The following is a 115,343-nucleotide window of genomic DNA, read 5'->3' as shown; positions in this document are numbered from 1 at the left end:
CAGGTTTTACCCCGGCCCACGCCGCCCCACATGTATAGCCCTTGCACCGGTGCGGGTGTTGTTTCTTTTTGCCGAAACCAGCTACGCCATGTTGGCAGCAAGCCGGTGGGTGTTTCTGGTCGCGCCCACACATGTTCCACCAACGCCTGATGCAGCGTACTCAACCGCATTACCGTTTGATGTTGTACTTCATCTGGCTGGTAGGTTTGCGCCGCTAAAGCCTGCTGATAAAGCGCCAAGGGGGTTGTTCTCTGCATAGCACCAAAATCCCTGAGAAAAATTTCGTTGTATTTTATCGCGCGTTGGCGCAGGTTCAGCCCGCGATCGTGAGTGATACCGCTTTACACCGCTCTGCCCATCTGGTCATACCCGATACGAAGATTCCACTCTGGCGAGGTTAGCGGTTATAGTGGCTATTATTAAGTGAAAAAACCCTACGGGACAACGAAGTCAAAATAGGAGTCGTTTTATGACCTGGGAGTCTGCGCTGATTGGATTTGCTATCGGTATCATTATTGGGGCTGTCGCCATGCGGTTCGGCAACCGCAAACTACGCCAGCAACAGGCCTTGCAGAACGAACTGGAGAAGAAAAAAACCGAACTGGAAGAATACCGTCAGGAGTTGGTCAGCCACTTTGCCAGCAGTGCAGAGTTGCTGGATAAAATGGCTCGCGACTATCGTCAGCTCTATCAGCATATGGCGAAAAGCTCTAACAGCCTGCTGCCTGACGTCCCCATGCAGGATAATCCGTTCCGCTACCGTTTAACGGAAGCCGAATCGGATAACGATCAGGCACCGGTTGATATGCCGCCACGCGACTACTCCGATGGTGCTTCCGGCCTGCTGCGTGCGACAAGAACCACCAGTAAATAACCGCCATTGATATCTAGCCACCTTGCGGCGATACAACCGCCTGACCCGCAAGGTGGTGTCTGCCAGACAGACGCTGTTGCGGGCGGTTACAGTCTGCTGACGAAATATCAGTGAACTTTACACATTGCGCTCGGTCTGACTCTTCAACACAAGTTTGAGTTTATATATCATCGTTTTATTCTTAGGCAGGTCGTGAGAGAGTTAACAAGCAATGAAAAAAACATCGTTGTTATATAGCGCACTGGCACTCGGTATAGGATTGTCGTTGTCTTCGCTGCCCCGGCCAATGCCGCGTTGCCTGCTGTGGTAGAAGGGCAGGCACTGCCAAGCCTGGCACCGATGCTGGAGAAAGTGTTGCCTGCGGTAGTGAGCGTACACGTCGAAGGCACACAGGTGCAGCGCCAGCGCATTCCTGAAGAGTTCAAATTCTTTTTTGGCCCCAATACACCGTCAGAAAAGCAGAACAGCCGCCCGTTTGAAGGCTTAGGTTCGGGCGTCATTATCAATGCTGAAAAAGGCTATGTACTGACCAACAACCATGTGGTCAATAACGCCGATAAAATTCAGGTGCAATTGAATGACGGCCGCGAGTACGACGCCAAGCTGATTGGCCGAGACGAGCAGACTGACATCGCGTTGTTGCAACTGACTGATGCGAAAAACCTGACTGAAATCAAGATGGCGGACTCTGACCAGCTTCGCGTAGGTGACTTCGCGGTTGCCGTCGGCAACCCGTTCGGCCTTGGTCAGACCGCAACATCAGGGATTATTTCCGCACTCGGTCGCAGTGGTTTGAACCTGGAAGGGCTGGAAAACTTTATCCAGACCGATGCGTCTATCAACCGGGGGAACTCCGGCGGCGCACTGGTTAACTTGCGCGGTGAGCTTATCGGTATCAATACCGCGATCCTGGCACCTAGCGGGGGTAATGTCGGTATCGGTTTTGCCATTCCCAGCAACATGGCGCAAAACCTGACACAGCAACTGGTAGAGTTCGGTGAAGTGAAACGCGGCCTGTTAGGTATCAAAGGCAGCGAAATGACCTCTGAAATCGCCAAGGCATTCAAAGTTGATGCACAGCGTGGCGCGTTTGTCAGTGAAGTCATCCCTAAATCTGCCGCGGCAAAAGCCGGTATCAAAGCCGGTGATGTGCTGATTTCACTGGACGGTAAATCTATCAACAGTTTTGCCGAATTGCGCGCCAAGATAGGAACCACAGCTCCAGGTAAAACAGTGCGGATAGGCCTGTTGCGTGACGGTAAACAGCAGGAAGTCGCGGTGGTGCTGGACAACAGCAGTAATGTCACCACCAATGCAGATAGCCTGTCTCCGGCGTTGCAAGGTGCCACGCTCAATAACGGTCAGCTAAAAGACGGCAGCAAAGGTGTCGCAATTGATAATGTCACCAAAGACAGTGCTGCGGCCAAAATTGGTCTGCAAAAAGGTGACATCATTGTCGGAGTGAACCGCGAGCGCGTGGAAAACATCACCCAGTTGCGCAAACTCCTGGAAGCCAAACCCTCGGTATTAGCGCTCAATGTCGTCCGTGGTGACGAGAGCATCTATCTGTTATTACGTTAAGTCATTAAAAAGTGGACACCGCGCGATGCGGTGTCCACCCTTCTCTGATATTCTGCGATTCAACCTTCTTTGACCCCTAAAACGATCATGCTAACCAAACTGTTACGTTCGGCGCTGCTCGGTGTGCTGGTGGCCGGTATTCTGCTATTGATACTCCCTTCACTACGCTCCAGCCAGGGCTTATTCAAAGCCAGCAGTGACAGCAATCTGGAGACACCCGTCAGTTACTATCAGGGTGTACGCCGTGCAGCCCCTGCCGTGGTAAACGTGTACAACAAGGCTAACGCGAACGATCTGACAGACAAAAACGAGCTGAATATTCGCACCCTGGGTTCCGGTGTTATCATGAATCAGAAAGGCTATATTCTCACCAACAAGCACGTTATCAATAATGCTGCACAAATCGTGGTGACACTACAGGATGGCCGGATATTTGAAGCATTGCTGGTCGGCTCTGATACCCTGACAGACCTGGCCGTGCTCAAAATAGAAGGCCCTAATCTGCCGGAAATCCCCATTAACCCCAAGCGTGTGTTCCATGTCGGTGATGTGGTCATGGCTATCGGCAACCCCTATAACCTGGGGCAGACGGTCACGCAGGGGATTATCAGCGCCACCGGGCGTGTCGGGTTAAGCTCTTCGGGCCGCCAGAACTTTCTGCAAACGGATGCCTCCATCAACCGGGGCAACTCAGGGGGCGCGCTGGTCAACACCATTGGCGAGCTGGTGGGAATCAATACCCTGTCGTTTGATAAAAGTAACGATGGCGGCACACCGGAAGGCATCGGGTTTGCCATTCCTGTCGCACTGGCCACCAAGATCATGAATAAGCTGATTCAGGACGGCCGGGTTATTCGTGGTTATATCGGCATCAGAGGCGCACAGCGGGAAAAACTGGGGAATCAAATCTCCGGGCTGGAGCGCCTGCAAGGGATTTTGGTTAGCCACGTAGAGTCCGGCGGGCCAGCCGATAAAGCAGGGATTAAAGAAGGTGATTTGCTGCTGGACGTGAATAACAAACCGGCTCGTTCAGTGATTGAAACGATGGATCAGGTAGCTGAGATTCGCCCAGGCTCGGTGATACCGGTCGTGGTGTTTCGTGATAATCAGGAAATTCGCCTGAATATGACGATTCAGGAATACCCGAGCGATTAATCGGGAAAAGCCATTACTGTCTGATACCGGGTGGCGCAAGCCACCCGGCAATTATTGTCAGTCGTTTGCGCTCACGCGCTCAATGTTGGCTCCCAGCGCCCGCAATTTATCTTCAATACGCTCATAACCGCGATCGATGTGATAAATACGGTCAACCAGCGTTGTGCCTTCAGCGATACACCCGGCCAGTACCAGGCTGGCAGAAGCGCGTAAATCCGTCGCCATGACCTGCGCGCCAGATAAATGCCCGACGCCGTGACAGATAACCGTGTTGCTTTCGATTTCCGCCTGCGCCCCCATACGAATTAATTCAGGAATATGCATGAAGCGGTTTTCAAAGATGGTTTCGGTGATAACGCCTGTCCCTTCTGCCACCAGATTCAGCAAGCTGAATTGTGCCTGCATATCGGTTGGAAAACCCGGATGCGGTGCCGTTCTGACAGTCACCGCCTTCGGACGACGGCCATGCATATCCAGGCTTATCCAGTCTTCGCCAAGCTCGATGTCGGCTCCCGCTTCACGCAATTTAGCCAGCACCGCATCCAGCGTATCAGGCCGGGTATTGCGACACAGCACCTTGCCACCTGAAACAGCCGCGGCCACCAGAAAGGTGCCGGTTTCAATCCTGTCCGGCAATACGCGATAGACACCGCCTCCCAAACGCTCAACGCCGTCAATGACAATCTTGTCACTACCGGCACCGCTAATTTTAGCCCCCAGGGTATTGAGGAAATTCGCGGTATCGACAATCTCCGGCTCTCGGGCCGCGTTTTCGATAATGGTTCTGCCGGTAGCAAGCGTGGCGGCACTCATGATAGTGACCGTTGCACCAACGCTGACTTTATCCATCACGATGTGGGCACCTTTCAGGCGACCATCGACCGAAGCCTTGACGTATCCCTCTTCCAGCGTGATGTGAGCACCCAGTTGCTCAAGTCCATTGATGTGCAAATCCACCGGGCGCGCACCAATGGCACAACCGCCAGGTAATGAGACCTGTCCCTGGCCGAAGCGGGCCACCAGCGGCCCCAGCGCCCAAATAGACGCGCGCATGGTTTTCACCAGCTCATACGGCGCACAGAACACATTCACCGCACTGGCATCGATGTGTACAGAACCATTGCGCTCAACCCGAACCCCCAACTGACTCAGCAGTTTCATGGTGGTGTCGATATCACGCAATTTAGGGACATTCTGGATTTCTACCGGCTCTTCAGCCAGCAGGGCAGCGAACAGGATAGGCAGGGCGGCGTTTTTCGCGCCGGAAATAGTGACTTCACCAGCGAGCCGGGTTGGCCCCTGCACACGAAATTTATCCATAGTGACGATTTCTCAATATTCAGACTCAATAGCACGGCGGGAACGCCGCTGATTTAGAAACCGCTTAGTTTGCGGTCACGCTGCCACTCTTGCGGGGTGTAAGCCTTGATAGACAACGCATGAATGCGGTTATCCGCGATATACTCCATCAGCGGCGCATAAACCGCCTGCTGTTGCTTCACGCGGCTCATACCCTGGAACACGTCACCGACCACAATAACCTGAAAGTGGCTTCCGTCGCCGGAAACATGCACTTCCTCTAATGCTAACGATTGCATCAGCACCGCTTTAATTTCGTTGTTTTCCATGTTTTCGATTCTACGTCAGGGGATGATAAACAGGGTGGTATCTTAGATGAATCCGTCGCCATCTTAAACAAAAGAAATCCCCCGGTCACAACAGCGACAAGGGGAATTAAGATAGCAGACGCCACTTTTTACTCTGCCAATTGGATGGGGATGATTTCGCCCAGATTATACAATTGCACCAGCGTGCGCAGCCGGTCACTGACGCCGGTAATCGCCAATGTGGCTCCCTGCTGTGTCTGCTGATGGTAAACATGCACCAGCAGTGCCAGCCCGGCTGAGTCCACATGCTCAACACCGCTAACATCCAGTGAATGGCAATCCTTGAGCAAGGCCGTGCGCTGTTGCCACAATGGCAGCAGCGTATGCCTATCAAGCGTTCCCTCAAGACTCAGCGTATTATTCTGCTGCCGCCAGCGAAGTGCATCAGCCATTGGGCTGACCCAGCGAGATAGGCTGTTGCGCCGCGGCCTGTAACTGCTGAGTTAAACCATCAACGCCTTTCTGACGCAGTGTTGACGCCCACTCATTTTGTTTAGTGGTGATCATGCTCACCCCTTCGGCAATCATGTCGTAAGCTTGCCAGTAGCCGGTCTTGCTATTCTTACGCCACTGAAAATCCAGACGAATCGGCGGACGGCCACCGTTATCAATGATAGTCACACGAATGGAGACAATATCTGCATTACCCAGCGGCTGCTCAGGGGCAATCTCATAAGACTGGCCGTGATAAGACGCCAGTGCCTGACCGTAGGCTTGTTCCAGATAGGATTCAAAAGCCTTGAAATAGGTATCACGCTGGTCTGGCGTCGCGTCTTTATAATACTGCCCCAGCACCAATGCCCCGGCGTATCTTACCTGCACATAGGGCAATAACTCTTCACGCACAATAGCACGCAAGGTGTTAGGATCTTGCTTGATGCGTGCCTGCTCGTTCTTCAGGCGGTCAAATGTTTTCTGTGCTGCATCACGCATCAGGCTATAGGGGTTCGTCTGATCGGCGGCATTAACCAACGGCGCGATGACCAACAGCGCCACCATCAATAAACGTTTTAACATGCTGTGTCCTCTCAAGGCTGTTGCGTCACGGGTTTGCCACTGGAGTCGGGCCTGGCGACGGCATCGGTGTGCTGACTACCGTTGTTTTGACTACCATTGTTTTGACTACTGTTGTTTTGATTCGCGTTATTCTGACCGGCATTGTCAGTATTGTTGCCGCCGCTCTTATATAGGAATTGCCCGATAAGGTCCTCAAGCACCATGGCGGACTTGGTATCCTGAATAGACCCGCCATCTTGCAAAATGGAGGTTCCCATGTCGGCATCTTCAAAACCGATATTTAACGCCAGATACTGCTCACCCAATAAACCTGACGTTCGCACTGCCAGAGAGCTGGTATCGGGAATGTGGTTGTAGCGTTGGTCAATGTCCATTGCCACACGCGGTAAATAGGTTTTGGTATCGAGCGAAATCGCCGCCACCCGGCCAATCACTACCCCGCCAATTTTTACCGGTGAGCGCGCCTTGAGCCCGCCGATATTGTCGAATGTCGCGTACAAACGGTAAGTCTGCTGCTGCCCGAGCGATTTCAGGTCAGCGACTTTCAGACATAAAAAGACAATGGAGAACAGCGCTATCAGCATAAACACGCCAACCCATATTTCATGTTTCTTTGTTTGCATCGACTTATTTCCCAAACATCAGTGCTGTGAGCACAAAATCCAATCCCAGTACCGCCAGCGATGAATGCACCACAGTGCGGGTCGTCGCACGGCTAATGCCTTCTGACGTCGGAATGGCGTCATAACCGTTAAACAGCGCAATCCAGGTGACGGTTATCGCAAATACCAGGCTCTTGATAACGCAGTTAAGTAAATCTTTCTGCCACTCCACCGCGCTTTGCATAGCTGACCAGAAAAAACCGCTGTCAATGCCTTTCCAGTCCACGCCCACCAACGCCCCGCCCCAAATACCCACGGCAACAAAAATCACCGTCAGCAATGGCATAGAGATAACACCAGCCCAGAATCGCGGCGCAACCACGCGGCGCAGCGGGTCTACCGCCATCATTTCCATGCTGGATAGCTGCTCGGTTGCTTTCATCAGCCCGATTTCTGCCGTCAGTGCCGAACCTGCGCGCCCGGCAAACAATAACGCCGTCACAACCGGCCCCAGCTCACGCAACAGCGATAACGCCACCATCATGCCAAGGCTTGCTTCGGCACTGTAGGTCGTCAGCACCAGATACCCCTGCAACCCTAACACCATACCGATAAACACACCGGACACGATGATGATTAACAGCGATTGCACGCCAACGCTGTAAAGCTGCTTACGCAGCAGCGGCCATTGCCGGGCGGGCTCCGGTTTACCGAAAAGCGCATTAAACAGCATCAATCCGGCACGGCCAAAGGTGGCACAGACCTGAATGCCGCTACGCCCTAAAGACGCTAATGCCTGTACTAGCATGAGTCAGTTACTCCCCAGGCCTAACAGGCCATGTTGGTAATCATCTGCCGGGTAACGGAACGGCACTGGCCCATCCGCGATACCATCCAGAAACTGTCTGACGCGCGGGTCGCTATTGTGCTGAAGTTCAGCCGGTGAGGCTTGGGCGACAATCCGTTTATCCGCAATGATATAGGCGTAATCGGCAATACTCAGCACCTCGGGCACATCATGGGAAACCACCACACAGGTCACGCCCAGCGCATGGTTTAGCTCGGCTATCAGTTTTACCAACACCCCCATGGTGATGGGGTCCTGGCCGACGAATGGCTCATCAAACATGATCAGTTCTGGCTCAAGCGCAATGGCACGGGCCAGCGCCGCGCGCCGCGCCATACCGCCGGACAACTCCGAGGGCATTAGCTGTGCGGCACCACGCAACCCCACCGCTTCAAGCTTCATCATGACGGTACTGTACAGTAACGGCTCTGGCAGTTGCGTGTGCTCTCGCAGCGGCCAGGCCACATTGTCAAACACATTCAGGTCGGTAAACAGCGCACCGGACTGAAACAGCATGCTCATCTTTTTACGGACTTCATACAGCCGCGAGCGGGAGAGCGTGGGAATATTGTCGCCATCAAACCAAATCTCGCCGCTATCGGGTTGTAACTGGCCACCAATCAGCCGCAGCAGTGTGGTCTTACCGATACCCGAAGGCCCCATGATGGCGGTGATTTTCCGCTTAGGCACGGTGAGAGAAATATCCGAAAAAATTGCTCTGTCGCCCCGCTGAAAACTCAGGCCGCGAATTTCTATCAGATTTTCGTGGTTCATGGTCTTTTTCCTTCTACAACCGCCAGTGACGGCCGCCTGTTTTCATCGTTAGTCACCATTATGCGGACAAGCACCGTGATTAACCGGTGCTCACTGTTACAGAATCTGCGCTACCGGTCGTGACCAAAGTTGCCATTGGTTTTACTTTTTCGCCCTGCGCAGTCAGAATTAGCGCCAACGAGGGAAAATGGCGGTTTTTGCTTATTATTCGTCCAAAAGGCTGGTTTGTTCGCCAATAAACCGGTGATTATACCTGAATAAAGGACGCTGCATGCTTTTTGCAACAGTACTGTTAGTCATTGGTTTAGTGTTACTGGTTTATGGCGCTGACCGTCTGGTCTATGGCGCAGCGGTACTGGCCCGCTCGTTTGGTGTGCCACCGATGATAATCGGTATGACGATTGTCAGCATGGGGACATCGCTACCGGAATTGATGGTGTCGGCCACCGCCGCGCTGAACCATCAAACCGATATGGCCGTTGGCAACGTGCTGGGGTCAAATATCGCCAACATCTTGCTCATCCTCGGCAGTGCGGTATTGATTCGCCCCCTGACATTACACTCCACGCTGTTACGTCAGGAACTGCCGCCCATGTTACTGATTTTTGCGCTGTGCGGCATGGTGCTGCATGACCATTTTCTCAGTCGTCTTGATGGCATCCTGCTGTTGCTGGCTGCTACGGGCTGTATCCTGTTGATGCTGCGTATGGCACGTCTTGCCCAGCAACAAGGGGAAGACAGCCTCACGCGCGAACAAATGGCGGAACTGCCGCGGGAAAATCATCCGACGGTTGCACTGTTATGGTTGCTGCTCGGTTTGATTATTCTGCCTATGTCAGCACGTATTGTGATAGATAACGCAACCGTCATCGCGAATTACTTTAATATCAGCGAGCTGACTATCGGGCTAACCGTGCTGGCCGTCGGCACCAGCCTGCCAGAGCTGGCAACAGCGATTGTCGGTACGCTGAAAAAAGAAGACGATATCGCGCTGGGCAACCTGATTGGGTCGAATATTTTTAATATCGGGATTGTGCTGGGCGTGCCCGCACTGTTGTCTCCGGGTGCGGTGAACCCGCTGGCGTTTACGCGCGATTACTGGGTCATGCTGGGAGTGAGCGTGCTGCTGAGCGTTCTTTGTCTTCGCCAGAAACGGCGCATCGGTCAGGGCGCAGGCGCACTCCTCGTCTGTGCGTTTATTGCGTACCTTTCGGTGCTGTTCTTGTTCTCATAGCCAGAGCATCTGGCAACGCAGGATGTTTTACATGTCACACGTCAATCAACAACATAGTGTCAATCAACAACATCGTTTTGATTTTCAGGCCGCCGGCCGACAGGTGTTATCTATCGAGCGCGACAGCCTTGCTCAGTTGGATCAATACATTGATGACAACTTTTCCCGTGCCTGTGAGCAAATGTTCGCCTGCCGTGGCAAAGTAGTGGTGATGGGCATGGGCAAGTCAGGCCACATCGGTTGTAAAATGGCGGCCACCTTTGCCAGCACCGGCACACCGGCTTTTTTTGTGCATCCAGGCGAAGCCAGCCACGGCGATCTGGGTATGATAACCCGGCAAGACATCGTACTGGCCATTTCCAATTCGGGTGAGGCTCATGAGATTCTGGCATTAATTCCAGTGCTCAAGCGCTTACAGATATGTCTTATCTGTATGACCGGCAACCCGGAAAGCACTATGGCGAAAACCGCGGATATTCATCTGTGCATCAGTGTCCCGCAAGAGGCCTGTCCATTAGGGCTGGCCCCCACCTCCAGCACAACCGCCACGCTGGTGATGGGCGATGCCCTGGCCGTTGCGCTGTTGCAGGCGCGCGGCTTTACCGCTGAAGATTTCGCACTCTCGCACCCCGGTGGCGCACTTGGCCGCAAGCTGCTCCTGCGCGTCAACGATATTATGCACCGTGACGACGAGGTGCCTCGCGTCAGCAAAGACGCTTCGCTGCGCGACGCGCTGCTGGAAATCACCCGTAAAAATCTCGGCATGACGGTGATTTGCGGCCCGGACAGCGAAGGCCGTCATAACGACCATATTGAAGGTATTTTTACCGATGGGGACTTACGCCGGGTGTTTGATATGAATATCAATTTGAACAATGCCCGCATTGCTGATGTGATGACCCGCGGCGGCATTCGCGTAACGCCACAGATGCTGGCTGTCGATGCGCTCAACCTGATGCAATCGCGCCACATTACCTCATTGCTGGTGGCAGAAAATGATCGGCTGTTGGGAATTGTTCACATGCACGATATGCTGCGTGCTGGCGTGGTATGAATCGGCAAAAACAGGCTGCCACAGACTGAAAAATCAAGGATATGTGTAAATGAGTGAAATCCGTGCGCAAACCGAGACGTGCTACGGCCCTGTCGATACCGAGGTGATGCTCCGTGCCCGGGATATCCGCCTGCTAATTTGTGATGTTGACGGCGTTCTCTCCGATGGCCTGATTTATATGGGGAATCAGGGCGAAGAGCTGAAAGCATTCAACGTGCGTGACGGTTACGGCCTGCGTTGCCTGCTCACCTCGGATATCGAGGTCGCAATCATTACCGGCCGTTCATCACAGTTGTTAGTCGATCGCTGCCAGACTCTCGGGATTCAGCATCTTTATCAGGGGCAGTCGGATAAGCTTTTGGCCTTCCGCGAGCTGTTAGATACACTGTCCCTCACCGCCAATCAGGTTGCCTATATTGGTGATGACCTGATTGACTGGCCGGTGATGGCTGAAGTGGGGCTGAGTGTCGCCGTCGCCGACGCCCACCCGTTACTGCGCCCCCAGGCACACTATGTCACCCGGATTGCCGGTGGCCGCGGTGCGGTAAGAGAGATTTGCGATCTTATCCTGCTGGCGCAGGGTAAGCTGGCGTTCGCCAAAGGGCTGTCGATATGAGTAAAACAAAAGTCTGGCTGACACTGTTACTGGCCTTGATTGCGCTGGTGTTGCTCGGGTTAAGCCTGACCAATACACGCGAAGCGGGCAGCCAGGCCGTCGGGCAAAATAATGAACCGGCCTACACCATGCAGAAAAACATCACCGTGGTGTATGACCCAACGGGAAAGCTGAGTTACAAACTGATTGCCGACAAAGCGGATCACTACAGTGTCGAACAGGTGAGCTGGTTTACCCAACCGGTGGCCACCATGTTTAATGAACAGGCAGTAGCGACCTGGTCTGTCCGTGCCGATCGCGCCAAACTGACCAAAGATCGTATGCTTTATCTGTATGGTCATGTGGAAGTCAACAGCCTGACTAACGACTCGCAGCTAGAACGCATCAAAACGGACAACGCGCAGATAAATCTGATAACGCAGGATGTGGCCTCCGATGACGAAGTCACCCTGTACGGCATCAACTTTACCTCTAACGGGTTGAAAATGCGTGGGAACCTGCGCAGTAAAACCGCTGAGTTGATCGATAAGGTAAAATCCTATTATGAAATTCAACCTAAAAATTAATATGCTACGTAGCACGCTTCTCGCCAGCTCACTGTTTGCTGTCAGTATTCCGGCACTGGCATTAACCGGGGACACCGAACAACCGATTAACATTACCTCCGATCAGCAGGCGCTGGACATGCAGGGGAATGTGGTGACATTTACCGGCAACGTTATCGTGACGCAAGGCTCAATCAAAGCGCAGGCCGACAAAGTGGTTATCACGCGGCCCAATGGTCAGCAAGGCCATGAAATTATTGAAGGCTTCGGTAACCCGGCCACCTTCTATCAAATGCAGGACAACGGTAAACCGGTCAAAGGCCACTCACAGAAAATACGCTATGAGATGGACAAGCAACTGGTCATTCTGACCGGTGAGGCCTATCTGGAACAGCTGGACAGTAACGTCAAAGGCGATCGCATCACCTATCTGGTGCAACAGCAGCAGATGGAAGCCTTTAGTGATAAAGGCAAGCGTGTCACCACGGTACTGGTACCAAACCAGTTGCAGGACAAAGGCAACCAGAACGGTGCTAAACCCGCGGCGGGCAATACTGCCGCCAAGCCCACCAAACAACCGTCAGTAGCGCGCTAATTCATGGCAACATTAATCGCTGAAAACCTGGCCAAAGCGTATAAAGGCCGAAAAGTGGTGGAAAACGTCAGCCTGAATGTCAATTCGGGTGAGATCGTCGGTCTGCTGGGGCCAAATGGTGCAGGTAAAACCACCACGTTTTATATGGTTGTGGGTATCGTGCCGCGCGACGAAGGCCGGATCGTCATCGACGATGAAGACATTAGCCTGCTGCCGCTACACGAACGCGCCCGCCGTGGCATTGGCTACCTGCCGCAGGAGGCGTCCATTTTCCGCCGCCTTAGCGTTTACCATAACCTGATGTCGGTGCTGGAAATCAGAAAAGAGCTGACGCGCGAGCAGCAGCAAGATCGCGCCAACGAGCTGATGGAAGAGTTCCATATCAGCCATCTGCGTGACAGCCTTGGGCAATCGCTGTCCGGCGGTGAGCGACGCCGGGTGGAAATTGCCCGCGCGCTGGCCGCCAACCCCAAATTCATCCTGCTTGATGAACCCTTTGCCGGGGTTGACCCGATTTCGGTTATCGACATTAAAAAAATCATTGAGCATCTGCGTGACAGCGGGCTTGGGGTATTGATTACTGACCATAATGTCCGGGAAACGCTCGATGTTTGTGAACGCGCTTATATCGTCAGTCAGGGCCAGCTTATTGCCCACGGCGCGCCGATGGATATACTGGCAAATGAGCAGGTTAAACGCGTCTATCTGGGCGAAGACTTCCGACTCTGATAACGTCATGTGTTAGGTTGATGGTTCTATTAGATTGATCGTTCAAAAGGAAGTTAGCGCACGCTATGAAGCAAGGTTTGCAACTCAGGCTCAGCCAGCAACTGGCAATGACACCGCAGCTACAGCAGGCCATCAGGCTGCTGCAACTGTCCACGCTTGAACTCCAGCAGGAAATCCAACAGGCGCTGGAAAGCAATCCATTGCTGGAACAAGCTGACATCCATGACGAGGTGGAAACCCGCGAAAATACCGAAACCGAAGCCCTGGACACCCGTGAAGCGCTGGAACAGAAGGATATGCCAGAAGAGCTGCCGCTGGATGCGGCGTGGGATGAAATCTACACTGCTGGCACGCCGTCTGGCACCAGCACCGATTACCGCGATGATGAACTGCCGGTCTATCAGGGCGAAACCACCCAGACGCTACAAGACTACCTGATGTGGCAAGTGGAACTGACACCGTTTTCTGATACCGATGCGGCTATCGCCACCTCGATTGTCGATGCGGTGGATAACACCGGTTATCTGACGGTGTCGCTGGAAGATATCCGTGACAGCATCGGCGATGACGACGTGACGATGGAAGAAGTGGAAGCGGTACTCAAGCGTGTACAGCGTTTCGACCCGGTTGGCGTTGCCGCCCGAGATTTACGCGAATGTTTGCTGGTACAGCTGTCGCAATTTAACAGCGCCACACCACGCCTTGCCGAAGCTAAACTTATCGTCAGCGATTACCTCGATTTGCTGGCTAATCACGATTTCCGATCGCTCATCCGCTCCAGTCGGCTCAAAGAAGAGGTACTCAAAGAGGCGCTGGCACTGATTCAATCGCTTGACCCGCGCCCGGGGCAGTCTATCAATACCGGGGAGTCGGAATACGTGATTCCTGATGTGTTGGTGCGCAAAGCGCAGGGGCAATGGACGGTAGAGCTGAATACTGACAGCGTGCCACGGCTGCAAATCAATCAGCAGTACGCTGCGCTCGGTAATAGCGCCCGTAATGATAGCGACGGCCAGTTTATTCGCAGTCATTTGCAAGAAGCTCGCTGGCTCATCAAAAGCCTGGAGAGCCGTAACGATACCCTGCTTAAAGTCACCCGTTGCATTGTGGAACAGCAACAGGCGTTCTTCGAGCAGGGTGAAGAGTTCATGCGCCCTATGGTACTGGCGGATATCGCTCAGGCCGTTGACATGCATGAATCGACGATTTCCCGCGTGACGACCCAGAAATTTTTGCACAGCCCACGCGGTATTTTTGAGCTGAAGTATTTCTTTTCCAGTCATGTGAATACCGACAGTGGCGGTGAAGCCTCATCCACCGCCATTCGGGCACTGGTTAAGAAGCTGATTGCAGCGGAAAACCCCGTAAAACCGCTGAGCGACAGTAAGCTGACATCAATGCTTTCTGAACAAGGGATCATTGTTGCCCGCCGTACTGTTGCCAAGTATCGAGAGTCTTTATCTATCCCGCCGTCAAACCAACGTAAACAACTGGTTTGACCCCTACATGAGAAGGAAGACGATATGCAGCTTAACATTACCGGACACCACGTTGAGATAACCGATGCTCTGCGCGAGTTTGTCACCGCAAAGTTTGCCAAACTTGAGCAATACTTTGATCGTATCAATCAGGTGCATGTGGTACTAAAAGTGGAAAAGATCCTGCACATTGCGGATGCCACTTTACATGTCAATGGTGGAGAGCTGCATGCAACGTCGGAAGCGGATGATATGTATGCCGCTATCGATCTGTTGATCGATAAGCTGGCAAGACAGTTAAACAAACATAAGGATAAACTGAAACAGCACTAATGTTGCCTGTTTCAGGTGCAGGGAGCGCAGCCGGCCCGCCGCAATTGCGGGCCGGATACCCGAAGGCAACCGTGTCGTTAAGTGAACGTATCATGAACAACGAGTCCGTTATGCAACTCAGCGCCGTGCTCCGTAAAGAGTGCACACGTAGCGCCGTACACTGCCAAAGCAAAAAGCGCGCGCTGGAAATCATCAGCGAACTGGCTGCCAGACAGCTCAACCTGCCACCACAAATGGTGTTTGAAGCCATCCTGACCCGCGAGCGCATGGGCAGTACCGGTATCGGCAGCGGTATCGCGATACCTCATGGCAAACTGGAAGATGAGAATACCCTGGGAGCGGTCGGCGTTTTTATTCAGTTAGAGCAGCCTATCGCGTTTGACGCCATTGATAATCAGCCGGTTGATTTGCTTTTTGCCTTGCTGGTTCCTGCTGAACAATGTAAAACCCATTTGCATACCTTATCGCTGGTCGCCAAACGGCTGGCGGATAAAACCGTGTGTCGCCGTCTGCGCGCAGCGCAAAGCGACGAAGAGCTATATCAAATCATGACGGAGTCAGACTCGCAGGCGTCGTCCTGACAGTCGCTGGCAGCCATTGCGGTTGCCATTCATGACATGCACGAAAGACGCATGACACAGGTGTGCCTGAATGCACAGCCTGAAGGATGCCGGGATAACCGGGAAATAACGAAGTTAGCTAACGGCGGTGGTGATGCACTCTCACACCGCCTGGGGGAGTCGTCAGATGGTGCTGATGATTGTCAGTGGTCGTTCAGGTTCAGGAAAATCCGTCGCCCTGCGTGCACTGGAAGACATGGGGTTCTATTGTGTCGATAACCTGCCGGTGGTGCTGTTGCCAGAGCTGGCACATTCGCTGGCAGAGAGAAACATTTCTGCCGCCGTCAGTATTGATGTGCGCAACATGCCGGAAAGCCCGGATGTGCTGGAGCACGCGCTGACGCGCTTGCCGCAAAGTTTTTCGCCCCAATTGCTGTTCCTTGACGCCGATCGCAATACGTTAATCCGTCGCTACAGCGACACGCGTCGTCTGCACCCGCTTTCCAGCAAGAACCTGTCGCTGGAAAGCGCGATTGACGAAGAGAGCGATTTGCTCGAGCCGCTGCGCTCACGCGCCGACCTGATTATCGACACCTCAGAAATGTCGGTGCATGAGCTGGCCGAAATGCTGCGCACCCGGTTACTGGGCAAGCGCGAGCGCGAATTGACGATGGTGTTTGAATCATTCGGCTACAAACACGGCATCCCGATTGATGCCGACTACGTGTTTGACGTGCGCTTTTTGCCTAACCCGCACTGGGACCCGAAACTGCGCCCGATGACCGGGCTGGATAAACCGGTGGCGGCGTTTCTTGACCGGCACACCGAAGTCCACAATTTCATCTACCAGACGCGCAGCTATCTGGAGCTGTGGCTGCCGATGCTCGAAACCAACAACCGCAGCTATCTGACCGTTGCTATCGGTTGTACCGGTGGCAAACATCGCTCGGTGTACATTGCCGAACAGCTGGCAGACTACTTCCGCTCCCGTGGCAAAAACGTGCAGTCGCGCCACCGCACACTGGAAAAACGTAAATCATGACCGTCAGGCAAACCGTCGAAGTGAAAAATCGGCTGGGGATGCACGCCCGCCCGGCGATGAAACTGTTTGAGCTGGTACAAAGCTTTGATGCTGAAGTGTTGCTGCGCAACGACAGCGGCACGGAGGCGGATGCCAGCAGCGTTATTGCCATGCTGATGCTGGACTCAGCCAAAGGCAGGCATATCGAAATTGAAGTCACCGGCCCGGATGAAGAGCAGGCACTGGCAGCTATCATCACGCTGTTTGAGGCCGGTTTCGACGAAGATTAACCTCCCCTTTTCGCCCAAGGCCAGCAGCCCCTGCTCCATATATTGGGTATCATCACCTTTTTCTGTGGCAACGCTGCGTTATCCGTTTATTATTCTCTTTTTACCCTTCGGCGCGTTACACGCGCAGGCGGGTTATTTGCCTGTCATCATCCTCTGGAGAGAAATATGGATAAACCACCCCTGACTATCGGTGCGCTGGACGCAGAGCGTCTTGATACTTTGCTGGCACACCCTCAATTTGCTGATACAGAAGTCGCGCGGGCTCTCGGTGAAGAGCTGGATAGAGCGGAGATAGTCGAGCCCGTCGCTATTCCGGCCGATGTTGTTACCATGAACAGCCGGGTGCGCTTTCGTGACCTGCTGACAGGCGAAGAGCACATCCGTACGCTGGTGTATCCGGCAGGGCTCAGCGACAGTCGGGAGCAGATTTCCGTCATGGCTCCGCTGGGCGCGGCACTGCTGGGGATGCACCTTGGCAACAGCATTGCCTGGCCATTACCGAATGGTGAAAACACACGGATTGAAGTGCTGGAACTGCTTTATCAGCCTGAAGCGGCAGGTGAGTATCACCGCTAACCCTCTCGATAACGACACCGGTTTGCCCGCGCTATTCGGGCAAACCGGCAATATCAGGGCATGTCTATCAGGCAAGATATATCAAACACCGGCAATCTTCATCGAGGGCAGCAGCACGGAGCCGCACTGAATATTGCTGCGCGTTTCAATATCATCGCCGATGGTGACCATATCACGCAGCATGTCTTTCAGGTTTCCGGCAATGGTAATTTCACTCACCGGATACTGAATCACGCCGTTTTCTACCCAGAAACCAGACGCGCCGCGTGAATAATCCCCCGTCACCGCGCTAACGCCCTGGCCCATCAGGCTTGTCACCAGCAGGCCGGTGCCCATCTCTTTGAGCATCGCGTCGAAATCCAGCCCGCGACCGGCAATACGCCAGTTATGGATCCCACCGGCATGACCGGTACTTTTCATACCTAATTTCCGCGCCGAATAGCTGGTCATCAGCCAGGTTTGCAGCACGCCATCTTTGACGATATCGCGTGCTTCGGTGCGCACGCCTTCGCTGTCAAACGGCGTGGAAGCAAGCCCCTTGCGTAAATGCGGTAATTCCTGGATCGTCAGCCAGGATGGCAAAATCGGCTTACCCAGGCTGTCTAGCAGGAACGTGGATTTACGATAGACGCTGCCGCCGCTGATAGCGCCAACCAAATGGCCGAACAAGCCGGTGGCCACCTCGGCGGCAAACATCACCGGTGCTTGCATCGTCGCCAGTTTACGCGGCGATAAGCGCGCCAGCGTGCGCCGGGCGCACTCCTCACCCACCCACTCTGGCGCGTTTAACTCATCGAGCGAACGGCCAATGGTGTAAGCGTAATCGCGCTCCATCTCGCCGTTGTGCTCGGCAATCACGCTCACCGACATGGAGTGACGGCTGGAGCAATAGCTTTGCAACATGCCGTGGCTGTTGCCAAACACTTTGATGCCATAGTGACTATTAAAACTGCCGCCCTCGGTATTGGTGATACGCGGGTCAGCCTTGAGCGCCGCCTGTTCAGCCGCCGCCGCAAGCTCGATACCACGGTCAGCATCAAGCGGGGCGGGGTGAAATAAATCCAGATCCGGGGCATCAAAAGCCAGCAGGTCTTTATCCGCCGGGCCGGCATAGGGGTCAGGCGAAGTGTAGCGGGCGATATCCAGCGCTGCCTGCACGGTGCGGGCGATTGCCTGCGGACTGAGGTCAGTCGATGAGGCGCTGCCTTTACGCTGCTGATGGTACACCGTGATGCCCAGCGCACCGTCACTGTTAAATTCGACGTTTTCAACTTCACCATAACGGGAACTGACGCTGATGCCCGTTGTTTTGGTGACGGCCACTTCGGCTGCATCAGAACCGGCACGAGCCAGTTCCAGCGCCTGTGATACCGCCTGTTCCAGCGCTTTACGCTGTTCTGCAACTTGCGTGATGATTGTCATTGCTTTGCCATAATGAGTGAGAACACATTCAGACAGACGCTAACAGAGCGACACGAATGCCACGAGCGGTTATGCGACTCTCCGCCATGCACCTCAGACAGAGAAAACGAGGTAGCCTGTGATGAAGTCTAACAGGATCAGCGGACAATTTCGCACAAAGCCCATAACCTGATAGGATCAGCCTCTTTTATTGGGGAGCCACCATGAACAAACATCCCGAAGACTGGCAGGACGACATCCCTGACGCCAGCCAGAACGATGAAGACGAAGAGATAATTTGGGTCAGCAAAAGTGAAATCAAGCGCGACGCCGAAGCCTTGAAAGCACTCGGTGCCGAGCTGGTCGAGCTTGGCAAGAACGCCCTTGACCGCATTCCGCTTGACGAAGACCTGCGCGCCGCCATTGAACTGGCGCAGCGCATCACCAAAGAGGGCCGCCGCCGCCAGTTGCAGTTGATTGGCAAAATGCTGCGCGCCCGCGACCCGGAGCCGATTCAAACGGCGCTGGATAAGCTGCGCAACCGCCATAACCAGCAAGTCTCGCTGTTCCATAAGCTGGAAAAACTGCGTGACCGGCTGCTCGAAGAGGGCGATGGCGCTATTCCTGACGTGCTGGCGCTCTATCCGCACGCTGACCGTCAGCAATTGCGCTCACTGGTGCGTAATGCACAAAAAGAGCAAGCGGCGAACAAAGCGCCTAAATCGGCCCGGCAGATTTTCCAGTACCTGCGCGAGCTGGCGGAAACCGAGCAATGACCCACCCGCCGGGGGCACATCAGCCCCCGACCTGTTGGCGTAAACCGTCGGCGCAGGCCCGGCCAGTTGTGAGTCAGGCCTTATCTGTTGTGCTCGCCTGACGCCGTTTCCCCCCGAAAGGCCATGAAATACAGCAGCGGGATCACCAGTAACGTCAGCAACGTTGACACCAAAATGCCGAAAATCAGCGCGATCGCCAGCCCGTTGAAAATCGGGTCATCGAGAATGAAAAAAGCCCCGAGCATCGCCGCCAGCCCGGTCAGCACAATCGGCGCAGCGCGGGTCGCTACCGAATCCATCACTGCGGTTTCAAGACTCACCCCGGCGGCCACATTCAGGCGAATGAAATCGACCAGCAAAATGGAGTTACGCACGATAATGCCCGCCAGCGCAATCATGCCTATCATTGACGTGGCGGTGAACGGAGCCCCCAGCAGCGCATGACCCGGCAGAATGCCGATAAGGGTCAGCGGTATCGGTGCCATGATGATTAACGGCACGCGATAAGAGCCAAAATGCGCCACCACCAGCAGATAAATCAGCACCAGCCCAACCGCGTAAGCCGCGCCCATATCACGAAAGGTTTCATAGGTTATCTGCCACTCGCCGTCCCATTTGATGGCGTAATGGCGGTAGCTATCCTCGGGCTGGCGAATGAAATAGGTTTGCAGCGCGGCCTGATTGGGTGCCGTCAGGGCGGCAATTGCCGGTTGCATGGCGAACATGCCATACAGCGGGCTGTCATCACGCCCGGCCATATCTGCCACCACATAGTCCACCGGCAGCCCATCCTTACGGTAACGCACCCGCTCCTGTGGCCGGGAAACCACGCTGACCACTTCCGCCAGCGGCAGCAAGGAGCCCGACGCAGTACGAAGCGGCGTACTGAGCAGCGTCAGCAAGTCGCCTTTGGCGGCATCGGGCAGGCGTAACTGCACCGGCACCGGGTATTTGCTGTCATCACGCAGGTACGTGACGTTATTGCCATTCATTGCGGTCGCAAGCGCCTCTACTATGCTGGCCTGCGTAATGCCAAAACGCATCGCCTTCTCGTTATCCACCTGCAATAGCTGTTTTTCTGCCAGCGGCTGTACGCTGCTGTCGATATCCACCACATCCGGCGTGCGGCGGAAAATATCCGCAATCTGGTCGGCCAGCGCCGCACGCCCGGCCTGCGTCGGCCCGTAGATTTCTGCCACAATCGGGGCCATCACCGGTGGGCCGGGCGGCACCTCCACCACTTTGAGGCGGGCGTGATAACGCGCGGCCAGTTGCGCCAGCGGTTCACGGTAAGCCCGTGCAATCGCATGGCTTTCGCGCTGGCGCTCGCCTTTGGCGCGCAAGTTAACCATCACATCACCGATGTCATTACCGCGGCGCAGGTCATACTGCCGCACCAGCCCGTTAAAATTGATCGGTGCCGCCACGCCGACATAGGCCTGATAATTCAGCACCTCTGGCTGTTGCGCCAGCCAGTCAGTCATCTCATGCAATAGCGCAGCGGTGTCCTCCAGCGCGCTGCCGGAAGGCATATCCACCACCAGTTGCAACGCCGATTTATTATCAAACGGCAACATTTTGAGTATCACGCCTTTGGTCAGCGGCAACGCGACGCAAGCCATCAGCAGCGCCATCACGCCAAGCAACACGCCTGTGCGGTAGCCACGCCCCCGCCGGGCCGACAGCAGTGGCGCAAACACGCGCTGCACCAGCGGCGGCAACCGCGCATTCGGCTCGGGATCATGCCTCGGCGTGCGTTTTAGCCAGCGGTGTGCCAGCCAGGGCGTCACGGAAAAGGCAATTCCCAGTGAAATCAGCATGCCCATCGAGGCATTAATCGGGATAGGGCTCATGTACGGCCCCATCAACCCGCTGACAAACGCCATGGGCAGCAGTGCGGCAATCACCGTCAGGGTGGCTAATATCGTCGGCCCGCCCACTTCATCGACCGCACCGGCAATCAGGGAGGATAAAGGCGCATCCGGGCGTAACTGCTGATGGCGGTGGATATTTTCCACCACCACTATCGCGTCATCCACCAGGATACCAATCGAGAAAATCAGCGCAAATAACGACACCCGATTCAGGGTGAACCCCCATGCCCAGGAAGCAAACAGCGTGGCACACAGCGTCAGCACCACCACCAGCCCGACGATCACCGCCTCACGCCGCCCCAGCGAAAAAAACACCAGCACCACCACCGAGGCGGTGGCAAACACCAGTTTCTCAATCAGCTTCATCGCCTTCTCATGGGCACTGGCACCGTCATTGCGGGTCATCTCAACGCCCACCTGCGGCGGTATCAGCGTATTGGTGAGCGCGGCCATCCGCTGCTCAAGCCGGTTGGCGACGGTGGCGGCGTTTTCACCGGCTTTTTTGGTGATAGTCAGCGTCACGGCAGGAGTGCTCAGGCCCGGCTGGTCTGCCGCCCCGTACCAGACGTACTGGCTGGGCGCGGGCGCGCCATCGCTGATAACGGCAACATCGCGCAGGTACACCGGCCTGCCGTTATTGACGCCGATAACCAGTTGTTCAACATCCTGCTGCGAGCGTAAAAACGGGCCACTTTCCAGACGTACCACGCCCTGATTCACGATGTCACCGGCAGGCAACCCGGCATTCGCCGCCGCCAGCGACTGAGCCACCTGCGCCAGCGTCAGCCCGTTATTCGCCAGTCGCTGCGGGTGAAACTCCACCCCAATGGTGCGGCCAGGGCCGCCTACCGTTGTCACCTCCCGCGTGCCGGGCACCTGCTTGAGCTCGCCTTCCAGCGCGTGGGCGATACGCTCCAGTTCAGCACTGCCAAGCAAGGCGTCGCGGCTAAACAGGGTGTAGGTGACGATCGGCACATCCTCAATGCCTTTAGGCTTAATCAACGGCACGGTGTTGCCAAGGCTGGCGGGCAGCCAGTCGGCGTGGCTGTGTACCGTGTCGTAGAGGCGCACCAGCGCCTCAATACGCGGCACGCCGACCTTAAACTGCACCGTCATCACCGCCATGCCAGGGCGTGACAGCGCAGAAACGTGCTCCACACCGGCCATTTGCCCCAGCAACTGCTCGGCTGGCTGGGCTATCTGTGCTTCTACCGTCGCCACAGACGCACCAGGGTAAGCCACCAGCACATTCGCCATCGTGACATTGATTTGCGGCTCTTCTTCTTGCGGCGTCATCAGTATGGCAAACGCCCCCATCAGAAGCATCAGCACAGCCAGCAGCGGCGTGATATGGGCATGTTGAAAGAAAGCCGCCATGCGCCCGGCGACGCCGTAGCGCACCAGTGCCTGCTGATGGGCGGCATTATCGTTCATCACGGCCCCCTTCTGACTGGCTGGCGGCCGCCTCTGGGTCGCGCATCACGTTATCGCCGGGTTTCAACCCCGCCAGCACCTCTATCTGGTCGCCTAACGTCTGGCCAGTGCGGATATAGCGCAACTGCGGGCGGCCCTCACGGCCTGCCAGATAGACGGCCGAAAAGCCGGTGCGCTGCACTACGCTGGCTGCCGGAAGGGTCAGCCGACCCGGCGTGCGGGAGAAAAAGAGGACATCGGCACTGCTGCCCGGCGTCACGCGCACCTTGCTCTGCCCCTCACGCAGCATGATGCGCACCTTGCGGGTCTGGCTTTGTTCATCGGTGGTGGGAAACCACTCCTGTGCACTCACGTCAACAACCTGACCGGCAACGCTCACCTGCGCCAACGCATCCTGTTGCAGTTGCTCAACCAGCGACGCAGGCAACGTTACCTCAACGCGCAGCACGCTCGGGTCATAGAAGGCGATCAGCGGCTGGCCGGGCAGTGCCACCGCGCCCAGGTCGCCTTCCACGCGTGCCACCACGCCGGGGAAGGGTGCAGTCAGGCGGAACTGCATCGCCTGCGCGCTGGCTGACTCAGCGGCGGCTATCTGCGCGTTGGCTTGCGCGGCGGCAACACGGTATTGCGCCTGAGCGTTATCGAACGCCGAGGCGCTGATGTAGTGTTTATCCAGCATCGCTTTAGCGCGCGCCAGCTCACTCTTTGCCTGCATCAGGCTGGCGTTGGCCGCAGCAATTTGCGCCTGACTGGCCCGGGCCGACTGCTCTGCTGGTGTGCCGTCAATGCGCGCCAGCAGTTGCCCTTCGCTGACGGCCTGATTGACCACTACGGCAAGCATACTAATACGCCCGGAAACCGGCACGGAGAGCAGGGCAGAACGCACCGCCTGCACGATGCCGCTGGTGTGATAAAAACCGGTGTGATGCTCCACCGGCTGAACCGTCACCGGTTGCACCGGAGACTGGGAGGCGGCGCAGGCCATCTGAATGCTGCCAAGCAACCATAAAGCACAACCGGTATTGACCAGTAATGCAGGGACTCTGAAATACATATTCGGCCTCTCTTCACACGCACGCTGCACCCGCAAACAATATACTTAATTATATAATATAAGTATAGATAATATCCGTATCAGCCAGCGGCAGGAAAAACCGGGCGAGGCGGGCAGGGAGAGGAGAAACAGGAAGGGAAGAAATAAAAAGAGAATGGCGGCCCTGAACTCATGACGTTCAGGGCGCGCAGAGCCGGGATTTACTTACCGGAAGCGACCAGTGCGGAACCGGCAAAAATAAACAGCGAACCGGTGGCGCGATTAAACAGGCGCAACCGTTGCGGCCGGGCAAACAGCGACGACACCCGTTTGCCCATACAGGCATAGCTGAACATGATGCTGCAATCCAGCACCGCCCAGGTGATTGCCAGCAGAGCAAACTGCATCATCTGCGGTGATTGTGTATCGATAAAATTGGGAAACAGCGCGGCGAAAAACAGAATGTCTTTCGGGTTGCTGATGCCGACCATAAATCCGCGCCGATAAAGGCTGAACGCCCCCGGCATCGTCTGCCCGTCTTTCTCAACGGCGGGCATCATGGCGGTTTGCGGCGAGCGCCAGGCACAAATCCCCAGCCAGATAAGATAGAGCGCCCCGACCACTTTCAGCACCAAAAACGCGCTGGCGGATGCCGCCAGAATCGCGCCCAGCCCAAGCGCCGAGGCCGTCATTAACACCAGCGAGGCGCTGGCGCTGCCCAGTACGGTAGACAGCGCCCGGCGTTGCCCGTACCGCAGCCCATGTGTCATGCTAATTAATGCCGATGGGCCGGGAACGGCAATCAATACGATGATAACGCCAACATAAACCAGCCAAAGATGCCATGTCATTCTTCTGTTCCTGCCATCACAATAGAGTACGACTTACGATAATAAGTACGCATTACGATAATCAATACGGTGCACAATGGCGTGTCCGCGCGATAAAACAGCCTGCGCGACAGCCACAAAAACAGCGATCCCAGCGATTTGCCACGACAGGGTTGACCCGATGACCACACTGTTTATGTATTACATCGGCGGGCGCGTTCAGGGTGCGAATATCGAACTGCATGATATCCAGTTTGCCGCGCATACGCACCCGCAGGCGGCCTTTCCACAGCTCAAAGCCAACTGGTTTGGCGATAAAAACCGGGTTCATGTCGATAGCTACACCCCCTGCCGCTGGGCGGACGGCTATGATATCACGCTCCATACCGAGCCGTTTAGCGGGCCGGAAAAACTGTGGTTTATCAATATGGGCGGCTATCTGCCGGGCAACCCGGCAGAGGTGCACCAGTTTGGGCTGTTCGTCGCCCCCGATGCTGAAGCGGCCAAACAGCGCGCCCGGCAAGTGCTGTTAACCCGCGTCTTACAACCGCATCATGACGATCTGCGCGAGGTGGACGACTGCCTGCCGTTGAGCCTGCTGGAGCGCTGGTATGTTCATCTGCACCCCAACCCATCAGGCACGCTGGCGGCCCCGCTCTGGCAAGGCTACCAGCCGCTGTGATGCCTCAGCCCAGCAATGCATGCTGATGGCTGCGCAAAAGCTGCGTCAGGCGGCCAACGGCCACTATCGCCTCATCCGCCACCTGATGCTCGCGCAACAGTTGCGGGTAGTGTTCCATCTGTGTGAGTAGTTGGGAGAACGCCTCGCTGCGATAACGATCGCTTGAGGCATCAATGACGTGCGTCGCCGTCCGGCGCAGCTGGCGATGAAACGCCGCTAACCGCTCGCTGACCGGCAGTTCCAGCAGGCGCAGGCGCTGATGCATCATAATCAGCGACAGCGCCAGACGGTATTTCGCTATGTCACCGGCAAACAGGTTGAGCAGCAAGAACAGGTGTTGATACAACGCAGGCAGGTGATTTTCCCGTTTACGGCCAGAGCGGGTAGAAAGTGCGGCCACCGCGCCATAGACAAAGCGGTTAAGCAAGGTGCGCCCGGTGCGCTCGCGGGTATTATCGCGGATAAGCAGAATCACGCTCAATGCCAGCACACAGCCAATGACCTGGCCAATGGCGTTATCCAGAAACTGATTGAGGTTGAACTTCATCGGGTTACTGAGCACGATAATATTGATGGTGCTGGCAAGCGCCCCCAGTGAACCCAGACGCCGTTTTTGCACCTCAATGCCTATCACAAATGCCATGCCGCCAAGCGTCAGGCACAGCAACAGCAGGCTCTGCTGGGTAGCAGGCAACACCACCATAAACAGCAGCGAACCGAGCGGCAGCGCCACCAGAGAGCCTATCAAGAAATCTTTGGCCGCCATCAGCGGATTCGGCAGCCGCATCGCCAGCGATGTCACCACCGCAATAATCACCATGCAGGAACTGCCGGAAGTCCAGCCGGTCCATAACCAGAACAGGCAGCCAAGCCCGGTCGCCACCGCCGTGCGCAGGCCATTAATCATGGCATGATGGGTTTCTGCGGAACTGGCTTTGACGGCAACCTCGGCATCCAGCAGTTGCGCTTCACGCGCGCTGACACGCGAGTTTGTTTTGATGCCTCTTGCCAGCAACTGGTAGCGAGAAGCGGCGGTAAGCCAGCTGAGTAGCATCGGCGGCAGGCTGCGACTATGGCTGGCCGCCAGATAACGCAACTGGCGCAAGCGCCGCGCAACATCAGCGGCATTCTCTGCCGGATGCTCCAGCATCATGGCGATAGCCCCTTTCAGGGCTTGCGGCTGCTCTTGCAGCGTCAGGCGGAGTTCACAGGCTTGCGTTATCAATAACCATGACTGGGTGAGCAGCGTCGTGATGCGGCGGCTGGCTCCCTGCCAGCGCGATGACTCCAGCATCAGTATGCTGCGCATGCCGTTGAGCGCATGAGTCTGGCGCACCAGCCCGTGCCAGGCGGTATCGAGCTCATCGTCAGCAATGCCCGCGACACAGCGCTGCAATAACTGATACTGCCCGACCCAGAGCGCATCCAGCGCCCTATCGATATCCTGCTTGACCGAGCGGGGAGAAAACAGCAAATCGCCCAAAATGGCGCAAACAATCCCCAGCACGATTTCACTGCAACGCTCAACGGCAAACTGAGGGATGCGCACAGGCGCGCTCTGGCTGGTCACGATGATGATAAGCGTGGTGTAACCGGCCAACGCAAACACATAGGCGTTTTCGACTTTTACCAGCGAGGAGATCCACACGCACACTCCGGCCCACAGGCAGCAGAGCGTCAGCATCACAACCGGCGCTCGCACGGTCGCCATCACAATCACCAGCGCCCCGACGCAGCCGATAAAGGTTCCCGCGACCCGCAGCATCCCGCGATGGCGAATCGCCCCGGAGAACGGGTCGCCACCAGCGGCAAAGGCCGGGCCAGCGGCCACGATAGCCGCCGTCAATGCCGCCCAGCGCGGCGTTTCCAGTTGCAGATAAAACCCCAACACCAGCGAGAGAACAATCGCCGTACTGAGTTTGAACGCAAAACGCAGGCGCAAAAATGCGGGAGTATTCATCACGTCCACCGCTTAACCGAATTCACGCAGGCGGTGCAATAACTGCAACAGCGGCGACATTGGCCGGGTATTGCGGGTTTGCTCGCCGGTCACGACCACCGTTGCCGTCGTGCCCGCCGGGTATTGGTCGCCCCACTGCCGGGCCAGGCGAATTTTTACCGGCACTCGCTGCGCCAGACGCACCCATTCCAGGTTTGAATCCACCGTTGCCAGCCCTTTGCCATCCGCCGTACTGCTGCTATTGGTGACACCAGCGGCAATGCTATCCACCACGCCATATAAAATCTGGTTGCTGCCAAGCGGGGTTATCTCCACCTGATAACCCGGATGCACCGCAGATAACTTGGTTTCTTCCATGTACGCCAGCAAATAGAACGAATCTTTTTTCACCAGCGCCACGGCGCTAGCGCCCCGGGTAATAAATTCACCGGCGTGTACATGCAAATTGGTTATCCAGCCGTCAGCCGGGGCGCGCACCACGGTGCGGGCCAAATCCAGCCGGGCGATTTCCAGCTCCGCCTGCGCTTTCGCCAGTTGGTGTAACGTGGTTTGCAACGCATTGCCGGATTGTTCAATTTCTTCACGCGACATGGCTTGTATGCCAAGGTGCTGGCGGCGCGCCGACTCGCGTCTTTTCTCATCTGCCAGCGCCTGATAATAGGCAACATCGGCCTGCGCCTGCTCCAGCGCTTGCTGATAGCGCGGCGGGTCGATGACAAACAACACATCGCCTTGTTTTACCGGTTGATTATCTTGCACATTCACCTGCGTCAGCAGGCCGCTGACATCTGTGGCTATCGCCACCACATCGGCGCTAAAACGCGCATCGCGCGTCCAGGGCGATTCGGTATAAAACGACCAGACCCTGACAAGGGCAACGGCGGCGACCAGCACCAGTAGCAGCGTGATAGTGACGCGGCTCAGTTTTTTTATCATCACTCTTGCAACAGATGCTTTCACAACAACCTCAAAGACCGAAATGGAACAGCAGATAAAACAGGCAGACAAATAACGCGGTATTAAATAACGCCGGATGCCAGACCCAGTGGTAAATACCGGTGGGATGCAGCAGACGCAAACAGAGAAAAAACACCGCCAGTGTCACCAGCAAAACAAAAAACACCGGGGGAAACGACAGACCAAATAACACCATGACCGGGAGTGAGTTCATCCTCTTAACCTTCTTCGCCACAGCTGTCTCGCCACGCTATCGGCCATGCGCGGCCACTTTTCAGGCGCGAAAATGGCACAGATCCTCCGGTCAGCGACAGGCCGACGGCAGGTAAACACAGCATGAACTGAATAATCACGATGGCGGGTGCCGATTTAATGGCCGATGTGTAACGGATAATTACCATCGTGTTAAATCAGCGCAGTTAATCTTCTGAAACAGTCATCGCCGCGAAGACAGTGAGTTGACTGCGCGCCCTATGACCAGACAGGCTATAGTATGAGACGTTATTATTATGTTATCTACCTAATGTGATCTAAATCACTTTTAAGCCAGGGTTAATAATGGATCGATTAAAGAGCATGGCGGTGTTCGCCAAAGTGGTGGAATGCGGTTCCTTCACTGCGGCCGCACGGCAGTTAGCAATGAGCGTTTCTGCCGTCAGCCAGACGCTGTCCCGGCTCGAAGATGACATTCAGATAAAACTGCTCAACCGCAGCACCCGCAGTATTGGGTTAACCGAAGCCGGTAAGATTTATTACCACGGCTGCCGCCGGATGCTGCACGAAGCGCAAGAAGTGCATGAGCAGTTGTATGCCTTTAATAACACCCCGATTGGGACGCTGCGTATCGGCAGTTCTTCGACCATGGCGCAAAATGTGCTGGCGAATATGACAGCCGAGATGCTGCAAGAATATCCGGGGTTGTCGGTCAATCTGGTGTGCGGCATTCCCGCGCCTGATCTTATCGCCGATGGACTGGATATCGTTATTCGGGTCGGCGCACTGCAAGACTCCAGCTTGTACTGTAGCCGCATCGGTTCCATGCCGATGGTGGTGTGTGCGGCTAAAACCTATCTCGCCCAGCACGGCACACCGGAAAAACCCTCGGATATGGGTAATTTTTCCTGGCTGGAGTACAGCGTGCGCCCGGACAGCGAATTTGAATTGATCGCCCCCGAAGGCATGACAATCCGCATTCAGCCGCAGGGCCGGTTTGTCACCAATGACCCGCTGACATTAATTCGCTGGTTAAAACAGGGAGTGGGCATCGCCCATGTGCCGATGATGTGGGTTTTTGAGGAGATAAAACGCGGCGAGATAGAAATTCTGTTCCCGCGCTACCATTCCGACCCGCGCCCGGTATACGCGCTGTATACCCGGCCGGATAATCTGCCGCTCAAAGTCCAGGTCTGTATCAATTACCTGACGGACTATTTCAATAAAGTGGCGCTGATTTATCAGGGATATCGGCAGGAAAACCCGCACAACACAGAGGCAGGCACATAAAACAGGCCGCATCAGCGGCCTGAGGCTGTTGATAAACAGCAATATTGTAATGGTGAATGGTGAGGTTTGTTGGGGCAGTGAAGAATTTCGTGCGGGATAAACGGTGTTATTTCTTTGCAGCTTCATTGCACGCACGACAAGGAGAGGTGCAAGCGCCACCTCTCCTTGACCTCTGGCTGGTGGCTAAACTGCGGCGCTACGCGCGACCTTCGGCGTTCGCCTTCGCGGTTCGGGCCGCCCGTGACGCTCTCCCGGAGCGGCACGGGCTTTCACCGCATCCATGCGGCTCACCCGGCGAAGTCGCCCACCTCAGCGCAGTTTTTGACGCCAGAAAGAGGCTTCGTCCTGGACTTAACGCGTTTGTCAGCAGTCTGAGGCCGCATCAGCGGCCTGAGAGGTGGTGGAATGACCGTGGGATAAGCGGTTGGTCAATCCCGCGCTTAGGCGGTGCCGCCCACGGTAATGCTGTCGAGCTTCAGCGTCGGCTGCCCGACACCGACCGGCAGGCTCTGGCCCTCTTTGCCGCACACGCCCACACCTTTATCCAGCGCCAGATCGTTGCCGACCATCGAAATCTGCTGCATGGCTTCAATGCCGGAGCCAACCAGCGTAGCGCCTTTTACCGGCGTGGTCACACGCCCGTTTTCAATCAGATAGGCTTCAGAGGTGGAGAACACGAACTTACCGGAGGTGATATCCACCTGGCCGCCGCCAAAGTTCGGCGCATACAGGCCATATTCCACGCTTTCGATAATCTCTTGTGCGGTCGACTGACCGGCCAGCATGTAGGTGTTGGTCATACGCGGCATCGGCAAATGCGCATAGGACTCACGGCGGCCATTGCCCGTCGGAGCCACCCCCATCAGCCGCGCATTGAGCTTGTCTTGCATGTAACCTTTGAGGATACCGTTCTCAATCAGCACGTTGTAGCGCCCGGCCACCCCTTCGTCATCAATCGCCAGCGAACCACGACGCCCTTCAAGGGTGCCGTCATCCACCACGGTACACAGTGAGGACGCCACCTGCTGGCCTACCTGACCGCTGAACACCGAGGTGCCCCGGCGGTTGAAATCCCCTTCCAGACCATGGCCAACCGCTTCATGCAGCAATACGCCCGGCCAGCCTGCGCCGAGCACCACCGGCATTGAGCCTGCCGGAGCCGCCACCGCAGAGAGGTTCACCAGCGCCATACGCACCGCTTCTTTCGCCCAGTGCTCGGCACGGGCTTCACCCTCTTCCTGCTGCCAGAAATAGTCATAGCCGGTGCGCGCACCACCGCCGCTGGAGCCACGCTCGCGTCGGCCATTATCTTCCACCAGCACACTGACGGATAAACGCACCAGCGGGCGCACATCCGCCGCCAGCGTGCCATCGGTGGCGGCAACCAGCACCAGTTCATAGACCCCGGTCAGGCTGGCCGTCACTTCCTGCACACGCGCATCAGCGGCGCGGGCGGTGGCATCCACGCGCTGTAGCAGGGCAATCTTGTCTTCACGCGATAAGCTATCCAGCGGATTATTCTGGGTATACAGGCCGCGATGCGCCACCTCGCCCAGCGTTTTCACCCGGCCATCGCCCTGTTCACGCACAATGCTGCGCGCCGCCTGTGCACTTTGCTGCAATGCATTAAGGGTAATCTGGTCAGCGTAGGCAAAGCCGGTTTTTTCGCCGTGAATAGCGCGAATACCGACACCCTGATCGATATGGTAGGAGCCATCCTTGATGATGCGGTCTTCCAGCACCCAGGATTCATGATAGCTGGACTGAAAATACAAATCGGCGTAGTCGATACGCCGCTCACTCAATGTGCCCAGAATAGAATGCAGATCCTGATGGCTCAGGTTATTGGCCGTGAGTAATTGCTCACTGACAAATGTCAGACTCATAGAATGTCACTCTTATTGTCAATGTCGTCGGATAACCGAACCGTGATTATTGCCTTGCCGCAGCGGCGGCGTTGGGTTTTTGCGGTTCACGCACTACTTCCTGAATCTTTGGTTGATCCACACTACCGGAAATATGGTAGCGAATCAGAGAAATTTTACTCCACAACGGAGCCAGCACTTTACTGGCGGCAAACACCGCCGCGCCAATCACCGGGTTAACGGCAAACGCCGTTGCCACGCCGACCGTGGCCGAAATTTCCGGCGCGACCACCGCTTCCATCGACAGGTTGCGTTTGACCAAATCAACATCGCCTTTCATGGCAATATCCGCCTCCAGCCCATCAACCAGCAGGTTGTCGGTATGCAGCACCCCGTCTTTGATCCACGCCGTGCTGCGAATCGAGTCAAAATAGAAACCTTTACCGAAGGTATCGCTGAAATCAAACTGTAGCTTACGCAGCAGCGCATCGAAACTCACCAGACGCAACAACTGCCCCGCCTGACCGGTGCCGACATTCACGATTTCCCCCTTGCCGATATCGCTTTTCAGAATACCGCTCAGGCTTGGCACATCGGGGGACCAAGGCGAGCCGCGCCAGTACAGGTCATAGTCAACGCTGAATGCGCCCGCGCGCAGCGGCGTCACCAGCCCCAGCCAGTCCGCGTTATCGCTCAGGCTGTCACCGGATAAGCGCCCTTTTAGCGCGGTACGCATTCCGTCGCCATTCTCCTGCCAGCTCCCTTCCAGCGACAGTTTTGCCTTCCCGCTGTTCACCTGCCCGTTCGCCAGCACCAGCTTACCGGGCTCCGGCTGCAAGGTGCCGTTAAGCTGGCCGATATTCTGCCCCAAAAACCAGCACTCACGGCAGCTAAACTGCAACGCGGGCCAATCCTCAAACCGAATACTCGGGTCATTGAGCGGCGATTTTTTCTCCGCCAGTGCCGCCGGGTTGGTGGCGTCATCGCCCTGCCATTGCGGGTTGTAATAAAGATAGCGGATGTCCGTGCGCCACAGCCCGCTGGCCGGGATTAACAAACGGCCGTCGATTTCCCGCCCCGTGGCGGTAATTTCATTGCCTGTCGCCTGAGCCCGGCTGGTAAACATCAGGTCATGCCATTGCTGGCCAAGAATTTTCAGCTCCGGGGTGCGCAATGTCACCCGTTCCGGCCACTGAAAGCGGCTGCTACCCGCCTGCGCACTCACGGCACCGCGCACACCCGGCAATAGTGCCAGCCAGCGTTCGCCATCGAGTGCTGGCAGAGCCAGCGTCAGCGAGGAGTCATCCGGCAAGGCAGGCAGTGATGTGCCCTGCTGCCACGCCGCCCGCGTCAGCATGACTTTGTTGTCTTTGAGCAACCAGGCGCTGTTGAAAAACTGGCGTTTACCAAACTCACCGGTCAGCGCAAAACTGCGCACATCCCCTTTGGCATTCACCTGCAATTCCAGTGCGTCTCCGGGGTTTTTATTGAGCGGAGAAGGTAAGTGACTACTTACTTCCTTGAGATCAACCTGGCTCGTCACTTCGTAGCGCGCAGCCCCGCGCGACGGCAACGTCACCTGCACCGCGCTTTGCCACTGGGCATTGCCCGCAAGCGCAGCGGCGACCGGCTTAGGCAAACCCGGCAGCCGTGATACCGCCCAGTTTCCCTGTAAGCCGACGTTGACTAAAAACGCCTGTGCCTGTTCCTGCGTGCTAAAGTTGACCTTTAGCGGCTGGGCCAGCCAGTTGGCCTGCATCGGCTGGCTGACGAGGTTGCCGTTGTCATAGCGAAACTGGCCGCTGACCGCTTGCAGCGTCACATCCAGCGGCTTGATGAACAGGGTGTTATTACTCAACGACACCTCGCCGCTGGCCTTCACCTGCCCGGCATTGAGCGGAATATCCAAAGACAAGGTGCCTGCGACAGGGCCGCCGATTTGCACCTGCGTCAGCGCGCTGCCTAATGACGACTTCAGCGGGGTTTGCCCGAAGTAATCGCTCACTTGCTTACCTGTTCCGCGAATATCTCCGTTAATCAGCAGTTTTTCTTTGCTGTAATCCGGGATGTCGGCATGAATATTCAGCCCGCGCGCCTCACCCAGCCCAACGTCAGGTGCCAGCATCCACAGGCCGTTGTTCTCAAAATTCAGGCTAATGTTCAGGTTCTCAAGCGCAGGCCAGCCGGGTTGAAACTCAAAACGCGATTTTTCCAGCGGTACCCACACCTGAAACTGCCCATCGTGCGCAACAAACGGAAAGCGGGCCGGGTTGCCTGCGAAGATAAGGGTTGCGTTATCCACCTGGCCCGATTTCAGCGCGCCAGCAAGGTAATCCACCAGCGTTTTGCCCATGAATGGCTCGGGGTAGAAACGCCAGGCATCGCCCGCATCCTCAAGACGCAGGCCCGCCAGAATATCCAGACGCGGTTCCCCCTGCTGCGGGTGGCGGTAGTGGAAATCGCCGTTCGCCGACAGTGAATGAGAACGCACATCCAGCCCATGCCCCCAAAGCTCCCAGCCGTCACTGGCGCTGCGCCAGTTCAGGTTCAAGTCCGCCTGCCGGATATCCAGCGGTGCACGGAACATATTCGGGTACGGCAGTGTACTGTCAGCCAAACGCAACTGTGTCTGGCCACGCGACAGGCTGCCGGATGCCTCGCCAGAAAAGTGCGCCATCCCCGGCAAGTTCTGCCAGCTATTCCAGCCGACATCCTGCCAGTGCGCCTGAAAGCGCGTTAGCTCCGGCTGTTGCAGCGGAATATCCAGCGCCAGCGACGTCACCTGCCCCTGCGGTTGCAGCCCTTGCCAGTAGGTTTTCAGCGCAGGCGTGGTGGTATTGAGCAATGCCAGCAGCGGCTCGAAACGCCCCAGCGCCAGGTGGCTGGCGCGTATGCGCAATTCCGACAGCCGGGAAGGGCCGGGTAACTCGGTATTCTCAGGCAGCCACAGCGCCGCTAACTGCCCTTTCGGCCAGCCAACGCCGTCAGTTTCAAGCTGTAAAGCCGGTATCCCGACCTGCCAGCCATTTTGGTAGCGGCTGGCGTGTACCGTCATCGCACGGGTCGCCAGTCGATGACGCGTCTCGCCATCAAGCCAGCTTGCCGATCCCTCGCGCAACAGCAAGTCGCCGCCGTAAATATCGCCTTCACGCACCTGCAACCAGGCCGCCAGACTAAAATCGGCGCTCTCAAGCCCGGTGTTGCTGCGAATCCAGCGCCCCAGCCACGGCTTCATGTCAATGTTATCAGCCTGCAAATAAATCACGCCGTTATTCAGCCATCCCCGATCATCACGCAAGTCCATACGCACCTGCACTACGCCGTGCTGGCCATTAAAGCTCGACAGGCTAATCTGGCCTTCGGCACGGTGGCGATCGTTGCTATTGAGCCACGTCAGTTGCGGGATATGCAGCTCGGCCTGCGTTCCTGCGGGGGTCAGGAAACGAATCCGGCTATTGCGCAGGTCAAAGTGATCGAACTGGCGCAAAAACAGCGCACCCAGTTGGTCGGGCTGCCAGGCGCGGGTGCGCTGCCGTTCCGGGTCAACGGGCGTTTTGAGCTCCATTTGCAGGTTATAGAAGGTCAGATCGCGGAATTTCCACTTAAAATGGAGCAACGACTGCCAGACATCCAGCGCCAGAGACACGCGCTCGGACTGCCACTCCATATTGGGGTGATGAATACGCAGGTTGGTAATATCCAGCGTCGGGCCGAAGGTTTCCCAGCTCCCGCTCAGGCTCTCCACGTCGATTGGCAAACCGGTGGTGGATTGTAACCAGCCGACAAGCTGCGGGCGAACCTCGTTTAATGCGGGCAACGTCATTCTTAATGCGCTGATAAGCAACGCTATCAGCACAACAACGATCGCGCCCGTGGCGGCTAAGATTGCGGGTAAGCGCGTTATACCGGGCAGTCGCCTCACGCATATCTCCTCATGACTCATCACCAGCGACGAGCGAAAACCTGACAGCCCCACCTCGCGCCTGCACAAGAGGGAAAACGCATGATACTACATCATCACTACGTCAAACTGTTCCTGACTGTACAGCGGTTCAATCTGCACCTTAACCTGCTTACCAACGAAAATTTCCACTTCCGCCAGCGCGTGCGACTCGTCGCTCTTTAACGCCTCGCCCACGGCGGGTGATGCGTAAACCAGGAAGCGATCCGAATCATAGGCATGATGTACGCGCACCACTTCACGCATTATCTCATAACAGACGGTTTCCACCGTTTTCACCGTGCCGCGACCGCGACAGGTTGGACAATCGCTGCACAGCACATGCTCAATGCTCTCACGGGTGCGCTTGCGGGTCATTTCGACTAATCCCAATTGCGAGAAGCCGCTGATGCCGGTTTTCACCCTATCTTTACTGAGCGCCTGCTCCAGCGAATGCAGGACGCGGCGGCGGTGATCCTCATTACTCATATCGATAAAATCAATGATGATGATGCCGCCCAGATTGCGCAACCTGAGCTGACGGGCAATGGCTTGGGTGGCTTCGATATTGGTGTTGAAAATGGTTTCATCCAGATTACGATGCCCGACAAACGCCCCGGTATTAATATCAATCGTGGTCATCGCTTCGGTTTGATCGATAATCAGATACCCACCAGATTTCAGTTCTACCTTGCGATCCAGCGCACGCTGAATTTCATTCTCGACATCATACAGATCAAAAATCGGCTGTTTGCCGCTGTAATGCTCGAGCTTACCGGTCATCTCCGGCATATATTCTGCGGTAAACTCCAGCAGCGACTCGTAAGTCTGGCGGGAATCAACCCGAATGCGATCGAGCGAGGCACCAGCAAAATCGCGCAAAATGCGGTGCGCCAGCGCCAGTTCACCATACAGCTTGCACTTGGTCTGGTTGCGTTTTTTGCGCTCCATCACTTTGGTCCACAACCGTTTGAGAAACGCCGCATCCTGCGACAGTTCCTCTTCACCGACGCCTTCTGCGGCAGTGCGAATGATAAACCCGCCCTGCTCGTCACAGTAATCTGCCACGGTTTTTTTCAGCCGTTCACGCTCGGCTTCGCTCTCAATACGCTGGGAAACCCCGACATGCGAGGCTCCCGGCATAAACACCAGATAGCGTGACGGCAGCGTGATATCGGTGGTCAGGCGTGCACCTTTAGTGCCTAACGGGTCTTTCACCACCTGCACCATCAGGTCTTGCCCCTGACGTACCAGTTCGGCGATATCGCGCACATGGAAATTCTTCTGCTCATCACCGGCCACGCACTCGGTGTGCGGCATGATGTCAGAGGCGTGCAAGAACGCGGCTTTATCCAGCCCGATGTCAACAAACGCAGCCTGCATTCCCGGCAGTACGCGGCTGACACGCCCTTTATAAATATTGCCGACAATGCCGCGCCGGGACTCACGTTCAATGTGAATTTCCTGCAAGATGCCGCCATCAATGTAGGCGACCCGCGTTTCTGAAGGGGTAATATTTACCAACAATTCAGCGGTCATTAGAGTCCTCGTTCGTTACGCCGCGCAGCAAAATGTGACAGTAATTCAATCAATTCTACCAATGGCAACCCGACTACGGCATGGTAGCTGCCGAAAATCGCTTTCACGAAAGCGCCACCTTTTCCCTGAATGCCATAGGCACCGGCTTTATCCATTGGCTCGCCACTGGCGATATAGCGCCTGATTTCATCATCGGACAACGCGCGAAACTGCACCCCGGTTACGACCCGTTGCACCAGGCAATGCTGCCGGTCAGCAAGGGCCAGCGCCGTCATCACCTGATGTTGCTGGCCAGAAAGCGCGCGCAGGATGCGCACCGCATCATCGTCATCACGCGGTTTTTCCAGCACCTGACCATTGAGCACCACGATGGTATCCGCCCCGAGCACCGGCAGATCCTGCGGTGCCACGGCGACCCCCGCCTGGGCTTTCTCCTGTGCCAAGCGGCTGACGTACTGCTCCGGCGTCTCGCCAGGTTGACGCTGTTCAACAACCTCAGTACGCAAGATTTCAAACGATAAATCCAGCAACGCCAGCAATTCGCGCCGCCGCGGCGACGCCGATGCCAGATACAAATCCATCATGGTGTTCCTCTCTCATGCCCGTGGCGTTGTGATGCACAGGCCATGTTATTGCACAGCAAACTGGCGGCGAATTTTGCGCATCAGCAGGAACAGCCACGGCCACAGCACACCATCAACCACACTATTCCAGAAAATTTCCGGCCGGAAAGAGACATTGATCACCAGGAATTCAGCCCAGAACACCAGCAAATCCAGCACCAGTGACAGCAACATCACAATCAGCGCCTGTTGCCACAGTGCCATGTTGCGAAACAGCTGAAACTTGAACGCCACCAGATAGGCGACGATGGCAAGCCCCAGCGCCCGCACCCCAAGCGTAGACCCGAGGATCAGGTCAGTCACCATGCCCAGCAAAAAACCAGTACCCACATTGACGCGATGCGGCAACGCCATCACCCAATAAATCAGGATCAGCGTCAGCCACGAGGGGCGGTACATATAAAGGTCATCCGGCCAGGGCATCACTTGCAGCACCGTGGCTATCAGAAAGGAGAGCCAGATTATCCAATAACCATGTCGGCGATAGCGATTCATCGGCTGACTCCCGCCGCACCGCCGGGAGCGCTGGACGCAGGCGCAGGCCGCGCGGATGGCGACGTGCCGCCAGAAAGCATCCGGCTATTTGCTGGCGCAGCGTCTGGCGAAGCGGCACCGGATGATGCCGACGATGGTGCAGCCCCTGCCGGTGGTACACCATCACCCGCAGGCGGGTTAGCGCCATCGGCATTGCGGTTACTGCGCGATGCGCGATGCCGTGACGAGCTGGCTGCGGCGGGCTTGCTGGCGCTGTTATTGGCCGCCGCAGGTGGCGCGGGCGGGCCGACAAAATCCGCTGCCGGTTTCGCCGCTGACGGCGGCGCAGGCGGCCCCATTTCATCAGGAGAAGGCAAGACGTGCGGCATCATCTGCATCAGGCGCTCGTTCGCCACCCGGTGCACATCGTCTGATGGCAGGGCGGTACGTGAGTTACTGTCCACGCCCCACATCAGCAGCAGGTAGCGCAGGCGCTGGAGCTCAGCGGTCGGGTGGGCCTGAATCACGGTATAAGCACGCTGGGTATCGACTTTTACCGAAGAGACCACGGCAACCGGATAGCCTTCAGGAAAGCGTCCGCCTAACCCGGACGTCACCAGTACATCGCCCACACGGATATCGGTATTATTCGGCAGGTGCTCAAGTTGCAGGTCTTCGGTGCAACCGTTGCCGGCGGCAATCACGCGAATGTCATTACGCAGCACCTGAATAGGCAGCGCATGAGAGGCATCGCAAATCAGCAGTACCCGGCTGGTAAACTGCCCAACGGCAACCACCTGACCGACTACGCCTTTATCACTGATAACCGGCTGCCCTTCATACACGCCATTGACATTGCCTTTGTCGATAACCACCTGATCGCTATAGGGATCAGTACCAGACGAGAGCACCTGCGTGACCATCTTCTGCTCTTCCTGACGCAGCGGCGAGCCAAGCAATTCGCGCAGGCGGGCATTCTCCTGCCGGAATTGGCCAAGCAGCAGCAGGTCGCTGTTTTTCATCAGCAATTCCTGACGCAGAGCCACGTTTTCACGCGCCAGTTGTTCACGGGAAGTGAGGTTGACAGAGAGGTTATCCAGCAAGGCACGCGGGCCGTTGGCCAGAAAATAAAAAGGACTGACGGCGGTGTCCATGTACGTTCTGATTTTCACAAACGTACCGAGCCGACTGTCAGCAAAAATCACCACAATGGCGGTAATGACAGCCAGAAACAGGCGCAGTTGCAGGGAGGGGCCCCGGCTAAAAATCGGCTTCATAAAATTGCGTATTCCTCGACAATAAAAAGGGGGCGACCGCGTGGGATGAATGGAACAGGCCTTCATCCATACGGCGGTTTCCCCCTCTTTGTTCTGGCCGGATTATTCTTCGCTGAACAAATCGCCGCCATGCATGTCGATCATTTCCAACGCTTTACCACCACCGCGAGCCACACAGGTCAGCGGGTCTTCCGCGACAACCACCGGGATCCCCGTCTCTTCCATCAGCAGGCGATCGAGGTTACGCAACAGCGCGCCACCACCGGTCAGCACCATGCCGCGCTCCGAAATATCAGAAGCCAGCTCCGGCGGGCACTGCTCAAGCGCCACCATCACTGCGCTGACAATACCGGTCAGCGGCTCTTGCAACGCTTCCAGAATTTCATTGGAATTGAGGTTAAAGCCGCGCGGTACACCTTCAGCCAGGTTACGACCACGCACTTCAATTTCCAGCACTTCATCGCCCGGATACGCGGAACCGATTTCATGCTTAATACGTTCAGCCGTCGCTTCACCGATCAGTGAACCGTAGTTACGGCGCACATAGTTGATGATGGCTTCATCAAAGCGGTCACCGCCGATACGCACAGAAGAGGAGTAGACCACACCGTTTAGCGAAATAACCGCCACTTCAGTCGTCCCACCGCCGATATCCACCACCATCGACCCGGTCGCTTCGGAAACCGGCAGACCCGCGCCGATGGCCGCGGCCATTGGTTCTTCAATCAGGAACACCTCACGCGCACCCGCTCCCTGAGCGGACTCACGGATAGCACGGCGTTCTACCTGAGTGGCACCGACCGGCACACACACCAGCACGCGCGGACTCGGACGCATAAAGCTGTTGCTGTGCACTTGCTTAATGAAGTGCTGCAACATTTTTTCCGTCACGAAGAAGTCGGCAATCACCCCATCCTTCATGGGACGGATAGCCGCGATATTACCCGGTGTACGGCCCAGCATCTGCTTGGCCTCGTGACCGACAGCGGCCACACTTTTCGGGGAACCGGCACGATCCTGGCGAATAGCCACCACGGAAGGCTCATTCAGTACAATGCCTTGTCCTTTCACGTAAATCAGGGTATTGGCGGTACCCAGGTCGATGGACAAGTCGTTGGAAAACATGCCACGAAATTTCTTAAACATACTAAAGGATAATCCTGCAAGCTGGGGGCGGAAATGAAATCCGCTTACTTTACCAACCACACGCAGCAGCGACAAGGCGCGAACCGGCTCTGCTACGGTGAAAAAATGATGTTTACGCAAATCGCCATGATAATGAATGCATGCAGAACCGCATCCCTTGCGGCAGCAACGGGAATTCTCACACGTTGCCACTGAAAATTGCGCGAACTACCGACATAAAATCTAACATTTTCGTTCGGGCGCGCCGTTCCATTGTGCAAACCGGGCCAGCAACGCTATGCCGCCGACATTCTACGCTACTTTGTGCAGATATTGGCATCAAACATAAGCCCGTGGTGAATATTTTTTCAGCGTGTTACTTACCGGTTCAGACGCCGCGAACAAATCCCCCTGCCCCCCACAAACGCCCTTGTCCATCAACGTCTGCCACTCTTCTTTGGTGCGCACACCGGAGGCAAACACATGCGCATGGGTGCCTTTACAGGCTTCGGTCAGGCTACTGATAAACAATTGATTCTCTGGCCGCTTATCCAGACTACGCACCAGTCCGGGATGCAGTTTGATAACTTCCACCCGCAATGATTTGATATACGCGGTACTGACCAGCGTCAGCCCGGCCTGCGTGACCGCAAGGCGGCACCCAAGCCCGGTAATCATGGCAAGGATCGGTCGCAGGCGGCCAATATACTGACACACCTCTGACTCGGACAGCTCGAACAATAATCGCTCCCGCTGCTTTTTCGGACATTGCAGCAAGGTTTCACGCAACCAGCGTAAAAAAGGGCGTTGCAACAGGGAGTCTACCGTGATGGGAAACGCCAATACCGAATCCTGCCAGCTGACCGTCAGTGAGATGACCCGGTTAATCAACTGCCGATCATAGCCCGCCGTCAGCCCCAGTTGCTGCACCAGCGGCATGTATTCCGCTTCCAGCAGTTCCTGGGAGCCATCATAAATACGGCTAAACATTTCCCGATGGTGCACCTCACCACCGCAGGTAATCGCCGGTTTCTGATACAAACGCGGCCCGCCTCGCAGCAGTGTGTGCTCCAGCAGCGTGCGCCACTTCACACTCCCCCGGCCTTTCTCCGGCCCACGCCTATCATAGACACACCAGCCGTTGCCGCCTTGCAACACCGCATTTCGGGTTGCATCTTCCACGCTTTCCATCACCTGTTCGGTGCTTTGGCCACCGTGATAAGCGCATATGCCAATGTGGAGAATATCTTCGCGGTCAATCAAGGGCGTCGAAGGTAAAATATCAATCGCCTTCACCAGTTGGCTGGCGATGCTATCGGCTTCTTTCAAGGTGCGGTGGGGCAACAAGACGGTGAAATCACTGTGATAATAACGGGCCAGCAATGCAGACGGGTAACGTAACACAAAGGTCGACAGCAGGTTGATAAGCGTATTGCGATACTCCTCCACCACACCGCCGTAGCCGTGGGTTTCCTGTAGCGTGTCAAAATCGGGCAGCCTTATCATCATCACCACGCCATGTGTGCCCACTTCTTCCGGGTCTTCAAGTTGCGTGGCCAGTTGATTCTCAAAAAACAATCGATTGTTAAGCCCGGTTTGAGAATCCTGTGCGGCAAACGAGCGAATCAAGGTATCAACACGGCTGCGGGCTTCGCGGGCTTCCACCAAATCCAGCAACAGTTGATCCAGCGCACCGCTGGCCGCCGCGGGCCACTCGTGTACCGAACCGTACATCACCGTTTCGCGCTCACCGGCTAAAATGCGCCGGGCACGCTCTTCGAGTTGTACTTGCCCTGCCGTTTGACGCCGCAACCAGCGTACGGCATGGAACACGGCAATCGCAATTAACAGAATGGTCAGCACCACGGAGAGTGCCGGTTTCAGGTAACGCGGTGAGCCAAACAGCGGGTCGCCATAGGTCACGTTCACCTTCACATCGGTATGGTGCAACAGCGGCAGCTCTGCATGGCGATACACCAGTGCATTGTCGTTGTTATCGGATGAGATATCGGACTGGCGCAACAGATCGGGTTGACGTAATAAATAGAGGCGTTCGTGGCTGTCGCGGATCTCAAGCTCCACGATACCTGCGGCCTTCATGACGGCAGGCAGCCAAAACTGGATCGCGCCCGGCGGCTGTACCAATAAGGCCTGATCGATACCGGCCGCCACGGCCCTGAGTTGATGTTCCATCCGCTGTTGGCTATAACACACAAAACTAAAAATGCTGCTGGCCAGCATCAGCACTACCGCCAACGCCGTCAGCAACGTGATTAGTATTGATAGTCTGGCTGTTAACCCCATCCCTGCGTCCTAACTCCGTTAGTGGGTTAAAAAACCCGTTTATGAGAGACTTTATGTGTTCTTTGCGATTTATCAGTTCGCATACTACCTGTTACAAATATAGTCATTAAATGATTTACCTCTATTTTTGTCCCCGTTGAGGAGGATTTTTATGCGTGCGCTGTTTCTTGAGCAGCAAGACGGCCTGACTGTGGCCACTATCCAGGCACTTGAACCGTCGCAATTACCCGCCGGTGATGTCACGGTTGATATCGGCTGGTCGGGTATTAACTATAAAGATGCGCTGGCGATTACCGGTAAAGGGAAAATCGTCCGGCAATTCCCCATGGTGCCGGGCATTGATTTTGCTGGCAAGGTGCGCCACAGCCAGCACCCGGATTTTCAGGCAGGGCAAGCCGTGGTGCTGACGGGCTGGAGCGTTGGCGAACAACACTGGGGCGGGCTGGCGGAACAGGCGCGCGTCTCCGCTGACTGGCTGGTGCCACTGCCAGCGGCGCTCTCGGCCCGTCAGGCGATGATCATCGGCACCGCCGGTTTAACCGCCATGCTCTGCGTCATGGCGCTGGAAGAAGGCGGTGTCACGCCCGCCAGTGGCGAGATTGTCGTCAGCGGGGCCAGCGGTGGCGTGGGCAGCACGGCGATAGCGCTGTTGCACGCATTGGGTTATCAGGTCACTGCCATCAGCGGGCGGGAACACAATCATGACTATTTGTGCCAGTTGGGGGCTCATCAGGTCGTGGCTCGCAGCGAATTTACCTCAAGCTGCCGTGCGCTGGAAAAACAGCGCTGGGCGGGAGCGATTGATACCGCAGGCGACCAGGTGCTGGCTACCTTGCTGGCCCAGATGCACTATGGCGCAACGGTTGCCGCCTGTGGTCTGGCGGGCGGCGTGGCGCTGCCCACCACCGTGATGCCCTTTATTTTGCGTAATATTCGCTTGCAAGGGGTGGATTCCGTGATGACCCCGAAGGCACGGCGTTTACAAGCCTGGCAGCGACTGGCAACCCTGCTGCCAGAGCGCTTCTACCAACAGGTCGGCCAGGAAATCACGCTGGAGCAGGTTCCCGACGTCGCTTTAGCCCTGCTGGAAAACCGGGTTACAGGCCGCACACTGGTACGGCTTGGCGCAACTGGCGCATAACCGTAAACGACAGGCTGCAACAGCCTGTCTTTCCTTCGCGTCAGGCAGGTTTTATGCACGCTATTGCCGGGAAATCGCGTCACAATCGGTAAAAAAAGAACCATTCCCCCGTGCGTTATTTCACCGCATACTGAATATCGCTAACGTCAGGCACCGCACGCCTGAACCAGGATCGGAACCTAAAACACCACGCCAATCCGTCATCGATAAAACGCGGGAGCTCACCATGTCCAGACATCGCAAACTGACCGACGCCGACGTGACGCCGGAATCCCTTTTCTACCAGCGCCGCAAGGTGCTGAAGGCTCTGGGCCTGAGCGCTGCCGCCCTGAGCCTGCCCGCAGGCGCACGCGCCGATGTATTGAACTGGTTTAGCCGTAAACCGGCAAACACCGCCCCGCCCGGCAAGCCGCTGACCTTTAGCCAGGCGCCAGACTGGCACCCGGCGCTGACGCTCACACCTGAGGATAAAGTCACCGGTTACAATAACTTCTATGAGTTCGGGCTCGATAAAGCTGACCCGGCGGCCAAGGCCGGGGGCCTGAAAACCGAAGGCTGGCAGTTACGTATTGACGGCGAAGTGGCCAAACCGATGACGCTGGATATCGACGATATTCGCCGCCGTTTCCCGCTGGAAGAACGTATTTATCGCTTTCGCTGCGTTGAAGCCTGGTCGATGGTTATCCCGTGGGTCGGCGTTGAACTGGCGCAGTTGATCAAACTGGCCGAACCGACCGCAAATGCCCGCTATGTGGCCTTCCAGACGCTGCACGACCCACAGCAAATGCCCGGCCAGCAAGATACCTTTATCGGCGGCGGGCTGGATTACCCTTATGTTGAGGGGCTGCGTCTGGACGAAGCCATGCACCCGTTAACCTTACTGGCGGTAGGCGTCTACGGCAAAACCCTGCCACCGCAAAACGGTGCGCCGATACGGCTGGTCACACCGTGGAAATATGGCTTTAAAAACATCAAATCCATCGTGCATATTCGGTTAACGCAGCAACAACCCCCCTCAACCTGGAATTTAACTGCGCCCAACGAGTACGGGTTTTACGCTAACGTTAACCCCGGCGTCGATCACCCGCGCTGGTCACAAGCCAGTGAGCGGGTGATTGGCGCAGGCGGTCTGCTGGACGTGCAGCGCCAGCCAACGTTGCTGTTTAACGGCTATGCCGATCGGGTTGCCTCACTCTATCAGGGCATGAATTTGCGGGAATGGTTCTGATGATGCGCCTGTCTGCACGCCATATCACGGCACTCAAAGTCTTGCTGCATCTGGCGGCCCTGCTGCCGCTTTTCTGGCTGGTACTGGCAGGCAGTCAGGGAGCATTGAGCGCCGATCCAGCGAAAGATATCCAGCATTTTACCGGCGACATGGCGCTAAAGCTGCTGCTGGCAACGCTGACGGTGACGCCGCTGGCGCGCTACGGCAAACAACCGTTACTGATTCGTTGCCGCCGCCTGCTGGGGTTGTGGTGTTTTGCCTGGGCCAGCTTGCACCTGCTGAGCTATACCTTGCTGGAATTGGGTATCCATCATCTCGACTTGCTGGGAAAAGAGGTGATATCGCGGCCTTATTTAACATTGGGTATGGTGTGCTGGCTTATCCTGCTCATTCTGAGCGCTACCTCGACGCGTTCAGCGCAGCAACGGCTGGGAACACGCTGGCAAACATTACATAACTGGATTTATCTGGTCGCCATCTTCGCCCCGCTTCATTATCTTTGGTCGGTCAAGACGCTGTCGCCGTTACCCATTATCTATGCCTTAGTTGCCGTCATATTGCTGCTTTTTCGCTACAAAAAACTGCAACAGTGGCGACGATGGCCTTTATCGAACGGCAGAAAATCGCCCCGCTAACGGGGCGATTTGGTAAAATTTTGTCAATCCAGCGTGGTCAACTCCGCAGATAAGACCAGTATTTCGCTGCCAACTGCTACGATATGGCTATAATGTTCACACCCCGCACCCAGCGCGGGAGATTTTCGCCCGGCAAAGGGTGACAAACGAATAGCTTCGCGCTATGTTGTGCGCCACTGAGCCAATCGCGGGAGATAGCAGCACAATGGCAGATAAGTTCCACATTTTGCTCCTTAACGGCCCCAACCTGAATTTACTGGGCACCCGTGAGCCGGACAAATACGGTCATACAACATTACCTGTTCTGGTTAGCGAACTGGAACAGGCAGCCGCGGCGCTGAATGTGCGGTTATCTCATCGCCAGTCGAATGCGGAACATGAGCTGATTGATAGCATTCATCACGCCCGAGGCAACACCGATTTTATTCTGATAAACCCGGCGGCCTTTACGCACACCAGTGTCGCACTACGAGATGCGTTGCTGGCGGTGGCCATCCCGTTTATCGAGATCCATCTGACCAACGTGCACGCGCGTGAGCCCTTTCGCCACCACTCCTACTTGTCTGATGTAGCGGTGGGTGTCATCTGCGGACTGGGTACAGACGGATACCACTATGGTTTACAGGCGGCGGTCAAACGACTGTCAACGTCCCACTAACCATTTCCAATTAAACAAGAGTACGGAACCCCATTCATGGATATTCGTAAAATCAAAAAACTGATCGAACTGGTTGAAGAATCCGGCATCGCCGAACTGGAAATCTCCGAAGGTGAAGAGTCAGTACGTATCAGCCGCGCCCCGGCCGTTGCCAGCTACCCTGTTATGCAGCAAGCCTATGCGCCCATGCCGCAAATGGCCCCGGCTCCAGCCCCTGCCGCCGCTCCTGCCGCTGTTGCAGAAGCCCCGGCAGCCGTCAGCGGTCATGTGGTGCGCTCACCGATGGTGGGAACCTTCTATCGCACACCAAGCCCGGATGCCAAACCGTTTATCGAGATAGGCCAGCAGGTCAAAGTCGGCGACACCCTGTGCATCGTTGAAGCAATGAAAATGATGAACCAGATAGAAGCCGATAAAGCCGGCGTGGTGAAAGCCATTCTGGTTGAAAGCGGCCAGCCGGTTGAATTTGACGAGCCACTGGTTGTCATCGAATAACGAGGCTTACCATGCTAGATAAAATTGTCATCGCTAACCGAGGTGAGATTGCGCTGCGTATTTTGCGTGCCTGTAAAGAACTGGGCATCAAAACCGTTGCGGTGCATTCCACAGCGGATCGCGACCTGAAACACGTATTGCTGGCGGATGAAACCGTGTGTATCGGCCCGGCACAGTCTGCGAAAAGCTATCTGAATATTCCGGCGATTATCGCCGCCGCAGAGATTACCGGTGCCGTGGCTATCCACCCCGGTTACGGCTTCTTGTCGGAAAATGCGGATTTCGCCGAACAGGTTGAGCGCTCAGGTTTCATTTTCATTGGCCCGCGCGCCGACACCATTCGCCTGATGGGCGACAAAGTATCGGCCATCAGCGCCATGAAAAAAGCCGGTGTTCCCTGCGTACCGGGCTCTGACGGCCCGCTGGGCGACGACATGGACAAGAACCGTGCCATCGGCAAGCGCATCGGTTATCCGGTGATTATCAAAGCTTCAGGCGGCGGCGGCGGCCGCGGTATGCGCGTGGTGCGTAGCGAAAAAGAGCTGGAACAGTCTATCGCCATGACCCGTGCCGAAGCCAAGGCCGCGTTCAACAACGATATGGTCTACATGGAAAAATACCTGGAAAACCCACGTCATGTGGAGATTCAGGTACTGGCTGACGGCCAGGGCAATGCCATTTATCTGGCAGAGCGTGATTGTTCCATGCAGCGCCGCCACCAGAAAGTGGTGGAAGAAGCCCCCGCACCGGGTATCACATCCGATCTGCGCCGTTACATCGGTGAACGCTGTGCCAAGGCGTGTGTTGATATCAACTACCGTGGCGCAGGCACTTTCGAGTTCCTGTTTGAGAACGGCGAGTTCTATTTTATTGAAATGAACACCCGTATTCAGGTTGAGCACCCGGTCACCGAGATGATAACCGGCGTTGACCTGATTAAGGAACAGCTGCGTATCGCCGCCGGTCAGCCGCTGTCGATTAAGCAGGAAGAAGTGAAGGTACGCGGCCATGCGGTGGAATGCCGTATCAACGCCGAAGACCCGAACACCTTCATGCCGAGCCCTGGTAAAATCACCCGCTTCCATGCGCCAGGTGGTTTTGGCGTGCGCTGGGAATCGCACATTTATGCCGGTTACACCGTGCCGCCGCATTACGATTCCATGATAGGTAAGCTGATTACCTACGGTGAAAGCCGCGATATCGCCATTTCCCGCATGAAAAATGCGCTGGCAGAACTGATTATTGATGGCATCAAAACCAATGTGGAATTGCAGATGCGCATCATGACCGACGAAAACTTCCAGCATGGTGGCACCAACATCCACTATCTGGAGAAAAAGCTCGGCCTACAGTAATCTCTTTGCGTTACCAAACGGGCCGGCAGTTGCCGGCCCGTTTTCGTTTCCTGCCAGTTTTCCTTTCAGGGCTGCTTTTCTGAGCCGAAGCAGGGATTTTTCGCTGGGCAATTGGCCGACATGCCGTAAAATCCCCTGTTTTGTGTCATCCCTCTGCGTGCGCTGGGATGTCGTCAAGCCATGCGGCTTTTTCCACCCACAGAGAGAAACCGCTGCCGGATTAAAGGGGAAATCATGGATAACCGCTTTGCTCAGGCCCACCGCGAAGCCCGTTGGTCACTGATACTGACGCTGGCCTATCTGGTGGCCTGGATACTCTTTGCCTATCTGCCGGACAACCTTCCTGGCCCAACGGGCCTGCCTCACTGGTTCGAGCTGGCCTGTCTGGCACTGCCGATGTTGTTTATCGGCCTGTGCTGGCTGATGGTGCGTGTCATCTTCCGCGATATCGCACTGGAGAGCCACGATGCAAACTGATGTGATTCTGCCGCTGATAGCCTACCTGATATTGGTATTTGGCCTGTCGGTGTACGCCTGGCGCAAGCGTCAGCAGGGCAGCTTTCTCAATGAATATTTTCTTGGCAGCCGCTCAATGGGCGGGTTTGTGCTGGCCATGACGCTGATTGGCACCTATGTCAGCGCCAGTTCGTTTATCGGCGGCCCCGGTGCGGCCTACAAATACGGGCTGGGCTGGGTCTTGCTGGCGATGATTCAGGTGCCGACCATGCTGTTGTCACTGAGTATTCTCGGCAAAAAATTCGCCATTCTGGCCCGCCGCTATAACGCGATTACCCTCAATGACATGCTCTACGCCCGTTATGGCAGCCGCCTGCTGGTGTGGTTTGCCAGCCTGAGCCTGCTGGTGGCGTTTATCGGCGCGATGGCGGTGCAGTTCATCGGCGGCGCGCGGCTGCTGGAAACCGTCGCCCATGTCCCTTACAGCATCGGCCTGCTGATTTTTGGTATCACCATTGCGCTCTACACCGCCTTTGGCGGCTTTCGCGCCAGCGTACTGAACGATGCGCTGCAAGGCATCGTGATGCTGATTGGCACGGTACTGCTGCTGGCAGGCGTGATTTATGCCGCCGGGGGACTACCGGCCGCGGTGAGCAAACTGGCGCAGATCAACCCCGCGCTGGTCGATCCGCACGGCGCAAACCAGATCCTCTCTGCGCCATTCATGACTTCATTCTGGCTGCTGGTGTGCTTTGGCGTAATTGGCCTGCCGAATACCGCCGTGCGTTGCATTTCCTATCGTGACAGCAAAGCGCTGCATCGCGGCATCCTGATTGGCACCGTCGTCATCAGTGTGCTGATGCTGGGGATGCATCTGGCCGGGGCATTGGGTCGCGCCATCCTGCCCAATCTCACCATTGCCGATCAGGTGTTGCCGGAGCTGATGCTCACCGTACTGCCGCCGCTGGCGGCAGGGATTTTCCTGGCTGCACCAACCGCGGCGATTATGTCGAACATTAACGCCCATTTGTTGCAGGCGTCAGCCACCATCGTCAAAGATCTCTACCTGAGCGTGTATCCGCACAAGATGAACCATGAGCGCCATATTCGCCGTCTCTCCAGCATGACGACGCTACTGCTCGGCTTACTGGTGTTGCTGGCCTCCTGGCGGCCACCCGAGATGATAATCTGGCTGAACCTGCTGGCATTCGGCGGGCTGGAAGCGGTCTTTCTCTGGCCGCTGGTGCTGGGCCTGTACTGGGAGCGCGCCAACGCCACCGGCGCACTGTGCTCAATGTTCGGCGGCGCTATCAGCTACACCCTGCTTGCCAGCTTCAGCATTCAACTGGCCGGGTTTCACCCGATTGTGCCATCGCTGCTGTTAAGCCTGGTGGCGTTTATTGTCGGCAACCGGTTTGGGCACCAGAACGTGCCGGCGGTTGCCACCACTTCATCACATTAAAAAATTAAGACCAGAGGCCGCTATGCCGTGGATTCAACTGAAAATCAACACATCCGGCGCTCATGCCGAGCAACTGGGTGATGCGTTATCTGAAAGCGGTGCCGTCTCGGTGACGTTTCAGGATACACACGACACACCGGTGTTCGAGCCGCTGCCGGGCGAAACCCGCTTGTGGGGCGATACCGACGTTATCGGTTTGTATGATGCCGAAACCGACATGGCCGAGGTCATCGCCATGCTGGAGCAAGAGCCGCTGCTCGGCGCGGGTTTTCGCCACAGAATCGAGCAACTCGAAGACAAGGACTGGGAGCGGGAGTGGATGGAAAATTTCCACCCAATGCAGTTTGGCAAGCGGCTCTGGATTTGCCCGAGCTGGCGTGATGTGCCAGACCCGAGCGCGGTCAACGTGATGCTCGACCCCGGACTGGCGTTTGGTACCGGCACTCACCCAACGACGGCGCTATGCCTGCAATGGCTTGACGGGCTGGACCTGGCAGGCAAAACCATCATCGATTTCGGCTGTGGTTCCGGCATTCTCGCTATTGCGGCGCTGAAACTCGGTGCGGCCCGCGCTATCGGTATCGATATCGACCCGCAGGCCATTCAGGCCAGCCGCGATAACGCCCAGCGTAACGGTGTCTCTGAACGTCTGGAGCTGTATCTGCCAAAAGATCAGCCCACAGAGCTCTCGGCTGATGTAGTGGTCGCCAACATTCTCGCCGGCCCGCTGCGCGAACTGGCCCCACTGATTGGCGTGTTGCCCAGGGTCGGCGGCCACCTCGGCCTGTCGGGGATCCTGGCGTCACAGGCACAAAGCGTGGCACAAGCCTATGACGCGTTATTCCAGCTTGACCCTGTTGCAGAGAAAGAAGAGTGGTGCCGTATTACCGGAATACGCCGCTCCGTCTGACCCTTCAGCCGCCAGCCGGGACATCCGTTACCCGGCTGGCGGGCTTGAGATTCCGCTGTCTATTGCCGCTAATTCCCTCATCTATCACTGTTTTGCCCCCGAAAACGACATATTCAGGTGGATGTTTTGTTTCCCCGAAATGTTCATAAAAACGGCAACAAAAAATTAACTCATTGTAAATAAAGAAAAAATAAAATTCACTCAAAGACAAAGCAGCATTTCATTGATCTGTCACGCGCAATTGCTCAAAGTTTGGCCTTTCCTATCGCGTAAAAAATGCGTAATATACGCGCCCTTGCAGGCACAGTATGGTCACTCTTTGTCTATGTACATCGGACAATTTCAGCTTCCTAATCGTTTAATCGCCGCCCCGATGGCAGGCGTCAGCGATCGCCCGTTCAGGGCCCTCTGCTATGCGATGGGAGCGGGAATGACGGTTTCCGAGATGCTCTCTTCCAACCCGGAAGTGTGGCGTTCGGATAAGTCACGGCTGCGCATGGTACATAGCGATGAACCCGGTATTCGGGCGGTGCAGATTGCCGGTTGTGACCCGCAGGAGATGGCGGCTGCCGCCAGGATCAATGCGGAGAATGGCGCGCAGATAATCGACATCAACATGGGTTGCCCGGCTAAAAAGGTCAACCGTAAGATGGCGGGCTCGGCGCTGCTGCAATATCCGGCGTTAGTCAAAGAGATATTGACCACGGTGGTCAACGCGGTCGATGTACCGGTCACGCTGAAAATCCGTACCGGTTGGGCACCCGAACACCGTAATTGTGTTGAGATTGCCAAATTGGCTGAAGGCTGTGGCATTCAGGCGCTCACCATTCATGGACGCACGCGTGCGTGTCTGTTCAATGGTGAAGCGGAATACGACAGCATTCGGGCAGTTAAGCAGAGCGTTGCCATTCCGATTATTGCGAATGGCGACATTACTGACCCGCGCAAAGCCAGAGCGGTTCTTGATTACACCGGGGCTGATGCCCTGATGATAGGACGTGCCGCTCAGGGAAGACCCTGGATCTTTCGGGAAATCCAGCATTATCTGGACACAGGGGAGTTGCTGCCACCCCTGCCACTGGCAGAGGTCAAGCGCTTGTTGATAGGGCACATACGGGAACTGCACGACTTTTACGGTCAAGGCAAGGGATTTCGTATCGCACGTAAACACGTGTCCTGGTATCTCCAGGCGCACGCCCCAAACGACCAGTTTAGGCGCACATTCAACGCCATAGAGGACGCCAGCGCACAGCTGGAGGCGTTGGAGGCATATTTTGAAAATCTTGCGTAAACAGAAAAAGAGCTGACAGAACTATGTTCGAACAACGCGTGAATTCTGACGTACTGACCGTTTCCACTGTAAACTCTCAGGCTCAGGTAACCCAAAAACCCCTGCGCGACTCGGTTAAACAGGCACTGAAGAACTATTTCGCTCAACTGAATGGTCAGGACGTGAATGACCTCTATGAGCTGGTACTGGCTGAAGTAGAACAGCCGCTGTTGGACATGGTGATGCAGTACACCCGCGGTAACCAAACCCGCGCTGCCCTGATGATGGGTATCAACCGCGGTACGCTGCGTAAGAAACTGAAAAAATACGGCATGAACTGATAGTCGATTGCTGGTTCTTTGAAAAAAAGGCGCTCCCTTTAGGGGTAGCGCCTTTTTCTTCTTCAATTATTATAAACCCCTGACCATTTGATTATCCCATCCCTCATCATCTTGATTGAATGCGGCACGGGGCGATCACGGCTTTTTCCAACTGGCAAACCGTTCAGCGTCCATTAAGCTGGTTCAACTGACGGCAACGCTCACGTAATCCCTTAATCCCTTCGCGCCGCCACACAGCGAAAGCCGCACGCAAACAACGGAAAAATGATCCGTAATGCTTAACGCCATAGCAGCCAGCGCGCACGACATTTCGAGGTAACAATACGACATGCCGAATAGCGAGATAATGCTGTGACTCGGCAATAGCCTGCCAGTCCCCCCTGAGGAATCTGGCTAAAAAACGTAGCGGTTTTGTCAGTTGCCAGGAGTAAGAATTAACCACGAACTGAAATCGCCGCTCTTGTTCATGCAAAACGGTGCTCTGCCGCCGAATCTCGTCACTGAGCTCATTTACAGCCTGCTCACTGGATGACAACTGACTGGTTAACAAGGCGACATTCTCGCCCATCAACATAAATTGGTGCTCTTTCGCCGCCAATTGTTTTTTCAGGCTTGCTATCTCTTCTCCCATGACGTTCAGGGTGCACTCACGGGACGCAATATGTTGCTCTAATGATGATACAACCTGCTTATGCTGGCGTATTATCTCATCTTTAGAGCTCGCGAGCGCCTTCACATCGTTTATCAGTGACTCCAGTTGCACTTCTTTGGAGGCCAGTTGCTGCACCAGCGTATCACGGTGTGCTGCTGTCGAGGTCAGTTGCTGCACCAGCGTATCACGGTGTGCTTCTGTCGAGGTCAGTTGCTGCGCCAGCGTATCACGGTGTGCTGCTGTCGAGGTCAGTTGCTGCGCCAGCGTATCACGATGTGCTTCTGTCGAGGCCTGTTGCTGCGCCAGCGTATCACGGTGTGCTTCTGTCGAGGCCAGTTGCTGCGCCAGCGTATCACGGTGTGCTTCTGTCGAGGTCAGTTGCTGCACCAGCGTATCACGGTGTGCTTCTGTCGAGGCCAGTTGCTGCGCCAGCGTATCACGGTGTGCTTCTGTCGAGGCCAGTTGCTGCGCCAGCGTATCACGGTGTGCTTCTGTCGAGGTCAGTTGCTGCACCAGCGTATCACGGTGTGCTTCTGTCGAGGCCAGTTGCTGCGCCAGCGTATCACGGTGTGCTTCTGTCGAGGCCAGTTGCTGCGCCAGCGTATCACGGTGTGCTTCTGTCGAGGCCACGGTACCCTGCAAATTAGCGATAGTCTCAGCCTGAATATGCATCGCCTGTTTTACGCTATTGATCCCGGTTGGGTCATCAGGCAGGCAGCGTTCACCAAGTGCACTCTTTATGTCTGTCGTCCATTGCGCTTGCTGTTGCTCAAGCCCGATAAGCCGCTGTTCGTATACAAAAGATGTTCTTGACGCAGTGGCTGCTATGGCACCCACTAATTGCATGGAGTCTTCAATCGTAACAACGGAATAAATCTCTCTGACAGGCAAATCCATCGCACCAAGCTCATGAAAAGAATGGCTATCTAAGGCAACAAGTCTGGCGCTGCTTACACCCTGATCGTCAATATTGCGCGAGCGACTTAACCCTACGTAAATCACGCCATTTAGAATGCCAATGCCGCGAGGATATCCATCAAAACGGTACGAGCGAACCAGTTCACCCGATGGTGAGTACTCACGAATTTCCCTATCTTCAGAGCTGGCGACAAGGAGGTTATCGCCCATTTGCAGCAGACTATGCGGCTGAGACAATCCTTCAATAAGCCGCTCGCCGGTATAGAGATCCTGCACAAATCCGGCGCCAACGCTCTGGCCTTTATATTCTCGCGTGTGATGAAAATCGCCAAAAGCTGAAAATACGATCCGCTCTCCCCATGTGCCAAGGCAGTTCAAATGCATCGCATCATTTTCACCGGGGAAAACCCAGCGCTGCAACTCGGTACCGTCCGGCGAGAATTTAATCACTTCATTATTAGTCGTGCCGACCAGGTAATAATGCTGATGAATAGCCATCACATCATGGACGTCATCAAAAACTATTGATTTATCAACCTCAATAGCTTGTTGGCCACAGAAAGCCAACGAGGCGGGTTGTATCGCGCGTAATAACACGCCATTGGTGAAAAAAATACCGGTTGTATTGGTAGCATCCAATTTGTAATAGCTACCCTGATCTAGCAAAAACAGTCCTCCGCCATTAGGACAGGACACCAGAATATTAGAGAAAAGATTATTCATGGACTTTTACCTTTGCCACGTAGCCGAAATCAATCATCCCGGTTGCAAGATTGTTCTCTACGGGCATCACCCGAAATACCGCAGCGTCCACCAAACGATGCAGAACCGTCTCTTCCTCATCATGCATTCGTCCGAACACACCTGCATTCATGAAATAGGTGCCGGGGTTTAAGAGGCAATCAAAATCAAACGTCACGGTAATAGTTGTGCCTTGAACCACTACCGGGATCGTATCTGACTGTTGCGAAGACATTGCCCCTCCCAACGGTAAGCCTGAGATAGTGCGAATGACCATACCAAAGCGAACCTGAGCAACTGTGTGGGTAAAATGAACCTGATAAGTATATTGATAACGCCTGCGCCGTATCAGGTTGTTAACCCGCTCGCCGTCAAATGTGCGAATAACAGGTTCTTTAACATATGCCCCTCTTGAGGCGTACTCCATCGTCTGGTTAGACACCAGGTGAGGATCGAATGACTCTTGCATTGGTGAAGAACGCGACGCTAATTCAACATCCGTTTCACAATCATTGAGACTGTCTGAGGTATATTCTACTGGTGCAGTGACATCACTTACCGCCGCAGGGTCTTGTGTCACCGATATTGATTCAGCCGATCCGCCAGCATCAGCGGATGGCGGCATGTCCTGATACGACTGCACCATTTGCTTGATCTGCTCTCGAATCTGCGCTCGCTTGTCCGCTGGTGCATAGAGCAGCTTTTGGTAATTAATCACGGCGACCCGTGGTTTACCTTGCCATAATAATTCACCGGCATCCAGCAGCAATGCTCTGTCGCACAATTCCACCACTGCGCCAGCGGAATGGGAAACAAACAGGATCGTTGTTCCTTTCGCCTTAAGCTCTGCAATGCGTGAAAAACATTTGCGCTGAAACAACTCATCACCAACCGCCAAAGCTTCATCAACAACCAAAATTTGCGGCTCAACATTCACTGACACAGAGAATGCAAGGCGAACAACCATGCCGCTTGAATACGTTTTCACCGGTTGATCGATAAAATCGCCGATGTCGGCAAATGCCACTATGTCATCAAACCGTTGTTCAATTTCATCACGGCTTAGCCCTAGCAACGAACCGTTAAGATACACATTATCCCGACCGGTATATTCAGGGTTAAAACCAGACCCCAGTTCCAGCAACGCGGCAATGCGACCGTTCGTCATGATAGAACCTTGTGTTGGCGTCAGCGTGCCACAGATCATTTGCAGCAGGGTCGACTTACCTCCACCATTACGTCCAACGATCCCAATCGTCTCACCCTGCATTATTTCGAAAGAGACATTCTTCAACGCCCAAAACTCACTAAAATACTGCTTAGTGCTCCGATTCACCATTCTCCCTACGCGGGGAAAGAGGAACTGTTTAAGTCTATCTACAGGCTGTGAATAAACATTGTAACATTTACTGAGATTGTCGACCTTGATGGTAACATCGGAGGACATTGACGGACTCCTTGAACGCTATTTCTGAAACAACTGGGTGATGGCTATAGTTCAGAAACAAAAATTCAGCACGCATCTTTATCTCCATTAAGCCATGCACTGACAGTGGCACGCTATGATTGGAGTGCGAGCATAGCAAAACCCCCTACAGGGTGAAACGACAGTGTCATCTCTTGTTAGTCAAACCGCCAGCACTTCACTATATTCAACTCAGGTATAAGCCATATCTTTTACGTGCTTGGCAAACATCACGACATCACGTAAATTCGCAGCATTTCTGACTGATAAAAACCCTAACCACACTTGGCAGGAACGATGATGAAAGCATTCCGTTTAGCATTACTCACCAGCGCCTTACTGAGCACCAGCGTTCTGGCCTACGCACAGGATGATTTGAGCGCCATCAAAACCGCAGGCGTTATCAAATTCGGCACCGAAGGGACATATGCGCCTTACACCTATCATGATGCCTCCGGCAAGCTGGTGGGTTTTGATGTGGATGTCGGCCGCGCGGTGGCAGAAAAACTGGGCGTGAAAGCGGAGTTCATCGAAGGCCGCTGGGATGGGCTGATTGCCGGTGTGGATGCCAAGCGCTATGACGCTGTCATCAACCAGGTTGGAGTCACCAAAGAGCGCCAGGCAAAGTATGACTTCTCCAAACCGTATATCGACTCAAAATCGGTGCTGATTGTGCGGGGTGATAACACCAACATCAAATCCTTCGCCGATCTCAAAGGGCATAAATCCGCCCAGAGCCTGACCAGCAACTATTCAAAACTGGCCACCAGCTACGGCGCAGACATCGTGCCGACCGATGGCTTTAACCAGTCGCTGGAACTGGTGTTGAGCGGCCGCGCTGAGGCAACGCTGAACGATAACCTGTCATTCCTGGATTTCAAAAAGCATAAACCGGATGCCAACGTCAAAGTGGTCGCTACCGCTGAAAGCGGCGATCCCTCAGCGATTTTACTGCGCAAAAACCAGCCGCAACTGGTTGAGGCGCTGAACAAAGCGTTAGATCAAATCAAAGCTGACGGCACCTATCAGACCATTTCTGTGCGATACTTCGGACAAGACGTTTCCAAATAATGCATTGTCCTGCGCATGCATCGCTATCGGAGTGATCGTAGATGCCTTCATGGCTACAACTCATGGCAGACTCCTTTTGGAGTCTGCTTTCTGCTGGGCTAACCTTCACCGTTCCCCTCGCTATTCTTTCCTTCATTTTGGGTTTGATGCTCGGCGTCGTCGTGGCGTTGCTGCGCTTGTATGGCCCGAAACCGTTGAAAAAGCTGTGCGATTTTTATGTGTGGATCATTCGCGGCACACCGCTACTGGTACAGCTATTTCTGATTTTCTATGGCTTGCCTGGCGCAGGCATCACGCTCGATGCCTTTCCGGCGGCGCTGATAGGGTTTAGCCTGAATGTCGGTGCTTACAGTTCAGAAATCGTGCGTGGCGCGATTCTGTCTGTTGCCAAAGGTCAGTGGAATGCCGCTTACTCACTGGGCATGAGCGGTGCGCAGGCCATTCGTTGGGTGATTGTGCCGCAGTCGGTATTCGTGTCACTGCCGCCGCTGGCCAACACCTTTATCTCTCTGGTCAAGGATACCTCGCTGGCCGCCGTTATTACCGTGCCCGAGATGTTTCTGGCCGCACAGCGTATTGTGTCGGTTACTTATGAGCCATTGATCCTCTATGTTGAAGCTGCGCTCATCTACCTGATGTTCAGTACCATACTGAGCAAGCTGCAAACCCGGCTGGAAACCTATTACCAGCGCCATACCGTGCATTAATTACCGCCGGATACGGCATTTGTTTACGCAGACACATCAAAGGGCAGCCCGGTTGCGTCGGGTTGCCTTCCGTTTGCACCTCGCTCGCACCGGTTCTGCACTAAAAAAGACGCGCTGACCGAGTGTTACTGCTCTCGCTGAGGCAACACCCACCTGTTAATACCTCTCTTTTGCATTCATTGCACCAAATGAGTTCAAGGAAATAACAACCCCGCCATTTTGGTGCAATTCATGCCTTCGCTTTATCCCGCCATACCCTGCATTTATCACCAACAGGGACTGATACGATTTAGTTTTCTCTTTCGGCGGGCATAATCACAAATTGGCATTACTTTTGCTTAATCTCAGAGACGGGATGTTGTGTCTAGCACAACACCGACAGACAGAGCAGGCGTAGCATGACTGCGCCAAACACAACAGCACATTACAATTATTAGGCACATACGATGATTATGAAAAAAGTGATTATGTCTACGCTGGTTGCCAGCGCTTCACTGTTTGCCTTCATCAATCAGGCACACGCAGGCGCAACCCTGGATGCCATTCAGAAGAAAGGGTTTGTACAGTGTGGTATCAGCGATGGGCTCCCTGGTTTCTCGTATGCTGATGCCAACGGCAAATATTCCGGTATTGACGTTGACGTCTGCCGTGGCGTCGCGGCTGCCGTATTTGGCGATGCCAGCAAAGTGAAATACACCCCGCTGACGGCAAAAGAGCGTTTTACCGCACTGCAATCCGGCGAAGTGGATATTCTTTCCCGTAACACGACCTGGACGTCCTCCCGTGATGGCGGTATGGGCCTCGCCTTTACCGGCGTGACTTACTATGACGGCATCGGCTTCCTGACGCATAACAAAGCCGGGCTGAAAAGTGCGACCGAGCTCGACGGCGCAACCGTTTGTATCCAGGCCGGTACCGATACCGAGCTGAACGTGGCTGACTACTTTAAAACCCACAACATGAAGTACACCCCGGTGACATTTGACCGTTCTGATGAAAGCGCCAAAGCACTGGATTCCGGCCGCTGTGACACGCTGGCTTCCGACCAGTCCCAGCTGTATGCCCTGCGTATCAAACTGGGTAAACCGGCTGATTTTGTGGTGCTGCCGGAAGTGATTTCCAAAGAACCGCTGGGGCCGGTCGTGCGCCGTGGCGATGAAGACTGGTTCGCCATCGTGCGCTGGACGCTGTTCGCCATGCTGAACGCAGAAGAAATGGGTGTGACCTCTCAGAACGTTGACCAGATGGCCGCTAAACCGACCACCCCGGATATGGCGCACCTGCTGGGCAAAGAGGGCAACTTCGGTAAAGACCTGAAAGTACCGGCTGACTGGGCGTATAAAATCGTTAAACAGGTCGGTAACTACGGCGAAGTGTTCGAGCGTAACGTAGGTCAGGGCAGCGAGCTGAAAATCAAACGCGGCCTGAACGAACTGTGGAACAAAGGCGGCATTCAGTACGCCCCTGCCGTTCGTTAATTCCTGATGCAAAACCGGGCACGTACTGGCAACCAGACGTGCCCTTGCTTTATCCGTTACTGAGGCTCCGACATGCTGCAACGCCCAACCGTGAAAGGTGATTTATCACTGACTAATCCAGCGGTGCGCGCCTGGTTGTATCAAATTCTTGCTGTCGTCATCGTGGTGGTGGCCGCTGCGTATCTGCTGCACAATACCGTCACCAATCTTTCGCAGCGCGGAATTACATCAGGTTTTGCCTTTTTAAATAACAGCGCCGGTTTTGGTATCGTCCAGCACCTGATTAATTATGATCAGGGCGATACCTATGCCCGGGTTTTTGTCATCGGCCTGCTCAATACGCTGCTGGTTTCGGTGATTTGTATTATCTGTGCATCACTGCTGGGGTTTATCGTCGGGCTGGCCCGTCTGTCTGATAACTGGCTGCTGCGTAAACTATCCACCATTTATATCGAAACGTTTCGTAATATCCCGCCGTTATTGCAAATCTTCTTTTGGTATTTCGCGGTATTACGTAACCTGCCTGGCCCGCGTCAGGCCGTGAACGCCTTCGATACCTTTTTTCTCAGTAACCGTGGCCTGTACATTCCGGCGGCTGAGTTCGGCCCAGGCGTGCTGCCGTCTTTCCTCGTGCTGATAGCTTCTCTTGGCTGTGCTGCCGCGTTGTATCGTCGCAACAAACGCTACCATGAGCTTACCGGGCAGCAACGGCGTTACTGGCCCATTCCGCTGGCAATGCTGGTGGTTCTGCTGGGGCTGTCTCACCTGATTTTTGGTCAGGCCTTGCACTGGGACTTTCCGGTACTGAAAGGGTTTAACTTTAATGGCGGTTTGGTACTCATCCCTGAGCTGGCCGCGCTGGCGTTGGCCTTATCGGTGTATACCTCGTCGTTTATCGCCGAAATCATTCGCTCAGGGATCCAATCCGTATCCCATGGGCAACATGAAGCCGCTTTATCGCTGGGGCTGCCAAAGCCGGTGACATTACGCAAAGTAATTTTGCCACAGGCGCTGCGGGTGATTATTCCACCGCTGACCAGCCAGTACCTGAACGTGGTGAAAAACTCATCGCTGGCCGCCGCTATCGGTTATCCCGATATGGTGTCACTGTTTGCCGGTACGGTGCTCAACCAGACCGGTCAGGCCATTGAAACCATTGCGATTACCATGTCGGTTTATTTGATTATCAGCCTGCTTATCTCGTTACTGATGAACATCTATAACCGGAAAATCGCGTTAATTGAGCGCTAAGGAACAGGATGACCATGATGACACATACACCATCCCATCCGGCACGCATCAGCAGCGCCATCGCCTGGGCGAGGAAAAACCTGTTTTCCAGCATCACCAACAGCCTGCTGACACTGGCCTGTTTGTGGCTGCTGTGGACACTCATCCCGCCGTTGCTCAACTGGGCCATCCTTAAAGCCAGTTGGGTCGGCAACAGCCGGGCCGACTGCACCAGCGATGGCGCGTGCTGGGTGTTTATTCATGCCCGTTTTGATCAGTTCATGTACGGGTTGTACCCGCGCGAAGAACTCTGGCGCATCAATTTTGCGCTGGTACTGGCACTGCTCAGTATCCTACCGATGTTCTGGCGCAACATGCCGCACCGGGGTCGCTATATTGCCGTCTGGTGCGTGGTCTACCCGCTGGTCGCCTGGTGGTTGCTGTTCGGCGGATTTGGCGGGCTGACGCGGGTGGAAACGCGTCAGTGGGGCGGCCTGACGCTCACCATCATCATCGCCGCCATCGGTATTGCCGGAGCGCTGCCGCTGGGCATTCTGCTGGCGCTGGGACGCCGCTCCAACATGCCGGTGCTGCGTGCACTGTGCGTGATTTTTATCGAGTTCTGGCGCGGCGTGCCGCTGATTACCGTGCTGTTCATGTCCTCCGTGATGCTGCCGCTGTTCCTGACCGAAGGCACCAATATCGACAAACTGCTGCGGGCGCTGGTTGGGGTGATTCTGTTCCAGTCAGCCTATGTGGCGGAAGTGGTGCGCGGCGGCTTGCAGGCACTGCCCAAAGGGCAATATGAAGCGGCGCAATCACTGGCATTGGGGTACTGGCGCATGCAGGGGCTGGTAATTCTGCCGCAGGCGCTGAAGATGGTGATCCCCGGTCTGGTCAACACCATCATTGCGCTGTTCAAAGACACCAGTCTGGTCATCATCATCGGCCTGTTCGACCTGTTTAGCAGTATCCAGCAGGCGACTGTTGACCCGGCCTGGCTTGGCATGTCCACCGAAGGTTATGTGTTTGCCGCCATGCTCTACTGGATCTTCTGCTTTAGCATGTCGCGCTATAGCCAGCATTTAGAAAAACGTTTTGATACTGGACATAAGTCCCATTGAGGTTATCCATGAACCAGGACACATTAACATCGCCTTCCGACTACATGATCACGCTGGAAAATGTGAATAAGTGGTATGGGCAGTTCCATGTACTGAAAGACATCAACCTGCAAGTCAAACAGGGGGAGCGCATCGTGTTGTGCGGGCCGTCCGGCTCGGGTAAATCGACCACCATCCGTTGCATCAACCACCTGGAAGAGCATCAACAAGGCCGTATTACCGTTGATGGCATCGAGCTTAACCACGATAGCCGCAACATCGAAAAAATCAGAACCGAAGTGGGCATGGTATTCCAGCATTTCAACCTGTTCCCGCACCTGACCGTGCTGCAAAACTGCACGCTCGCTCCGTGCTGGGTACGCAGTATGCCGAAAAAAGAGGCCGAAGCGCTGGCGATGCACTATCTCGAGCGTGTGCGCATCGCCGCCCATGCCCATAAATACCCCGGTCAGCTTTCCGGTGGCCAACAGCAGCGTGTCGCCATCGCCCGTTCCCTGTGCATGAAGCCGAAGATCATGCTGTTTGATGAACCCACCTCCGCGCTTGACCCGGAAATGGTCAAAGAAGTGCTCGATACCATGCTGGGGCTGGCGGAAGATGGCATGACCATGCTGTGCGTCACGCACGAAATGGGCTTTGCCCGCACGGTCGCCAACCGGGTTATCTTTATGGATCAAGGAGAGATAGTCGAACAGGCTCCACCGGATATCTTCTTCACCACACCGCGCTCAGAACGTACGCAAACGTTTCTGGCGCAGATTCTGCATTAATTCCGCTGCGTGAATCTGCTCTATGTTTACGCCCGCCATCAGGCGGGCTTTTCTTATCGTCTGACTGCACCACCTATCGCCTGGCTGAACCACCATACGGGCGGCCCAGGCACCGTCACGCAGATCTATTAACGCAAAATTTGTGACGAGGCTTTATTTCTATCCTTACACGCTGCATCCGTGCAATCCCAGGAGCGGAAGGGGGAGAGCGTAACCTGCTGATTCAATGCCTGACTACCATCGACATTCAGCACCAGGCCGCTAAAGCGATTAACCAGACGGTAGCTACCATCGCGGCTCTCACTGCCGTCATCACGCGTCGTCAGCGTCTCTACTTTTACCCATTGTGAACTCAGGCAAGCCGTGGCCGTCGCATCCGGCTTACAGGGGTCGGGCAATAACCCCACCTCTGCGCCCCATTTTCTCATCGCATGAATATCGGCTGATGCCATCACACCCAGAAAGCGTTTTTGCTCACGCTGGCCTGTCGGATAGGCGGCGATGCGCAGATAACCGTCCTGCTTATCTATCCATTCCCAGCGTAAATTCGCCGGATGCTGATTGCGGTCATGAATAACCGTGAGATTGAAGTTAGCGTCTGCCGACAAGCGCTCCCCATTTTTATTTTGCAACGTTGCTGCCGCTAGCGCCGCAGCCTGCCGCGCAGGGGTGCCGGTCAGCGTCACATCAATATATTCGCCACCATATTTCTGGCACTCAATATAACAAAACGTCCTGAAGGTTTTTCCAACGATAAAATTAGACAGCGTCTGCACCTGTGGGTCTAACATAAAGCGATACCAGGAACGGGTCACATAGTTATTTAGCGTCAGTAATTTCTCCCATTTCTGGCTTGAGAGACTGTCTGTGGCATAAATGTCCAGCGCACTTTTCCCTTCATTTTTCGGGCCGGATGACGGTTCAGGCGTGCCAATGTATTTCTTTAAATAACTGTTCCATGAAACATTAATAACCCGCAGTGGAGAATTAATGAGTTTCCCTTGCGCAGCTAATTCAGATGCCGTACCACTCATTGTTTTGGGGTTATATTCAGGGGAAAAATATCCCTTTTTGGATATCTCAACAGGTACGATATTACTGGCGGGCCCAGCGTTACCTAATGCATAGTCATCAGAAATAAATTCTTCCCACACCCCATTATGGTATTTTCGCCAGCTACGCGGTGCCATTTTATCTGCAATCGGAGCCCGCATCACATGCGCCTGCATAAAAGAGCTAAACCCGCTCCAGCCGGAAAGGTTCATGGTTCGGCTGGTATAAAACAGATAGAAGTAACCCGAAGCATAATCCACAAATAACCTGGGGTCACCGCCGCCGTAATTATAGGTCTGCCCAAGTGCACTCTCTCGTGAATCCTTCATGCCGTACTGAGAAGTTTGAATAACGTCGGTGACCGCCCAGTTCTGTCCTTTATCGGTCGATTTAACCAGTTCAATCGCATCATAGCGTGGGTTTACGCCGAAAATTTCATCGTGCAGCAAGCCGTACCAGTCACCGCTATCCGGGTCAACCCAGACATCCATTAAGCCACAGTAATTGATGTAATCATAATCCGTGCCGCGCGGTTTAATGCGTTTCATTAGCGGCGTATTCACACACAATGGTACGGTATTTTGCACAGTCGCCTGATCATAAATCGCTTTCACCTTATTATAGTCATCTAATTTATCTTTTATTTTATTACTGGCATCCTGGTAATTATCCGCGCTGAAAAACCGCCATGCATGATCGGCATTATTAGGGTTATATTTATTATACTGAGACAGTGTATCATGATAGAAATATTTACCCGTTTCATCGATAAAAGAAAACCCGGGTGAATCATTCGTTAAAAAAACAGCAGCAGGTGATGTATGTGTGGCAGTAACCGCCGCTTGTAAATATTGAAAAGGCATACAGCTAAAATAAACCACACCACAACCAATTAATCTTATGCTTATTTTCATTACTGTCTCCTCGCGTGACAAGAAATGGATATTGCCCGATATCACCAGGCAATATCATCAGTTCGCTACATACAGGTCACTCTGTTTTTATATTTATTTAAACTCTCTTTATTAAATTCCATCGCCTGTTTCGCATTAACCGAGCGCCACAATAGCGGTTGTTTATCGAGCATGCTGATATGTTTAACACATTCACATACCAGGCTATTGAGTATGGTAAAGCCAATAACCGAGGAGATTGAGCCGGTTGAAAAGTCATGGTGAGGAACAGGAATAATCGCATCACCAGGCATTCCGCCCATATCAAGCACATAATCACAAACATCTTCGAGTTTTTTACCACTCTGATGCCGGGATGTGACAGATCGGGTAAATGCCAGTGACGTTAGGCCAATGACAATCAAGCCACGTTTTTTCCCTTCTATTGCAAATTCAACCGGAACAGGGTTACGGCCTGATGTTGACACGACAATAAGAATATCGCCTGGTCGTAATTGTTTTTCGGCATCAAGCGCTATTGCGGCCAACCCGTGTTGACGTTCAGCAAACGTGCTCATCGGCGCATAGGGCGATAGGGCTAAAACGGGTGGTAAAATAGCATTTACCTGTACCAAACCACCGGCACGAAAATACATTTCATGAGCAAACATCTGTGAATGACCACAGCCAGTCACATGAATCATCCCATCATTGATGATGGCATTAGCCATTGCCTGTGCACAGATGACCATGCGCTCTTGCTGCGATTTTACCGCATCAATATGTTGCAGCAACTCTGTCAAATATTTTTTGTACATGTCCCCTCCCCAATTACAGGCAACTGACGCGGCCTTTCATCGATGAAATATGTGTCTTGTTTATTGCATCACCTTTATCCAGATTTGAACTGACCCAAACTGGCGGAGTTAAACCTGCCTCAGCCAAATTGCACACCGTCTGTGTGACCAGCGCCTGAATAATAGAAAAACCAATCACAGATGAAACCGGGCAACATTTTTCAGATAATCCATCCAGCTCAATAATGGCATCGCCATAGGGAATATGCAGATCCACCGTGACGTCAGCCACGTCATTCAGAAAAAATCCCGACGAGTGCTTAGGGGTTGTGCATTTACTGAATGCCATTGACTGCAATGCAATAATGGGAATACCTCGCTTTTTAGCGGCCAGTGCAATATCAATTGTCGGTATGGTACGTCCTGCTATGGATGCCAAAATAATACAGTCATTCGCTGAAGTCTGTTGATCTTCAAAGACCGTAGTACCTATTCCCTCGACCTCATAAATATGGTCAGAATACGCCTGCGTTCTCGGTGCCGTCGCAAACAGATGCGGCAACAAGGGATTTATTGGTACTAAACCACCGGCCCGATAGAACGTCTCCATCGCATAGATATGACAATGTCCGCCAGAAACATGAATCACACCATCCCGCTCAATGGTGCGGGTCATCAGCTTTGCTGCGTGCTCAATATTATGCCCTTCACTTGCCATCACGTTTTCAATGATGCGTTTGCACTCATCAATATATTTAATCACACGTCCCCCTCATTGATTTCTTAAAGAATACCGAAATAATGAAAAAACACAGAACCAATAATCATTCCGAGCATTGTTTTCACTGGTGACAACCCACGCATAATTAATTTGTAGCAACCAATAACAATAATGAGGGGAAGAATATTTGGCATAATCTTGTCTAAAATCCCATCTTGAATATTGATCAATGTATCGCCAAGATGAATTTCAGCACCCAGCCTGACTCTGACAAATGATGCCGTCAACGCGCCGACAACCGTCAATCCAAGTATGGTAGCACCGCGGCTAAACGCTTCGCTTTGCTGCTTTAACGTACCAAGTGCATTTAACCCTAACTTATACCCATAATTAAAAAGAGGAATATAAATTGAAAATCTGATCAAATTAAACAGCAATAAGAAAATAATGGGCGCGATATAGACATTATCCAGCGCTAACGCTGCGGCAATTGAGGCGGTAATCGGCAATATGGTCAATTGACACATCGCATCACCAATCCCGCCGAGTGGCCCCATTGCCGCCACTTTGAAAGAGCGAATGGTTTCTATCGGCTGCTTGCCTTTTTCCATTGCCAGAATAACGCCTTGCATGAAAGAAACCAGCCACGGCGATGTATTAAAAAATTCATTATGTAACTTTAAGGATAAAGAAAGATCCCGCTTATTCTTATGAATGCGCTGTAATGCAGGCAACATAGCATAAAGAAAACCGGATGACTGCATACGCTGATAATTAAACGATGCCTGAACCCATAGCATACGTAGCCAGGACTGCCTCATGATCTTTTTATCCAGTTCGGCACCGGCATCCTTATCAAGATACTCGTCATCATTAATAATTTCGGAAGTATGTTGTGACATATCAGATGCCCTCATCCATTTGTTTATCATCAGACGGCGTGATACTACTTTTACGTTCGGTATGATTGAAATAATCAATAATCGCCACCGAGGTTCCAAGCAGTGCAATAGCAATAATTGGCAGTTTTAAGAACGTGGCACAGACAAAACCTATAATGAAAAAAGGAATATATTTTTTCTCTTTCAACATCATTTTTAATAGCATGGCAAAGCCGAGCGCAGGCATCATGGCACCGGCTATACTTAACCCGTCGATAATAACTTTTGGCACCTGTTCTACAATCGCCTTTGCAACAACATCGCCAAACCATGCAGGAATAAATGCGCAGATAAAAAAGGTGAAAAAATAGGCCGACATCCCCAGATAATTAACGCGCTCAATGCCTTTTACATCACATGCACCCGCCATTTTATCGACCTTCGACATTAATGTGGCAAAGGCGGTAAATTGAATAACGGTTAACTGCTGCATCAAGATAGCAAATGGAATAGCGACCCCAACAACCGCGCTGGGAGATAAGCCTGACTGAATACCAAAAACCACCCCTAACGCGGCACCAATGGTGACATTCGGTGGCTGGGCACCTGCTAATGGCATGAGACCAAGCCAGGCCAATTCTAATGTTGCACCAATTTCCAGGCCTGACTTGATATCTCCCATGATTAAACCGACGACGGTTCCTGTCACGATAGGCCTGCCTATCATGAATCCAGAGCCATAATAATCCAGCCCGGCAAGACCGACCCATAAAGCAATAAATAACACCGTCAAAATATCCATACCTATGCCTTATAAGTATTGTTCAATATTTATTGGTATATCTGATGGGTTACGCTGAATCGTGCAGGACACCCCCAGACTAACCAATTCCCTGAATGCATTTTTGTCACGTTCATCTAACGAAACCGTCGCATGAATTTGCTCTTTTCCTTCCTTGTAGTGCATGTTCCCAATATTTATTTTTTTAATCGGCACACCGCCTTTCACCAGCGTTAATGCGTCTTGTGGGGTGCGAACCAGGATAAATATTTTCTGGTGGTCGGCTGCTTTATGAATAATATCTATCGTTTTTTGCAGGCTAAAAAAGCGCGTATCAAATTCACCGGCTGACATTTTTGCTAATGCCTGCTGTGCCGGGTCTTGTGCAACAGCGTCATTAGCAAAAAGAATCAGATTACATCCAGAGTGCGGCCCATGGCCTACGGCAACCTGACCATGTAATCCTCGCTCATCAATTCGGGTATAGACAATATTCGGCATCGTTAAATTCCTTGCTTTATATTTTTGATATTTTTATTCATGAATATTTTTATAATTTGTTATCACTCATACACATACGAATTTTCGCCTCCACCACGTCTTCCATTGCCGTCATTGCCGGTACCAGATATTGGCGTGGATCGCTGGCATCAGGGTGGCGGCTGAGAAAGGCTTTCATGGCATCGGCAAAGGCTATTTTCAGTTCGGTTGCCACATTGACTTTGCAAACCCCAAGGCCGATACAACGCCGCACGTCAGCCTCAGCCACGCCGGACGCGCCATGCAGCACCAGAGGAATATCCACCTGCGTGCGAATCTCAGCCAGACGCGCAAAATCAAGACGCGGTTGCGCTTTATACAACCCATGCGCCGTACCAATCGCCACAGCCAGCGAATCAATGCCGGTACGGCGCACAAACTCGGCCGCCTTGAGCGGATCGGTAAAGTTTGCCTGGGCGGCATCCACCATCAGATCGTCTTCCTGGCCGCCAAGCTGGCCGAGTTCCGCTTCAACACTGGCTCCCATACGGTGGCAAAAGCTAACAACGCGCTGCACTTTCTCGATGTTCTCTTCAAAGGGAAAGTGGGAAGCATCAATCATGGCGGAATGAATGCCCGCTTCGATTTTGTGGCGAATATCCTGCTCGTCCTCGTGGTGATCCAGATGCAGTACCAGCGGAATACGGTGTTCCTGCGCCGCCGCCTGACAAATCGAGATGAGGTATTCGACGCCCGCATGACGATAGGTGCCTGGTGTACCGGCGAGAATAACCGGTGAACACAGACGCGCCGCAGTGCGCGCGACTACCTGTACGGTTTCCAGATTATGAATATTGAAGGCAGGAATAGCGTAACCACGACGCCTGGCATCTTTGAGCATTTCATGGGAAGAGATCAGATACATAGTGACTCCTGTGCGCCATTGTCGCTGTTGACGCAAGCTCTGGAAAAAACAGCAGAAAAGCAGGCAGGGTCGATAGCCTGCCCCGCAACCCAAATATGTTGCTGATGCAGATCGACACTCAGCGCGAGCACGTTAGCCTGCTTGCCAACCGCCAGCGATCCCAGCCGGTCGGCAATACCGAGCATACGAGCCGGTGCCAGCGAGGCCATATGAATGGCATCGGCAAGCGTCACACCCGCCAGATGAACCATGTTGCGCACCGCACCGAGCAGGTTAAGGGTACTGCCCGCCAGCCCACCGGCCTCGGTACGTACAACCCCTTCTTTCATCTCCACGCGGTAATTGCCCAGCAGATAGTGCCCATCCGGCATACCGGCGGCACGCATCGCATCGGTGATGAGCAACAGGCGATCGTGGGCACAACAGTGGCAGAGCCGAAGAACACTGGGATGCACATGATGACCATCGGCAATCAGCTCCAGCCAGGCAAATGGATGCATCAGGCCGGCCCCCACCATGCCCGGCTCACGATGGTGTAGGCCACGCATACCATTAAAACAGTGCACCAGGCCTGTCGCGCCCGCTGACAATGCCTCCCTGGTCGTGTCATGATCGGCGGCGGAATGCCCCAACATGACCCGAACGCCAGTGGCGCTCAGATGACGAATCGCCTCAAGGGCATGTGGTTTTTCCGGGGCCAGCGCAACGACTCTCAGAGTGCCCCGTGCGCACCGTTGTAACCTGTCCAGCTCGGCAATATTCAGTTCACGAAACAGTGCAGGATCATGAGCCCCTTTATTTTCCGGCGTGAAGTAGGGGCCTTCCAGATAACTGCCAAGCAGTTGCGCCCCCGGCATACCGGCTTGCACCCCATCCGCAACTCTGCTGAGGGTGTGTTCTATCTGATCTAAAGGAGCGGTAACCGTTGTCGCCAGAAATGCGCCGACACCTTCAGCCGCTTTAGCCAGCGATAACGTCCTGAGCGCATCACGCGTGTTATCCATCACATCGACACCGACCGCGCCATGCACATGCCCATCGATCAGCGCAGGCACCAGCAAATCAACATCTCGCGCCGGGCTGCCATCCCTGATGGGATCAATCGCGGTGATAATCCCATCGACAAAGGTAAGCTGTTGGTGCTCCAGCCATCCTTGCTCAGTCAGCAGGCGGCGGGCACGGATTTGAGCAACCATCAAATCCCCTCCTCCGCCAGACACGCCTGTGACTGGCTTTCTTTGCGTATTTCATCCGCCAGAGAGGTCAATCCACGGTGTCCGCATGCCAGCGCCTGGACGCGAAACTCACTGGCACTCAACGCATCACGTTCTAACAGCATCTCCAGTAATAGCTGAAGATTGATCCCGGTTATCACTTCACGTTTGGGTGCCGCCATCGCTAACAGCGAAGCCACACGAAAGGGGGTTCCGCCCAGTAAATCCGTGAGGAATACCACACCGTCCCCTTGCTCCAGCGCAGCAAGCGCTGCTTCAAATTGCAGCGTTAACGTGCTGGTGGTCGATGATTCAGGAAAATCAATCACCGCGACATTGGGCTGCTCACCCAAAACCTGCTCCACCGCTTTTGCCATTCCACTGGCAAACGCGCCATGACCACTGATGATGATGCCCAGCATGTAATGCACTCCTTTTCTAAAGGACTCAACACAACTCCACAGGGTTAACAACAGGCTACCTGGAGAAAACCCAACCCATTGAGAGGGTAAATACTCAATACATTCAAATTGATAGCAATTTCCCTTCGGCCTGCTTCCTGCGCATTGCCTCATCATTGTGGCGTTCATGCGGGTAAATTTTCACCCCTTGCACCACCCGGTTAACGTGCCCGCCAGGGCACGGATTATCAGGGCCAATTCCCAGGCTTAAGGCGGTGTGGAAGGCATAGAACTGGGCGTACAGCAGGTAACAAAATGCCAGTTGGGCATCGTCCCCTTGCAGGGTTTCGGGCAGGTAGAGGTGCTCACCTTCCTCGATGCGGCTATCGTGCCTGTCGGCTATCGCCACTACGCGAGCAGCCTGTGCGTCAGTGCGTAACTCGCGCAGCAAATCCAGGTCATATTGACGGGTGTAGGGATCATTGGAGATAAACAACACAATCAGCGTCTGTTCGTTCACCACAGACTTGGGGCCGTGGCGAAACCCGGTTGGCGAATCAAACATCGCCACCACGCGCCCTGCGGTCAGCTCCAGCAGTTTTAAGGCCGCTTCCTGTGCAATGCCTTGCAGACTACCGCTGCCAAGATAGATAACCCGCTGGGCCATTGGGCCATTCCAGCGCGGTACGCACTGAACCGCTTGTTGCAAGATAGCCTCACCAGCTACCGCCAATTGTGCACAACGTTGCTGGCTAAACCGCTGCGGCAGAAAGACCGCCAGACAACTCAGCATCATGCTGGTCAGGCTACTGGTCATGGCAAAACTGCGGTCATGGGTTTGGGCTGGCATCAACAGCGCCAGCGAATGCGGCTCTTGCAGGCAACGCTGATAGAGCTTGCCCTCGCCGTTGCAGGTCAGCACAAGATGGTAGCAGTGGCTAAGCAGTTGGCTGGCAAGCTCAACGGCAGCCACACTTTCCGGGCTATTGCCGGAACGGGCGAACGAGATGAGCAACGTAGGGCAGTCCTGAGCCAGATACTCTGCCGGGTCGGTGACAATATCGGTAGTCGCTATCGCCTCAACACGCGCATTCAGGGCGGCGGCCAGATAGGGAGCCAGCGCCCGCCCGGCAAAAGCCGATGTCCCCGCACCGGTCAGGATCACGCGCAGATTGCCATAAGACAGCAACGGCGCAAGGAAGCGATCCAGCGTCTTGCGATGCTCCGCCACCATCGTCAGCGTTTCGCACCAGGCAGCCGGTTGCTGGTAAATTTCACGGGCTGTCGCAAGGCCATTGGCAGTACGTAATGCCTCGACTGAATAACCAAGGATCATGTCTACAGCTCCTTACACTACAGGGTCAAGTTGCGGCGAACAGGCACAGGCATAGTGCCGTAACACTTCCTGTACCTGATCGAGAATGAGGTCATGAGAGGTAGCCGATAGCCTGCCCTGGCGCACCTTGTGATACTGCAAGGGCAAGTGCTGGCTAAGCAGCGGCAAAGGGATAGGTGCCGCGGCCAAATTGTTTAGCAGCCTGGCATAGCACGCCTCTGCCCGAGCGTCAGGCCAGTAGTAGCGAATGCGGTCTGAATAGCTATAGCCGCGCGCCAGGCGGCATGAATTGGCGCTGCCCTGATAATGGCTACGCCAAAATTCGGGGCGATCTAGCATGGCCTCTTCCATGACCTGACGCAGGCCTGAACACGACCTGGCGACCACCAACTCCTCTTCAATCGCCGCAAGCGCGAATAACGCTTCACGCAGTGCAAATGTCAGCGCCGGGCCAACCTTGAGAATGGCGAAATGGTCGCAAACCAGCTGACGATAGGCTTGTGGCGTTTGATAATCGGTAGAATGCGCCTCGAATACCATGTGCGGATACTCATCAAGCGCAGCGCTCAGCCGGGCTGCTTTCTCGGGCTGATAATCAACGACATGAGTGTGATCAAACTCGACGCCCGGTTGTACCACCAAAGCAATCACCCGTGGCCAGATAGCGTCTAGCCCGGCGTGAATGAACGCCTGCCGGTGGGCTTCAAGAGTGTGGTGTGCCGCCTGTGGTGTCGTCACAGCCACCTCTGCCAGCGCTTCATGCGCCCCACCAGGTACGGGCACTTCTGTGCCAATCACATACAGCAGATCGCAACATCCAAACTCAGCCTGACAGGTCTGTTCGGCAACGCGCGCCAGGCGTGCGGCACGCTCTGCAACCCACTCATCTGTCAGAGGTAACGGATCACCCTGGCAAGACATGCTGCAATCAAGATGAATCTTTTTGAACCCGGCACGAACATAACTGGCGATTAACTCTTCGGCATGAGCCATAGCCAATTCAGCCGGCTCTCCCTGCCAGCGGTTGGGACCGAGGTGATCGCCACCCAAAATAAGACGATGAACAGGGAAGTGACACTCCGCAGCGAGTTGATAAAGACGGTCACGAAAATCAGCCGGAGTCATGCCGGTATAACCACCGAATTGGTCTACCTGATTAGACGTCGCCTCGACCAGCAACAGCTCATTCCTTTGTGCGGCAAGTCGGAAAGCGGCTTCCAGCACCAAGGGATGAGCAGAACAGACAGCGTATATCCCTATGGATTCGCCCTGTTTATGCCTTTCGATTAATGACTTCATTAATTTCATTTCGCTTCCTTTGTGTCTTTTATTCATCGAAATGGTTTCGATTCCTTTCAAAACCATATACGCTTCCCCTCTGAAGGGAAACACGGCAGTGTTCACATCATGAACACGATCACAAAAAGAAAGGAAATGAAAGAATAATGGCGACGTTTAACAAAAAATGGCCCCATTATTTAACTGAGTGAAAGCTTGATTTGAGGTAACCGGTGGGTATTAATATGAAAGAGAAAATAATGAAAGTAGTCTATTTATCACAGCATGTTGGCAGAAGGGATTATGCAAATAACTGAAAAAAATGTGCTCGGCACCAGCGAGCGGCGGGAGAAAATCATGCAGCAACTGCGCACGAATGGCAGTGTGCAGGTCAATGAGTTAGCCAGTCATTATCAGGTGTCTACCGTTACCATTCGTAATGATCTGGCGTTTCTGGAAAAACAGGGCGTGGCGGTACGTGCTTATGGCGGTGCGCTGTTGTGCGAACCCAGCCAAACCGTACCCGAGCGCACCATTGCTGATAAAAGTGTGCTCAACACACCGGTCAAACAGCGAATAGGGGCGCTGGCAGCAACACTTATTTACCCAGGGTGCCGCGTCATTCTTGATTCAGGGACAACAACACTCGAGGTGGCACGGCATCTACAGGCTCATCAGGATATTTTGGTGATGACCAACGGCATGAATGTCGCCAATGCATTGTTGGACGCTGAAGGAGTCGAATTACTGATGACAGGTGGGCACCTGCGCCGTAAATCGCTCTCGTTTTATGGCGCACAAGCGGAACAAGCCCTGCAAAACTACCATTTTGACATGCTATTTCTCGGTGTGGATGGTATTGACCTTGAGCGGGGGATCAGCACCCACCATGAGGATGAAGCGCGACTTAATCGTTGCATGTGTCAGGTTGCAGAAAAAATCGTGGTCGTTACCGACTCCAGTAAATTCTGCCGACTCAGTCTGCACAGAATCGTTGAAACTCCACGCATTCACACCCTGATAACCGATGATGCTTTACCGACAGATATTCTGAATGGTTTGAGACATGCGGGTATTGAGGTTTTATTGGTTCCAGCTGACGCTGAATAAGGCAATTGGCATTCAGCCCGACGCAAACACACCAGCAAAAGCAATGCCGGGTAGCCTGCATGACGAATTAACCACGTCTCTGATAGGGTAGTTCCAAAGCCGGTCTGAAGCAAAACACCAAAACCGGCTTTAGCAAAACACATGGCGGTTCAGGCCCAGATGCGGGGCAAGAGCCGTTCTGGCCAGCAAGGCCAACCCTGTTTACCCCAAAAAAACCACACAAAAAACAAAAGGCCCGGTCTTTCGACCGGGCCCTTCGCTCTGTTTGATGCCTGGCAGTTCCCTACTCTCGCATGGGGAGACCCCACACTACCATCGGCGCTACGGCGTTTCACTTCTGAGTTCGGCATGGGGTCAGGTGGGACCACCGCGCTGTCGCCGCCAGGCAAATTCGTTTCATTCCGGCCGTCATGCTCCGCTTTCGCTTACACACAACCACCCGAACCAATCTCTGAACAAGCTGAATCTCTTCTTTCCGTCTCTCTAAAACACCTTCGGTGTTGTAAGGTTAAGCCTCTCGGGTCATTAGTACTGGTTAGCTCAACGCATCGCTGCGCTTACACACCCAGCCTATCAACGTCTTCGTCTTAAACGTCCCTTCAGGGGCCTCAAGGGCCCAGGGAAGACTCATCTCGGGGCAAGTTTCCCGCTTAGATGCTTTCAGCGGTTATCTCTTCCGCACGTAGCTACCGGGCAATGCCATTGGCATGACAACCCGAACACCAGTGGTGCGTTCACTCCGGTCCTCTCGTACTAGGAGCAACCCCCCTCAATCTTCCAACGCCCACGGCAGATAGGGACCGAACTGTCTCACGACGTTCTAAACCCAGCTCGCGTACCACTTTAAATGGCGAACAGCCATACCCTTGGGACCTACTTCAGCCCCAGGATGTGATGAGCCGACATCGAGGTGCCAAACACCGCCGTCGATATGAACTCTTGGGCGGTATCAGCCTGTTATCCCCGGAGTACCTTTTATCCGTTGAGCGATGGCCCTTCCATTCAGAACCACCGGATCACTAAGACCTGCTTTCGCACCTGCTCGAGCCGTCACTCTCGCAGTCAAGCTAGCTTATGCCTTTGCACTAACCTCCTGATGTCCGACCAGGATTAGCTAACCTTCGTGCTCCTCCGTTACTCTTTGGGAGGAGACCGCCCCAGTCAAACTACCCACCAGACACTGTCCGCAACCCCGATTAGGGGCCCACGTTAGAACATCAAACATTAAAGGGTGGTATTTCAAGGTTGGCTCCATGCAGACTGGCGTCCACACTTCAAAGCCTCCCACCTATCCTACACATCAAGGCTCAAGGTTCAGTGTCAAGCTATAGTAAAGGTTCACGGGGTCTTTCCGTCTTGCCGCGGGTACACTGCATCTTCACAGCGAGTTCAATTTCACTGAGTCTCGGGTGGAGACAGCCTGGCCATCATTACGCCATTCGTGCAGGTCGGAACTTACCCGACAAGGAATTTCGCTACCTTAGGACCGTTATAGTTACGGCCGCCGTTTACCGGGGCTTCGATCAAGAGCTTCGCCTTGCGGCTGACCCCATCAATTAACCTTCCGGCACCGGGCAGGCGTCACACCGTATACGTCCACTTTCGTGTTTGCACAGTGCTGTGTTTTTATTAAACAGTTGCAGCCAGCTGGTATCTGCGACTCCCGTCAGCTCCGTCCGCGAGGGACTTCACCCACAGGAGCGTGCCTTCTCCCGAAGTTACGGCACCATTTTGCCTAGTTCCTTCACCCGAGTTCTCTCAAGCGCCTGAGTATTCTCTACCTGACCACCTGTGTCGGTTTGGGGTACGATTTAATGTTACCTGATGCTTAGAGGCTTTTCCTGGAAGCAGGGCATCTGTCACTTCAGCACCGTAGTGCCTCGTCATCACGCCTCAGTGTTGACAGCAGACCGGATTTGCCTGGTCCACCCACCTTCACGCTTAAACCGGGACAACCGTCGCCCGGATGACATAGCCTTCTCCGTCCCCCCTTCGCAGTAACACCAAGTACAGGAATATTAACCTGTTTCCCATCGACTACGCTTTTCAGCCTCGCCTTAGGGGTCGACTCACCCTGCCCCGATTAACGTTGGACAGGAACCCTTGGTCTTCCGGCGTGCGGGTTTTTCACCCGCATTATCGTTACTTATGTCAGCATTCGCACTTCTGATACCTCCAGCAGCCCTCACAGGCCACCTTCACAGGCTTACAGAACGCTCCCCTACCCAACAACACATAGTGTCGCTGCCGCAGCTTCGGTGCATGGTTTTAGCCCCGTTACATCTTCCGCGCAGGCCGACTCGACCAGTGAGCTATTACGCTTTCTTTAAATGATGGCTGCTTCTAAGCCAACATCCTGGCTGTCTGGGCCTTCCCACATCGTTTCCCACTTAACCATGACTTTGGGACCTTAGCTGGCGGTCTGGGTTGTTTCCCTCTTCACGACGGACGTTAGCACCCGCCGTGTGTCTCCCGTGATAACATTCTTCGGTATTCGCAGTTTGCATCGGGTTGGTAAGCCGGGATGGCCCCCTAGCCGAAACAGTGCTCTACCCCCGAAGATGAATTCACGAGGCGCTACCTAAATAGCTTTCGGGGAGAACCAGCTATCTCCCGGTTTGATTGGCCTTTCACCCCCAGCCACAAGTCATCCGCTAATTTTTCAACATTAGTCGGTTCGGTCCTCCAGTTAGTGTTACCCAACCTTCAACCTGCCCATGGCTAGATCACCGGGTTTCGGGTCTATACCCTGCAACTTAACGCCCAGTTAAGACTCGGTTTCCCTGCGGCTCCCCTATTCGGTTAACCTTGCTACAGAATATAAGTCGCTGACCCATTATACAAAAGGTACGCAGTCACCCTGATAAATCAAGGCTCCCACTGCTTGTACGTACACGGTTTCAGGTTCTATTTCACTCCCCTCGCCGGGGTTCTTTTCGCCTTTCCCTCACGGTACTGGTTCACTATCGGTCAGTCAGGAGTATTTAGCCTTGGAGGATGGTCCCCCCATGTTCAGACAGGATACCACGTGTCCCGCCCTACTCGTCGAACTCACGGCCTGTGCATCTTCGTGTACGGGACTGTCACCCTGTACCGTGCGCCTTTCCAGACGCTTCCACTGACACACACGCCGATGATGGTTCTGGGCTCCTCCCCGTTCGCTCGCCGCTACTGGGGGAATCTCGGTTGATTTCTTTTCCTCGGGGTACTGAGATGTTTCAGTTCCCCCGGTTCGCCTCACACACCTATGAATTCAGTGTGTGATAGTGTGTCGAAACACACTGGGTTTCCCCATTCGGGTATCGTCGGGTATAACGGCTCATATCGCCTTGCCGACGCTTATCGCAGATTAGCACGCCCTTCATCGCCTCTGACTGCCTAGGCATCCACCGTGTACGCTTAGTCGCTTAACCTCACAACCCGAAGGTGTTTCGGGATGCAAGTTTTTGAGAGACTCGAACAACACATGCATTCTCATACACATGCTGTCGTTTCAATTTTTCAGCTTGTTCCAGATTGTTAAAGAGCAGAATACTTCGCAGCATACTGTTGCCAGTACACTCTGAAGTCATTCGTTAATGGTGGAGCTATGCGGGATCGAACCGCAGACCTCCTGCGTGCAAAGCAGGCGCTCTCCCAGCTGAGCTATAGCCCCATTGTGTGAGTTCAACCTTTTTCAGCCCCGCGCCGTGCTCCCGCACCCTCGCGAAACTGGTAGGCCTGAGTGGACTTGAACCACCGACCTCACCCTTATCAGGGGTGCGCTCTAACCACCTGAGCTACAAGCCTATAAGGTTTTACTGCTCATCTTCTTCATCAGACAATCTGTGTGGACACCACGCAGGCTCTTCACTCGGTAAGGAGGTGATCCAACCGCAGGTTCCCCTACGGTTACCTTGTTACGACTTCACCCCAGTCATGAATCACAAAGTGGTAAGCGCCCTCCCGAAGGTTAAGCTACCTACTTCTTTTGCAACCCACTCCCATGGTGTGACGGGCGGTGTGTACAAGGCCCGGGAACGTATTCACCGTAGCATTCTGATCTACGATTACTAGCGATTCCGACTTCATGGAGTCGAGTTGCAGACTCCAATCCGGACTACGACGTACTTTATGAGGTCCGCTTGCTCTCGCGAGGTCGCTTCTCTTTGTATACGCCATTGTAGCACGTGTGTAGCCCTACTCGTAAGGGCCATGATGACTTGACGTCATCCCCACCTTCCTCCGGTTTATCACCGGCAGTCTCCCCTGAGTTCCCACCCGAAGTGCTGGCAACAGAGGATAAGGGTTGCGCTCGTTGCGGGACTTAACCCAACATTTCACAACACGAGCTGACGACAGCCATGCAGCACCTGTCTCAGCGTTCCCGAAGGCACCCTCGTATCTCTACAAGGTTCGCTGGATGTCAAGAGTAGGTAAGGTTCTTCGCGTTGCATCGAATTAAACCACATGCTCCACCGCTTGTGCGGGCCCCCGTCAATTCATTTGAGTTTTAACCTTGCGGCCGTACTCCCCAGGCGGTCGATTTAACGCGTTAGCTCCGGAAGCCACGCCTCAAGGGCACAACCTCCAAATCGACATCGTTTACAGCGTGGACTACCAGGGTATCTAATCCTGTTTGCTCCCCACGCTTTCGCACCTGAGCGTCAGTCTTCGTCCAGGGGGCCGCCTTCGCCACCGGTATTCCTCCAGATCTCTACGCATTTCACCGCTACACCTGGAATTCTACCCCCCTCTACGAGACTCTAGCCTGTCAGTTTTGAATGCAGTTCCCAGGTTAAGCCCGGGGATTTCACATCCAACTTAACAGACCGCCTGCGTGCGCTTTACGCCCAGTCATTCCGATTAACGCTTGCACCCTCCGTATTACCGCGGCTGCTGGCACGGAGTTAGCCGGTGCTTCTTCTGCGGGTAACGTCAATGAACAGACGTATTAAGCCTGTTCCCTTCCTCCCCGCTGAAAGTGCTTTACAACCCGAAGGCCTTCTTCACACACGCGGCATGGCTGCATCAGGCTTGCGCCCATTGTGCAATATTCCCCACTGCTGCCTCCCGTAGGAGTCTGGACCGTGTCTCAGTTCCAGTGTGGCTGGTCATCCTCTCAGACCAGCTAGGGATCGTCGCCTAGGTGAGCCTTTACCCCACCTACTAGCTAATCCCATCTGGGCACATCCGATGGCAAGAGGCCCGAAGGTCCCCCTCTTTGGTCCGAAGACGTTATGCGGTATTAGCTACCGTTTCCAGTAGTTATCCCCCTCCATCAGGCAGTTTCCCAGACATTACTCACCCGTCCGCCGCTCGTCACCCAGGGAGCAAGCTCCCTTGTGCTACCGCCCGACTTGCATGTGTTAGGCCTGCCGCCAGCGTTCAATCTGAGCCATGATCAAACTCTTCAATTTAAGTTTGATTGTGTTTTCCGAAGAAAACGGTGCTCAAAGAATTTACTGTTATTTCGTAATGAATTAACTGTTGTCACTCTTCAAGACTTTCACAAAAGTTTTTGCGAAGTGTCCTGCGAGTGCCCACACAGATTGTCTGATTAATTGTTAAAGAGCAGTGCGACCGGCCTGAGCCTGCTGTCGCGAGGTGGCGTATACTACGCTTTCCTCATGAAGAGTCAACGCTTTTTTTCGTTTCTTCTTCGCTGACACCGCGTTGCGTTGCCGCTGTTGCCGTGTCAGTGGGGTCGCATTATAGGGACTTCTTATCAGGCCGCAACCGGTATTTTGCGATAAATCGTGCGTTCGCTGCATTCCACAGCAAAAGTGCCGTTTATACCTTATTTTGCACAGAGTTATCCACAGAGGTGGCATTTCTTGAAATTTGGCGAGCATCACGCAAACGTTTTCGCTACAATTCGCACGCGGATTACTCTACATATATTAGTACGCATTTATGAGTGTGTTAGCTGAATACCGGCCTGATACTGCCCTTGTCTTTACCGATAACCGCAGCGATAGCCTTAATATTCACCTAACGCTCTTTAAAGTAAGAACCTAAGTCAGGGGAATCAAACCATCATGCAACAACGTCGTCCTATCCGTCGTGCTTTACTCAGCGTGTCTGACAAAGCCGGTATCGTTGAATTTGCCCAGGCGCTGTCGCAGCGTGGCGTCGAGCTGCTGTCTACCGGTGGTACGGCTCGTCTGCTGGCTGATGCGGGTTTGCCAGTAACCGAAGTATCCGATTACACCGGCTTTCCTGAAATGATGGACGGACGCGTGAAAACACTGCATCCCAAAGTGCATGGCGGCATTCTGGGCCGCCGTGGTCAGGATGATGCCATCATGACCCAACACAACATCCAGCCCATCGACATGGTGGTCGTCAATCTTTACCCGTTTGCCCAGACTGTCGCTAAAGCCGATTGCACCTTAGAAGACGCGGTAGAAAACATTGATATCGGCGGGCCGACCATGGTGCGCTCCGCTGCCAAGAACCATAATGATGTGGCTATCGTCGTCAAGAGCGGCGACTACAGCGCTATCATCGCGGAGATGGATGCCAACGAGCACTCCCTGACTTACAAAACCCGGTTTGATCTGGCTATCAAAGCCTTCGAGCACACGGCGGCGTATGACAGTATGATAGCCAACTACTTTGGCAGCAACGTTCCGGCCTATCACGGCGACACCACAGAGCCTTCTGGTCGTTTCCCTCGCACGCTAAACCTGAACTTCATCAAAAAGCAGGACATGCGTTACGGCGAGAACAGCCACCAGCAGGCCGCCTTCTATATAGAAGAGCACATTGCAGAAGCCTCTGTGGCAACCGCGCAGCAGTTGCAGGGCAAAGCGCTCTCTTACAACAACATCGCCGATACCGATGCGGCCCTTGAGTGCGTTAAAGAGTTTGCTGAACCGGCCTGTGTGATTGTGAAGCACGCGAACCCTTGCGGCGTGGCCGTTGGCGATTCGATTCTGGACGCCTATGAGCGCGCCTATAAAACCGACCCGACCTCAGCCTTCGGCGGCATTATCGCCTTTAACCGCGAACTGGATGAAGCCACGGCGCAGGCCATCATCAGCCGCCAGTTTGTGGAAGTGATCATCGCACCGTCTGCCAGCGAAGCAGCCCTGAAAGTCACCGCGGCCAAACAGAATGTGCGCGTGCTGACCTGTGGCACATGGCAACAGCGTGTGCCGGGGCTGGATTTCAAACGCGTTAATGGTGGATTGCTGGTACAAGACCGGGATTTGGGCATGGTGGAAAGCGCACAGCTGCGTGTTGTCACCGAGCGCCAGCCAACCGAAGCCGAGCTGCGCGATGCGTTGTTCTGCTGGAAAGTGGCAAAGTTTGTGAAATCCAACGCGATTGTGTATGCCCGAGACAAGATGACTATCGGCATTGGTGCCGGTCAGATGAGCCGGGTGTATTCGGCGAAAATTGCGGGCATTAAAGCCGGTGATGAAGGGCTTGAGGTGAAAGGCTCGGTCATGGCATCCGATGCGTTTTTCCCGTTCCGTGACGGTATCGATGCCGCCGCCGCCGTTGGTATCACATGTGTGATTCAACCTGGCGGTTCCATTCGTGATGACGAAGTCATCGCGGCGGCCAACGAGCACGGCATCGCCATGCTGTTTACCGACATGCGCCACTTCCGCCACTAATCCGGGGTTACAACAATGAATATCTTAATTATTGGTAATGGTGGCCGCGAGCACGCACTGGCCTGGAAAGCCGCCCAGTCTCCGTTGGCTGATAAAGTCTATGTTGCGCCGGGTAATGCGGGCACCGCGCTCGAGCCAACGCTTGAGAACGTGAATATCGCCGCAACGGACATCCCGGCGCTGCTGGCATTTGCCCGCCAGCAGGATATCGGCCTGACCATTGTCGGCCCGGAAGCACCGCTGGTCATCGGTGTGGTGGATGCGTTTCGCGCCGCCGGTCTGAACATTTTTGGCCCGACACAGGCAGCGGCACAGTTGGAAGGCTCCAAAGCCTTTACCAAAGACTTTTTAGCGCGCCAGCATATTCCCACTGCGGAATACCAGAACTTCACCGAGGTAGAACCCGCGCTGGCCTACGTTCGGCGCATCGGTGCACCGATTGTTATCAAAGCCGATGGTCTGGCCGCCGGTAAAGGCGTCATTGTCGCCATGACACTGGCAGAGGCGGAAAACGCCGTCACGGATATGCTGGCTGGCAATGCCTTTGGCGATGCCGGTCATCGCATTGTGGTGGAAGAGTTCCTTGACGGCGAAGAAGCCAGCTTCATTGTGATGGTAGACGGCGAGCATGTACTGCCGATGGCCACCAGTCAGGATCACAAACGCGTGGGCGACAAAGATACCGGCCCGAACACCGGCGGTATGGGTGCTTACTCACCGGCACCGGTGGTGACGGATACCGTTCACCAGCGGGTCATGGAGCAGATTATTTGGCCAACCGTGCGCGGCATGGCGGCGGAGGGCAACGTCTACACGGGTTTCCTGTACGCCGGTCTGATGATTTCGCCTGACGGCCAGCCCAAGGTTATCGAGTTCAACTGCCGCTTTGGCGACCCGGAAACCCAGCCGATTATGCTGCGCATGAAATCCGACCTGGTTGCGCTGTGCCTTGCGGCTTGTGAAGGCTCGCTTGATAAGCAGCATTCTGAATGGGATGAGCGCCCGTCACTGGGCGTGGTGCTGGCAGCAGGCGGTTACCCGGCCGATTACCGTACCGGTGATGTGATTTCCGGTCTGCCTGAACAGGATGCCGCTGACGGTAAAGTGTTCCATGCCGGAACGACGATGAAAGGTCACGATGTTGTGACCAACGGCGGGCGTGTATTGTGCGTAACCGCGTTAGGTGAAAGTGTTGCCGCTGCCCAGCAGCGCGCCTATGCACTGGCGAGCACCATTCACTGGGAAGGCAGTTTCTGCCGCAGTGACATTGGCTATCGCGCCATCGCCCGTGAGCAACAAGGCTAACTCTCGATAAAGCGATAACGGCAGGAGCCAGACATCGGCTTCTGCCCTATCAACATCTGCTTTGCCGTGCGGCATTCACAATCTGCAACGCCAATACCTGAAAAGCTACTCGCCTTCCTTGAACGGCTCAAAACGACAGAAATCCTCTTCGGCCATCTGCAACAATTGCGTGCCTTGCGGCGACGACAGCCAGGCGATGCCAAGAGCGCCTTTCGCCTGCGCTGCCTGTTGATTTATCCAACGCTGGGCGCTGCCATCCCAGTCTGGTCGCACCGATTGCCCTTCACAGGTTGTCACCTGCCCGGCCTGCCAGTGCCCTTGTCGCAACAAGACATGACCGGCACGCAGAGAGTCACTTAATGCCAGCCGCTGGCGGGCATCAAACTGATACAAGGCGATATCATCTTCCGACAGTGACTCTCGACGCTGAGGAAGCTGACGCTGCATATAGCTGACAGTTCCGGCCTGGTCAAAACGGAGTCTGACCTCTTCGCGGGGCGACGTCGTGCGTTTTTCCGCTACCTCTCGCAGCACACCTTGCTGGAAGTGATAACGGGTAATGCGAATCTCATCACCCTCAAGGGGGGTAAAAACCGTGACCAGCGTGGTTAACTGTTGCTGTGGCTCGTCCTGACGCCACAAGCGAACCACCCCGCGATCGGCCAGATAGCCGCTGGCAAACACAGCAGGCAGGGGCGAATGACTACTGCATGCGACCTGCATACCGGTTAGCGCCAGCAGCCCGAGACAGCGGCAGCGGCGGTAGAAAAGCAAAAGGGGCGAAATCGCCCCCTGCTTAAACCTGCTGTCAGCATGCGCTTATTTTACAGCGTCTTTCAGTGCCTTACCGGACACAAAGGCGGGCACGTTAGCGGCGGCAATTTTGATCTCTTTACCCGTCTGCGGGTTGCGGCCAGTGCGCTCGTTACGATGATTGACTTTGAAAGTACCAAAACCAACTAATTGTACTGCATCACCTTCTTTCAGAGACTCAGTAATCGCCGCCAGAGTCGCTTCCAGTGCAGCTTTAGCCTGGGTCTTGGAAAGGTCAGCTTTGTCAGCAATTACATCAATCAGTTGAGTCTTATTCATAAGTTATCCTTACAGTGTGTTTATCGCTTGCTAAGCATCGAGTGCGACGGAAATGCCATGATAGCACTCTCCTGCATACACGCACCGACAGCCACTTTTATTACGCCCCCAAATGTAGACCAGACAGGGTGCGGATGTGAAGCCTTTAGACAGGCCATTTCAGGCCTTAAATCACGTTTTATCGCGTTATTGGTACAAATTTATGCCAATGTTGCTGACTCCCGCTTCACGCAGGTCGGCACGCAGGCCTTTTATCAGTTCAATATCCCGCTCTTCGCAGGCAGCCAGCAGGCGGAAAATCTCCCACTGGATATCCCATTCCTCTTCCACCGCAGGCAGTAGCCTGAGTTCATCATCGGTCATTTCCCGGCCAGCCTGGGTCATCTCCAGCATCGCTACGGTGCGAATCGAGGCTTCGCTCACCGCAATGGCATGTTCCAGCGTTTCGCCACTCAGGCGAGAGTGCAGCAGTTCACTTAATGCCACACAGGCGTCGATAGCCGGGTAGATACCGTAAATGTCATCGTCTTCAGCCACCGGGATGGCGTCTTCGAGCTTTTCCAGTTGGCTGTCAAAGTTGACTTTGGCGTCTTTGACAACCAGCGTTTCCCATACCAGATCCAGAATACGCCGATAGAGGGAGGCATCCCCAAATTCGGTCTGCTGGCAAAACGCGTGATAATTAGGGTACATACGCTCACAGAGGCAGGCCATAAAGGTGACATGCTGCCAGCTTTCCAGCTTTTCCAGACGTAAATGAATGGGGTTACGTAACATTGCTTATCTCGATTAATAATGGGCGGCAGTGTAACGAAAATTACCCGGCCGCCCTATTCCTGAATTCCTAAAATAGGCACGAATTCCTAAAGTTTCCCGTCGGGCATTATCCTACACCCCGGCCTTCGGTTGCCAGCGCTGAAATGCCGGACGGTTAGAGGCAACCGCATCCGCCCAGCGCGTCGGCTCCGGCAGGCGATAGCCGTTCATGCAACGCATCACCCATTCCAGTGCGCTATCGCTACTGATGCGATGCCCGGTAGCGATGAATAACGGATTGCAACGGGCTTTGCTGCGCCACACCCAGCCTATCTGCTCGTCCTTGTCCAGCAACGGCTGGCGGCTACCTGCGGCGTCAGCCAGCGGTGAAAAACTGCCGCACAACCGTTTTTTTGCCACACCGATTGTCGGCACGTTGACCTGCAAGCCAAAATGGCTGGCCACCCCCAGACGGCGGGGATGAGAAATGCCATGTCCGTCAACGAACAGCAAATCCGGGCGATGTTGCAACAGCGCCCACGCCGCCAACAGCGCCGGACACTCCCGAAATGATAACAGGCCGGGAAGATAAGGCATCAGCGTAGGAATACGCGCAATCTGGTACTCCACCGGTTGCAGCGAGGGGTAACTCAGCACAACCAGGGCCGCGCGGGTAACGGCTCCCGCCTGTTCAAATCCGACATCCGCCCCGGCAATCAGCGTCGGCTGTGCAAACGGCAAATCATCGTGACGTATCACCTGTGCGGCCTTGTCGCGCTGGGCTGCCCGCAGCGCATTGAGATCCATCACGCGTTATCCTGATGATAGGGCGCAGACAACCGGTGCACCGCCTCAACAAACACCCCGGCGTGCTCAGGCGGCACATCCTGATGGATACCATGCCCGAGGTTAAACACATGGCCATTGCCTGCGCCAAAACCGGCCAGAATGCTCGCCACCTCCTGTTCAATACGCGCCGCAGGAGCATAGAGCATGGAAGGGTCCATGTTACCCTGTAAGGCCACCCGGTGGCCCACGCGACGACGGGCATCGGCAATGTCGGTCGTCCAGTCAAGCCCAAGCGCATCACAGCCGGTATCGGCCATCGCTTCCAGCCACTGGCCGCCGCCTTTGGTAAACAGCGTCACTGGCACCCGCCGCCCTTCGTGCTCACGCTGCAAGCCATCGACAATTTTGTGCATGTAATGCAGCGAAAACTCGCGGTAAGCCGCCCCGCTCAATGCACCACCCCAGGTGTCAAAAATCATCACGGCCTGTGCGCCCGCACGAATTTGCGCATTCAGGTAGAGCGTGACGCTATCAGCCAGTTTATCGAGTAACAGATGCAGGGTTTGCGGTTCGGCAAACATCATTTTCTTGATAACGGTGAACGCTTTGCTGCTGCCGCCTTCAACCATATAGGTCGCCAGCGTCCACGGGCTGCCGGAAAAACCGATCAGCGGTACCGCACCGGCCAGATTACGGCGAATGGTACGCACCGCATTCATCACGTAACCCAGTTCCTGCTCCGGGTCCGGCACCGGCAGTTTTTCCACATCGGCCCGACAGGTGACGGGGGAAGTAAAACGCGGGCCTTCTCCGGCTTCAAAGTAAAGTCCCAGGCCCATTGCATCCGGCACCGTGAGAATGTCGGAAAACAGAATGGCGGCATCAAGCGCATAGCGCCGCAGCGGCTGGAGCGTCACTTCACAGGCCAGTTCCGCGTTTTTACACAGAGACATAAAATCCCCGGCCTGTGTGCGCGTTGCCCGATACTCCGGCAGATAACGCCCGGCCTGGCGCATCATCCATACGGGGGTGACATCCACCGGCTGGCGTAATAATGCTCGCAGATAGCGATCATTTTTCAGATCAGTCATGATTTTTTCCTTGATTACGCCTTTCTCAGGCATGATTGCCGCAGGCCCTTGCTCACTGCGCCGTGTCACGGCACAGCACGACGGTGTCCTCAATCAAACGGCGGGCAACCGTACCCGGTGGCGGCAGTTCCGGCAAGCTATCGTAGCGGAACCAGCCCGCCGCACGCAGTTCAGAAGGGTCATGTTTCAGCTCACCGCCGTCATAATCCGCCATAAATGCGGTCATCAGCGAATGGGGAAACGGCCAGGGCTGCGAGCAAACATAGCGCAGGTTCTTGATGCGAATCTGGCTCTCTTCCATCACCTCGCGCATCGCTGCCTGCTCCAGCGTTTCGCCGACTTCAACAAACCCAGCCAGCACCGTATACATATTGCCCTTATGACGCAAATGCTGCGCCAGCAAGATTTTATCGTGATGACGGATGGCAACAATCACGCAAGGCGCAATCTGTGGGTAGTAGCGCTCTTTACACTGCGGACATAAGCAGGCCAGCTCCGTGGTACTGGTAGTCATCGTCTGGCCGCAGTAGCCACAAAAACGGTGTGAGCGATAAAACTCGGCCAGTTGTACCGCGCGCCCCGCCAGTTGAAACAGCCCGGCATCCTGGCTGAGCAATTGGCGCACCGACCCCATCTCCCGCGCCCGATCTTGCAGTACCAGCCACACCGGCTCACCTTGCCACTCGCCAACCTGACACGCCGAACACTGCTGTAATTGCCACTGCGCTGCCGTGCCCTGCGGCAACTCGCCTTGCGGCAGCCATATCTGATGCTGGTGATAGACCACCCACCAGCCCTGCTCATCACCTTTCAGCGTCACGTCCATCTTTTTTTATCACTCCCGCTGGTGACCCGGCTTCACATTTGATCCGGTTTCGCTCTCAATGCGTTTTACTCTCAACCGGTTTTATTATCAAAACAACCGGGCCGACTTGTCGTGTGCCGCCATTATCCGGCGTGGCAAAAACCTTGGCAATGTGCTTGCACACCGGTATCCGGCGGTTTCACCATTGACGCCACCCTGCGACACGCATACAGTGTCACTGTTTTCTATGGCCCCACCCGGGGCAAATCTTGTCGGAGTGCCTAGCGCGCCTTATGGCGAGCAGGCTGAGACCGTTAATTCGGGATCCGCGGAACCTGATCAGGTTAAGACCTGCGAAGGGAACAAGAGTAAGCACATTGCCAGCCCCAGGCGCAACCTCAGGTTGTCGCCGCACCCGCAAGGCGTTACGTCACATTGCGGGTGCCAGCGGGTCGGCATCCAGCCATTACTCCCTGCGAGCTCCAGACAAGCAATTTTTCCTTTAACCAACAGGAATTTGCTATGTCTACAGAACCAACCTCGTCTACAGAAGCGCGTGTTTTCGCACAAACGGCGGCGGCCGGTCGTCGTGAACAACGCGCGGCGGCCCAGCAGTTTATCGACACACTGCGCGGCACAAACTTTCCCAATTCACAGCGTATTTATCTGACCGGATCTCGCCCGGACATTCGCGTACCGATGCGGGAAATCCAGCTAAGCCCGACGCTGACAGGCGGCAGCCGCGACAACCCGCACCATGAGCCCAACGAAGCCGTGCCGGTGTATGACACCGCCGGGCCCTATGGCGACCCGGCCACCGGAATTGATGTCCATCGCGGCCTGCACCGCCTGCGGGCCGGCTGGATTGCCGAACGCGGCGACACCGAAACATTAGCGCAAGCCAGCTCCGGCTTTACCCAGCAACGGCTGGCCGACATCGGCATTGAACATCTGCGTTTTGAACACCTGCCGCAACCGCTGCGCGCCAAAACCGGTTGCCGCGTCACCCAACTGCACTACGCGCGGCGCGGTATTATCACGCCGGAAATGGAGTTTATCGCCATCCGTGAAAATATGGGGCGCGAACGTATTCGCAGCGCCGTGCTGCGCCAGCAGCATCCCGGCCACCACTTTGGCGCTCGCTTGCCAGAGAACATCACGCCAGCGTTCGTGCGCGAGGAAGTGGCGGCCGGCGGCGCGATTATTCCGGCTAACATCAATCACCCGGAATCGGAGCCGATGATTATCGGCCGCAATTTTCTGGTCAAAGTGAACGCCAATATCGGTAACTCTTCGGTCAGTTCCTCGATTGAGGAAGAAGTGGAAAAACTGGTCTGGGCGACACGCTGGGGCGCAGACACGGTGATGGATCTCTCGACCGGGCGTTATATCCACGAAACCCGCGAATGGATCTTGCGCAACAGCCCGGTGCCTATCGGCACGGTGCCGATTTATCAGGCACTGGAAAAGGTCAACGGCATCGCGGAAAACCTGAGCTGGGAACTGTTCCGCGACACCCTGCTGGAGCAGGCCGAACAAGGGGTAGACTACTTCACCATTCACGCCGGTGTGTTGCTGCGTTACGTACCGATGACCGCCAAACGCCTGACCGGCATTGTCTCGCGCGGCGGCTCCATCATGGCGAAATGGTGCCTGTCGCACCATCAGGAGAACTTCCTCTACCAGCATTTCCGTGAAATTTGCGAAATCTGTGCCGCCTATGACGTCGCGCTGTCGCTGGGTGATGGCCTGCGCCCCGGCTCGATTCAGGATGCCAACGACGACGCACAGTTTGCCGAGCTGCACACGCTGGGTGAACTGACCAAAATCGCCTGGGAATACGATGTGCAGGTGATGATAGAAGGCCCCGGCCATGTGCCGATGCAGATGATCCAGCGCAACATGACCGAGGAGCTGGAGCACTGCCACGAAGCGCCGTTTTACACCCTCGGCCCGCTTACCACGGATATCGCGCCCGGTTATGACCATTTCACCTCCGGCATTGGCGCGGCGATGATAGGCTGGTTTGGCTGCGCCATGCTGTGTTATGTCACGCCGAAAGAGCATCTGGGGCTGCCAAACAAAAACGACGTCAAACAAGGGCTTATCACCTACAAGATTGCCGCCCATGCCGCTGATTTAGCCAAAGGCCACCCCGGTGCGCAAATCCGCGATAACGCCATGTCCAAGGCGCGCTTTGAATTCCGCTGGGAAGACCAGTTTAATCTGGCGCTCGACCCGGAAACCGCCCGTGCCTACCACGATGAAACCCTGCCGCAGGAATCCGGCAAGGTGGCGCATTTCTGCTCGATGTGCGGGCCGAAATTCTGCTCCATGAAAATAACGCAGGAAGTGCGCGACTACGCCGCCCGTCAGGAAGCGCAACCGATAGACGCCGGCATGGCAAACATGTCCGCCGAATTCCGCGCCCGCGGTAGCGAGCTGTACCACACCGCTACCAGCCTGCCGCAGGAGGAGCGCTGATGAGCCGCGCGTTTCCCGCCACCGATGCCCGACTGGGGCTTTATCCGGTGGTCGATAGCGTAGCGTGGATTGAACGCCTGCTGGATGCGGGCGTTCGCACTCTCCAGTTGCGTATCAAAGACCAGCCGGCAGAGCAGGCCGAGCCTGACATTATCCGGGCGATTGCCCTTGGCCGCCGGTATCAGGCCCGGCTGTTTATCAATGATTACTGGCAACTGGCCGTCAGGCATCAGGCATACGGCGTACACCTGGGTCAGGAGGATCTTGATACCGCCGATCTGGAGGCGATTCACGCCGCCGGGCTACGTCTGGGCGTATCAACCCATGACGATACTGAGCTGGCGCGTGCTATCGCCATCCAGCCCTCGTACATCGCGCTCGGCCACATCTTTCCCACCCAAACCAAAGCGATGCCATCAGCACCACAAGGGCTGGCTGCGCTGGCGCGGCAGGTACAGCAACTGGCGGGGCGTATTCCCTGCGTCGCTATCGGCGGCATCAGCCTTGCGCGAGTGCCCGAGGTGCTGGCAAGCGGTGTGGGCAGCATCGCCGTGGTCAGCGCCATCACACAGGCCGCGGACTGGCGTGCCGCCACCGCGACATTGCTTCACCTGATTGAAGGCAAGGGGGCAGACTATGCTCGATGACAAGGCCTTTATGCGCTATAGCCGCCATCTGTTACTGGAAGATATCGGTCAGGACGGGCAGCAGAAGCTGGCGGCTGCCCGTGTGCTGTTGGTCGGGCTGGGCGGGCTGGGTTCACCAGCCGCGCTCTATCTGGCCGCCGCTGGCGTTGGCACGCTCACGCTTGCCGACCACGACACGCTGCACCTCTCTAATCTGCAACGCCAAATTCTCTATCGCAGCGCTGACGTGGATAGCCCCAAAGCGCTGCTGGCCCATCATGCGCTGCAAGCCCTTAATCCGTTGGTGACAACCCTCGCGCTGACCACCCGGCTTGAAGGCGAATCGCTGGCCACCGCGGTGGCGCAAGTCGATTTGGTGCTGGATTGCTGCGACAACATGGCCACCCGCCATGCGGTTAACGCCGCCTGTGTCGCCGCGCAAAAACCGCTCATCAGCGCCAGCGCCGTAGGGTTTAGCGGCCAGTTGCTGGTGTTGACGCCGCCGTTTCGGCACGGCTGCTACGCCTGCCTCTACCCGCAGGCCGACGAACCGCAGCGCAACTGCCGCACCGCGGGCGTGCTCGGCCCGGTCGTCGGCGTGATGGGCACGCTACAGGCGCTGGAGGCCATCAAGTTACTGTGCGGCCTCCCCTCGCCGCTGGACGGCAAACTGCGGCTGTTCGAGGCACGTCAGCAGCAGTGGCACACGCTGCAATTAACGCGCACCCCGGCGTGCCCGGTCTGCGGAGGCGCACATGCACATTCGGCTTAATGACGATGCCATGACGTTGCCAGACGGCCTTACCGTGCAACAGTTGCTTGAGCGGCTTAACCGGCTACAGCCGGGCACCGCACTGGCTATCCATCACACCATTATTCCCCGTGCTGACTGGGTTCATCACCCGGTGCAGGACGGCGATGACATTTTGCTGTTCCAGGCGATTGCAGGAGGCTGACATGCTACAGATTGCCGATACCCCATTTACCTCACGGCTGTTTACCGGCACCGGAAAATTCGCCAATGCATCGCTGATGCAAGAAGCTCTGCGCGCCAGCGGCACGCAACTGGTGACGATGGCGATGAAACGGGTGGATTTAACAGGCGGCCGCGATGCCATTCTGGCCCCGCTGCGTGAGCTCGGCGTGCGCTTACTGCCAAATACCTCAGGGGCGAAAACCGCTGATGAAGCGCTCTTCGCCGCCCGGCTGGCGCGCGAGGCGCTCGGCACGTCGTGGATAAAACTGGAAATCCACCCGGACATGAAATACCTGCTGCCCGATGCCGTCGAAACCCTGAAAGCGGCGGAACAACTGGTGAAAGAGGGCTTCGTGGTGCTGCCCTATTGCAGCGCCGATCCGGTGCTGTGCAAGCGGCTTGAAGAAGCAGGCTGCGCCGCCGTGATGCCGCTGGGTGCGCCGATTGGCTCGAATCAGGGGCTGCAAACGCGGGATTTTCTGCGCATTATTATCGAGCAGGCGCGGGTGCCGGTGGTGGTGGATGCCGGTATCGGCGCGCCCAGCCACGCGGCGCACGCGCTGGAGCTGGGGGCGGATGCGGTACTGGTCAACACCGCTATCGCCGTGGCGCGCGACCCGGTGCAGATGGCGCACGCCTTCCGGCTGGCGGTGGAGGCCGGTGCGCTGGCACAACACGCGGGGCTGGGCCAACGCCAGCGCATCGCCAGCGCCACCAGCCCGCTGACCGGCTTTCTGCATCGCACGGAGGCCGTCAACTGATGAGCATTCACTCTCAGCCATCGTTTGAACAGCACTGGCAACAGCTGGAATGGCACGACCTGACGCTACGCATCAACAGCAAAACCGACGCCGACGTAGAGCGGGCATTATGTGCGGATCGACTCACGCGTGAAGATATGATGGCGCTGCTGTCACCCGCTGCCGGTCGCTGGCTGGAACCGCTGGCGCAGCGGGCGCAGCAACTGACGCGCCAGCGCTTTGGCAACACCGTCAGCTTCTATGTGCCGCTGTATCTTTCCAACCTGTGCGCCAACGATTGCACTTACTGTGGCTTCTCGATGAGCAACCACCTTAAGCGCAAAACGCTCAACCAACAGGAGGTGTTACGCGAGTGCGAGGCCATCAAAGCCCTGGGGTTTGACAGCCTGTTGCTGGTGACCGGCGAACACCAGCGCAAAGTCGGCATGGACTATTTCCGCCAGATGCTGCCGCTGATCCGCCCGCACTTCAGTGCGCTGATGATGGAGGTGCAACCGCTGTCACAGGCCGATTACGCCGAGCTGAAAACCCTGGGGCTTGATGGCGTGATGGTGTATCAGGAAACCTATCACTCACCCACTTACGCCCGCCACCACCTGCGCGGCCATAAACAGGATTTCGCCTGGCGGCTGGCAACACCGGACAGACTGGGGCAGGCAGGTATCGACAAAATCGGGCTGGGGGCGCTTATCGGCTTATCGGATAGCTGGCGCACCGACTGTTATATGCTGGCCGAGCACCTGCTCTACTTACAGCAAACCTACTGGCAGAGCCGTTATTCGGTGTCGTTTCCGCGCCTGCGCCCGTGTGCTGGCGGCATCGAACCCGCCTCGCTGATGGATGAAGCGCAACTGATGCAGGTCATCTGCGCCTTTCGGCTGCTGGCACCAGACGTCGAGCTGTCGCTCTCTACCCGTGAATCCCCCCATTTCCGCGACCACATGATCCCGATTGCCATCAACAATGTCAGCGCCTTTTCCAAAACTCAGCCGGGCGGTTACGCTGACGCCCGCCCGGAGCTGGAGCAATTCACCCCGCACGATGAACGCACCCCGCACGCGGTGGCGCAGGCGCTCAGTCAGTCCGGGCTGCAACCGGTGTGGAAAGACTGGGATACCTATCTGGGCAGAACAGCGACCTGAAAGGCTGACCGCCACGTTCGTTGACCCCAAACACCAGGCAGCATGAATGCGCGCCTGGTGTGCGCTCAGCGCTTAACCTCCCCGCCAGCAGGTTCAATGTGTTCCACGTTTGCCGAGATTTGCCGTTCAACCGCTGCGCCAATGGCCGCCACCGCTTGTTCAATGGCCGGTGTCATGGGCATGGAATAACTCAGGCGTAAACAGTGGCGATACTTGCCGGAGGCACAAAACAGCGACCCTTCCGCCACATAGATATTATGTGCTTTCATCTGCTGGCAAAGGGCAACGGCGTCAAAAGCAGGCGGCATTTCCACCCATAACACAAAGCCGCCCTGCGGCCGGCTGACGCAAATCGTTTCGGGAAAGTAGCGCCGTACCCAGTCTGAAAGCAGCGCCAGATTGCGCTGATACAACATACGCATACGACGCACATGCGGCGGGTAGTAACCCTGTGCAATGAATTCTGCCACCGCAAGCTGGGTGCACAACACGCTTGAGCCGGTACTGGTGTATTTCATGTGCAACACCCGGTCAAGATAGCGCCCCGGCACCACCCAGCCGACGCGTAAACCGGGTGCCAGCGTTTTGGAAAATGAACTGCACAGCAACACCCGCCCATCCCGATCGGCTGATTTCAAAGAGGCCGGACGCGGGTATTCATAGGCCAGCTCGCCATACACATCATCTTCAATAATGGCGATGTCATAGCGCTGTGCCAGCGTTAACAGCGCGCGTTTACGCGCAGACGGCATCATAAAACCAAGCGGGTTATTGCAGTGCGGGACGGTGATCAACGCTTTGACCGGCCATTGCTCCAGCACCAGTTCCAGTGCTTCCAGGCTCAGCCCGGTGGTAAAATCCGTCGGTATCTCAATGACTTTAATATTTAACCCACACAGTATTTGCAAAATACCGTGAAAGACCGGTGACTCAACCGCAATGATGTCGCCCGGCTGGGCAACGGCCCGCACCGCGACGGACAGCGCTTCGGTGCACCCCGTCGTCACCACAATGTCATCCGCCTGAAGTTGACAGCCGCTATCAACCATCAGGCGGGCGATTTGCTCACGCAGTGGCACTAAGCCTGCCAGGTTGTCGTAACTTAGTGCAGCCTCTTGCTGCTTCTGGCCAATGCGCTGCAACTGTTTCCACAGCGGCTTGAGCGTGCTTTGTGTGAGATCCGGCGAACTGCCGCCTAAGGAAAGTACGTCCGGGTCCTGCCGGGCGCTGACCAGTTCCAGCACCGCCCCCCATTTCTTCACCTCAACCGGTCGTTGCACCGGGCGGGTCATGGAGGGTATCGGCGGCTCGGCTTTACGCGCACGCACAAAATAGCCCGATCGCGGCAATGGCACGATCAGTTGCTGCTGCTCCAGCCGATAATAAGCTTGCTGTACGGTACTGATGCTAACGCCATGTTCCTGGCTGAGTGTACGCACCGAAGGCAAGCGCTCGCCGCCACGATACAACCCTTGCTCAATTCTCTGCGCCAGCAAGTCAGCCAAGTGCTGATATCGCGTCATCGCCTGTTATCTCCGTGAATGCTCTGCCCTTTCATTATGGCAACGTTGCGCCACAGCATGACCATACAGCTCGCCCATAAAATCAGCATTCAGATCGCAAAAGCCGGGTTATGTATCATAAATAAATCCAATTGCTGCCTCTAAAACCATACAGATTTCTCAGCCATGCTATCGACATGGATCAGTTGAGGAGAATGTTATGCCCACCCACATTGCGACAACCATCACCTCTTTTTTCGCACCTGTCCGCTTTTTATTACGACATAGCTACCAAGGCTTGCAACGCTGGCATGAACGAAAACAGACACGAAAAATATTAAGTGAACTTACCGATCATCAACTTAACGATATTGGGTTAACGCGCGGGAGCATCTCATCACTTTACCCAACATCCGCAGGCAGGAGTGTGACGACGCATGCATCAAACGCCAGCCACACCCGTCTTCCCGCTTTAAACCACAAAGCAGGCAAGCAGAACAGGGACAGATAGCCACAAAAAAACGCCCTCAGGCTCACTATCTGTATCGAGTAAATATCAATTTTTTGTCTGCGTATCATAACAGGTAAAAACAGAGATAACGCACACTGACACCCTGCGAGGATGCCATATGACACCACCATGCTCTCAGCCCGGCAGAAAACCGGGACGATTACAACGGGTACAGCAATGCTGGCAGCGCTGGCGTCAGCGGGTACAAGCGCGGAAAATATTGCAACGCCTGAACAACAACCAACTGGACGATATCGGCCTGACGCGTCATGACGTGGATTCATTTCGCTGACCGTATCACCCCACGCAGAGAAAGGGTTAAACCGGGTGGAAAAAACTGGCGAGGCACATCGCAAAAAAATGTCATCGGGACATCAGTCCGGCGATAAATTGCGTACCGCTACGCAGCGTGAGACGCAGCTTGTCGCACGCACCTCCATCGGGCATTACAGTAGCGGGGCTGATACAGCCGGAGCCAGGGCTTTCCATCGGCTCCGCCACCACCCGGCCAGCATGGACGCAAAAAGGCGTGCTGACTGTCCCCTCGTGTCGGGCTACTCGGTTGGGTAGCCCGGCATCGCCCACACGGACGGCCAGTCTTTTCTCCTGGCACAGATATTGGAAAATCGATAGTCCACTGGCTGGAAAGTGCTACCATCAAACATCCATCTCGCGCTTTCACCAAAATTACAGACCGTGTTCCCTTGAACTGTATGAGACAATATTCCAGTTTTCTCGTCATACTCAACATTCATAAGTGTCGTAGCCGTGTCCGCCATGTTAACCAGCGCATTTTTGTCCCAGTCAAAAATCAGTAGCGTTAACAAGCTGGCTGCCTGTGGGCGAAGTTGTGAGGTAATGAAGAGCTCATTACTGATCTGGATTGCCCCAGGAGGGCATGTAAAGATCACTAACGCCAACTCGCGGGTTAATGCGATGGCTCTTGGATTTGCAGTTATGTTTTTATCGCGTTGATCACAATGTGCATTTTCTAGTTTATCCTTCCGCGCCTCGCCGACCGCAGCCGCCAATGCGACCGCATCACTCAGCGGTGATGGCTGACGATAGGTAATGTCAACCTGTTGCCCGGTAGGCACTGGCGGGACCTGCGAAACCTCGCCTTCACCGACATTCAGCAACGCACTGCGGTTCTTTAACCGGCCTTGCCGCTCATCCGCCAGTAGCAGCGCCGCACTCAGGCCATTTAGCGACACCACATCTCCATCCTCAACTTCCTGAGTAGTGGGCTGTTCAACCAACGCCAATTGCTGCGCGTTTCTCGCCGCCTGAATAAACCGTTGAATTACCTCTAACCTGGTGGTGTAACGATAGAACTTGCCATCACTATCGGATTCGTTATCAATCTGCCAGTCGGCGGCATCAAGCGGAAACGGCGTGCCGTCCAGATAGACGGCCTGCTGATCGGGTTTTAACAGGATGGACAGGGAAATCTTTCCTGAAGCACCTGCATCACGCTTGAGGATCACATATTGATAACCGTCTCTCTCAGCGTAATTATTGAGCTGACAGGTATTCAAGTTGTTACACGTCACTTGCCAATCTTTAAATTCTTTCTGTACCGGAACAGGATACCCTAGAATTTTAGCCTCTGCTGCGCATGCGCTACCAGATGACCTGCTCCCCATTGATTAACACACGACGATGTTAGTAATGTCTTCATCAGCAACATGAGGACAACCCCATGAAGAAGCGTTTTTCCGACGAACAGATCATCAATATTCTTCGCGAAGCCGAGGCGGGTGTTTCCGCCCGCGAACTTTGCCGTAAGTACGCCATCTCCGACGCCACGTTTTATACGTGGCGTAAGAAGTTTGGTGGCATGGACGTACCTGAAGTAAAAAGGCTTAAGTCACTTGAAGAAGAGAACGCCCGCCTCAAGAAGCTGCTCGCCGAAGCCATGCTGGATAAAGAGGCACTACAGGTGGCTTTGGGCCGAAAGTACTGACGACAGACCAGAAGCGGGAAGCCGTGACAGTGATGTGCAAAGCGACAGGTCTGTCGCAACGGCGTGCCTGCAGGCTGACAGGTTTGTCCCTGTCGACCTGCCGTTATGATGCGCACCGCCCGGCTACTGATGCGTATCTGTCTGCACGTATCACCGAACTGGCAATGGAACGCCGACGTTTCGGTTACCGGCGTATCTGGCAGCTTCTGCGTCGTGAAGGCCTTTGCGTTAACCACAAACGGGTCTACCGCATCTATCATCTCAATGGCCTGGGCGTAAAACGCAGACAGCGCCGTAAGGGTCTGGCGACTGAGCGGCTTCCGCTTCTTCGCCCGGATGCGCCGAACCTGACATGGTCGATGGATTTTGTCATGGATGCACTTGCCAGCGGCCGCCGGATTAAGTGCCTGACTTGTGTGGATGATTTCACGAAGGAGTGTCTGACGATCACTGCTGCTTTCGGTATTTCAGGCGTTCAGGTCACGCGTATTCTGGACAGCATCGCGCTCTTTCGTGGCTATCCGGCGACAATAAGAACCGATCAGGGCCCGGAATTTACCTGCCGTGCGCTCGATCAATGGGCCTTTGAGCATGGTGTGGAGTTGCGACTTATCCAGCCAGGTAAGCCAACGCAGAACGGATTTATTGAGAGTTTCAACGGTCGCTTTCGGGATGAATGCCTGAATGAACACTGGTTCAGCGATATTCTTCATGCCCGGAAAATCATTAATGACTGGCGGCAGGACTATAACGAGTCCAGACCTCATTCATCGCTGAATTACCAGACGCCGTCTGAATTTGCAGCAAGCTGGAGAAATGGAAAATTAGAAGGTAAACAAACCGATATTACTAACTGATCGTTGTATCTAATACTGGGGGCAGGTCACAGACAGCAACGACAGCACCACACCCCAAAACAGGCTTTTCAAAAATTGCATATCCATATCCCTTCAAATCACGGCTCCACTACTCGCAAAACGTGATGATCCTTTAAGAGGTAGATAACGATAGGAAAAAAGGGGCTACATAAAAAATAGCCCACAACAACATCGTGTCGGGCTACTCGGTCGGGTAGCCCGGCATCGCCCAGACCGAAGGCCAATCTCCCGGTTGCCCACCGTTACATTCTGGTTGATAGTTATAGGCGACCAGTTGAAAAGTCTTACCATCAAATACCCACTGCCCGCTCTCGCCGCAGTCAGCAATGCCACGGCCTTTCACCGAGTGATATAACATGCCGCTTTCCGGGTCATAATCGGCTTCGGTAAACCAGCGAATCTTCTCTTCACGGCTGTTCAACGGGCGGATAGGCCTGGTCAGCTCCAGCAATTGCGCGGCCTGCGGGTTATTACGCGGCGTAATAAACAGCAGGCTGGAGGATTGATACGCGCCCACGCCACAGTTGAGCATCACCAGCGCCAGATCATGCGTCAGCGGCTCGGCTTCGCTTAACTGGCGGGCTTCTTTGCTCAACCCGCAATCTTCCTCTTCCAGCAGCGTTTTTTTCGCCTTGATCACCGCATTAATCAAGGCCTTACCATTGGTTAACGGTGGCGGCTGGGTATAGGCGGGGTGAATCTCTTGTCCTATCGGCGCGGCGGGAACCTGTGATACATCGCCATTGCCCACTTTCAGCAACGCACTGCGGTTATCCAGCCGCCCTTGCCGCTCATCCACCAGCAGCAGCGCCGCATTGAGTCCATTAAGCGAAATTGACTCATCCTGATTACTTCCTTGTGCGCTCGCCTCGGAGAGCGTCAAACGCCTGGCATTTTTCGCCGCCTGCACAAATTGCTGGATGACATCCAGTTGCTCGGTATGAACATAGAATGCGCCTTCTTCTTCATCCGTCTGCCAGGCGGGTTGAGCAAGGGCAAAACGCGCGCCGTCGAGATACAACGCCTGGCGCTTATCCGCCAGATCAAAATCCAGCGAGATCTTCCCCTGCGCACCGGCCTCACGCTTGAGCGTCACGCGCAGGTAGGGGTCATTATTCCTGATGTCACAATCATTGAGGTTATTGCAGGTCACTTGCCAGTGTCTGAACACTTTCTGCACCGGTGCAGGATAACCCGCAGACATTTCACCCGTACTGAACGCACTCGCGGACAGTAACGCCAGAACGATGCCTGAAAGCGTGATGTTAAATCGCATCGGACATTCCTTATAAGACACCCATGCTGATGTTATAGCGCAATTATATCACCTGCCCGTATCTAAATTTCATATCACCAGGGCGCATCAGCAAAGACACCCCCTCTTCTTTTTAAACCGTTACTGGCATCAAAGAAAGACAAGGAAGTGAAATAAGAAGATAAAAAAAACCGCACCCTGAATAAGGCGCGGTTTCTTTATTTATAGCCTGTTACGTTACTGCCTGTAGCAGACATGAGACGAACGATTACTCGTCGTCGCTACCACCCAGACCGGCATTCAACAGTTCTGCCAGGTTGGCGGAGGCTTCTTCAGCACTCACCTGCGGTGTCGGCTGAACTTCGCCTGCCTGACGGCGACGCATGCGATCCTGATGATACGCATAGCCCGTACCGGCCGGGATCAGACGACCGACGATGACGTTCTCTTTCAGGCCACGCAGTTCATCACGTTTACCGGCAACCGCGGCTTCCGTCAACACGCGTGTCGTTTCCTGGAACGATGCCGCAGAGATGAAGGATTCGGTCGCCAGAGACGCCTTGGTGATACCCAGCAGATCGCGGCTGAAGGTCGCCGAAATCTTACCGTTCGCTTCCAACTGACGGTTTGCTATCTTGATGCGTGACATCTCGACCTGCTCACCTTCCAGGAACTCGGAACTGCCTGGGTTAACGATGGTGCCTTTACGCAACATCTGACGAACGATAACTTCGATGTGTTTATCGTTAATCTTAACGCCCTGCAAGCGGTAAACTTCCTGCACTTCGTTGGTGATGTAACGCGTTACCGCGTGTACGCCACGCAAGCGCAGAATGTCATGCGGAGATTCTGGTCCGTCGGAAATCACGTCACCGCGCTCCACGCGTTCGCCTTCGAACACGTTAAGCTGACGCCATTTCGGGATCATCTCTTCGTATGGATCGCTGCCATCAACCGGCGTAATCACCAGACGACGCTTACCTTTGGTTTCTTTACCGAACGACACCACGCCGCTGATTTCAGCGAGGATTGCCGGCTCTTTCGGACGACGGGCTTCAAACAGGTCAGCAACGCGCGGCAGACCACCGGTGATGTCCTTGGTACCGCCGGATTCCTGCGGAATACGCGCCAGAGTGTCACCCGCACCGATCTGAGAACCGTCTTCCAGCTGAACAATCGCTTTGCCCGGCAGGAAGTACTGTGCCGGCATGTCGGTGCCCGGGATCAGTACGTCATTGCCGTTGGCGTCAACGATTTTCAGCGCCGGACGCAGGTCTTTACCGCCACCGGTACGTTCTGCACTGTCCAGAACCACGATGGAAGACAGGCCGGTCAGTTCGTCGGTCTGACGCGTAATCGTCTGGCCGTCGATCATGTCGGTAAAGCGAATGCTACCGCCCACTTCGGTGATAACCGGCATGGTATGCGGATCCCAGTTCGCGACAGTTTCACCGCCCGCGACATCGTCACCGTTACCTTTCGCCATCACCGCACCGTAAGGCACTTTATAGCTTTCTTTGGTACGACCGAATTCGTCGATCAGTTTCAGCTCGGTGTTACGCGAGGTGATAACCAGCTTACCGGCGTTGTTCATTACGAACTTGGCATTGCTCAGTCGCAACGTACCCTTGTTTTTCACCTGAATGCTGGACTCGGCTGCCGCACGCGATGCCGCACCACCGATGTGGAACGTACGCATCGTCAGCTGGGTACCCGGTTCACCGATGGACTGTGCCGCGATAACCCCGATAGCTTCACCTTTGTTGATGATGTGGCCACGCGCCAGGTCACGACCGTAGCACTTGGCGCACACACCGAAGTCGGTTTCACAACCAACCACGGAGCGCACTTTCACGGCATCAACCGAGTTTTCTTCTAACAGGTCACACCATTTCTCGTTCAGCAGCGTATTGCGCGGAACCAGAATGTCAGCCGTACCCGGTTTCAGCACGTCTTCTGCCGTTACACGGCCCAGTACGCGCTCACGCAGCGGCTCTTTGACGTCGCCGCCTTCGATAACCGGCGTCATCATGATGCCTTCGTGGGTGCCGCAATCGTCCTCGGTGACAACCAGGTCCTGCGCCACGTCAACCAGACGACGGGTCAGATAACCGGAGTTCGCGGTTTTCAGTGCGGTATCCGCCAGACCTTTACGCGCACCGTGCGTCGAGATGAAGTACTGGAGTACGTTCAGACCTTCACGGAAGTTCGCGGTGATTGGCGTTTCGATGATGGAGCCATCCGGCTTCGCCATCAGACCACGCATCCCCGCCAGCTGACGAATCTGTGCCGCAGAACCACGCGCACCGGAGTCAGCCATCATAAAGATGCTGTTAAAGGAAACCTGTCTCTCTTCTTCGCCGTTACGGTTGATAACGGTTTCGGTAGAGAGGTTTTCCATCATCGCCTTCGCTACGCGCTCATTCGCCGCAGCCCAGATATCGATGACTTTGTTATAACGCTCGCCCGCTGTCACCAGACCAGACTGGAACTGCTCCTGGATTTCGGCCACTTCGGCTTCGGCTTCGCTGATGATTTCCACTTTCTTCGCCGGGATCACCATGTCGTCGATACCAACGGAAGAACCGGAACGCGCCGCGTAAGCAAAACCGGTGTACATGATCTGGTCGGCGAAAATAACCGTCGGTTTCAGACCCAGCACGCGATAGCAGGTGTTCAGCATCTTGGAGATCGCTTTCTTACCCAGCGCCTGGTTGACGATGGAGTAAGGCAGACCTTTCGGCACGATCATCCACAGAATGGCACGACCGACAGTGGTGTCGATCAGGCTGGTTTTCGCCGCCCACTCACCCTGTGGATTTTTTTCGTGCTCGGTGATACGCACTTTGACACGCGCATGCAGTGACGCCAGACCGGCACGATAAATACGCTCGGCTTCTTTCGGCCCGGTCAGTACCATGCCTTCGCCTTTGGCGTTAACACAGTCGCGGGTCATGTAGTACAGGCCCAACACCACGTCCTGAGACGGAACGATGATAGGCTCGCCGTTCGCCGGAGACAGGATGTTGTTGGTAGACATCATCAGCGCACGCGCTTCGAGCTGGGCTTCCAGCGTCAACGGTACGTGAACCGCCATCTGGTCACCGTCGAAGTCGGCGTTATAGGCCGCACACACCAGCGGGTGCAACTGAATCGCTTTACCTTCGATCAGAACCGGTTCGAACGCCTGAATACCCAAACGGTGCAGCGTCGGCGCACGGTTCAGCAGAACCGGGTGCTCGCGGATAACTTCATCGAGGATATCCCACACGACCGCTTCTTCACGCTCAACCATTTTCTTGGCGGCTTTGATGGTGGTCGCAAGGCCACGCAGTTCCAGCTTGCCGTAGATGAACGGTTTGAACAGTTCCAGCGCCATTTTCTTCGGCAGACCGCACTGATGCAGACGCAGGTACGGGCCTACGGTGATAACGGAACGACCGGAGTAGTCCACGCGCTTACCGAGCAGGTTCTGACGGAAACGACCCTGCTTACCTTTGATCATATCGGCCAAAGATTTCAGCGGACGCTTGTTGGAACCGGTGATGGCACGACCGCGACGGCCGTTATCCAACAGCGCATCGACCGCTTCCTGCAACATACGTTTTTCGTTACGTACGATGATATCGGGTGCCGCCAGATCCAGCAGACGTTTCAAACGGTTGTTACGGTTGATCACGCGGCGATACAGATCGTTCAGATCGGAGGTCGCAAAACGGCCACCGTCCAGCGGCACCAGCGGACGCAAGTCCGGCGGCAGCACCGGCAGCACGGTCAGGATCATCCACTCCGGCTTGTTGCCAGACTGCACGAACGCTTCCAGCAGCTTGATGCGCTTGGTCAGTTTCTTGCGTTTGGTCTCGGAGTTGGTTTCGTTCAGCTCTTCGCGCAGCTGTTCGCATTCCTGCTCCAGATCCATTCCTTTGAGCAACGCCTGGATAGCTTCAGCACCCATTTTGGCGTCGAATTCGTCACCGAACTCTTCCAGCGCGTCCAGGTACTGTTCTTCCGTCAGGATCTGACGGCGTTCCAGGTTGGTCATCCCGCCTTCAACCACGACATAAGATTCGAAGTACAGCACACGTTCGATATCACGCAGCGGCATATCCAGCAGCAGGCCGATACGAGACGGCAGGGACTTCAAAAACCAGATGTGGGCAGTCGGAGACGCCAGCTCGATGTGGCCCATGCGCTCACGACGCACTTTGGTCTGGGTCACTTCAACGCCGCACTTCTCACAAATCACGCCACGGTGTTTCAGGCGCTTGTACTTACCGCACAAGCACTCATAATCTTTTACCGGCCCAAAAATACGGGCGCAGAACAGGCCGTCACGTTCTGGTTTGAACGTACGGTAGTTGATGGTTTCTGGCTTTTTCACTTCACCAAAAGACCACGAACGAATCATGTCTGGCGAGGCCAGCGCAATTTTGATCGCATCAAACTCTTCGGTCTTAGTTTGCGCTTTCAGAAACTTTAATAAGTCTTTCACGGATTGGCTCCTGTCGGAGTTAGACCTGTCAGGCACCTGAACCTGTCTTTAACAACACGGTTCAGGTGCCCCTGTAACGAATGCTCGCAGCGCTTTCGGGCTGGGATTACTCTTCTTCCAGCTCGATGTTGATACCCAGAGAGCGGATTTCTTTCAACAACACGTTGAAGGACTCCGGCATACCTGGTTCCATCCGGTGATCGCCATCCACGATGTTTTTGTACATCTTGGTACGGCCGTTCACGTCATCGGATTTCACGGTCAACATTTCCTGCAAGGTGTAAGCGGCACCGTAAGCTTCCAGCGCCCACACTTCCATCTCACCGAAGCGCTGACCACCGAACTGTGCTTTACCACCCAGCGGCTGCTGGGTAACCAGGCTGTAAGAACCCGTCGAACGAGCATGCATCTTGTCATCAACCAAGTGGTTCAGTTTCAGCATGTACATGTAGCCGACAGTAACCGGACGCTCGAACTGCTCACCGGTACGGCCGTCAAACAGCGTGATCTGACCGGAAGTCGGCAAGTCGCCGAGTTTCAGCAACGCTTTGATCTCGTTTTCCTTGGCACCGTCGAACACCGGTGTGGCGATCGGCATACCTTTTTTCAGGTTCTCAGCCAGACGCAGCACTTCTTCATCGCTGAAGGTGTTCAGGTCAACTTTCTGGCGCACGTCGTTGCCCAGATCATAAGCGCGCTGGATAAACTCACGCAGTTTAGCCACTTCCTGATGCTGCTTGAGCATGGCGTTGATTTTGTCGCCGATACCTTTCGCTGCCATACCCAGATGGGTTTCCAGGATCTGACCGATGTTCATACGTGACGGTACGCCCAGCGGGTTCAGTACGATGTCAACCGGTGTGCCGTTCTCGTCGTAAGGCATATCTTCGATCGGGTTGATCTTGGAGATAACACCCTTGTTACCGTGACGGCCCGCCATCTTGTCACCCGGCTGGATCTGACGTTTAACCGCCAGATACACTTTGACGATCTTCAGCACGCCCGGTGCCAGATCGTCACCCTGAGTGATTTTGCGGCGTTTGGCTTCGAGTTTCTTCTCGAACTCATGCTTGAGTTCGTCGTACTGCTCGGCCAACTGCTCCAGCTGATTCTGTTTGTCTTCGTCAGTCAGGCCCAGTTCCAGCCAGCGCTCGCGCGGCAGCTTGTCCAGTTTCTCGGCTTCAACACCACCGGCAACCAGCACGTCGTGAATACGGGCAAACAGACCGGCTTCCAGAATCTGCAACTCTTCGGTCAGGTCTTTCTTGGCCTGCTTGAGCTGCATTTCTTCGATTTCCAGCGCGCGCTTGTCTTTTTCCACACCATCGCGGGTAAAGACCTGCACGTCGATAACCGTACCGGAAACGCCGTTCGGAACACGCAGAGAAGAGTCTTTCACGTCAGACGCTTTCTCACCGAAGATAGCGCGCAGCAGTTTCTCTTCCGGTGTCAGCTGAGTTTCGCCTTTCGGCGTCACTTTACCGACCAGAATGTCACCGCCGGTCACTTCCGCACCGATATACACGATACCGGATTCATCCAGCTTGGAGAGCGCCGCTTCACCCACGTTCGGGATGTCAGCGGTGATCTCTTCCGGCCCCAGCTTGGTGTCACGGGACACGCACGCCAGTTCCTGAATGTGGATGGTGGTAAAACGGTCTTCCTGAACCACACGCTCGGAAACGAGGATGGAGTCTTCGAAGTTGTAACCGTTCCACGGCATGAACGCGACACGCATGTTCTGGCCCAGCGCCAGTTCACCGAGATCGGTAGACGGGCCATCAGCCAGTACATCGCCGCGCTCAACCGGCTCACCCAGCGACACACACGGCATCTGGTTGATACAGGTGTTCTGGTTGGAACGGGTGTATTTGGTCAGGTTGTAAATGTCGATACCGGCTTCGCCCGGATACATCTCGGCTTCGTTAACTTTGATAACGATACGAGAGGCATCAACGTACTGCACGGTACCGCCGCGTTTAGCAACTGCGGTTACACCGGAGTCAACGGCAACCGCACGCTCCATACCGGTGCCGACCAGCGGCTTGTCCGCACGCAGCGTTGGTACAGCCTGACGTTGCATGTTCGCACCCATCAGGGCGCGGTTGGCGTCATCGTGTTCCAGGAACGGGATCAGGGACGCACCGACGGAAACCACCTGCTGGGTGGAAACGTCCATGTAGTCAACCTGGTCGCGGCTGAACAAGCTGGATTCGCCCTTGCTACGGCAAGTCACCAGTTCGTCAATGAAGTGGCCTTCGTCATCCAGGTTGGTGTTCGCCTGAGCAATAACGTAGTTGCCTTCTTCAATCGCTGACAGGTAATGAATTTCGTCAGTCACCACGCCATCGCGTACACGGCGATACGGGGTTTCCAGGAAACCGTACTCGTTGGTCTGCGCGTACACGGACAGCGAGTTAATCAGACCGATGTTCGGACCTTCAGGCGTTTCGATAGGACATACACGACCGTAGTGAGTCGGGTGAACGTCTCGCACTTCAAAGCCAGCGCGCTCACGGGTCAAGCCGCCTGGGCCCAATGCGGAGATACGGCGTTTGTGCGTAATCTCGGACAGCGGGTTGTTCTGGTCCATAAACTGAGACAGCTGGCTGGAACCGAAGAACTCTTTTACTGCTGCGGAAATCGGTTTAGCGTTGATCATGTCCTGCGGCATCAGCGTATCGAGATCGCCCAGTGACAGACGTTCTTTCACCGCACGCTCAACACGCACCAGACCGACGCGGAACTGATTTTCCGCCATCTCGCCCACAGAGCGGATACGACGGTTGCCCAGGTGGTCGATATCATCGACTTCGCCCTTACCGTTACGGATATCGATGAGTTTTTTCATCACATCGATAATGTCTTCTTTGCTGAGAATGCCGGAGCCTTCAATCTCTTCGCGCAGCAGGGAACGGTTGAACTTCATACGGCCAACCGCAGACAGATCGTAACGATCTTCAGAGAAGAACAGGTTTTCAAACAGCGTTTCAGCCGCTTCGCGTGTCGGCGGTTCACCAGGACGCATCATGCGGTAAATTTCAACCAGAGCACTCAGGCGATCGTTAGTCGGGTCGACACGTACTGTTTCAGACATGTACGGACCGTGATCAAGATCGTTAGTGAACAGGGTTTCAATGCGTTTGTGACCGGATTGGCTCAACTTGGCCAGCAGATCCAGCGACAGCTCCATGTTCGCCATCGCGATCACTTCACCTGTGCTTTGATCCACATAGTCTTTCGCCAGCACTTTACCAGCGATGTATTCGACCGGCACTTCAATACGTTCGATACCGTCTTTTTCCAGTTGACGAATATGACGCGCCGTGATGCGGCGGCCTTTCTCAACGTAGACTTTGCCGTCGGCTTCGATATCGAAAGAGGCGGTTTCACCACGCAGGCGCTCAGGCACCAGCTCCATCTGCAATTTGTTGTTGTGAATCTCATACACCACTTTATCGAAGAACAGATCCAGAATCTGTTCAGTGGTGTAATTCAACGCACGCAGAATGATGGTCGCAGGCAGCTTGCGGCGGCGGTCGATACGAACAAACAGGTTATCTTTCGGGTCAAACTCGAAATCCAGCCAGGAACCACGGTAAGGAATAATACGTGCGTTATACAGCACCTTACCGGAAGAGTGGGTTTTACCCTTGTCGCTATCGAAGAACACACCTGGGCTACGGTGCAACTGAGAAACGATCACGCGCTCAGTACCGTTGATGACAAAGGTACCGTTGTCGGTCATGAGCGGGATTTCGCCCATGTACACTTCTTGTTCTTTAATGTCTTTAACGGTGCCTTCCGGCGCTTCGCGCTCGTAGATCACCAGACGCAGCTTCACACGCAGCGGAGCAGAGAAGGTGACACCACGAATTTGACACTCTTTCACGTCAAATACCGGCTCACCCAGGCGGTAGCTCACATACTGCAATTCGGAATTGCCGCTGTAACTTGAGATAGGGAATACGGAACGGAATGCGGCTTCCAGACCATACTGACCTTCCGGATCTTGCTCGATAAACTTCTGGAACGAGTCAAGCTGGATAGAAAGGAGATAAGGTATATCCAACACTTGTGGACGTTTACCAAAATCCTTACGAATGCGTTTTTTCTCGGTATAGGAGTAAACCATAGGGTTCCTCAGCTCGCTGACAAGTCGACCCACTTTGTCCGCCCTGAAAAGGACGGTTCATGCAACACCATTTATGTCGATCGGAAAGTGGAGCACTTTCCGCAATACCTGTTTCTATCACTCTTAAACCATTTCATTGCGCTTTACACAGAACAGACTGCTCTGGCGCAGTATATTAAGTCGTCGATAGAAACAAACATTGATGGGAAACCAGTCGTCAAACAGTGTGAAAAACGGCTGGTGCCCTACAGCGCAAAAAGGCTGGTGACTAAAAAGTCACCAGCCATCAGCCTAACGAATCAGGCTGCAACCAGAAGGGTTGGCTTATTTAACTTCAACTTCAGCGCCAGCTTCTTCCAGAGATTTTTTCAGAGCTTCAGCGTCATCTTTGCTCACTGCTTCTTTCAGAGCAGCCGGAGCAGATTCAACCAGGTCTTTCGCTTCTTTCAGACCCAGGCCAGTTGCGCCACGCACTGCTTTGATAACAGCAACTTTGTTAGCGCCAACAGCTTTCAGGATAACGTCGAACTCAGTTTTCTCTTCAGCAGCTTCAGCCGGAGCAGCAGCAACAGCTACAGCAGCAGCAGCAGAAACGCCGAATTTTTCTTCCATTGCAGTGATCAGCTCAACAACGTCCATAACAGACATAGCGGCTACTGCTTCGATGATTTGGTCTTTAGTGATAGACATGACAATTGTTCCTAACAATCAGAAAAAGTTTATACGTTAGCAAGTGCGATAACAGAGAGAGTGCAATTAAGCCGCTTCTTTCTGATCGCGAACAGCCGCCAGGGTGCGAACCAGTTTGCCAGCAGAGGCTTCTTTCATGGTCGCCAACAGGCGTGCAATTGCTTCTTCGTAAGTCGGCAGTGTTGCCAGACGGTCAATCTGAGCCGCCGGAATCAACTCACCTTCAAAGGCCGCCGCTTTGACCTCAAATTTTGCATTCGCTTTCGCGAACTCTTTGAACAAACGAGCAGCTGCGCCCGGGTGTTCCATAGAGTATGCAATCAGGGTCGGACCGACAAACGTGTCTTTCAGGCATTCAAACTGAGTGCCTTCAACGATACGGCGCAACAAGGTGTTACGAACAACACGCATGTATACGCCAGCTTCACGACCTGCTTTACGCAGTTCAGTCATTTTGTCTACGGTAACGCCACGGGAATCCGCAACGACAGCAGACAGCGCGCCTTTGGCCACTTCGCTGACTTCAGCAACAATCGCTTGTTTGTCTTGAAGATTTAATGCCATTAGCTTTTGCTCCTGGATTTAGCCGGAAAAAATTTCCGGAACTCACTTCACCTGCCACCAAAACGGTGAGCAGGCGCTAAAACACGGTGAGCAGAATCCAGCAAGACTACCCTTTAAAAAAGACATGTTTTGAAAACAGACTTTAAAAAAGAATAAAAATGTTCTTTAGGCTCTGTCACCGTCTACGCAGGGAAATTAAGTTTCTCTGCCCGAAGGCATTTGAAACACCTGCGGTCTTGGACGGAGGCCTGGATGAGGCCAGGCTCCAACCGAAAAATCGTCTCTTGTTCATTTACAGAACAACGGGCGTAAGATTATAGAGAAATCCCTCGCCCGGGTAAAGAGGAACAAAAGCTATCAGTTTGCTGCCGCGTTCAGGCCGCTCTGATCAATAGTAACGCCAGCACCCATGGTGGTGGACAGGCTGACTTTCTTGATGTACACGCCTTTTGCCTGAGAAGGTTTCGCTTTTTTCAGCGCAACCAGCAGAGACTCCAGGTTTTCTTTCAGTTTGTCAGTATCGAAATCAACCTTACCAATGGTGGTATGGATGATACCGTTCTTGTCGTTACGGTAACGAACCTGACCAGCCTTGGCGTTTTTCACTGCTTCGGCTACGTTCGGGGTTACAGTACCCACTTTCGGGTTCGGCATCAGACCACGCGGACCGAGGATCTGGCCCAGTTGACCAACAACGCGCATTGCATCAGGAGAAGCAATAACCACGTCGAAGTTCATCTCGCCTTTCTTGATCTGATCGGCCAGATCGTCCATACCTACCAGGTCAGCGCCAGCAGCTTTTGCTGCTTCAGCGTTAGCACCCTGAGTAAATACAGCTACGCGAACAGTACGACCAGTACCGTGCGGCAGTACGGTTGCACCACGAACGTTCTGATCGGATTTACGTGCGTCGATGCCCAGGTTTACGGCAACGTCAACACTTTCAACAAATTTAGCAGTGGCCAGCTCTTTGAGCAGGGCAACGGCTTCGTTGATGCCATACTGCTTGGTCACATCAACTTTTTCACGGATCACGCGCATGCGCTTGGTCAGCTTAGCCATTTCTTAATCCTCCACTACCAGGCCCATGGAACGAGCAGTACCTTCGATGGAACGCGACATCGCTTCCACGTTGGCACCCGTCATATCCGCTGCTTTAGTCTGGGCAATTTCCAGAATCTGAGCACGGGTCACTTTACCCACTTTGTCTTTGTTCGGCTTACCGGAACCAGACTTGATACCTGCTGCTTTTTTCAGCAGTACAGATGCAGGCGGGGTCTTGGTAACGAAGGTGAAGGAACGGTCAGAGTAAACAGTGATAACAACCGGAGTCGGCAGACCTTTCTCCAGGCTTTCTGTTTTAGCGTTGAACGCCTTACAGAATTCCATGATGTTAACACCCTGCTGACCCAGAGCAGGACCGACTGGCGGGCTCGGGTTAGCCATACCAGCTGCAACTTGCAGCTTGACGTAGGCTTGTACTTTCTTGGCCATTTAACTTTCCTCTAATGGGTGATATCGCTTCGCAAGGAAGCTCCCCGTCGTTTACGTATCATGTTATACGTCTCTGGACGTATAAAACAAAGGCGCGAAATTGTAGGTCAATTTCGCGCCGCAGACAAGCACCACATTCGCGTGATGATTAGCCTTTTTCCACCTGACTGAAATCCAGCTCAACCGGCGTTGCACGGCCGAAGATAGAAACAGAAACTTTCAGGCGGCTTTTCTCGTAATCCACTTCCTCGACTACACCGTTAAAGTCAGCAAATGGGCCATCATTAACGCGCACCATTTCACCTGGCTCAAACAGGGTTTTCGGCCGTGGTTTATCACCCACTTGTTGCAGGCGATTCATAATGGCATCAACTTCTTTATCGCTGATGGGTGCAGGACGATCGGAGGTTCCGCCGATAAACCCCATAACACGCGGCACACTACGCACCAGATGCCAACTGGCATCATCCATCACCATCTGCACCAGCACATAGCCGGGGAAGAATTTACGTTCGCTTTTACGGCGCTGCCCACCACGGATTTCAACGACTTCTTCGGTCGGAACCATCACCTCACCGAAGTGCTCTTCCATGTTGTGGAGTTTAATGTGCTCACGCAACGACTGCGCTACACGACCTTCAAAGCCAGAAAACGCCTGAACGACGTACCAACGTTTCTTTGGAGCTTCAGACATCTTAGAACCTCAGGCCAGTAATAAACGACACCAGACGCACTAAAATGCCATCCAGTCCCCATAAAATCAGTGACATAACAGCAGTAACGGCGGCCACAATCAGTGTCGTATGTAAAGTTTCCTGCCGGTTCGGCCAGATAACCTTGCGAACTTCAGTACGGGCTTCACGCGCAAATAATACTGTCGCTTTGCCTTTCGTTGTCAGCAATGCAACGCCACCTGCGGCAGCTATCAACACAACGACCGCCATAGCACGCAGCGGCAGGCTGAATTCGCGGTAATAATAGTTACCTACAATGGCTACAACCAATAGCACTGCAACAACCAGCCATTTCAGCGCCTCAAGACCACGCCCGCTCTCCTGAGCTTCGGTATTCGCACTCATAAACCAACCTGTCACTAGTTTCAGACAAATAATCTTGCCCTGCCGTAAGGGCAAACCAGACCGGAAACGTCATGTATCCGGGACTCATACCACTTACACAGAGCCTATCTCACCAATGATTATACCGCACAATCGTTGATGAGATAGGTTCTACGATAAGAGCGTAGAAAAAGGGCATCAAATGATGCCCTTTTACCGCATGTTGCGTCAATTCCTATCGCAATTAAGCGATAACTTTGGCAACCACGCCAGCACCTACGGTACGACCACCTTCACGGATTGCGAAACGCAGACCGTCGTCCATCGCGATCGGCGCGATCAGGTTTACGACCATCTTGATGTTGTCGCCTGGCATCACCATTTCCACGCCTTCCGGCAGTTCGATGGTGCCTGTCACGTCAGTGGTACGGAAGTAGAACTGCGGACGGTAGCCTTTGAAGAACGGCGTGTGACGGCCACCTTCGTCTTTGCTCAGAATATACACTTCAGATTCGAACTGAGTGTGCGGCTTGATTGAACCCGGTTTAGCCAGTACCTGACCACGCTCAACTTCATCACGTTTGGTACCACGCAGCAGAACGCCAACGTTCTCGCCTGCACGGCCTTCGTCCAGCAATTTGCGGAACATTTCAACGCCGGTACAGGTGGTTTTCGTGGTGTCTTTGATACCCACGATTTCCACTTCTTCGCCCACTTTAACGATGCCGCGCTCTACACGACCGGTCACGACAGTACCACGGCCAGAGATAGAGAATACGTCTTCGATCGGCAGCAGGAACGGCTTGTCAATCGCACGCTCAGGTTCCGGGATGTAGCTGTCCAGCGCTTCGGCCAGTTCGATGATTTTCGCTTCCCACTCGGCTTCGCCTTCCAGCGCTTTCAGCGCGGAACCGCGGATAACCGGCGTGTCGTCGCCTGGGAAGTCGTACTGAGACAGCAGCTCACGCACTTCCATCTCAACCAGTTCCAGCAGCTCTTCGTCATCAACCATGTCGCATTTGTTCAGGAACACGATGATGAACGGAACGCCGACCTGACGACCCAGCAGGATGTGCTCACGCGTCTGCGGCATCGGGCCGTCAGTCGCAGCAACAACCAGGATAGCGCCGTCCATCTGGGCTGCACCGGTGATCATGTTTTTCACGTAGTCGGCGTGCCCTGGGCAGTCAACGTGCGCGTAGTGGCGAGTCGGGGTATCGTATTCAACGTGAGAGGTGTTGATGGTGATACCACGCGCTTTTTCTTCCGGTGCGTTATCGATCTGGTCGAATGCACGAGCCTGACCACCGTAGGTTTTTGCCAGAACGGTAGTGATGGCAGCGGTCAGCGTTGTTTTACCATGGTCAACGTGGCCGATAGTACCGACGTTAACGTGCGGTTTTGTACGTTCAAATTTTTCTTTAGACATCGATTGTCCCTCTAAGACACGGATAAATCGGTGGTATCACCACATCAACCAAGCAATTACTTGCTGAACTTTTAACAGAAAGAAAATCAGGAGGAAAAAAAAGAAGTGGTGCTGATAGGCAGATTCGAACTGCCGACCTCACCCTTACCAAGGGTGCGCTCTACCAACTGAGCTATATCAGCACATCTAATTGGAGCGGGCAGTGGGAATCGAACCCACATCATCAGCTTGGAAGGCTGAGGTAATAGCCATTATACGATGCCCGCATCCTGGAACTCGGCTACCTGATTTCTCTGTAGAACTTAAAGCAAGGTACATTTTATAGTTGTACCCTGCTTTTTTTCGATCCGGATTTAGTTATGCGTACCGCATCGATTTTATCCTGTCACCAGGATTGAATTTGGTGGTGGGGAAGGATTCGAACCTTCGAAGTCTGTGACGGCAGATTTACAGTCTGCTCCCTTTGGCCGCTCGGGAACCCCACCTAATTGTATGCACTTGATGGTGCCGGCTGCCGGAATCGAACTGGCGACCTACTGATTACAAGTCAGTTGCTCTACCTACTGAGCTAAGCCGGCATCAAGTGCTGCGCATTCTAGGCAGAGGTGGCAGTCTATGCAACAAAAAAATTGCTCAAATCGCACTACCGCCTAGATTTTGCACAAATATGGATACTATTTCACACACCAGCCAATAAGCTGAGCGAATAATCAGCAAATTGCGTTTGCAATACCTACACGCAAGGGTCTTTTGCTCATGTATTTCAGGATAAAAAAACAGCATTGCCTCCCTTCATGACACAGACCTTTT

At 54.7% G+C, this 115,343-nt stretch carries 100 protein-coding genes, 6 tRNA genes, 3 rRNA genes, 1 pseudogene and 1 riboswitch (1 of these 111 running past the window's edge); of the genes and pseudogenes, 47 read left to right on the top strand and 63 right to left on the bottom strand.

Features of this window, described 5'->3' with window-relative positions; all coding sequences use genetic code 11:
* A protein-coding gene (gene zapE / locus DAQ1742_RS01850; RefSeq protein WP_035339459.1) for a cell division protein ZapE crosses the window boundary here: on the bottom strand, positions 1 to 257 show its 5' end (the start). The gene continues 871 nt to the left of window position 1, outside the view; 257 of the gene's 1,128 nt are visible here — the first part of the coding sequence; the start codon lies at positions 255 to 257; its stop codon lies off the left edge, out of view.
* Positions 258 to 469: 212 nt separating this feature from the next.
* Between zapE and zapG the strand changes: the two genes are divergently transcribed.
* From zapG to degS, 3 genes and pseudogenes are all read left to right on the top strand, one after another.
* On the top strand, positions 470 to 874 hold the full coding sequence (gene zapG / locus DAQ1742_RS01845) for a Z-ring associated protein ZapG (RefSeq protein ID WP_035339458.1): 405 nt from the start codon (positions 470 to 472) through the stop codon (positions 872 to 874).
* Between the two features lie 211 nt (positions 875 to 1,085).
* Positions 1,086 to 2,455 (top strand): annotated as a pseudogene (gene degQ / locus DAQ1742_RS01840) (serine endoprotease DegQ).
* An 87-nt stretch (positions 2,456 to 2,542) separates the two neighbouring features.
* The gene (gene degS, locus DAQ1742_RS01835; protein ID WP_035339456.1) at positions 2,543 to 3,610 is read left to right on the top strand and encodes an outer membrane-stress sensor serine endopeptidase DegS; all 1,068 of its coding nucleotides are present in this window, start codon (positions 2,543 to 2,545) and stop codon (positions 3,608 to 3,610) included.
* Positions 3,611 to 3,667: 57 nt separating this feature from the next.
* On the opposite strand, the gene murA is transcribed toward degS, so the two are convergent.
* From murA to mlaF, 7 genes are all read right to left on the bottom strand, one after another.
* On the bottom strand, positions 3,668 to 4,930 hold the full coding sequence (gene murA / locus DAQ1742_RS01830) for a UDP-N-acetylglucosamine 1-carboxyvinyltransferase (RefSeq protein ID WP_035339455.1): 1,263 nt from the start codon (positions 4,928 to 4,930) through the stop codon (positions 3,668 to 3,670).
* A 53-nt stretch (positions 4,931 to 4,983) separates the two neighbouring features.
* Positions 4,984 to 5,238: a BolA family iron metabolism protein IbaG gene (gene ibaG, locus DAQ1742_RS01825; RefSeq protein WP_035339454.1), complete on the bottom strand. Its 255-nt coding sequence runs from the start codon at positions 5,236 to 5,238 to the stop codon at positions 4,984 to 4,986.
* Positions 5,239 to 5,366: 128 nt separating this feature from the next.
* Positions 5,367 to 5,669, bottom strand: coding sequence for a lipid asymmetry maintenance protein MlaB (gene mlaB / locus DAQ1742_RS01820; RefSeq protein WP_035339453.1), 303 nt, complete (start codon positions 5,667 to 5,669; stop codon positions 5,367 to 5,369).
* Positions 5,662 to 6,294, bottom strand: a complete 633-nt coding sequence (mlaC, locus tag DAQ1742_RS01815) for a phospholipid-binding protein MlaC (protein WP_035339452.1) — start codon at positions 6,292 to 6,294, stop codon at positions 5,662 to 5,664. The genes mlaB and mlaC overlap by 8 nt, the downstream gene beginning before the upstream one ends.
* Positions 6,295 to 6,305: 11 nt before the next feature.
* Positions 6,306 to 6,917, bottom strand: a complete 612-nt coding sequence (mlaD, locus tag DAQ1742_RS01810; RefSeq protein WP_035339451.1) for an outer membrane lipid asymmetry maintenance protein MlaD — start codon at positions 6,915 to 6,917, stop codon at positions 6,306 to 6,308.
* A gap of 4 nt (positions 6,918 to 6,921) precedes the next feature.
* Positions 6,922 to 7,704 carry a lipid asymmetry maintenance ABC transporter permease subunit MlaE gene (gene mlaE / locus DAQ1742_RS01805; RefSeq protein ID WP_035339449.1) on the bottom strand — a complete coding sequence of 261 codons (783 nt, stop codon included), beginning with the start codon at positions 7,702 to 7,704 and terminating at the stop codon, positions 6,922 to 6,924.
* 3 nt (positions 7,705 to 7,707) lie between these two features.
* The gene (gene mlaF, locus DAQ1742_RS01800) at positions 7,708 to 8,517 is read right to left on the bottom strand and encodes a phospholipid ABC transporter ATP-binding protein MlaF (RefSeq protein WP_035339447.1); all 810 of its coding nucleotides are present in this window, start codon (positions 8,515 to 8,517) and stop codon (positions 7,708 to 7,710) included.
* A gap of 271 nt (positions 8,518 to 8,788) precedes the next feature.
* On the opposite strand from mlaF, the gene DAQ1742_RS01795 reads away from it, so the two are divergent.
* The 12 genes from DAQ1742_RS01795 to rnk all read left to right on the top strand — a co-directional run bounded on the left by DAQ1742_RS01795 (position 8,789) and on the right by rnk (position 17,548).
* Entirely contained in the window at positions 8,789 to 9,751 is a 963-nt protein-coding gene (locus DAQ1742_RS01795) for a calcium/sodium antiporter (RefSeq protein WP_035339445.1), read from the top strand.
* Positions 9,752 to 9,782: 31 nt separating this feature from the next.
* Positions 9,783 to 10,805, top strand: coding sequence for an arabinose-5-phosphate isomerase KdsD (gene kdsD, locus DAQ1742_RS01790; protein ID WP_035339443.1), 1,023 nt, complete (start codon positions 9,783 to 9,785; stop codon positions 10,803 to 10,805).
* 49 nt (positions 10,806 to 10,854) lie between these two features.
* Positions 10,855 to 11,421, top strand: coding sequence for a 3-deoxy-manno-octulosonate-8-phosphatase KdsC (kdsC, locus tag DAQ1742_RS01785; RefSeq protein ID WP_035339441.1), 567 nt, complete (start codon positions 10,855 to 10,857; stop codon positions 11,419 to 11,421).
* The gene (gene lptC, locus DAQ1742_RS01780) at positions 11,418 to 11,987 is read left to right on the top strand and encodes an LPS export ABC transporter periplasmic protein LptC (RefSeq protein ID WP_035339439.1); all 570 of its coding nucleotides are present in this window, start codon (positions 11,418 to 11,420) and stop codon (positions 11,985 to 11,987) included. Before kdsC ends, lptC begins: the two co-directional genes overlap by 4 nt.
* Positions 11,965 to 12,561 carry a lipopolysaccharide ABC transporter substrate-binding protein LptA gene (gene lptA / locus DAQ1742_RS01775; RefSeq protein WP_035339437.1) on the top strand — a complete coding sequence of 199 codons (597 nt, stop codon included), beginning with the start codon at positions 11,965 to 11,967 and terminating at the stop codon, positions 12,559 to 12,561. Before lptC ends, lptA begins: the two co-directional genes overlap by 23 nt.
* A 3-nt stretch (positions 12,562 to 12,564) precedes the next feature.
* The gene (gene lptB, locus DAQ1742_RS01770; RefSeq protein ID WP_035339435.1) at positions 12,565 to 13,290 is read left to right on the top strand and encodes an LPS export ABC transporter ATP-binding protein; all 726 of its coding nucleotides are present in this window, start codon (positions 12,565 to 12,567) and stop codon (positions 13,288 to 13,290) included.
* Between the two features lie 65 nt (positions 13,291 to 13,355).
* Positions 13,356 to 14,789, top strand: a complete 1,434-nt coding sequence (rpoN, locus tag DAQ1742_RS01765; protein ID WP_035339433.1) for an RNA polymerase factor sigma-54 — start codon at positions 13,356 to 13,358, stop codon at positions 14,787 to 14,789.
* A 24-nt stretch (positions 14,790 to 14,813) separates the two neighbouring features.
* Entirely contained in the window at positions 14,814 to 15,101 is a 288-nt protein-coding gene (hpf, locus tag DAQ1742_RS01760) for a ribosome hibernation promoting factor (protein WP_035339431.1), read from the top strand.
* A gap of 92 nt (positions 15,102 to 15,193) precedes the next feature.
* A complete protein-coding gene (ptsN, locus tag DAQ1742_RS01755) occupies positions 15,194 to 15,682 on the top strand; it encodes a PTS IIA-like nitrogen regulatory protein PtsN (protein ID WP_035345664.1) in 489 nt (162 codons plus the stop codon).
* A gap of 166 nt (positions 15,683 to 15,848) precedes the next feature.
* Positions 15,849 to 16,703: an RNase adapter RapZ gene (gene rapZ, locus DAQ1742_RS01750; RefSeq protein ID WP_035339429.1), complete on the top strand. Its 855-nt coding sequence runs from the start codon at positions 15,849 to 15,851 to the stop codon at positions 16,701 to 16,703.
* Complete coding sequence (gene npr / locus DAQ1742_RS01745; RefSeq protein ID WP_035339428.1) at positions 16,700 to 16,972, top strand: PTS phosphocarrier protein NPr; 273 nt, start codon at positions 16,700 to 16,702, stop codon at positions 16,970 to 16,972. The genes rapZ and npr overlap by 4 nt, the downstream gene beginning before the upstream one ends.
* A gap of 165 nt (positions 16,973 to 17,137) precedes the next feature.
* Complete coding sequence (gene rnk, locus DAQ1742_RS01740; RefSeq protein ID WP_035339426.1) at positions 17,138 to 17,548, top strand: nucleoside diphosphate kinase regulator; 411 nt, start codon at positions 17,138 to 17,140, stop codon at positions 17,546 to 17,548.
* Positions 17,549 to 17,629: 81 nt separating this feature from the next.
* Here the strand turns inward: rnk and pmbA are convergent, their stop codons facing one another.
* Positions 17,630 to 18,970: a metalloprotease PmbA gene (gene pmbA, locus DAQ1742_RS01735; RefSeq protein WP_035339425.1), complete on the bottom strand. Its 1,341-nt coding sequence runs from the start codon at positions 18,968 to 18,970 to the stop codon at positions 17,630 to 17,632.
* Between the two features lie 203 nt (positions 18,971 to 19,173).
* On the opposite strand from pmbA, the gene yjgA reads away from it, so the two are divergent.
* Entirely contained in the window at positions 19,174 to 19,725 is a 552-nt protein-coding gene (yjgA, locus tag DAQ1742_RS01730) for a ribosome biogenesis factor YjgA (protein WP_035339423.1), read from the top strand.
* 80 nt (positions 19,726 to 19,805) lie between these two features.
* On the opposite strand, the gene DAQ1742_RS01725 is transcribed toward yjgA, so the two are convergent.
* The 3 genes from DAQ1742_RS01725 to DAQ1742_RS01715 all read right to left on the bottom strand — a co-directional run bounded on the left by DAQ1742_RS01725 (position 19,806) and on the right by DAQ1742_RS01715 (position 24,917).
* Entirely contained in the window at positions 19,806 to 23,033 is a 3,228-nt protein-coding gene (locus DAQ1742_RS01725) for an efflux RND transporter permease subunit (protein WP_051123987.1), read from the bottom strand.
* Entirely contained in the window at positions 23,023 to 24,087 is a 1,065-nt protein-coding gene (locus DAQ1742_RS01720) for an efflux RND transporter periplasmic adaptor subunit (RefSeq protein ID WP_051123986.1), read from the bottom strand. The genes DAQ1742_RS01725 and DAQ1742_RS01720 overlap by 11 nt, the downstream gene beginning before the upstream one ends.
* 200 nt (positions 24,088 to 24,287) lie before the next feature.
* Entirely contained in the window at positions 24,288 to 24,917 is a 630-nt protein-coding gene (locus DAQ1742_RS01715; protein ID WP_067486535.1) for a LysE family translocator, read from the bottom strand.
* Positions 24,918 to 25,077: 160 nt separating this feature from the next.
* On the opposite strand from DAQ1742_RS01715, the gene DAQ1742_RS01710 reads away from it, so the two are divergent.
* Positions 25,078 to 25,578, top strand: a complete 501-nt coding sequence (locus DAQ1742_RS01710) for a DUF1543 domain-containing protein (RefSeq protein ID WP_035339415.1) — start codon at positions 25,078 to 25,080, stop codon at positions 25,576 to 25,578.
* 4 nt (positions 25,579 to 25,582) lie between these two features.
* Here DAQ1742_RS01710 and aaeB read toward each other — a convergent pair whose 3' ends face one another.
* Genes aaeB through aaeX form a run of 3 tightly spaced genes read right to left on the bottom strand, consistent with a single transcriptional unit; the run spans position 25,583 to position 28,709 of the window.
* On the bottom strand, positions 25,583 to 27,538 hold the full coding sequence (aaeB, locus tag DAQ1742_RS01705; protein ID WP_035339414.1) for a p-hydroxybenzoic acid efflux pump subunit AaeB: 1,956 nt from the start codon (positions 27,536 to 27,538) through the stop codon (positions 25,583 to 25,585).
* A gap of 12 nt (positions 27,539 to 27,550) precedes the next feature.
* Positions 27,551 to 28,474 (bottom strand): p-hydroxybenzoic acid efflux pump subunit AaeA, encoded by a 924-nt coding sequence (aaeA, locus tag DAQ1742_RS01700; RefSeq protein WP_035339412.1) that lies wholly within the window; start codon positions 28,472 to 28,474, stop codon positions 27,551 to 27,553.
* Positions 28,475 to 28,505: 31 nt separating this feature from the next.
* Positions 28,506 to 28,709 (bottom strand): p-hydroxybenzoic acid efflux pump operon protein AaeX, encoded by a 204-nt coding sequence (gene aaeX, locus DAQ1742_RS01695; RefSeq protein ID WP_035339410.1) that lies wholly within the window; start codon positions 28,707 to 28,709, stop codon positions 28,506 to 28,508.
* Positions 28,710 to 29,053: 344 nt separating this feature from the next.
* Between aaeX and aaeR the strand changes: the two genes are divergently transcribed.
* On the top strand, positions 29,054 to 29,998 hold the full coding sequence (gene aaeR / locus DAQ1742_RS01690) for an HTH-type transcriptional activator AaeR (protein WP_035339406.1): 945 nt from the start codon (positions 29,054 to 29,056) through the stop codon (positions 29,996 to 29,998).
* Between the two features lie 440 nt (positions 29,999 to 30,438).
* Here aaeR and tldD read toward each other — a convergent pair whose 3' ends face one another.
* The 8 genes from tldD to csrD form a co-directional block, all read right to left on the bottom strand.
* Positions 30,439 to 31,884, bottom strand: a complete 1,446-nt coding sequence (gene tldD / locus DAQ1742_RS01685) for a metalloprotease TldD (RefSeq protein WP_035339404.1) — start codon at positions 31,882 to 31,884, stop codon at positions 30,439 to 30,441.
* Between the two features lie 46 nt (positions 31,885 to 31,930).
* On the bottom strand, positions 31,931 to 35,767 hold the full coding sequence (gene yhdP / locus DAQ1742_RS01680; RefSeq protein WP_035345660.1) for an AsmA2 domain-containing protein YhdP: 3,837 nt from the start codon (positions 35,765 to 35,767) through the stop codon (positions 31,931 to 31,933).
* A 105-nt stretch (positions 35,768 to 35,872) separates the two neighbouring features.
* Positions 35,873 to 37,342, bottom strand: coding sequence for a ribonuclease G (rng, locus tag DAQ1742_RS01675; RefSeq protein WP_035339402.1), 1,470 nt, complete (start codon positions 37,340 to 37,342; stop codon positions 35,873 to 35,875).
* A complete protein-coding gene (locus DAQ1742_RS01670; RefSeq protein ID WP_035339400.1) occupies positions 37,342 to 37,926 on the bottom strand; it encodes a Maf family protein in 585 nt (194 codons plus the stop codon). Before DAQ1742_RS01670 ends, rng begins: the two co-directional genes overlap by 1 nt.
* A 45-nt stretch (positions 37,927 to 37,971) precedes the next feature.
* Positions 37,972 to 38,460 carry a rod shape-determining protein MreD gene (mreD, locus tag DAQ1742_RS01665; RefSeq protein WP_035339398.1) on the bottom strand — a complete coding sequence of 163 codons (489 nt, stop codon included), beginning with the start codon at positions 38,458 to 38,460 and terminating at the stop codon, positions 37,972 to 37,974.
* Positions 38,457 to 39,716 carry a rod shape-determining protein MreC gene (mreC, locus tag DAQ1742_RS01660; protein ID WP_035339396.1) on the bottom strand — a complete coding sequence of 420 codons (1,260 nt, stop codon included), beginning with the start codon at positions 39,714 to 39,716 and terminating at the stop codon, positions 38,457 to 38,459. The genes mreD and mreC overlap by 4 nt, the downstream gene beginning before the upstream one ends.
* Before the next feature lie 102 nt (positions 39,717 to 39,818).
* Positions 39,819 to 40,862, bottom strand: coding sequence for a rod shape-determining protein MreB (mreB, locus tag DAQ1742_RS01655; RefSeq protein WP_024104223.1), 1,044 nt, complete (start codon positions 40,860 to 40,862; stop codon positions 39,819 to 39,821).
* Positions 40,863 to 41,180: 318 nt separating this feature from the next.
* A complete protein-coding gene (gene csrD, locus DAQ1742_RS01650; protein WP_035339394.1) occupies positions 41,181 to 43,145 on the bottom strand; it encodes an RNase E specificity factor CsrD in 1,965 nt (654 codons plus the stop codon).
* Positions 43,146 to 43,296: 151 nt separating this feature from the next.
* Here csrD and acuI point away from each other — a divergent pair, with 151 nt between their 5' ends.
* From acuI to fis, 11 genes are all read left to right on the top strand, one after another.
* A complete protein-coding gene (acuI, locus tag DAQ1742_RS01645; RefSeq protein ID WP_035339392.1) occupies positions 43,297 to 44,286 on the top strand; it encodes an acrylyl-CoA reductase (NADPH) in 990 nt (329 codons plus the stop codon).
* A 226-nt stretch (positions 44,287 to 44,512) separates the two neighbouring features.
* Positions 44,513 to 45,514: a protein-methionine-sulfoxide reductase catalytic subunit MsrP gene (msrP, locus tag DAQ1742_RS01640; protein WP_035339391.1), complete on the top strand. Its 1,002-nt coding sequence runs from the start codon at positions 44,513 to 44,515 to the stop codon at positions 45,512 to 45,514.
* Positions 45,515 to 45,516: 2 nt separating this feature from the next.
* Positions 45,517 to 46,149 carry a protein-methionine-sulfoxide reductase heme-binding subunit MsrQ gene (msrQ, locus tag DAQ1742_RS01635; RefSeq protein WP_051124177.1) on the top strand — a complete coding sequence of 211 codons (633 nt, stop codon included), beginning with the start codon at positions 45,517 to 45,519 and terminating at the stop codon, positions 46,147 to 46,149.
* A gap of 205 nt (positions 46,150 to 46,354) precedes the next feature.
* Complete coding sequence (gene aroQ / locus DAQ1742_RS01630) at positions 46,355 to 46,807, top strand: type II 3-dehydroquinate dehydratase (protein WP_035339389.1); 453 nt, start codon at positions 46,355 to 46,357, stop codon at positions 46,805 to 46,807.
* A gap of 36 nt (positions 46,808 to 46,843) precedes the next feature.
* Complete coding sequence (accB, locus tag DAQ1742_RS01625) at positions 46,844 to 47,302, top strand: acetyl-CoA carboxylase biotin carboxyl carrier protein (RefSeq protein ID WP_035339387.1); 459 nt, start codon at positions 46,844 to 46,846, stop codon at positions 47,300 to 47,302.
* A gap of 11 nt (positions 47,303 to 47,313) precedes the next feature.
* Positions 47,314 to 48,657, top strand: coding sequence for an acetyl-CoA carboxylase biotin carboxylase subunit (accC, locus tag DAQ1742_RS01620; protein ID WP_035339385.1), 1,344 nt, complete (start codon positions 47,314 to 47,316; stop codon positions 48,655 to 48,657).
* Between the two features lie 234 nt (positions 48,658 to 48,891).
* A complete protein-coding gene (locus DAQ1742_RS01615; protein ID WP_035339384.1) occupies positions 48,892 to 49,134 on the top strand; it encodes a YhdT family protein in 243 nt (80 codons plus the stop codon).
* Positions 49,124 to 50,575 (top strand): sodium/pantothenate symporter, encoded by a 1,452-nt coding sequence (panF, locus tag DAQ1742_RS01610; RefSeq protein WP_035339382.1) that lies wholly within the window; start codon positions 49,124 to 49,126, stop codon positions 50,573 to 50,575. Before DAQ1742_RS01615 ends, panF begins: the two co-directional genes overlap by 11 nt.
* 22 nt (positions 50,576 to 50,597) lie before the next feature.
* Positions 50,598 to 51,485 (top strand): 50S ribosomal protein L11 methyltransferase, encoded by an 888-nt coding sequence (gene prmA / locus DAQ1742_RS01605; RefSeq protein WP_035339380.1) that lies wholly within the window; start codon positions 50,598 to 50,600, stop codon positions 51,483 to 51,485.
* 325 nt (positions 51,486 to 51,810) lie between these two features.
* Positions 51,811 to 52,776, top strand: a complete 966-nt coding sequence (gene dusB, locus DAQ1742_RS01600) for a tRNA dihydrouridine synthase DusB (protein ID WP_035339378.1) — start codon at positions 51,811 to 51,813, stop codon at positions 52,774 to 52,776.
* A 23-nt stretch (positions 52,777 to 52,799) separates the two neighbouring features.
* Positions 52,800 to 53,096: a DNA-binding transcriptional regulator Fis gene (gene fis / locus DAQ1742_RS01595; protein ID WP_012883002.1), complete on the top strand. Its 297-nt coding sequence runs from the start codon at positions 52,800 to 52,802 to the stop codon at positions 53,094 to 53,096.
* A 163-nt stretch (positions 53,097 to 53,259) separates the two neighbouring features.
* Here the strand turns inward: fis and DAQ1742_RS01590 are convergent, their stop codons facing one another.
* Both DAQ1742_RS01590 and DAQ1742_RS20675 read right to left on the bottom strand, forming a co-directional pair.
* Positions 53,260 to 55,389 (bottom strand): DUF4915 domain-containing protein, encoded by a 2,130-nt coding sequence (locus DAQ1742_RS01590; RefSeq protein WP_180706215.1) that lies wholly within the window; start codon positions 55,387 to 55,389, stop codon positions 53,260 to 53,262.
* The gene (locus tag DAQ1742_RS20675; protein WP_035339372.1) at positions 55,382 to 56,854 is read right to left on the bottom strand and encodes an ABC transporter ATP-binding protein; all 1,473 of its coding nucleotides are present in this window, start codon (positions 56,852 to 56,854) and stop codon (positions 55,382 to 55,384) included. Before DAQ1742_RS20675 ends, DAQ1742_RS01590 begins: the two co-directional genes overlap by 8 nt.
* Positions 56,855 to 57,172: 318 nt before the next feature.
* Between DAQ1742_RS20675 and DAQ1742_RS01580 the strand changes: the two genes are divergently transcribed.
* The 6 genes from DAQ1742_RS01580 to DAQ1742_RS01555 all read left to right on the top strand — a co-directional run bounded on the left by DAQ1742_RS01580 (position 57,173) and on the right by DAQ1742_RS01555 (position 63,252).
* Positions 57,173 to 57,943: an amino acid ABC transporter substrate-binding protein gene (locus DAQ1742_RS01580; RefSeq protein ID WP_035339370.1), complete on the top strand. Its 771-nt coding sequence runs from the start codon at positions 57,173 to 57,175 to the stop codon at positions 57,941 to 57,943.
* Positions 57,944 to 57,984: 41 nt separating this feature from the next.
* Positions 57,985 to 58,650, top strand: coding sequence for an amino acid ABC transporter permease (locus DAQ1742_RS01575; protein WP_035339367.1), 666 nt, complete (start codon positions 57,985 to 57,987; stop codon positions 58,648 to 58,650).
* 452 nt (positions 58,651 to 59,102) lie between these two features.
* Positions 59,103 to 60,128 (top strand): amino acid ABC transporter substrate-binding protein, encoded by a 1,026-nt coding sequence (locus DAQ1742_RS01570; RefSeq protein WP_035345656.1) that lies wholly within the window; start codon positions 59,103 to 59,105, stop codon positions 60,126 to 60,128.
* Positions 60,129 to 60,200: 72 nt separating this feature from the next.
* Positions 60,201 to 61,379, top strand: a complete 1,179-nt coding sequence (locus tag DAQ1742_RS01565) for an amino acid ABC transporter permease (protein ID WP_035339365.1) — start codon at positions 60,201 to 60,203, stop codon at positions 61,377 to 61,379.
* Positions 61,380 to 61,387: 8 nt separating this feature from the next.
* The gene (locus DAQ1742_RS01560) at positions 61,388 to 62,482 is read left to right on the top strand and encodes an amino acid ABC transporter permease (protein WP_180706214.1); all 1,095 of its coding nucleotides are present in this window, start codon (positions 61,388 to 61,390) and stop codon (positions 62,480 to 62,482) included.
* Positions 62,483 to 62,490: 8 nt separating this feature from the next.
* Complete coding sequence (locus DAQ1742_RS01555; RefSeq protein WP_035339363.1) at positions 62,491 to 63,252, top strand: amino acid ABC transporter ATP-binding protein; 762 nt, start codon at positions 62,491 to 62,493, stop codon at positions 63,250 to 63,252.
* Between the two features lie 128 nt (positions 63,253 to 63,380).
* Here DAQ1742_RS01555 and DAQ1742_RS01550 read toward each other — a convergent pair whose 3' ends face one another.
* The 11 genes from DAQ1742_RS01550 to kbaZ form a co-directional block, all read right to left on the bottom strand.
* Positions 63,381 to 64,853: a hypothetical protein gene (locus DAQ1742_RS01550; RefSeq protein WP_197731764.1), complete on the bottom strand. Its 1,473-nt coding sequence runs from the start codon at positions 64,851 to 64,853 to the stop codon at positions 63,381 to 63,383.
* Between the two features lie 431 nt (positions 64,854 to 65,284).
* Complete coding sequence (locus tag DAQ1742_RS01545; RefSeq protein WP_035339359.1) at positions 65,285 to 66,016, bottom strand: sugar isomerase domain-containing protein; 732 nt, start codon at positions 66,014 to 66,016, stop codon at positions 65,285 to 65,287.
* A 13-nt stretch (positions 66,017 to 66,029) separates the two neighbouring features.
* A complete protein-coding gene (locus tag DAQ1742_RS01540) occupies positions 66,030 to 66,758 on the bottom strand; it encodes a sugar isomerase domain-containing protein (protein ID WP_035339357.1) in 729 nt (242 codons plus the stop codon).
* Positions 66,759 to 66,778: 20 nt separating this feature from the next.
* Entirely contained in the window at positions 66,779 to 67,618 is an 840-nt protein-coding gene (locus tag DAQ1742_RS01535; RefSeq protein ID WP_035339355.1) for a PTS system mannose/fructose/sorbose family transporter subunit IID, read from the bottom strand.
* 1 nt (position 67,619) lies between these two features.
* Positions 67,620 to 68,399 carry a PTS N-acetylgalactosamine transporter subunit IIC gene (gene agaW / locus DAQ1742_RS01530; protein ID WP_035339353.1) on the bottom strand — a complete coding sequence of 260 codons (780 nt, stop codon included), beginning with the start codon at positions 68,397 to 68,399 and terminating at the stop codon, positions 67,620 to 67,622.
* A gap of 9 nt (positions 68,400 to 68,408) precedes the next feature.
* Positions 68,409 to 68,879, bottom strand: a complete 471-nt coding sequence (agaV, locus tag DAQ1742_RS01525; protein ID WP_035339351.1) for a PTS N-acetylgalactosamine transporter subunit IIB — start codon at positions 68,877 to 68,879, stop codon at positions 68,409 to 68,411.
* A gap of 49 nt (positions 68,880 to 68,928) precedes the next feature.
* On the bottom strand, positions 68,929 to 69,783 hold the full coding sequence (locus DAQ1742_RS01520) for a tagatose bisphosphate family class II aldolase (protein WP_035339350.1): 855 nt from the start codon (positions 69,781 to 69,783) through the stop codon (positions 68,929 to 68,931).
* A complete protein-coding gene (gene nagA, locus DAQ1742_RS01515) occupies positions 69,774 to 70,979 on the bottom strand; it encodes an N-acetylglucosamine-6-phosphate deacetylase (RefSeq protein WP_035339348.1) in 1,206 nt (401 codons plus the stop codon). Before nagA ends, DAQ1742_RS01520 begins: the two co-directional genes overlap by 10 nt.
* Positions 70,979 to 71,419 (bottom strand): PTS galactosamine/N-acetylgalactosamine transporter subunit IIA, encoded by a 441-nt coding sequence (agaF, locus tag DAQ1742_RS01510; protein WP_035339346.1) that lies wholly within the window; start codon positions 71,417 to 71,419, stop codon positions 70,979 to 70,981. Before agaF ends, nagA begins: the two co-directional genes overlap by 1 nt.
* A gap of 103 nt (positions 71,420 to 71,522) precedes the next feature.
* The gene (locus tag DAQ1742_RS01505; protein ID WP_051123985.1) at positions 71,523 to 72,734 is read right to left on the bottom strand and encodes an SIS domain-containing protein; all 1,212 of its coding nucleotides are present in this window, start codon (positions 72,732 to 72,734) and stop codon (positions 71,523 to 71,525) included.
* Positions 72,735 to 72,746: 12 nt separating this feature from the next.
* A complete protein-coding gene (gene kbaZ, locus DAQ1742_RS01500) occupies positions 72,747 to 74,042 on the bottom strand; it encodes a tagatose-bisphosphate aldolase subunit KbaZ (protein WP_035339344.1) in 1,296 nt (431 codons plus the stop codon).
* Between the two features lie 273 nt (positions 74,043 to 74,315).
* Here kbaZ and DAQ1742_RS01495 point away from each other — a divergent pair, with 273 nt between their 5' ends.
* On the top strand, positions 74,316 to 75,122 hold the full coding sequence (locus tag DAQ1742_RS01495) for a DeoR family transcriptional regulator (protein ID WP_035339342.1): 807 nt from the start codon (positions 74,316 to 74,318) through the stop codon (positions 75,120 to 75,122).
* A gap of 270 nt (positions 75,123 to 75,392) precedes the next feature.
* Here the strand turns inward: DAQ1742_RS01495 and rrf are convergent.
* The 5 genes from rrf to DAQ1742_RS01470 form a co-directional block, all read right to left on the bottom strand.
* A 5S ribosomal RNA gene (gene rrf / locus DAQ1742_RS01490) occupies positions 75,393 to 75,508 on the bottom strand.
* A 118-nt stretch (positions 75,509 to 75,626) separates the two neighbouring features.
* Positions 75,627 to 78,535: ribosomal RNA gene (locus tag DAQ1742_RS01485) — 23S ribosomal RNA — on the bottom strand.
* Positions 78,536 to 78,701: 166 nt separating this feature from the next.
* Positions 78,702 to 78,777: transfer RNA gene (locus DAQ1742_RS01480), tRNA-Ala, on the bottom strand.
* 57 nt (positions 78,778 to 78,834) lie between these two features.
* Positions 78,835 to 78,911, bottom strand: a tRNA-Ile gene (locus DAQ1742_RS01475).
* A 68-nt stretch (positions 78,912 to 78,979) separates the two neighbouring features.
* Positions 78,980 to 80,521: ribosomal RNA gene (locus tag DAQ1742_RS01470) — 16S ribosomal RNA — on the bottom strand.
* The 16S, 23S and 5S rRNA genes sit together here with 2 tRNA genes alongside, the layout of an rRNA operon.
* 621 nt (positions 80,522 to 81,142) lie before the next feature.
* On the opposite strand from DAQ1742_RS01470, the gene purH reads away from it, so the two are divergent.
* A complete protein-coding gene (gene purH / locus DAQ1742_RS01465; protein ID WP_035339339.1) occupies positions 81,143 to 82,732 on the top strand; it encodes a bifunctional phosphoribosylaminoimidazolecarboxamide formyltransferase/IMP cyclohydrolase in 1,590 nt (529 codons plus the stop codon).
* A gap of 15 nt (positions 82,733 to 82,747) precedes the next feature.
* On the top strand, positions 82,748 to 84,037 hold the full coding sequence (purD, locus tag DAQ1742_RS01460) for a phosphoribosylamine--glycine ligase (RefSeq protein ID WP_035339337.1): 1,290 nt from the start codon (positions 82,748 to 82,750) through the stop codon (positions 84,035 to 84,037).
* 105 nt (positions 84,038 to 84,142) lie between these two features.
* Here purD and DAQ1742_RS01455 read toward each other — a convergent pair whose 3' ends face one another.
* The 6 genes from DAQ1742_RS01455 to nudC form a co-directional block, all read right to left on the bottom strand.
* Entirely contained in the window at positions 84,143 to 84,811 is a 669-nt protein-coding gene (locus DAQ1742_RS01455) for a DUF1481 domain-containing protein (RefSeq protein WP_232046576.1), read from the bottom strand.
* A 45-nt stretch (positions 84,812 to 84,856) separates the two neighbouring features.
* The gene (gene hupA / locus DAQ1742_RS01450) at positions 84,857 to 85,129 is read right to left on the bottom strand and encodes a nucleoid-associated protein HU-alpha (RefSeq protein WP_012882985.1); all 273 of its coding nucleotides are present in this window, start codon (positions 85,127 to 85,129) and stop codon (positions 84,857 to 84,859) included.
* Between the two features lie 186 nt (positions 85,130 to 85,315).
* Positions 85,316 to 85,906: a YjaG family protein gene (locus tag DAQ1742_RS01445; RefSeq protein WP_035339333.1), complete on the bottom strand. Its 591-nt coding sequence runs from the start codon at positions 85,904 to 85,906 to the stop codon at positions 85,316 to 85,318.
* Positions 85,907 to 86,017: 111 nt separating this feature from the next.
* A complete protein-coding gene (gene nfi / locus DAQ1742_RS01440) occupies positions 86,018 to 86,692 on the bottom strand; it encodes a deoxyribonuclease V (RefSeq protein WP_035339330.1) in 675 nt (224 codons plus the stop codon).
* A complete protein-coding gene (hemE, locus tag DAQ1742_RS01435; protein ID WP_035339328.1) occupies positions 86,692 to 87,765 on the bottom strand; it encodes a uroporphyrinogen decarboxylase in 1,074 nt (357 codons plus the stop codon). The genes nfi and hemE overlap by 1 nt, the downstream gene beginning before the upstream one ends.
* 52 nt (positions 87,766 to 87,817) lie before the next feature.
* Positions 87,818 to 88,591, bottom strand: coding sequence for an NAD(+) diphosphatase (gene nudC / locus DAQ1742_RS01430; protein WP_035339326.1), 774 nt, complete (start codon positions 88,589 to 88,591; stop codon positions 87,818 to 87,820).
* Between the two features lie 242 nt (positions 88,592 to 88,833).
* Positions 88,834 to 88,949, top strand: a riboswitch (TPP riboswitch).
* A 143-nt stretch (positions 88,950 to 89,092) separates the two neighbouring features.
* On the opposite strand from nudC, the gene thiC reads away from it, so the two are divergent.
* The 6 genes from thiC to thiH are packed head-to-tail and all read left to right on the top strand — an operon-like array spanning position 89,093 to position 94,559.
* Positions 89,093 to 91,054 carry a phosphomethylpyrimidine synthase ThiC gene (gene thiC, locus DAQ1742_RS01425; protein ID WP_232046574.1) on the top strand — a complete coding sequence of 654 codons (1,962 nt, stop codon included), beginning with the start codon at positions 89,093 to 89,095 and terminating at the stop codon, positions 91,052 to 91,054.
* The gene (gene thiE, locus DAQ1742_RS01420; protein ID WP_035339323.1) at positions 91,054 to 91,701 is read left to right on the top strand and encodes a thiamine phosphate synthase; all 648 of its coding nucleotides are present in this window, start codon (positions 91,054 to 91,056) and stop codon (positions 91,699 to 91,701) included. The genes thiC and thiE overlap by 1 nt, the downstream gene beginning before the upstream one ends.
* Positions 91,691 to 92,452: a HesA/MoeB/ThiF family protein gene (locus DAQ1742_RS01415; RefSeq protein ID WP_035339321.1), complete on the top strand. Its 762-nt coding sequence runs from the start codon at positions 91,691 to 91,693 to the stop codon at positions 92,450 to 92,452. Before thiE ends, DAQ1742_RS01415 begins: the two co-directional genes overlap by 11 nt.
* Positions 92,436 to 92,636, top strand: coding sequence for a sulfur carrier protein ThiS (gene thiS, locus DAQ1742_RS01410; protein WP_035339319.1), 201 nt, complete (start codon positions 92,436 to 92,438; stop codon positions 92,634 to 92,636). Before DAQ1742_RS01415 ends, thiS begins: the two co-directional genes overlap by 17 nt.
* A gap of 1 nt (position 92,637) precedes the next feature.
* Positions 92,638 to 93,417, top strand: coding sequence for a thiazole synthase (locus tag DAQ1742_RS01405; RefSeq protein ID WP_035339317.1), 780 nt, complete (start codon positions 92,638 to 92,640; stop codon positions 93,415 to 93,417).
* Positions 93,417 to 94,559 (top strand): 2-iminoacetate synthase ThiH, encoded by a 1,143-nt coding sequence (thiH, locus tag DAQ1742_RS01400; RefSeq protein ID WP_035339315.1) that lies wholly within the window; start codon positions 93,417 to 93,419, stop codon positions 94,557 to 94,559. The genes DAQ1742_RS01405 and thiH overlap by 1 nt, the downstream gene beginning before the upstream one ends.
* A gap of 65 nt (positions 94,560 to 94,624) precedes the next feature.
* Here thiH and DAQ1742_RS01395 read toward each other — a convergent pair whose 3' ends face one another.
* A complete protein-coding gene (locus DAQ1742_RS01395) occupies positions 94,625 to 96,082 on the bottom strand; it encodes an aminotransferase-like domain-containing protein (RefSeq protein ID WP_035339313.1) in 1,458 nt (485 codons plus the stop codon).
* A 199-nt stretch (positions 96,083 to 96,281) separates the two neighbouring features.
* Between DAQ1742_RS01395 and DAQ1742_RS01390 the strand changes: the two genes are divergently transcribed.
* Positions 96,282 to 96,572: a DUF1127 domain-containing protein gene (locus DAQ1742_RS01390; protein ID WP_035339311.1), complete on the top strand. Its 291-nt coding sequence runs from the start codon at positions 96,282 to 96,284 to the stop codon at positions 96,570 to 96,572.
* A gap of 118 nt (positions 96,573 to 96,690) precedes the next feature.
* Positions 96,691 to 96,864: a DUF1127 domain-containing protein gene (locus DAQ1742_RS01385; protein ID WP_083960965.1), complete on the top strand. Its 174-nt coding sequence runs from the start codon at positions 96,691 to 96,693 to the stop codon at positions 96,862 to 96,864.
* 262 nt (positions 96,865 to 97,126) lie between these two features.
* On the opposite strand, the gene DAQ1742_RS01380 is transcribed toward DAQ1742_RS01385, so the two are convergent.
* Positions 97,127 to 98,218 carry a DUF1176 domain-containing protein gene (locus DAQ1742_RS01380; protein ID WP_180706213.1) on the bottom strand — a complete coding sequence of 364 codons (1,092 nt, stop codon included), beginning with the start codon at positions 98,216 to 98,218 and terminating at the stop codon, positions 97,127 to 97,129.
* Positions 98,219 to 98,274: 56 nt separating this feature from the next.
* Between DAQ1742_RS01380 and DAQ1742_RS01375 the strand changes: the two genes are divergently transcribed.
* Positions 98,275 to 99,395 (top strand): IS3 family transposase gene (locus DAQ1742_RS01375; protein WP_180706169.1). Its coding sequence is split into 2 segments (ribosomal slippage): positions 98,275 to 98,533 and positions 98,533 to 99,395, totalling 1,122 coding nucleotides; the frame shifts between segments, so codons are not numbered across the junction.
* A gap of 202 nt (positions 99,396 to 99,597) precedes the next feature.
* Here DAQ1742_RS01375 and DAQ1742_RS01370 read toward each other — a convergent pair.
* From DAQ1742_RS01370 to DAQ1742_RS01305, 14 genes are all read right to left on the bottom strand, one after another.
* Entirely contained in the window at positions 99,598 to 100,692 is a 1,095-nt protein-coding gene (locus DAQ1742_RS01370) for a DUF1176 domain-containing protein (protein ID WP_035339307.1), read from the bottom strand.
* A 247-nt stretch (positions 100,693 to 100,939) separates the two neighbouring features.
* On the bottom strand, positions 100,940 to 105,163 hold the full coding sequence (gene rpoC, locus DAQ1742_RS01365; protein ID WP_035339305.1) for a DNA-directed RNA polymerase subunit beta': 4,224 nt from the start codon (positions 105,161 to 105,163) through the stop codon (positions 100,940 to 100,942).
* Between the two features lie 106 nt (positions 105,164 to 105,269).
* Positions 105,270 to 109,298, bottom strand: coding sequence for a DNA-directed RNA polymerase subunit beta (gene rpoB / locus DAQ1742_RS01360; protein ID WP_035339303.1), 4,029 nt, complete (start codon positions 109,296 to 109,298; stop codon positions 105,270 to 105,272).
* Positions 109,299 to 109,622: 324 nt separating this feature from the next.
* Positions 109,623 to 109,988: a 50S ribosomal protein L7/L12 gene (gene rplL, locus DAQ1742_RS01355; protein WP_035339301.1), complete on the bottom strand. Its 366-nt coding sequence runs from the start codon at positions 109,986 to 109,988 to the stop codon at positions 109,623 to 109,625.
* Positions 109,989 to 110,054: 66 nt separating this feature from the next.
* Positions 110,055 to 110,552, bottom strand: a complete 498-nt coding sequence (gene rplJ, locus DAQ1742_RS01350) for a 50S ribosomal protein L10 (RefSeq protein ID WP_035339300.1) — start codon at positions 110,550 to 110,552, stop codon at positions 110,055 to 110,057.
* A gap of 357 nt (positions 110,553 to 110,909) precedes the next feature.
* The gene (gene rplA / locus DAQ1742_RS01345) at positions 110,910 to 111,614 is read right to left on the bottom strand and encodes a 50S ribosomal protein L1 (protein ID WP_035339298.1); all 705 of its coding nucleotides are present in this window, start codon (positions 111,612 to 111,614) and stop codon (positions 110,910 to 110,912) included.
* A 3-nt stretch (positions 111,615 to 111,617) separates the two neighbouring features.
* Positions 111,618 to 112,046: a 50S ribosomal protein L11 gene (gene rplK, locus DAQ1742_RS01340; protein WP_035339297.1), complete on the bottom strand. Its 429-nt coding sequence runs from the start codon at positions 112,044 to 112,046 to the stop codon at positions 111,618 to 111,620.
* A 148-nt stretch (positions 112,047 to 112,194) separates the two neighbouring features.
* On the bottom strand, positions 112,195 to 112,740 hold the full coding sequence (gene nusG, locus DAQ1742_RS01335; protein WP_035339295.1) for a transcription termination/antitermination protein NusG: 546 nt from the start codon (positions 112,738 to 112,740) through the stop codon (positions 112,195 to 112,197).
* Position 112,741: 1 nt separating this feature from the next.
* Positions 112,742 to 113,125 carry a preprotein translocase subunit SecE gene (secE, locus tag DAQ1742_RS01330; RefSeq protein WP_035339293.1) on the bottom strand — a complete coding sequence of 128 codons (384 nt, stop codon included), beginning with the start codon at positions 113,123 to 113,125 and terminating at the stop codon, positions 112,742 to 112,744.
* Between the two features lie 223 nt (positions 113,126 to 113,348).
* The gene (gene tuf, locus DAQ1742_RS01325) at positions 113,349 to 114,533 is read right to left on the bottom strand and encodes an elongation factor Tu (protein ID WP_180706188.1); all 1,185 of its coding nucleotides are present in this window, start codon (positions 114,531 to 114,533) and stop codon (positions 113,349 to 113,351) included.
* A 106-nt stretch (positions 114,534 to 114,639) separates the two neighbouring features.
* A tRNA-Thr gene (locus DAQ1742_RS01320) sits at positions 114,640 to 114,715 on the bottom strand.
* A 9-nt stretch (positions 114,716 to 114,724) separates the two neighbouring features.
* Positions 114,725 to 114,799: transfer RNA gene (locus DAQ1742_RS01315), tRNA-Gly, on the bottom strand.
* Between the two features lie 135 nt (positions 114,800 to 114,934).
* A tRNA-Tyr gene (locus DAQ1742_RS01310) sits at positions 114,935 to 115,018 on the bottom strand.
* A gap of 17 nt (positions 115,019 to 115,035) precedes the next feature.
* A tRNA-Thr gene (locus DAQ1742_RS01305) sits at positions 115,036 to 115,111 on the bottom strand.
* Positions 115,112 to 115,343 lie beyond the last annotated feature (232 nt).

Origin of the sequence: Dickeya aquatica, from assembly GCF_900095885.1 — a bacterium.
Taxonomy (GTDB): Bacteria; Pseudomonadota; Gammaproteobacteria; order Enterobacterales; family Enterobacteriaceae; genus Dickeya; species Dickeya aquatica.
Note: the sequence above shows the minus strand (reverse complement) of the source record. Positions and strands in the feature narration are given on the sequence as shown.

Bases quoted from the DNA above. Each gene is read 5' to 3' on its own strand.
- DAQ1742_RS01545 (WP_035339359.1), bottom strand. From the start codon at position 66,016: ATGTACAAAAAATATTTGACAGAGTTGCTGCAACATATTGATGCGGTA.
- DAQ1742_RS01535 (WP_035339355.1), bottom strand. From the start codon at position 67,618: ATGTCACAACATACTTCCGAAATTATTAATGATGACGAGTATCTTGAT.
- acuI (WP_035339392.1), top strand. From the start codon at position 43,297: ATGCGTGCGCTGTTTCTTGAGCAGCAAGACGGCCTGACTGTGGCCACT.
- kbaZ (WP_035339344.1), bottom strand. From the start codon at position 74,042: ATGAAATTAATGAAGTCATTAATCGAAAGGCATAAACAGGGCGAATCC.
- rplK (WP_035339297.1), bottom strand. From the start codon at position 112,046: ATGGCCAAGAAAGTACAAGCCTACGTCAAGCTGCAAGTTGCAGCTGGT.
- kdsC (WP_035339441.1), top strand. From the start codon at position 10,855: ATGAGTGAAATCCGTGCGCAAACCGAGACGTGCTACGGCCCTGTCGAT.
- npr (WP_035339428.1), top strand. From the start codon at position 16,700: ATGACCGTCAGGCAAACCGTCGAAGTGAAAAATCGGCTGGGGATGCAC.
- mlaE (WP_035339449.1), bottom strand. From the start codon at position 7,704: ATGCTAGTACAGGCATTAGCGTCTTTAGGGCGTAGCGGCATTCAGGTC.
- rplA (WP_035339298.1), bottom strand. From the start codon at position 111,614: ATGGCTAAGCTGACCAAGCGCATGCGCGTGATCCGTGAAAAAGTTGAT.
- DAQ1742_RS01720 (WP_051123986.1), bottom strand. From the start codon at position 24,087: ATGTATTTCAGAGTCCCTGCATTACTGGTCAATACCGGTTGTGCTTTA.
- DAQ1742_RS01795 (WP_035339445.1), top strand. From the start codon at position 8,789: ATGCTTTTTGCAACAGTACTGTTAGTCATTGGTTTAGTGTTACTGGTT.
- msrP (WP_035339391.1), top strand. From the start codon at position 44,513: ATGTCCAGACATCGCAAACTGACCGACGCCGACGTGACGCCGGAATCC.
- murA (WP_035339455.1), bottom strand. From the start codon at position 4,930: ATGGATAAATTTCGTGTGCAGGGGCCAACCCGGCTCGCTGGTGAAGTC.
- mreC (WP_035339396.1), bottom strand. From the start codon at position 39,716: ATGAAGCCGATTTTTAGCCGGGGCCCCTCCCTGCAACTGCGCCTGTTT.
- DAQ1742_RS01405 (WP_035339317.1), top strand. From the start codon at position 92,638: ATGCTACAGATTGCCGATACCCCATTTACCTCACGGCTGTTTACCGGC.
- msrQ (WP_051124177.1), top strand. From the start codon at position 45,517: ATGCGCCTGTCTGCACGCCATATCACGGCACTCAAAGTCTTGCTGCAT.
- agaF (WP_035339346.1), bottom strand. From the start codon at position 71,419: ATGCTGGGCATCATCATCAGTGGTCATGGCGCGTTTGCCAGTGGAATG.
- aaeX (WP_035339410.1), bottom strand. From the start codon at position 28,709: ATGAACTCACTCCCGGTCATGGTGTTATTTGGTCTGTCGTTTCCCCCG.
- hupA (WP_012882985.1), bottom strand. From the start codon at position 85,129: ATGAATAAGACTCAACTGATTGATGTAATTGCTGACAAAGCTGACCTT.
- DAQ1742_RS01380 (WP_180706213.1), bottom strand. From the start codon at position 98,218: ATGGGGAGCAGGTCATCTGGTAGCGCATGCGCAGCAGAGGCTAAAATT.
- DAQ1742_RS01385 (WP_083960965.1), top strand. From the start codon at position 96,691: ATGACACCACCATGCTCTCAGCCCGGCAGAAAACCGGGACGATTACAA.
- rapZ (WP_035339429.1), top strand. From the start codon at position 15,849: ATGGTGCTGATGATTGTCAGTGGTCGTTCAGGTTCAGGAAAATCCGTC.
- mreD (WP_035339398.1), bottom strand. From the start codon at position 38,460: ATGAATCGCTATCGCCGACATGGTTATTGGATAATCTGGCTCTCCTTT.
- DAQ1742_RS01565 (WP_035339365.1), top strand. From the start codon at position 60,201: ATGCTGCAACGCCCAACCGTGAAAGGTGATTTATCACTGACTAATCCA.
- purD (WP_035339337.1), top strand. From the start codon at position 82,748: ATGAATATCTTAATTATTGGTAATGGTGGCCGCGAGCACGCACTGGCC.
- rng (WP_035339402.1), bottom strand. From the start codon at position 37,342: ATGACCGCTGAATTGTTGGTAAATATTACCCCTTCAGAAACGCGGGTC.
- rplL (WP_035339301.1), bottom strand. From the start codon at position 109,988: ATGTCTATCACTAAAGACCAAATCATCGAAGCAGTAGCCGCTATGTCT.
- thiC (WP_232046574.1), top strand. From the start codon at position 89,093: ATGTCTACAGAACCAACCTCGTCTACAGAAGCGCGTGTTTTCGCACAA.
- DAQ1742_RS01390 (WP_035339311.1), top strand. From the start codon at position 96,282: ATGCCCACCCACATTGCGACAACCATCACCTCTTTTTTCGCACCTGTC.
- DAQ1742_RS01415 (WP_035339321.1), top strand. From the start codon at position 91,691: ATGCTCGATGACAAGGCCTTTATGCGCTATAGCCGCCATCTGTTACTG.
- DAQ1742_RS01445 (WP_035339333.1), bottom strand. From the start codon at position 85,906: ATGTTACGTAACCCCATTCATTTACGTCTGGAAAAGCTGGAAAGCTGG.
- thiH (WP_035339315.1), top strand. From the start codon at position 93,417: ATGAGCATTCACTCTCAGCCATCGTTTGAACAGCACTGGCAACAGCTG.
- DAQ1742_RS01715 (WP_067486535.1), bottom strand. From the start codon at position 24,917: ATGACATGGCATCTTTGGCTGGTTTATGTTGGCGTTATCATCGTATTG.
- rpoB (WP_035339303.1), bottom strand. From the start codon at position 109,298: ATGGTTTACTCCTATACCGAGAAAAAACGCATTCGTAAGGATTTTGGT.
- tuf (WP_180706188.1), bottom strand. From the start codon at position 114,533: ATGTCTAAAGAAAAATTTGAACGTACAAAACCGCACGTTAACGTCGGT.
- DAQ1742_RS20675 (WP_035339372.1), bottom strand. From the start codon at position 56,854: ATGTCCTCCGATGTTACCATCAAGGTCGACAATCTCAGTAAATGTTAC.
- agaW (WP_035339353.1), bottom strand. From the start codon at position 68,399: ATGGATATTTTGACGGTGTTATTTATTGCTTTATGGGTCGGTCTTGCC.
- lptC (WP_035339439.1), top strand. From the start codon at position 11,418: ATGAGTAAAACAAAAGTCTGGCTGACACTGTTACTGGCCTTGATTGCG.
- mlaC (WP_035339452.1), bottom strand. From the start codon at position 6,294: ATGTTAAAACGTTTATTGATGGTGGCGCTGTTGGTCATCGCGCCGTTG.
- DAQ1742_RS01495 (WP_035339342.1), top strand. From the start codon at position 74,316: ATGCAAATAACTGAAAAAAATGTGCTCGGCACCAGCGAGCGGCGGGAG.
- DAQ1742_RS01520 (WP_035339350.1), bottom strand. From the start codon at position 69,783: ATGTATCTGATCTCTTCCCATGAAATGCTCAAAGATGCCAGGCGTCGT.
- hpf (WP_035339431.1), top strand. From the start codon at position 14,814: ATGCAGCTTAACATTACCGGACACCACGTTGAGATAACCGATGCTCTG.
- nagA (WP_035339348.1), bottom strand. From the start codon at position 70,979: ATGGTTGCTCAAATCCGTGCCCGCCGCCTGCTGACTGAGCAAGGATGG.
- prmA (WP_035339380.1), top strand. From the start codon at position 50,598: ATGCCGTGGATTCAACTGAAAATCAACACATCCGGCGCTCATGCCGAG.
- DAQ1742_RS01710 (WP_035339415.1), top strand. From the start codon at position 25,078: ATGACCACACTGTTTATGTATTACATCGGCGGGCGCGTTCAGGGTGCG.
- DAQ1742_RS01575 (WP_035339367.1), top strand. From the start codon at position 57,985: ATGCCTTCATGGCTACAACTCATGGCAGACTCCTTTTGGAGTCTGCTT.
- mreB (WP_024104223.1), bottom strand. From the start codon at position 40,862: ATGTTTAAGAAATTTCGTGGCATGTTTTCCAACGACTTGTCCATCGAC.
- DAQ1742_RS01670 (WP_035339400.1), bottom strand. From the start codon at position 37,926: ATGATGGATTTGTATCTGGCATCGGCGTCGCCGCGGCGGCGCGAATTG.
- rpoN (WP_035339433.1), top strand. From the start codon at position 13,356: ATGAAGCAAGGTTTGCAACTCAGGCTCAGCCAGCAACTGGCAATGACA.
- DAQ1742_RS01570 (WP_035345656.1), top strand. From the start codon at position 59,103: ATGAAAAAAGTGATTATGTCTACGCTGGTTGCCAGCGCTTCACTGTTT.
- DAQ1742_RS01580 (WP_035339370.1), top strand. From the start codon at position 57,173: ATGAAAGCATTCCGTTTAGCATTACTCACCAGCGCCTTACTGAGCACC.
- nusG (WP_035339295.1), bottom strand. From the start codon at position 112,740: ATGTCTGAAGCTCCAAAGAAACGTTGGTACGTCGTTCAGGCGTTTTCT.
- lptB (WP_035339435.1), top strand. From the start codon at position 12,565: ATGGCAACATTAATCGCTGAAAACCTGGCCAAAGCGTATAAAGGCCGA.
- yjgA (WP_035339423.1), top strand. From the start codon at position 19,174: ATGAACAAACATCCCGAAGACTGGCAGGACGACATCCCTGACGCCAGC.
- DAQ1742_RS01560 (WP_180706214.1), top strand. From the start codon at position 61,388: ATGACCATGATGACACATACACCATCCCATCCGGCACGCATCAGCAGC.
- DAQ1742_RS01505 (WP_051123985.1), bottom strand. From the start codon at position 72,734: ATGATCCTTGGTTATTCAGTCGAGGCATTACGTACTGCCAATGGCCTT.
- mlaF (WP_035339447.1), bottom strand. From the start codon at position 8,517: ATGAACCACGAAAATCTGATAGAAATTCGCGGCCTGAGTTTTCAGCGG.
- DAQ1742_RS01615 (WP_035339384.1), top strand. From the start codon at position 48,892: ATGGATAACCGCTTTGCTCAGGCCCACCGCGAAGCCCGTTGGTCACTG.
- aaeB (WP_035339414.1), bottom strand. From the start codon at position 27,538: ATGAATACTCCCGCATTTTTGCGCCTGCGTTTTGCGTTCAAACTCAGT.
- rplJ (WP_035339300.1), bottom strand. From the start codon at position 110,552: ATGGCATTAAATCTTCAAGACAAACAAGCGATTGTTGCTGAAGTCAGC.
- tldD (WP_035339404.1), bottom strand. From the start codon at position 31,884: ATGAGTCTGACATTTGTCAGTGAGCAATTACTCACGGCCAATAACCTG.
- purH (WP_035339339.1), top strand. From the start codon at position 81,143: ATGCAACAACGTCGTCCTATCCGTCGTGCTTTACTCAGCGTGTCTGAC.
- kdsD (WP_035339443.1), top strand. From the start codon at position 9,783: ATGTCACACGTCAATCAACAACATAGTGTCAATCAACAACATCGTTTT.
- secE (WP_035339293.1), bottom strand. From the start codon at position 113,125: ATGAGTGCGAATACCGAAGCTCAGGAGAGCGGGCGTGGTCTTGAGGCG.
- csrD (WP_035339394.1), bottom strand. From the start codon at position 43,145: ATGGGGTTAACAGCCAGACTATCAATACTAATCACGTTGCTGACGGCG.
- DAQ1742_RS01395 (WP_035339313.1), bottom strand. From the start codon at position 96,082: ATGACGCGATATCAGCACTTGGCTGACTTGCTGGCGCAGAGAATTGAG.
- pmbA (WP_035339425.1), bottom strand. From the start codon at position 18,970: ATGACAATCATCACGCAAGTTGCAGAACAGCGTAAAGCGCTGGAACAG.
- dusB (WP_035339378.1), top strand. From the start codon at position 51,811: ATGTACATCGGACAATTTCAGCTTCCTAATCGTTTAATCGCCGCCCCG.
- mlaB (WP_035339453.1), bottom strand. From the start codon at position 5,669: ATGGCTGATGCACTTCGCTGGCGGCAGCAGAATAATACGCTGAGTCTT.
- degS (WP_035339456.1), top strand. From the start codon at position 2,543: ATGCTAACCAAACTGTTACGTTCGGCGCTGCTCGGTGTGCTGGTGGCC.
- DAQ1742_RS01370 (WP_035339307.1), bottom strand. From the start codon at position 100,692: ATGCGATTTAACATCACGCTTTCAGGCATCGTTCTGGCGTTACTGTCC.
- panF (WP_035339382.1), top strand. From the start codon at position 49,124: ATGCAAACTGATGTGATTCTGCCGCTGATAGCCTACCTGATATTGGTA.
- accB (WP_035339387.1), top strand. From the start codon at position 46,844: ATGGATATTCGTAAAATCAAAAAACTGATCGAACTGGTTGAAGAATCC.
- thiS (WP_035339319.1), top strand. From the start codon at position 92,436: ATGCACATTCGGCTTAATGACGATGCCATGACGTTGCCAGACGGCCTT.
- rnk (WP_035339426.1), top strand. From the start codon at position 17,138: ATGGATAAACCACCCCTGACTATCGGTGCGCTGGACGCAGAGCGTCTT.
- fis (WP_012883002.1), top strand. From the start codon at position 52,800: ATGTTCGAACAACGCGTGAATTCTGACGTACTGACCGTTTCCACTGTA.
- DAQ1742_RS01590 (WP_180706215.1), bottom strand. From the start codon at position 55,389: ATGAATAATCTTTTCTCTAATATTCTGGTGTCCTGTCCTAATGGCGGA.
- zapG (WP_035339458.1), top strand. From the start codon at position 470: ATGACCTGGGAGTCTGCGCTGATTGGATTTGCTATCGGTATCATTATT.
- mlaD (WP_035339451.1), bottom strand. From the start codon at position 6,917: ATGCAAACAAAGAAACATGAAATATGGGTTGGCGTGTTTATGCTGATA.
- hemE (WP_035339328.1), bottom strand. From the start codon at position 87,765: ATGACTGATCTGAAAAATGATCGCTATCTGCGAGCATTATTACGCCAG.
- thiE (WP_035339323.1), top strand. From the start codon at position 91,054: ATGAGCCGCGCGTTTCCCGCCACCGATGCCCGACTGGGGCTTTATCCG.
- ptsN (WP_035345664.1), top strand. From the start codon at position 15,194: ATGAACAACGAGTCCGTTATGCAACTCAGCGCCGTGCTCCGTAAAGAG.
- nudC (WP_035339326.1), bottom strand. From the start codon at position 88,591: ATGGACGTGACGCTGAAAGGTGATGAGCAGGGCTGGTGGGTGGTCTAT.
- lptA (WP_035339437.1), top strand. From the start codon at position 11,965: ATGAAATTCAACCTAAAAATTAATATGCTACGTAGCACGCTTCTCGCC.
- aaeA (WP_035339412.1), bottom strand. From the start codon at position 28,474: ATGATAAAAAAACTGAGCCGCGTCACTATCACGCTGCTACTGGTGCTG.
- accC (WP_035339385.1), top strand. From the start codon at position 47,314: ATGCTAGATAAAATTGTCATCGCTAACCGAGGTGAGATTGCGCTGCGT.
- DAQ1742_RS01725 (WP_051123987.1), bottom strand. From the start codon at position 23,033: ATGAACGATAATGCCGCCCATCAGCAGGCACTGGTGCGCTACGGCGTC.
- DAQ1742_RS01550 (WP_197731764.1), bottom strand. From the start codon at position 64,853: ATGAAACGCATTAAACCGCGCGGCACGGATTATGATTACATCAATTAC.
- aaeR (WP_035339406.1), top strand. From the start codon at position 29,054: ATGGATCGATTAAAGAGCATGGCGGTGTTCGCCAAAGTGGTGGAATGC.
- agaV (WP_035339351.1), bottom strand. From the start codon at position 68,879: ATGCCGAATATTGTCTATACCCGAATTGATGAGCGAGGATTACATGGT.
- ibaG (WP_035339454.1), bottom strand. From the start codon at position 5,238: ATGGAAAACAACGAAATTAAAGCGGTGCTGATGCAATCGTTAGCATTA.
- aroQ (WP_035339389.1), top strand. From the start codon at position 46,355: ATGGCAGATAAGTTCCACATTTTGCTCCTTAACGGCCCCAACCTGAAT.
- DAQ1742_RS01555 (WP_035339363.1), top strand. From the start codon at position 62,491: ATGAACCAGGACACATTAACATCGCCTTCCGACTACATGATCACGCTG.
- nfi (WP_035339330.1), bottom strand. From the start codon at position 86,692: ATGGATCTCAATGCGCTGCGGGCAGCCCAGCGCGACAAGGCCGCACAG.